Origin of the sequence: Gordonia sp. 852002-50395_SCH5434458 (genome assembly GCF_001665905.1) — a bacterium.
In the GTDB taxonomy this organism is placed as follows: Bacteria; Actinomycetota; Actinomycetes; order Mycobacteriales; family Mycobacteriaceae; genus Gordonia; species Gordonia jacobaea.
On record NZ_LZTC01000105.1, the window covers coordinates 1 to 115,343 of the forward strand.

103 protein-coding genes and 2 pseudogenes (1 of these 105 running past the window's edge) are annotated in these 115,343 nt (G+C 65.6%); 46 read left to right on the forward strand and 59 right to left on the reverse strand.

Annotated features, from left to right (window positions below; genetic code table 11):
* On the forward strand, positions 1 to 1,525 hold a 1,525-nt coding region (locus A5785_RS23860; protein ID WP_231895506.1), incomplete at its 5' end, for an HNH endonuclease signature motif containing protein.
* Between the two features lie 77 nt (positions 1,526 to 1,602).
* Positions 1,603 to 2,166: a class I SAM-dependent methyltransferase gene (locus A5785_RS22195; RefSeq protein WP_005203644.1), complete on the forward strand. Its 564-nt coding sequence runs from the start codon at positions 1,603 to 1,605 to the stop codon at positions 2,164 to 2,166.
* Between the two features lie 122 nt (positions 2,167 to 2,288).
* Here the strand turns inward: A5785_RS22195 and A5785_RS22200 are convergent, their stop codons facing one another.
* The 3 genes from A5785_RS22200 to A5785_RS22210 all read right to left on the reverse strand — a co-directional run bounded on the left by A5785_RS22200 (position 2,289) and on the right by A5785_RS22210 (position 5,269).
* A complete protein-coding gene (locus tag A5785_RS22200) occupies positions 2,289 to 2,612 on the reverse strand; it encodes a WhiB family transcriptional regulator (RefSeq protein ID WP_039854811.1) in 324 nt (107 codons plus the stop codon).
* Positions 2,613 to 2,784: 172 nt separating this feature from the next.
* A complete protein-coding gene (locus A5785_RS22205) occupies positions 2,785 to 3,033 on the reverse strand; it encodes a hypothetical protein (protein WP_005203647.1) in 249 nt (82 codons plus the stop codon).
* Positions 3,034 to 3,151: 118 nt separating this feature from the next.
* On the reverse strand, positions 3,152 to 5,269 hold the full coding sequence (locus tag A5785_RS22210; RefSeq protein ID WP_005203651.1) for an ATP-dependent DNA helicase UvrD2: 2,118 nt from the start codon (positions 5,267 to 5,269) through the stop codon (positions 3,152 to 3,154).
* Between the two features lie 127 nt (positions 5,270 to 5,396).
* Between A5785_RS22210 and A5785_RS22215 the strand changes: the two genes are divergently transcribed.
* Complete coding sequence (locus A5785_RS22215; protein ID WP_049698979.1) at positions 5,397 to 5,663, forward strand: mycoredoxin; 267 nt, start codon at positions 5,397 to 5,399, stop codon at positions 5,661 to 5,663.
* 11 nt (positions 5,664 to 5,674) lie between these two features.
* Here A5785_RS22215 and nudC read toward each other — a convergent pair whose 3' ends face one another.
* The 4 genes from nudC to A5785_RS22235 are packed head-to-tail and all read right to left on the reverse strand — an operon-like array spanning position 5,675 to position 14,638.
* Entirely contained in the window at positions 5,675 to 6,613 is a 939-nt protein-coding gene (gene nudC / locus A5785_RS22220; RefSeq protein WP_005203656.1) for an NAD(+) diphosphatase, read from the reverse strand.
* A gap of 40 nt (positions 6,614 to 6,653) precedes the next feature.
* Positions 6,654 to 7,724 carry a potassium channel family protein gene (locus tag A5785_RS22225; protein WP_005203658.1) on the reverse strand — a complete coding sequence of 357 codons (1,071 nt, stop codon included), beginning with the start codon at positions 7,722 to 7,724 and terminating at the stop codon, positions 6,654 to 6,656.
* Positions 7,725 to 7,779: 55 nt separating this feature from the next.
* Entirely contained in the window at positions 7,780 to 11,241 is a 3,462-nt protein-coding gene (locus A5785_RS22230; RefSeq protein ID WP_005203660.1) for an ATP-dependent DNA helicase, read from the reverse strand.
* Complete coding sequence (locus A5785_RS22235) at positions 11,234 to 14,638, reverse strand: ATP-dependent helicase (protein ID WP_051993745.1); 3,405 nt, start codon at positions 14,636 to 14,638, stop codon at positions 11,234 to 11,236. Before A5785_RS22235 ends, A5785_RS22230 begins: the two co-directional genes overlap by 8 nt.
* A 201-nt stretch (positions 14,639 to 14,839) precedes the next feature.
* On the opposite strand from A5785_RS22235, the gene A5785_RS22240 reads away from it, so the two are divergent.
* Together A5785_RS22240 and A5785_RS22245 are read left to right on the forward strand one after the other, a co-directional pair.
* Complete coding sequence (locus A5785_RS22240; protein ID WP_065181061.1) at positions 14,840 to 15,640, forward strand: alpha/beta fold hydrolase; 801 nt, start codon at positions 14,840 to 14,842, stop codon at positions 15,638 to 15,640.
* Between the two features lie 7 nt (positions 15,641 to 15,647).
* Positions 15,648 to 15,953: an MGMT family protein gene (locus A5785_RS22245; RefSeq protein ID WP_005203667.1), complete on the forward strand. Its 306-nt coding sequence runs from the start codon at positions 15,648 to 15,650 to the stop codon at positions 15,951 to 15,953.
* 25 nt (positions 15,954 to 15,978) lie between these two features.
* Here the strand turns inward: A5785_RS22245 and A5785_RS22250 are convergent, their stop codons facing one another.
* From A5785_RS22250 to A5785_RS22260, 3 genes are all read right to left on the reverse strand, one after another.
* Positions 15,979 to 16,833: a TIGR02569 family protein gene (locus A5785_RS22250; RefSeq protein ID WP_005203669.1), complete on the reverse strand. Its 855-nt coding sequence runs from the start codon at positions 16,831 to 16,833 to the stop codon at positions 15,979 to 15,981.
* Between the two features lie 78 nt (positions 16,834 to 16,911).
* A complete protein-coding gene (gene moeZ / locus A5785_RS22255) occupies positions 16,912 to 18,084 on the reverse strand; it encodes an adenylyltransferase/sulfurtransferase MoeZ (protein ID WP_005203671.1) in 1,173 nt (390 codons plus the stop codon).
* Between the two features lie 117 nt (positions 18,085 to 18,201).
* On the reverse strand, positions 18,202 to 19,386 hold the full coding sequence (locus A5785_RS22260; RefSeq protein ID WP_373278527.1) for a DUF3152 domain-containing protein: 1,185 nt from the start codon (positions 19,384 to 19,386) through the stop codon (positions 18,202 to 18,204).
* Between the two features lie 144 nt (positions 19,387 to 19,530).
* Here A5785_RS22260 and A5785_RS22265 point away from each other — a divergent pair, with 144 nt between their 5' ends.
* A complete protein-coding gene (locus A5785_RS22265) occupies positions 19,531 to 20,178 on the forward strand; it encodes a TetR/AcrR family transcriptional regulator (RefSeq protein WP_039854783.1) in 648 nt (215 codons plus the stop codon).
* A gap of 69 nt (positions 20,179 to 20,247) precedes the next feature.
* Here A5785_RS22265 and A5785_RS22270 read toward each other — a convergent pair whose 3' ends face one another.
* Together A5785_RS22270 and A5785_RS22275 are read right to left on the reverse strand one after the other, a co-directional pair.
* Positions 20,248 to 20,478 carry a DUF3107 domain-containing protein gene (locus tag A5785_RS22270; RefSeq protein ID WP_005203675.1) on the reverse strand — a complete coding sequence of 77 codons (231 nt, stop codon included), beginning with the start codon at positions 20,476 to 20,478 and terminating at the stop codon, positions 20,248 to 20,250.
* A 194-nt stretch (positions 20,479 to 20,672) separates the two neighbouring features.
* On the reverse strand, positions 20,673 to 21,392 hold the full coding sequence (locus A5785_RS22275; protein ID WP_039854814.1) for a ferritin-like fold-containing protein: 720 nt from the start codon (positions 21,390 to 21,392) through the stop codon (positions 20,673 to 20,675).
* 347 nt (positions 21,393 to 21,739) lie between these two features.
* On the opposite strand from A5785_RS22275, the gene A5785_RS22280 reads away from it, so the two are divergent.
* Complete coding sequence (locus A5785_RS22280; protein ID WP_005203679.1) at positions 21,740 to 23,356, forward strand: DEAD/DEAH box helicase; 1,617 nt, start codon at positions 21,740 to 21,742, stop codon at positions 23,354 to 23,356.
* A 38-nt stretch (positions 23,357 to 23,394) separates the two neighbouring features.
* Positions 23,395 to 24,696, forward strand: coding sequence for an Rv3212 family protein (locus A5785_RS22285; protein WP_005203680.1), 1,302 nt, complete (start codon positions 23,395 to 23,397; stop codon positions 24,694 to 24,696).
* Between the two features lie 16 nt (positions 24,697 to 24,712).
* On the opposite strand, the gene A5785_RS22290 is transcribed toward A5785_RS22285, so the two are convergent.
* Entirely contained in the window at positions 24,713 to 25,504 is a 792-nt protein-coding gene (locus tag A5785_RS22290; RefSeq protein ID WP_005203682.1) for a ParA family protein, read from the reverse strand.
* Between the two features lie 137 nt (positions 25,505 to 25,641).
* Positions 25,642 to 26,007: a hypothetical protein gene (locus A5785_RS22295; protein WP_051993743.1), complete on the reverse strand. Its 366-nt coding sequence runs from the start codon at positions 26,005 to 26,007 to the stop codon at positions 25,642 to 25,644.
* A gap of 202 nt (positions 26,008 to 26,209) precedes the next feature.
* Between A5785_RS22295 and A5785_RS22300 the strand changes: the two genes are divergently transcribed.
* Together A5785_RS22300 and A5785_RS22305 are read left to right on the forward strand one after the other, a co-directional pair.
* A complete protein-coding gene (locus A5785_RS22300) occupies positions 26,210 to 27,133 on the forward strand; it encodes a diacylglycerol/lipid kinase family protein (protein ID WP_065181091.1) in 924 nt (307 codons plus the stop codon).
* A 445-nt stretch (positions 27,134 to 27,578) separates the two neighbouring features.
* Positions 27,579 to 27,833 (forward strand): WhiB family transcriptional regulator, encoded by a 255-nt coding sequence (locus A5785_RS22305; protein ID WP_005170735.1) that lies wholly within the window; start codon positions 27,579 to 27,581, stop codon positions 27,831 to 27,833.
* An 88-nt stretch (positions 27,834 to 27,921) separates the two neighbouring features.
* Here A5785_RS22305 and A5785_RS22310 read toward each other — a convergent pair whose 3' ends face one another.
* From A5785_RS22310 to A5785_RS22325, 5 genes are all read right to left on the reverse strand, one after another.
* The gene (locus A5785_RS22310) at positions 27,922 to 29,484 is read right to left on the reverse strand and encodes a sensor histidine kinase (RefSeq protein WP_065181062.1); all 1,563 of its coding nucleotides are present in this window, start codon (positions 29,482 to 29,484) and stop codon (positions 27,922 to 27,924) included.
* A 16-nt stretch (positions 29,485 to 29,500) separates the two neighbouring features.
* Positions 29,501 to 29,716 (reverse strand): biotin/lipoyl-binding carrier protein, encoded by a 216-nt coding sequence (locus tag A5785_RS22315; protein ID WP_005203691.1) that lies wholly within the window; start codon positions 29,714 to 29,716, stop codon positions 29,501 to 29,503.
* Positions 29,717 to 29,862: 146 nt separating this feature from the next.
* The gene (locus A5785_RS24075) at positions 29,863 to 29,937 is read right to left on the reverse strand and encodes a 50S ribosomal protein bL37 (RefSeq protein WP_109239415.1); all 75 of its coding nucleotides are present in this window, start codon (positions 29,935 to 29,937) and stop codon (positions 29,863 to 29,865) included.
* A gap of 105 nt (positions 29,938 to 30,042) precedes the next feature.
* The gene (rsrA, locus tag A5785_RS22320; RefSeq protein ID WP_065181063.1) at positions 30,043 to 30,366 is read right to left on the reverse strand and encodes a mycothiol system anti-sigma-R factor; all 324 of its coding nucleotides are present in this window, start codon (positions 30,364 to 30,366) and stop codon (positions 30,043 to 30,045) included.
* Positions 30,363 to 31,004, reverse strand: a complete 642-nt coding sequence (locus A5785_RS22325) for a sigma-70 family RNA polymerase sigma factor (RefSeq protein ID WP_197500860.1) — start codon at positions 31,002 to 31,004, stop codon at positions 30,363 to 30,365. Before A5785_RS22325 ends, rsrA begins: the two co-directional genes overlap by 4 nt.
* A gap of 483 nt (positions 31,005 to 31,487) precedes the next feature.
* Between A5785_RS22325 and ybaK the strand changes: the two genes are divergently transcribed.
* Both ybaK and A5785_RS22335 read left to right on the forward strand, forming a co-directional pair.
* Complete coding sequence (gene ybaK, locus A5785_RS22330; RefSeq protein ID WP_005203697.1) at positions 31,488 to 31,979, forward strand: Cys-tRNA(Pro) deacylase; 492 nt, start codon at positions 31,488 to 31,490, stop codon at positions 31,977 to 31,979.
* A gap of 57 nt (positions 31,980 to 32,036) precedes the next feature.
* Positions 32,037 to 32,834, forward strand: coding sequence for an SOS response-associated peptidase (locus A5785_RS22335; RefSeq protein ID WP_065181092.1), 798 nt, complete (start codon positions 32,037 to 32,039; stop codon positions 32,832 to 32,834).
* A gap of 15 nt (positions 32,835 to 32,849) precedes the next feature.
* Here A5785_RS22335 and A5785_RS22340 read toward each other — a convergent pair whose 3' ends face one another.
* Positions 32,850 to 33,851: a zinc-binding alcohol dehydrogenase family protein gene (locus A5785_RS22340; protein WP_065181064.1), complete on the reverse strand. Its 1,002-nt coding sequence runs from the start codon at positions 33,849 to 33,851 to the stop codon at positions 32,850 to 32,852.
* 41 nt (positions 33,852 to 33,892) lie between these two features.
* Here A5785_RS22340 and A5785_RS22345 point away from each other — a divergent pair, with 41 nt between their 5' ends.
* Complete coding sequence (locus tag A5785_RS22345; protein ID WP_005203704.1) at positions 33,893 to 34,558, forward strand: DUF1345 domain-containing protein; 666 nt, start codon at positions 33,893 to 33,895, stop codon at positions 34,556 to 34,558.
* 34 nt (positions 34,559 to 34,592) lie between these two features.
* On the opposite strand, the gene A5785_RS22350 is transcribed toward A5785_RS22345, so the two are convergent.
* Together A5785_RS22350 and A5785_RS22355 are read right to left on the reverse strand one after the other, a co-directional pair.
* The gene (locus tag A5785_RS22350; RefSeq protein ID WP_039854825.1) at positions 34,593 to 36,074 is read right to left on the reverse strand and encodes a flavin-containing monooxygenase; all 1,482 of its coding nucleotides are present in this window, start codon (positions 36,072 to 36,074) and stop codon (positions 34,593 to 34,595) included.
* 99 nt (positions 36,075 to 36,173) lie between these two features.
* Positions 36,174 to 37,324: pseudogene (locus A5785_RS22355) on the reverse strand (ATP-grasp domain-containing protein).
* 328 nt (positions 37,325 to 37,652) lie between these two features.
* Between A5785_RS22355 and A5785_RS22360 the strand changes: the two are divergent.
* Positions 37,653 to 38,927, forward strand: a complete 1,275-nt coding sequence (locus A5785_RS22360; protein ID WP_082946638.1) for an MFS transporter — start codon at positions 37,653 to 37,655, stop codon at positions 38,925 to 38,927.
* A 40-nt stretch (positions 38,928 to 38,967) separates the two neighbouring features.
* On the opposite strand, the gene malQ is transcribed toward A5785_RS22360, so the two are convergent.
* Positions 38,968 to 41,133: a 4-alpha-glucanotransferase gene (malQ, locus tag A5785_RS22365; RefSeq protein WP_065181065.1), complete on the reverse strand. Its 2,166-nt coding sequence runs from the start codon at positions 41,131 to 41,133 to the stop codon at positions 38,968 to 38,970.
* A gap of 114 nt (positions 41,134 to 41,247) precedes the next feature.
* Here malQ and A5785_RS22370 point away from each other — a divergent pair, with 114 nt between their 5' ends.
* The gene (locus tag A5785_RS22370; protein ID WP_005203718.1) at positions 41,248 to 41,865 is read left to right on the forward strand and encodes a cysteine hydrolase; all 618 of its coding nucleotides are present in this window, start codon (positions 41,248 to 41,250) and stop codon (positions 41,863 to 41,865) included.
* 86 nt (positions 41,866 to 41,951) lie between these two features.
* Here A5785_RS22370 and A5785_RS22375 read toward each other — a convergent pair whose 3' ends face one another.
* From A5785_RS22375 to A5785_RS22390, 4 genes are all read right to left on the reverse strand, one after another.
* Complete coding sequence (locus tag A5785_RS22375) at positions 41,952 to 43,283, reverse strand: MFS transporter (RefSeq protein ID WP_065181094.1); 1,332 nt, start codon at positions 43,281 to 43,283, stop codon at positions 41,952 to 41,954.
* A 118-nt stretch (positions 43,284 to 43,401) separates the two neighbouring features.
* Positions 43,402 to 44,427, reverse strand: a complete 1,026-nt coding sequence (locus tag A5785_RS22380) for an esterase/lipase family protein (protein WP_231895507.1) — start codon at positions 44,425 to 44,427, stop codon at positions 43,402 to 43,404.
* A gap of 179 nt (positions 44,428 to 44,606) precedes the next feature.
* A complete protein-coding gene (locus tag A5785_RS22385; protein ID WP_065181067.1) occupies positions 44,607 to 45,992 on the reverse strand; it encodes an FAD-binding oxidoreductase in 1,386 nt (461 codons plus the stop codon).
* Between the two features lie 4 nt (positions 45,993 to 45,996).
* Positions 45,997 to 46,653: an SDR family oxidoreductase gene (locus A5785_RS22390; RefSeq protein WP_005203727.1), complete on the reverse strand. Its 657-nt coding sequence runs from the start codon at positions 46,651 to 46,653 to the stop codon at positions 45,997 to 45,999.
* A 254-nt stretch (positions 46,654 to 46,907) separates the two neighbouring features.
* On the opposite strand from A5785_RS22390, the gene A5785_RS22395 reads away from it, so the two are divergent.
* Together A5785_RS22395 and A5785_RS22400 are read left to right on the forward strand one after the other, a co-directional pair.
* Positions 46,908 to 47,384: a MarR family winged helix-turn-helix transcriptional regulator gene (locus A5785_RS22395; RefSeq protein WP_156528182.1), complete on the forward strand. Its 477-nt coding sequence runs from the start codon at positions 46,908 to 46,910 to the stop codon at positions 47,382 to 47,384.
* 97 nt (positions 47,385 to 47,481) lie between these two features.
* Positions 47,482 to 49,317 (forward strand): MFS transporter, encoded by a 1,836-nt coding sequence (locus A5785_RS22400; protein ID WP_064862367.1) that lies wholly within the window; start codon positions 47,482 to 47,484, stop codon positions 49,315 to 49,317.
* 257 nt (positions 49,318 to 49,574) lie between these two features.
* Here A5785_RS22400 and A5785_RS22405 read toward each other — a convergent pair whose 3' ends face one another.
* The 5 genes from A5785_RS22405 to A5785_RS22425 form a co-directional block, all read right to left on the reverse strand.
* Entirely contained in the window at positions 49,575 to 49,865 is a 291-nt protein-coding gene (locus tag A5785_RS22405) for a hypothetical protein (RefSeq protein ID WP_065181068.1), read from the reverse strand.
* Between the two features lie 59 nt (positions 49,866 to 49,924).
* A complete protein-coding gene (locus A5785_RS22410; protein WP_039854790.1) occupies positions 49,925 to 50,848 on the reverse strand; it encodes an LpqN/LpqT family lipoprotein in 924 nt (307 codons plus the stop codon).
* 132 nt (positions 50,849 to 50,980) lie between these two features.
* Positions 50,981 to 51,223, reverse strand: coding sequence for a hypothetical protein (locus A5785_RS22415; RefSeq protein WP_039854792.1), 243 nt, complete (start codon positions 51,221 to 51,223; stop codon positions 50,981 to 50,983).
* 62 nt (positions 51,224 to 51,285) lie between these two features.
* The gene (locus A5785_RS22420) at positions 51,286 to 51,744 is read right to left on the reverse strand and encodes a hypothetical protein (protein ID WP_005203740.1); all 459 of its coding nucleotides are present in this window, start codon (positions 51,742 to 51,744) and stop codon (positions 51,286 to 51,288) included.
* Positions 51,745 to 51,857: 113 nt separating this feature from the next.
* Positions 51,858 to 52,187, reverse strand: a complete 330-nt coding sequence (locus tag A5785_RS22425; protein WP_005203742.1) for a hypothetical protein — start codon at positions 52,185 to 52,187, stop codon at positions 51,858 to 51,860.
* Positions 52,188 to 52,317: 130 nt separating this feature from the next.
* Here A5785_RS22425 and A5785_RS22430 point away from each other — a divergent pair, with 130 nt between their 5' ends.
* Positions 52,318 to 52,791 (forward strand): NUDIX hydrolase, encoded by a 474-nt coding sequence (locus A5785_RS22430; protein WP_005203743.1) that lies wholly within the window; start codon positions 52,318 to 52,320, stop codon positions 52,789 to 52,791.
* 1 nt (position 52,792) lies between these two features.
* Here the strand turns inward: A5785_RS22430 and A5785_RS22435 are convergent, their stop codons facing one another.
* Positions 52,793 to 53,311 (reverse strand): SRPBCC family protein, encoded by a 519-nt coding sequence (locus A5785_RS22435; RefSeq protein WP_005203746.1) that lies wholly within the window; start codon positions 53,309 to 53,311, stop codon positions 52,793 to 52,795.
* Complete coding sequence (locus tag A5785_RS22440; protein WP_005203748.1) at positions 53,308 to 53,718, reverse strand: ArsR/SmtB family transcription factor; 411 nt, start codon at positions 53,716 to 53,718, stop codon at positions 53,308 to 53,310. Before A5785_RS22440 ends, A5785_RS22435 begins: the two co-directional genes overlap by 4 nt.
* Before the next feature lie 136 nt (positions 53,719 to 53,854).
* On the opposite strand from A5785_RS22440, the gene A5785_RS22445 reads away from it, so the two are divergent.
* The 4 genes from A5785_RS22445 to A5785_RS22465 all read left to right on the forward strand — a co-directional run bounded on the left by A5785_RS22445 (position 53,855) and on the right by A5785_RS22465 (position 58,623).
* Positions 53,855 to 54,889, forward strand: a complete 1,035-nt coding sequence (locus A5785_RS22445; RefSeq protein WP_005203750.1) for an NADP-dependent oxidoreductase — start codon at positions 53,855 to 53,857, stop codon at positions 54,887 to 54,889.
* A gap of 128 nt (positions 54,890 to 55,017) precedes the next feature.
* Positions 55,018 to 55,848: an aldo/keto reductase gene (locus tag A5785_RS22450; RefSeq protein ID WP_065181069.1), complete on the forward strand. Its 831-nt coding sequence runs from the start codon at positions 55,018 to 55,020 to the stop codon at positions 55,846 to 55,848.
* A gap of 397 nt (positions 55,849 to 56,245) precedes the next feature.
* Positions 56,246 to 57,436 (forward strand): aminotransferase class I/II-fold pyridoxal phosphate-dependent enzyme, encoded by a 1,191-nt coding sequence (locus A5785_RS22460; RefSeq protein WP_065181071.1) that lies wholly within the window; start codon positions 56,246 to 56,248, stop codon positions 57,434 to 57,436.
* A complete protein-coding gene (locus tag A5785_RS22465) occupies positions 57,433 to 58,623 on the forward strand; it encodes a serine hydrolase domain-containing protein (RefSeq protein WP_065181072.1) in 1,191 nt (396 codons plus the stop codon). Before A5785_RS22460 ends, A5785_RS22465 begins: the two co-directional genes overlap by 4 nt.
* 145 nt (positions 58,624 to 58,768) lie before the next feature.
* Here A5785_RS22465 and A5785_RS22470 read toward each other — a convergent pair whose 3' ends face one another.
* Positions 58,769 to 59,872, reverse strand: coding sequence for a hypothetical protein (locus tag A5785_RS22470; protein ID WP_065181073.1), 1,104 nt, complete (start codon positions 59,870 to 59,872; stop codon positions 58,769 to 58,771).
* Positions 59,873 to 60,143: 271 nt separating this feature from the next.
* Here A5785_RS22470 and A5785_RS23950 point away from each other — a divergent pair.
* Positions 60,144 to 60,508 (forward strand): annotated as a pseudogene (locus A5785_RS23950) (helix-turn-helix domain-containing protein); the annotation flags it as partial.
* A 9-nt stretch (positions 60,509 to 60,517) separates the two neighbouring features.
* On the opposite strand, the gene A5785_RS22480 reads toward A5785_RS23950, so the two are convergent.
* The 3 genes from A5785_RS22480 to A5785_RS22490 form a co-directional block, all read right to left on the reverse strand.
* Positions 60,518 to 60,859, reverse strand: coding sequence for an SRPBCC family protein (locus A5785_RS22480; protein WP_231895508.1), 342 nt, complete (start codon positions 60,857 to 60,859; stop codon positions 60,518 to 60,520).
* 104 nt (positions 60,860 to 60,963) lie between these two features.
* Positions 60,964 to 61,398 (reverse strand): ArsR/SmtB family transcription factor, encoded by a 435-nt coding sequence (locus A5785_RS22485; protein WP_065181074.1) that lies wholly within the window; start codon positions 61,396 to 61,398, stop codon positions 60,964 to 60,966.
* Positions 61,395 to 61,874: an SRPBCC domain-containing protein gene (locus A5785_RS22490; RefSeq protein ID WP_065181075.1), complete on the reverse strand. Its 480-nt coding sequence runs from the start codon at positions 61,872 to 61,874 to the stop codon at positions 61,395 to 61,397. Before A5785_RS22490 ends, A5785_RS22485 begins: the two co-directional genes overlap by 4 nt.
* 175 nt (positions 61,875 to 62,049) lie before the next feature.
* Between A5785_RS22490 and A5785_RS22495 the strand changes: the two genes are divergently transcribed.
* The 6 genes from A5785_RS22495 to A5785_RS22520 all read left to right on the forward strand — a co-directional run bounded on the left by A5785_RS22495 (position 62,050) and on the right by A5785_RS22520 (position 68,066).
* Positions 62,050 to 62,706: a class II aldolase/adducin family protein gene (locus tag A5785_RS22495; RefSeq protein ID WP_065181076.1), complete on the forward strand. Its 657-nt coding sequence runs from the start codon at positions 62,050 to 62,052 to the stop codon at positions 62,704 to 62,706.
* Between the two features lie 123 nt (positions 62,707 to 62,829).
* Positions 62,830 to 64,176, forward strand: coding sequence for a flavin-containing monooxygenase (locus A5785_RS22500; protein WP_065181077.1), 1,347 nt, complete (start codon positions 62,830 to 62,832; stop codon positions 64,174 to 64,176).
* A gap of 75 nt (positions 64,177 to 64,251) precedes the next feature.
* Positions 64,252 to 64,704, forward strand: coding sequence for a RidA family protein (locus A5785_RS22505; RefSeq protein WP_065181078.1), 453 nt, complete (start codon positions 64,252 to 64,254; stop codon positions 64,702 to 64,704).
* Positions 64,701 to 65,375, forward strand: coding sequence for a DUF1028 domain-containing protein (locus A5785_RS22510; RefSeq protein ID WP_065181079.1), 675 nt, complete (start codon positions 64,701 to 64,703; stop codon positions 65,373 to 65,375). The genes A5785_RS22505 and A5785_RS22510 overlap by 4 nt, the downstream gene beginning before the upstream one ends.
* Before the next feature lie 50 nt (positions 65,376 to 65,425).
* Positions 65,426 to 66,586: a M20 family metallopeptidase gene (locus A5785_RS22515; RefSeq protein WP_065181096.1), complete on the forward strand. Its 1,161-nt coding sequence runs from the start codon at positions 65,426 to 65,428 to the stop codon at positions 66,584 to 66,586.
* Positions 66,576 to 68,066 (forward strand): aspartate ammonia-lyase, encoded by a 1,491-nt coding sequence (locus A5785_RS22520; RefSeq protein WP_064862340.1) that lies wholly within the window; start codon positions 66,576 to 66,578, stop codon positions 68,064 to 68,066. The genes A5785_RS22515 and A5785_RS22520 overlap by 11 nt, the downstream gene beginning before the upstream one ends.
* On the opposite strand, the gene A5785_RS22525 is transcribed toward A5785_RS22520, so the two are convergent.
* Positions 68,002 to 68,619: a TetR/AcrR family transcriptional regulator gene (locus tag A5785_RS22525; RefSeq protein WP_065181080.1), complete on the reverse strand. Its 618-nt coding sequence runs from the start codon at positions 68,617 to 68,619 to the stop codon at positions 68,002 to 68,004. The genes A5785_RS22520 and A5785_RS22525 overlap by 65 nt on opposite strands.
* Before the next feature lie 270 nt (positions 68,620 to 68,889).
* On the opposite strand from A5785_RS22525, the gene A5785_RS22530 reads away from it, so the two are divergent.
* On the forward strand, positions 68,890 to 70,992 hold the full coding sequence (locus A5785_RS22530) for an oxidoreductase (RefSeq protein WP_064862338.1): 2,103 nt from the start codon (positions 68,890 to 68,892) through the stop codon (positions 70,990 to 70,992).
* 26 nt (positions 70,993 to 71,018) lie between these two features.
* On the forward strand, positions 71,019 to 72,710 hold the full coding sequence (locus A5785_RS22535; protein ID WP_065181081.1) for an amidohydrolase: 1,692 nt from the start codon (positions 71,019 to 71,021) through the stop codon (positions 72,708 to 72,710).
* Here the strand turns inward: A5785_RS22535 and A5785_RS22540 are convergent.
* A complete protein-coding gene (locus A5785_RS22540; RefSeq protein WP_005207121.1) occupies positions 72,704 to 73,615 on the reverse strand; it encodes a LysR family transcriptional regulator in 912 nt (303 codons plus the stop codon). The genes A5785_RS22535 and A5785_RS22540 overlap by 7 nt on opposite strands.
* Before the next feature lie 137 nt (positions 73,616 to 73,752).
* Here A5785_RS22540 and A5785_RS22545 point away from each other — a divergent pair, with 137 nt between their 5' ends.
* Positions 73,753 to 75,318 (forward strand): APC family permease, encoded by a 1,566-nt coding sequence (locus A5785_RS22545; RefSeq protein ID WP_082946639.1) that lies wholly within the window; start codon positions 73,753 to 73,755, stop codon positions 75,316 to 75,318.
* On the opposite strand, the gene A5785_RS22550 is transcribed toward A5785_RS22545, so the two are convergent.
* Positions 75,299 to 76,867 (reverse strand): GMC family oxidoreductase, encoded by a 1,569-nt coding sequence (locus A5785_RS22550; protein ID WP_064862335.1) that lies wholly within the window; start codon positions 76,865 to 76,867, stop codon positions 75,299 to 75,301. The two genes, A5785_RS22545 and A5785_RS22550, sit on opposite strands and share 20 nt — an antisense overlap.
* On the reverse strand, positions 76,864 to 78,285 hold the full coding sequence (locus A5785_RS22555) for a purine-cytosine permease family protein (protein WP_064862375.1): 1,422 nt from the start codon (positions 78,283 to 78,285) through the stop codon (positions 76,864 to 76,866). The genes A5785_RS22550 and A5785_RS22555 overlap by 4 nt, the downstream gene beginning before the upstream one ends.
* 333 nt (positions 78,286 to 78,618) lie before the next feature.
* Between A5785_RS22555 and A5785_RS22560 the strand changes: the two genes are divergently transcribed.
* The 4 genes from A5785_RS22560 to A5785_RS22575 all read left to right on the forward strand — a co-directional run bounded on the left by A5785_RS22560 (position 78,619) and on the right by A5785_RS22575 (position 84,035).
* A complete protein-coding gene (locus A5785_RS22560) occupies positions 78,619 to 80,115 on the forward strand; it encodes an aldehyde dehydrogenase family protein (RefSeq protein ID WP_005207126.1) in 1,497 nt (498 codons plus the stop codon).
* A gap of 607 nt (positions 80,116 to 80,722) precedes the next feature.
* Entirely contained in the window at positions 80,723 to 81,202 is a 480-nt protein-coding gene (locus A5785_RS22565) for a hypothetical protein (protein ID WP_005202194.1), read from the forward strand.
* A 79-nt stretch (positions 81,203 to 81,281) separates the two neighbouring features.
* The gene (locus A5785_RS22570) at positions 81,282 to 81,767 is read left to right on the forward strand and encodes a hypothetical protein (RefSeq protein ID WP_005202196.1); all 486 of its coding nucleotides are present in this window, start codon (positions 81,282 to 81,284) and stop codon (positions 81,765 to 81,767) included.
* Between the two features lie 339 nt (positions 81,768 to 82,106).
* The gene (locus A5785_RS22575; protein ID WP_005202199.1) at positions 82,107 to 84,035 is read left to right on the forward strand and encodes an HNH endonuclease signature motif containing protein; all 1,929 of its coding nucleotides are present in this window, start codon (positions 82,107 to 82,109) and stop codon (positions 84,033 to 84,035) included.
* A 122-nt stretch (positions 84,036 to 84,157) separates the two neighbouring features.
* Here the strand turns inward: A5785_RS22575 and A5785_RS22580 are convergent, their stop codons facing one another.
* The gene (locus tag A5785_RS22580; protein WP_039854309.1) at positions 84,158 to 84,745 is read right to left on the reverse strand and encodes a TetR/AcrR family transcriptional regulator; all 588 of its coding nucleotides are present in this window, start codon (positions 84,743 to 84,745) and stop codon (positions 84,158 to 84,160) included.
* A 194-nt stretch (positions 84,746 to 84,939) separates the two neighbouring features.
* Between A5785_RS22580 and A5785_RS22585 the strand changes: the two genes are divergently transcribed.
* Complete coding sequence (locus tag A5785_RS22585) at positions 84,940 to 86,766, forward strand: acyl-CoA dehydrogenase (protein WP_065181082.1); 1,827 nt, start codon at positions 84,940 to 84,942, stop codon at positions 86,764 to 86,766.
* A gap of 41 nt (positions 86,767 to 86,807) precedes the next feature.
* The gene (locus A5785_RS22590) at positions 86,808 to 87,569 is read left to right on the forward strand and encodes an SDR family NAD(P)-dependent oxidoreductase (RefSeq protein ID WP_005202213.1); all 762 of its coding nucleotides are present in this window, start codon (positions 86,808 to 86,810) and stop codon (positions 87,567 to 87,569) included.
* 53 nt (positions 87,570 to 87,622) lie between these two features.
* Here the strand turns inward: A5785_RS22590 and A5785_RS22595 are convergent, their stop codons facing one another.
* Both A5785_RS22595 and A5785_RS22600 read right to left on the reverse strand, forming a co-directional pair.
* The gene (locus tag A5785_RS22595) at positions 87,623 to 88,375 is read right to left on the reverse strand and encodes a class I SAM-dependent methyltransferase (RefSeq protein WP_005202214.1); all 753 of its coding nucleotides are present in this window, start codon (positions 88,373 to 88,375) and stop codon (positions 87,623 to 87,625) included.
* A 184-nt stretch (positions 88,376 to 88,559) separates the two neighbouring features.
* Entirely contained in the window at positions 88,560 to 89,069 is a 510-nt protein-coding gene (locus A5785_RS22600; RefSeq protein WP_005202215.1) for an NUDIX domain-containing protein, read from the reverse strand.
* Positions 89,070 to 89,147: 78 nt separating this feature from the next.
* On the opposite strand from A5785_RS22600, the gene A5785_RS22605 reads away from it, so the two are divergent.
* On the forward strand, positions 89,148 to 90,848 hold the full coding sequence (locus tag A5785_RS22605; protein ID WP_005202216.1) for a nucleobase:cation symporter-2 family protein: 1,701 nt from the start codon (positions 89,148 to 89,150) through the stop codon (positions 90,846 to 90,848).
* A gap of 8 nt (positions 90,849 to 90,856) precedes the next feature.
* Here A5785_RS22605 and A5785_RS22610 read toward each other — a convergent pair whose 3' ends face one another.
* On the reverse strand, positions 90,857 to 91,195 hold the full coding sequence (locus A5785_RS22610; protein WP_005202217.1) for a DUF2200 domain-containing protein: 339 nt from the start codon (positions 91,193 to 91,195) through the stop codon (positions 90,857 to 90,859).
* Positions 91,196 to 91,263: 68 nt separating this feature from the next.
* Here A5785_RS22610 and A5785_RS22615 point away from each other — a divergent pair, with 68 nt between their 5' ends.
* The 4 genes from A5785_RS22615 to rsgA all read left to right on the forward strand — a co-directional run bounded on the left by A5785_RS22615 (position 91,264) and on the right by rsgA (position 94,385).
* The gene (locus tag A5785_RS22615; protein ID WP_005202218.1) at positions 91,264 to 91,500 is read left to right on the forward strand and encodes a hypothetical protein; all 237 of its coding nucleotides are present in this window, start codon (positions 91,264 to 91,266) and stop codon (positions 91,498 to 91,500) included.
* A 104-nt stretch (positions 91,501 to 91,604) separates the two neighbouring features.
* Positions 91,605 to 91,991: a VOC family protein gene (locus tag A5785_RS22620; RefSeq protein WP_039854304.1), complete on the forward strand. Its 387-nt coding sequence runs from the start codon at positions 91,605 to 91,607 to the stop codon at positions 91,989 to 91,991.
* Positions 91,992 to 92,035: 44 nt separating this feature from the next.
* Complete coding sequence (gene aroA / locus A5785_RS22625; RefSeq protein ID WP_065181083.1) at positions 92,036 to 93,301, forward strand: 3-phosphoshikimate 1-carboxyvinyltransferase; 1,266 nt, start codon at positions 92,036 to 92,038, stop codon at positions 93,299 to 93,301.
* Positions 93,302 to 93,350: 49 nt separating this feature from the next.
* A complete protein-coding gene (gene rsgA, locus A5785_RS22630) occupies positions 93,351 to 94,385 on the forward strand; it encodes a ribosome small subunit-dependent GTPase A (RefSeq protein ID WP_064862034.1) in 1,035 nt (344 codons plus the stop codon).
* Positions 94,386 to 94,451: 66 nt separating this feature from the next.
* Here the strand turns inward: rsgA and A5785_RS22635 are convergent, their stop codons facing one another.
* Positions 94,452 to 95,336, reverse strand: a complete 885-nt coding sequence (locus A5785_RS22635) for a LysR family transcriptional regulator (protein ID WP_231895509.1) — start codon at positions 95,334 to 95,336, stop codon at positions 94,452 to 94,454.
* 110 nt (positions 95,337 to 95,446) lie between these two features.
* On the opposite strand from A5785_RS22635, the gene A5785_RS22640 reads away from it, so the two are divergent.
* Both A5785_RS22640 and A5785_RS22645 read left to right on the forward strand, forming a co-directional pair.
* Complete coding sequence (locus tag A5785_RS22640; protein WP_064904969.1) at positions 95,447 to 96,760, forward strand: MFS transporter; 1,314 nt, start codon at positions 95,447 to 95,449, stop codon at positions 96,758 to 96,760.
* A gap of 12 nt (positions 96,761 to 96,772) precedes the next feature.
* Positions 96,773 to 97,522, forward strand: a complete 750-nt coding sequence (locus tag A5785_RS22645; protein ID WP_064862036.1) for a YoaK family protein — start codon at positions 96,773 to 96,775, stop codon at positions 97,520 to 97,522.
* A 54-nt stretch (positions 97,523 to 97,576) separates the two neighbouring features.
* Here A5785_RS22645 and A5785_RS22650 read toward each other — a convergent pair whose 3' ends face one another.
* From A5785_RS22650 to hpf, 10 genes are all read right to left on the reverse strand, one after another.
* On the reverse strand, positions 97,577 to 98,788 hold the full coding sequence (locus tag A5785_RS22650) for a fatty acid desaturase family protein (RefSeq protein WP_064904951.1): 1,212 nt from the start codon (positions 98,786 to 98,788) through the stop codon (positions 97,577 to 97,579).
* Positions 98,789 to 98,877: 89 nt separating this feature from the next.
* Positions 98,878 to 100,209, reverse strand: a complete 1,332-nt coding sequence (locus tag A5785_RS22655; protein ID WP_064862038.1) for a fatty acid desaturase family protein — start codon at positions 100,207 to 100,209, stop codon at positions 98,878 to 98,880.
* A gap of 144 nt (positions 100,210 to 100,353) precedes the next feature.
* Positions 100,354 to 101,832 (reverse strand): NAD(P)-binding protein, encoded by a 1,479-nt coding sequence (locus A5785_RS22660; RefSeq protein WP_065181084.1) that lies wholly within the window; start codon positions 101,830 to 101,832, stop codon positions 100,354 to 100,356.
* A 120-nt stretch (positions 101,833 to 101,952) separates the two neighbouring features.
* Positions 101,953 to 103,065, reverse strand: coding sequence for a GNAT family N-acetyltransferase (locus tag A5785_RS22665; RefSeq protein ID WP_065181085.1), 1,113 nt, complete (start codon positions 103,063 to 103,065; stop codon positions 101,953 to 101,955).
* A 134-nt stretch (positions 103,066 to 103,199) separates the two neighbouring features.
* Positions 103,200 to 104,324 carry a ferredoxin reductase gene (locus A5785_RS22670; RefSeq protein ID WP_065181086.1) on the reverse strand — a complete coding sequence of 375 codons (1,125 nt, stop codon included), beginning with the start codon at positions 104,322 to 104,324 and terminating at the stop codon, positions 103,200 to 103,202.
* Positions 104,325 to 104,469: 145 nt separating this feature from the next.
* Positions 104,470 to 105,036: a DUF6912 family protein gene (locus A5785_RS22675; protein ID WP_065181087.1), complete on the reverse strand. Its 567-nt coding sequence runs from the start codon at positions 105,034 to 105,036 to the stop codon at positions 104,470 to 104,472.
* 74 nt (positions 105,037 to 105,110) lie between these two features.
* Positions 105,111 to 106,583, reverse strand: coding sequence for a wax ester/triacylglycerol synthase family O-acyltransferase (locus A5785_RS22680; RefSeq protein WP_005208010.1), 1,473 nt, complete (start codon positions 106,581 to 106,583; stop codon positions 105,111 to 105,113).
* Positions 106,584 to 106,669: 86 nt separating this feature from the next.
* On the reverse strand, positions 106,670 to 107,278 hold the full coding sequence (locus A5785_RS22685) for an Rv3235 family protein (protein WP_005208009.1): 609 nt from the start codon (positions 107,276 to 107,278) through the stop codon (positions 106,670 to 106,672).
* Between the two features lie 53 nt (positions 107,279 to 107,331).
* Positions 107,332 to 110,193, reverse strand: coding sequence for a preprotein translocase subunit SecA (gene secA, locus A5785_RS22690; RefSeq protein ID WP_065181088.1), 2,862 nt, complete (start codon positions 110,191 to 110,193; stop codon positions 107,332 to 107,334).
* A 134-nt stretch (positions 110,194 to 110,327) separates the two neighbouring features.
* Positions 110,328 to 111,095: a ribosome hibernation-promoting factor, HPF/YfiA family gene (hpf, locus tag A5785_RS22695; RefSeq protein ID WP_005208007.1), complete on the reverse strand. Its 768-nt coding sequence runs from the start codon at positions 111,093 to 111,095 to the stop codon at positions 110,328 to 110,330.
* A 437-nt stretch (positions 111,096 to 111,532) separates the two neighbouring features.
* Between hpf and A5785_RS22700 the strand changes: the two genes are divergently transcribed.
* Positions 111,533 to 112,228, forward strand: a complete 696-nt coding sequence (locus A5785_RS22700) for a ComF family protein (RefSeq protein ID WP_005208006.1) — start codon at positions 111,533 to 111,535, stop codon at positions 112,226 to 112,228.
* 14 nt (positions 112,229 to 112,242) lie between these two features.
* Here the strand turns inward: A5785_RS22700 and lpqB are convergent, their stop codons facing one another.
* A complete protein-coding gene (gene lpqB / locus A5785_RS22705; protein WP_005208005.1) occupies positions 112,243 to 114,006 on the reverse strand; it encodes an MtrAB system accessory lipoprotein LpqB in 1,764 nt (587 codons plus the stop codon).
* A protein-coding gene (gene mtrB, locus A5785_RS22710; protein ID WP_065181089.1) for an MtrAB system histidine kinase MtrB crosses the window boundary here: on the reverse strand, positions 114,003 to 115,343 show its 3' portion. 456 nt of this gene lie beyond the right edge of the window; only the last 1,341 of its 1,797 coding nucleotides appear in the window; its start codon lies off the right edge, out of view; its stop codon occupies positions 114,003 to 114,005. The genes lpqB and mtrB overlap by 4 nt, the downstream gene beginning before the upstream one ends.

Below are 115,343 nucleotides of genomic sequence, written 5' to 3' on the forward strand. Positions count from 1 at the left end.
CGAACTCAACGACGTCGCCCGCACCACCCAACGGCTGGCACGCCAAGCCGAAGCACGCACCGCGCTCATGGCCTTCCGCATCGGCGAATCGATCGCCGACGACATGCTCGTCGTCGCCGCCACCCGACCGCACACTCACCACGCCGTCGACAAAGCAGCGATCGCCGAAATCTCGCTACAACTCGGCATCTCCCGATCACTCGCGCGCCGCTACGCCATCCTCGGCGCCCACCTCACCGACCTCCCCCACACCACCCTCGCCTTCCTCGACGGCCACATCCGGTTATCCCGCATCGACATCGTCGCCGACCACCTCTCGATACTCGACCCGTCACTACGAGCACAGGCCGAACCCCTCGCGCTCGAACTCGCCCGACGCACCTCCGCCGACTCCACCCTGCGAGACCAACTCACCGAACTGGTCATCGCCCTCGACCCCGACGCCGCCACCGACGCCCGCCACGACTTCGCCGACCGCAACCAAAACATCCACATCCGCCCCGACACACACGGACACGTCACCCTCGACGGCTGCCTACCCGCCGAACAAGGCCTCCACCTCGCCACACGCATCTCCACACTCATCGACGAACGACTCTGTGCCGATGACCCACGCACCCACGGCCGACGCCGCGTCGCCGCCCTCGCCGACATCCAAGGCCTCCCCGGCGCCCACCTCACCTGCCACTGCGGAAACACCACCTGCCCCGCCACACCATCCGAGCCCGAAACAGACTGCGACACAGCACCATTCGACGACACAGCACCGCTCGACCAGCCCGACACCGGCGAGGCCGACGCAGGTGTGACTGACGCAGGTGTGACTGAGGCAGGCGAGGCACCCGCGGAGGATCTGCCCAACACCGGCGAGGCCAACGCAGAGGTGGCCGCTGACAGCGCGACCTGCGATGAGCACCATGCCGAAGAGCCGACAGCCGAGCCCGCACAACAGACGGCGCTGGAAGTACTCATCGATCCCGCCGGCGTCGCGGTTCCCCGGCTCGTCGGCTTCGGCGTGATCGACCCCGCCCACGCAGCCGAACTCGCCGCAGGCGTCATCGCACGACCCGTCGCGTTTCCCGACCTCACCGCAGCAAACCTCACCTCGCCAGGACTCAACCTCGCCGCGATGGAATCCAACCTCGCCGCATGGGAGCTGCCCGACAATCCCGCACCTCCCGCCGACCCCACCGGACACGGCGGCTACCCAGCACCACCACCATGGGCGCTGCGATACCGACCACCCGACCGGCTACGCCAACAAGTCATCGCCCTGCACGGGGTATGCCGCTACCCCGAATGCGGCAAACCCGCCGAACACACCGAACTCGACCACCTGGTCAAGTTCAACCACGCCGACCCCCACGCGGGCGGCTGGACCGTGCTGTTCAACCTCGTCCCCCTCTGCGGACCCGACCACCAACGCAAACACCTCGGCTTCTGGACACCCACCATGCACACCGACCTCTCCATCACCTGGACCAGCACCCGCACAGGCGAAACAATCACCACCTACCCACGGTGACCACATAGCCGCGCTGACCAGATACCCACGCTGACGGAGTCTTCCTGTGGCGGCAGGCTTTGCGGGATGATGCGGTGATGAACAAGGAGCATCTGGAGTTGTGCGCGAGCACCGAGTGGGCAGATGCGTTGTCACAGTGGATCGTGCCGTGGGCGCTCGACGACGTCGAATTGGGTTCGGATGCCGTCGAATTCGGCCCCGGACCGGGTTTGACCACCGACATCCTGCGTACGAGAACTCAACACCTGACCGCGGTTGAGGTCGATGAGGCGCTGGCTGCGGCGCTTGCCGATCGTTTCGCCGAGGCAGACGACGTGACTGTCATCCACGCCGATGGCACGGCATCTGGACTCGAAGGCTCGCGCTACACGGCCGTCGTGTGTCTGACCATGCTGCATCACGTGCCATCGACAGAACTTCAGGACGCGATCTTCGCGGAGGCGCGTCGACTCTTGACCGCGGACGGCGTCTTCGCGGGTTCCGACAGCAGGGATAGCCCGGACTTTCGCGCGCTGCACGCCGGCGACGTCTGCGTGCCGGTCGATCCGGCGACGTTGGCCGAGCGACTCAACGCAGCGGGCTTCACCGACGTCGAGGTCGAGACGAACGAGTGGGCGGTCCGCTTTCGCGCGCGACCCTGACCGCGCGTCCCCCACGGTGACCGACGCACCACGTCGCAGGTCAGCCAGAACGCAACGCGGCCCCCGCCATCTGCGACGTCGTGTCGCATGAGGCGGGGCCGCGTGGGTCGTGTCCATCCATGTCAGGCCGCGGTCTTGCGCGGGCGGCCGCGGGGGCGCTTGCGCGCGATCACGGCACCACGCTCGAAGATCTCGCCGCCCCAGACGCCCCATGGCTCGGCACGATCAAGCGCAGCCTGCAGGCACTGCGCCCGCAGCGGGCAGTCGGCACACATCGCCTTGGCACGCTCGAGGTCACGGGGGTCTTCGGCGAACCACAGGTCGGCGTCGGCTTCCTGGCACGGAAGGGTCGAGGCGGTGAGTGCCGGTGCGGCACTCAGCGCGTTCCCGGCAGCGACCTCACGGTCCGCCGAGATACAGGACTCCAGAACACATTCGACGGTCATCTGGTACTCCACATCTGTTCGAGGTTGGTCATCGTCTGTGGCGATGGCCCTCGGCCTCGACGTGATGGGAGTTGCCGATCCACTGGTGTGGTGGTTCGGTGATCCGTCACGAGAAAGGCCACGGGTCGCCTTGTGCGATTCACCCGTGGCCGTTGTGGCTGTCGAAACCCTCCTACGTGGAGAGATCCCGAGTCAGTACGGGGAACCGCTGCATCGCTCGCTTCGCTGCGGCAGTGCTCGCTACCGGTGCTGCCGGTGGGAAACCGGTGGCACCGAGACACGGTGCGGGCTGCAGGTCTGCAGCACGCCAGGCGTGGTCACTGACGGCGTATGCGCGCGGCGCATGGTGCGTGATGCGATGAGCATCTGGCATCGCTGCGATCGTCTTCGCAATCACGATTGCGTTGGCGATTCCGTTCACTGATCCACTCCTTTCGGTCTCGATGGTTTCGCGAGGGGTCGTGGCACACATGAATATGCCGGTGACCTTCCCGTGCTGACGCGAACCAGACTATTCGGTTCGCCGTAGAGCGCACAACCTATTTTTGACCTGCGGTTTTGACGAGTTCGATGACCTCTTCGCCGTACTCGTTGAGCTTGGCGGCACCGATACCCGAGATCGACACCAGCGCAGCGGAATCCGTCGGCCGCTGCTCTGCGATCGCAAGCAATGTCTTGTCGGAGAACACGACAAAGGCGGGAACCTTCTTCGAGTCCGCTCGCGTCCGGCGCCACTCCTTGAGCGCCACGAGCAGACCCTCATCGAGATCCGACGGGCAATCGGCGCACCGGCCGAGCAGAGTTGCAGTCGAATCGAGCAATCGCGACCCGCACACCCGGCACGTCGGTCCCTTCCGCGGTGCTCGCTTCGACGCCGGTGCGATACGCGACGCGGGCGAGTCGTCGGGCACGAGGTCGGCGAGGAATCGCGAACGACGTCGTGCTCGACCGCCCTCGTTGCGGGCGATCGCCCATGAGATGTGCAGATGTTCGCGGGCTCGGGTGACGCCGACGTAGAAGAGTCGACGCTCCTCCTCGACGTCGTCGAACGATCCCTTGATGGCCTGACTGATCGGCAGCGATCCCTCTGTCAGTCCGACAAGGAACACCGCATCCCATTCCAAGCCCTTCGCCGCGTGCAGCGACGACAGCGTGACGCCCTGGACGGTTGGTGGGTGCCGAGCCTGCGACCGCGCGTCGAGTTCTGCGACGAGCTCGGGCAGTGTCAGGGCGGGATTGTCGGCAAGCATGTCGTCGGCAAGCCCGGACAGCGCACGCAGCGACTGCCAGCGGGCCTTCGCCTGCGCACCCGTCGGCTCGTCGTCGGACATGCCGAGCTCGCCGAGGACCGATCGCACCACCGTGGCAAGTTCGACGTCGTCGCGGATTCCCCGCTGCGCCACGAGCGAGAGCTGCCGCATGGCCTGACGGACCTCAGCCCTGGTGAAGAACGCCTCGCCACCACGCACCTGGTACGGGATGCCCGCCTGGGTGAGCGCCTGCTCGTGATTCTCCGACTGTGCGTTGATTCGGTAGAGAATCGCGATCCCGGAGGCGGGTACACCCGAGTTCATCAGACGCTTGATGGCCGACGCGACGGCCGACGCTTCGCTCGGCTCGTCGTCGTATTCGGCGAACTCGGGTTCGGGTCCGGCGTCGCGCTGTCCGATCAGTTGCAGTCTCGTCCCGGCGATCCGCCCACGCGCAGCCCCGATCACCCGGTTGGCGAGGCTGACCACCTGCGGCGTCGACCGATAGTCGCGTTCGAGGCGCACAAGCGTGGCGTCGGGGAATCGGCGGCCGAAATCGAGAAGGTACTTCGGTGTGGCGCCGGTGAACGTGTAGATCGTCTGGTTGGCGTCGCCGACCACGGTCAGGTCGTCGCGGGGACCGAGCCAGGCGTCGAGCAGACCCTGCTGCACCGGCGTCACGTCCTGATACTCGTCGACGACGAAACACCGGTAGCGCGAACGGAATTCGTCGGCAAGCCCGGCGTCGGACTCGATGATCGTCGTCATGTAGATGAGGAGGTCGTCGAAGTCGAGGAGGCGGTCGCCGTCTGGTGAGACCTTGGCGTCCTCGTAGGCGGCGAAAGCCTTGGCGACCTGCGCGGCGGGTGCGGGCGTCTCTCTGGTGGCACGGGTGACGGCAGCGACGTAGTCCTCGGGTCCGATGAGCGACGCCTTGGCCCACTCGATCTCCGACATCAGGTCGCGCACGGTGTCGGTGGAACTGTCGAGTCCGGCTTTGCGTGCCGCACGTCCGACAAGTGGGAACTTGTTGTCGAGCAGCTCCCACGACGCACTGCCGAACGCGCGCGGCCAGAAGTAGCGGAGCTGGCGCATGGCCGCAGCGTGGAACGTCTGCGCCAACACGCTCGGACCGCCGGCGCCGACGCCGAGCGACCTCAGCCTGCCGCGCATCTCCCCCGCCGCCCGCGCCGTGAACGTCACGGCGAGCACCTGACCGGGATTGACCTGCCCCTGATCGATCAGATACGCGATGCGTCGCGTGATGGTGCGCGTCTTGCCGGTACCCGCACCCGCCAGCACACACACCGGACCGCGCGGCGCGAGGACTGCGGCCCGCTGCTCGGGGTCGAGTCCGTCGAGGATGCTGCGGTCACGTGCGCGGGGCGATGAGGGGCTGTCGGACACGGGTTCCACTATGGCACCCCGATACGACGCCGACGCCGGCCCGTTCACCGCTGTCCACAAGCGCGCCACACCCTCACCGTGGAGACAGGTCGGGAACACGCGCCGACGAGTTCGTGTTGTGGATGCCATGAGCGAGACATCTGAGAATCAGACCCCCGCCGCACTGACGATGTACACCACGTCGTGGTGCGGCTACTGCGCGCGACTCAAGACGGCCCTGCGCAGCTCGGGCCTCGAGTGGACCGAGATCGACATCGAGCGCAACCCCGACGCCGCAGAGTTCGTCGGCAGCGTCAACGGCGGCAACCACGTGGTCCCGACGGTCCAGTACGCCGACGGCACGACCGCCACGAACCCATCGATCACCGACGTCAAGAAGAAGCTCGGCGTCTGAGACAGGCCCGGTCAGGCGGGCGTGCGCGCCCAGGCCTCGACCAGCGCCCGCGCGATGGAGATCGAGCCGGGCAGCAGTAGCCGAGGGGCGTCCTCGCCGTCGGCGACGTCGGGTTCGGGCATGCCCCGCAGCCATTCGTCGCCGCGGTCGAGCGCGTCGAGTACCTCGGCGCGCGTGAACCATTGCGCGTCGCCGATCTCGCCGTCGAGAAACTGGAGCGGTTCGGCGGGGTCGCCGAGCGCGGAGAAACCGAGCATCAGTGATCTGGGGAACGGCCACGGCTGCGATCCCAGGTATCGCGGCTCGCTCACGGTGATCCCGACCTCTTCGTGAACCTCTCGGATCACGCACTGCTCCAACGACTCTCCCGGTTCGACGAAGCCCGCGAGCGTTGAGTACCACCGGTCGGGCCAGACGGCCTGACGTCCGAGCAGGATTCGGTCGGCGCCGTCGTGGACGACGGTGATGATCGCGGGGTCGGTGCGCGGGAACTCGTCGACGCCGGTCTCCGGATTGCGACGCACCCAACCGCCACGTGCCGGGACGGTTGGGGAGCCGTTGACGGGTGAAAACCGTGCTGTCGCATGCCAGTTCAAGATACCGAGCGCGGTGGCCAGGAGTCCGGCCTCGTCGGCGTCGAGTCGGGAGGCTCCGCGTCGAGGATCGGCGGTCTTGCCGTCGAGTGCTTCGACCCTGATCGTCCACAGGTCGGTGTCGGTGTGTGCGAGGAAGACCGCATCGGCCGGAGGCTCGTCTCCGAACTCAGAACTGTCGACCCACCGCAGCGCCCCGTCGGGCTCGACGGGATAGCGACCGCCGGTATCGATGCGAAGTACGCGCGCTGTCGGCCAGCCTGCGAGCATACGGTCGGGTTCGTCGCGGACCTCGTCGGCACGGTCAAACGTGCCTCGAGACAGCAGCGGCGGTTGGTCGAAGACAAAGGCGCCCATGAAGACTGTTCTACTCTGACTCACTCGCCGGTGGCGAACCTCAGTCGCCCGCGCCCTTGCGGACGTACAGCAGCCGGTCGCCCGCCTCGATCTGCTCGACCTCGCTGTCGTCGACGCGGTGCAGCACACCGTTACGCAGCACGCCGAGGACGATGTCGCGGGTGTGGGCGGGCGAGCCTCCCGTTTCCGTCGGATCGACTTCGCGTTCGGCGATCGCATACCCGGCGTCGGGAGTCAGCAGGTCCTCGATCACCTCGACGACTGACGGCGTCATGGTCGCGATACCGAGGAGCCTGCCCGCAGTCTCCGACGACACGACCACCGAGTTCGCACCCGACTGCCGCATCAGGTGCGTGTTCTCCGACTCCCTGATCGACGCGACGATCTTCGCGCGCGGGTTGAGTTCGCGCGCCGTGAGCGTGGCGAGAACGGCGGTGTCGTCGCGATTGGCGGCCACGACGATGCTGGCGGCGTGCGCGACACCCGCCAGCCGCAGCACGTCGGACTTCGTGGCGTCGCCGCGAACCGTCACGAGACCGTCGGCCTCCGCATGCTCGAGGACTCCCGGGTTGTTGTCGACGACGACGATCTCGGCCGGCTTGATGCCGTCGCCGATCATCGCGTCGACCGCGCTACGACCCTTGGTGCCGTACCCGATGACGACGGTGTGGTTGCGCAAGTTGTTCCTCCAGCGCTGGATTTTAAGAGCTTGGCGGGACCGCTCGGTCAGCACCTCGAGCGTCGTACCGATCAACACGATCAGGAACAGCACGCGTAGCGGAGTGATGATCAGCAGGTTGAGCAGGCGAGCCGACGGACTGAACGGAGTGATGTCGCCGTAGCCGGTGGTCGACAACGTCACAGCCGAGTAATACATCGCGTCGAGAAACGAGAGCTCGTTATCTTGAACGTCGCGGTAGCCGCTGCGGTCGACGTAGACGAGAACGGCCGTGAAGAACAGCGCGACTACCGCGAAGATGACCCGACGCCCGATGGCCCGAGCCGGACTCTGCTTGAGCTCCGGAATACGGACGACGCCGACGAGTGCGTAGTCGGGGCCGTCGGACAGCTCCTCGCCCCGCCATCGACGTCGGAATCCGCGTCCGCGCATCAGCCGAACCACCTTTGCTTCACAGGGTGTGAATCTAATGCATCCGGGAGGTGTATCACTGATCCGACTCTCGCGCGAGCAGCGCGACGAGATCGTCATGGTCGGGCAACACCTCGGGCTCGAGCGTGTAGTTGTGCCGGACGTAGTGGAACGCAGCGCTCACCCGATCCACCGGAACACCTGCGAGCTGCGCCCACGCAATCCGATAGGCGGCGAGCTGAATGTCGACGGATTCTCGTTGCGCACCACCGACGGTCGAGTCGTTCGACGCCCCGTCACGCCGACCACCGGGTACCGCACCCGTCTTCCAGTCGACGACGACCCACGAGCCGTCGGGTTCGGCGAACACCGCGTCGATCCGGCCGCGGATCACCGTGTCGCCGATGACCGTCTCGAACGGGACCTCGACCTCGCTGGGATTGCGCGACGCCCACTTCGACGCCAGGAACGCCTCGCGCAGCGCGTCGAGGTCGGCGTCCGGCGAGGCCGACGAGTCGGCGGCACCCGGTAGTTCGTCGATATCGAGCAGCCGCGTCGCACCGAACCACCGCTCCACCCATGCGTGGAAAGCGGTACCGCGGCGTGCCGTCGGATTGGGCCGGAACGGCGTCGGACGGCGGAGTCGTCGTGCGAATTCCCTTTCGTCCGAGTCGAGTTCGACGAGTTGGCTGACCGACAGGTGCGTCGGGAGCGCGACGTCGACGAAGGCCTGGTTGCCTCGGTAATGCTCGGCGAGCAGGGCGTCGACCTCCGCTCTCCACTGCGCGATCTCGGATTCTTCTGCGGTCTCAGGGTCTTGCCCGTGTGCCGCCGACTCGGTGCCGCTGTCGGCGGGTGCGTCGAAGAGCGCCGGAGCACTGCGCGCGGCGACCGCATCGAGGACGAGTCGGGCCGCCGCGTCGACTCCTTCGCGACGCGCACCCAGCCGATCCGCGGGCCACGGCGCACGAATGGTCTGCTCGGCCAACGGGTTCGTCGCACCGTCTTCCGGTGGCGGGGCGAGCTCGTCGATGCTGAGGCCCTCGGAATCGACGGCAGGGTCGGCGATGGCGTCGGAGACGATGGCGACGAGCTCGTCGAAGAATTCCGACCCGCCGCGCGGTTTGTCGCCGGTCTCGCTCCAGTGATGCGCCGAGACGAGCAGATCGTGGCGCGCTCGCGTCAACGCGACGTAGAGGAGTCGACGATCCTCCTCCAGCCTGCGCTCGTCGATCGCCTCCTTGTGCAGAGTCAGCGCCTCGGCGAGTTCTTTGCGGTTGCTGATGCCCGCGGCTGCGAGGTCGAAGGTGGGGAAGCCCTCCCCCGTCCCCGGTTCCGCGAGGTCGCCACGCAGCGGTCCCGGCAACTCCTTGGCGCTGCGCATCCACGTCGTATCGGCCCGCCCACCGGGGAAGATCCGTGCCGCGACGTGCGGCAGCGCGACGACATCCCACTCGAGCCCCTTGGCCGCATGCACCGTGAGGATCTGGACGCGTTGCTCGGCCACCTCGATCCTGCCGGGCTCGAGTCCCTTCTCGATGGTCTCGGCGGTGTCGAGAAAGGCCAGCAGGCCCGGCAGATTCGCGCCGGGACGGTCGGCGTACGCGGTGACGTACTCGGCAAAGGCGTCGAGATGTTCGCGTCCGGTGATCGCACCGCGCATGCGACGAGCCCTGATCTGAGCCTCGATGCCGACACCGATCGTGTTCTCGACGTCGGCGACGAGCTCGGGCAGCGGCTGGCCGATGCGCCTGCGCAGCGCCTCGAGCTGCGCGCCGAACGCCCGGATACGGGCGTATCCCTGCGGTGTGTACGCCTCCGGATCGCCCGGATCGACGACGGCGTCGGCGATTCCGGCACGGTCGACGACCTCGGTCGGCAGCACGGCGTCGAGCGCGGCGTCGAGTTCTTCGCGGCTGGTGACAGCACCACCGGATGCCGCGAAGGCGTCGGCGGCGAGGTTGGTGGCACACCGCCACAGTGCGGCGATGTCGGCGGCGCCCAACTGCCAGCGCGCGCCGGTCAGGAGTCGCATCGCTGCGGTCCCGGCCATCGGATCCGCCATCAACCGCAGCGTCGCGACGACGTCCTCGATCTCTGGTACGTGGAGCAACCCGCCGATACCGATCACCTCGGCCGGGATTCCCCGACTCTCGAGTTCGTCCGCCAACGGCGCCGAATCCTCGTTGCGGCGCACCAGGATCGCGACGGTCGGCGGGTCGACGCCGTCGCGCTCGGCATCACGGTAGTGACGTTCGATGGCCTCCCCCAGCCATGCCCGCTCGTCGACCACCGTCGAGGTGAGGGCCATCGAGACCGTTCCCGACGGCGCGTCGGGTCGCGGGCGCAGCACGCTGACCGGAATTCCCCTGCGCCGCAACTCTTCCGAGGTCCGGTTCGCGAGCTCGAGCGTGTGCGAGGGGTTGCGCCAACTCGTGAGCAGCTCGAGCCGCTCCGACGGCCTGCCGTCGGAGCGCGGGAAATCGGCGGTGAAGCGGGGAAGGTTGGCCGCCGACGCGCCGCGCCAGCCGTAGATGGACTGGATCGGATCGCCGACCGCCGTGACAGCGACCGTCGGAACACGTTCGCCTCCAGACGCTTTCGTACCCGCACCACCGAACAGCGTCGACAACAGGATTCGCTGCGAATGGCCTGTGTCCTGGTACTCGTCGAGCAGCACGGCACGGAAGGACCGCCGCTCACCCGCCGCAACGTCCGGATTGCGTTGCACCAGTTGGGCGGCCAGCGACATCTGACTGCCGAAGTCGAGTGCGGACTGTTCACGCATCGCGTCGCGCAGCGCCGCCACCATCGGCAGCAGTTCACGGCGTTCGTCGATGACCTCCTGGATCTTGACGAGGTCTTTGCTCGGCGCCGCACGCTGCCTCGGGCCGGGCGGCAATGTGTCGACCATCGACCGCAGGTCGTCGCCCCACGCGGTCAGCGTGTCGAGATCGACGAGATGTTCGGCCATCTCGCCGTGCAACCGCAGCACTGCCTCGGTCACGCCGGAGGGCACTTTGGTGGTGTGCAACGGGCCGGTCCAGTTCGACACGATCGAGAACGCGAGTTGCCACAGCTCGGTCTCGCTCAGCAGCGTCGAACTCGGTTCGACGGGCAGCAGCAGCCCGTAGTCGGCGATGAGCCTGCCCGCGTACGCGTGATAGGTGCTCACCTCGGGGTCGGCCGAACGCAGCCGCGCGGCCAGCATGCCGTCGGGGTCCCAGTTCACCAGGGCTGGCGACCCCGCGAGCATCGAGAGTCGACGCCGAATGCGGGCGCCCAGTTCGCTGGCCGCCTTGCGGGTGAACGTGAGTCCGAGGATCTCGTCGGGTGAGACCAGCCCGTTGGCGACGAGCCACACGACCCGCGACGCCATGGTCTCGGTCTTGCCCGCACCGGCACCGGCGACCACGAGCAGCGGTTCCAGCGGCGCCTCGATCACCGCGACCTGTTCGGGTGTCGGCGAGGGCAATCCGAGCGCTGCGGCAAGCGAAGTCGCGGAGACACGCGCGCGCCGCACATCGACGTCAGTCATCGATCACCGCCTTGCCACGCAACTGCGCGGGACAACTCGTGTGCAGTGCGCAGTGCGCGCAGCCAGGGTTAGGCGTCGCGTCGAACACCGGCCCGACGCTCGCCTTGGCCGCCGACCGCACCACACCGATCCACTCATCGAGCAGTTCCGGTGTCAGCGGAGGTTGGACACGCTCGGCCGCGCCCGTCGACGTATTGTTCGCCGACACGAACACCAGGCGCCCACCCCCGGGTTCGAGCGTGCCGTCGGTGTCGGGCGGAAACTGCGCCGCACCGCCGTGCGCAAGCGCCACCTGGTAGGCGGCGAGCTGTGCGTGCTCCTCGGCATCGGCGCGCGACACCGCGGTCTTCGCGGTCTTCACATCCACGACGACGGGCCTGCCCGACGAGTCGGCCTCGAGTCGGTCGACGCGACCACGCAGCCGCACCGGTGGATCGTCGTCGACGCCGGGCACCGTGGCGTCGATGGCCGATTCGACACCACGCTCCCGCAGTTCGTCGCGCGAAATACGCAGCCAGTCACGGAAATTGGTGAGCATCTCCTCCGCTCGTTCCAACTCGTGCGCCGAGTACCACGCCGCTCCGGTGTCGACGCGCTCCCAGATGTCGCGCAACGCGCCGGTCACCTCGGCCGGGTCGATGTTGCCCGCAACCGCCTGCACGAGCGTGTGCACCAGGCTGCCCGCGATGGCGGGTGTCGCATCGCCGTCGCGCCCACCGTTGCGTTCGAGCAGCCAGCGCAGCGAGCACCTGCTCAAACTCTCGATATTCGACGGCGACAAAGTGATCGGCCCGTCGTCGGGGCGCCACAGCGGCGCATCGGTGCTCACCTCTGCCAGACCGAACCAGTCACGCGGGTGCGCTCCCGGGATGTCGGAATCGGCAAGTGTGGCAAGGAGTTCGGCGGCCGCCCTGGTGCGCTCGTCGAGTTCTGGCTCCTGCGCACCGGCGATGACCACGGACCGCAGGGTGGCCACCAACGACGGAAGCGACAGCACACGGTCGACGCCGGGATCGAGCGCGACGCCCTCCATGACCTGCGGCGCATCTGCGTCCGTGTCGGACTCGCCACCGAGCGCCGCCGCGATCTCGGCGACGAACCTCGACGGCGATGCGTCGCCGCTACCGTCCTCGACCGCTGTGACGAGAAGTCGACGCCGCGCCCGCGTGCACGCGACGAGCAACAGACGCCGCTCGTCCGCGAGTGCCCCGGCACCACGCGTGACGACGTCGATCCCGTCTGGTGCGACGCCGTCGAGCAGGTCGACGAGCTCAGCGGTGGCGAGCACGCTGCCCCGACTCCGCAGCGACGGCCAGAGCCCGTCGAGGACACCCGCGACAGCGACGACCTCCCACTCGCGGCCCGCCGCAGCATGCGCGGACAGGACCGTCACCGAATCGGCTGCCGCAGAAGCGGTTCGGGAATCGCGGGGGATCTGCAACTGGCTCAAGTAGTGCACGAAAGCCGCGGGCCCCGCAGACGGGAGCGTGTCGGCGAAGTCGCCCGCCGCCTCGAACATCGCCATCATCGCGTCGAGATCGCGGTCGGCCTGTTCACCTGCGGGCCCACCCCTGATCGCGCTGCCGACCCACCGACGCTCGAGCCCACTCGCCTGCCACGCGGCCCACAGGGTCTCCTCGACGCCGCGGCGGGCACCATGAGCCCGCTGCGCTGCAGCTATCACGTCGAGCGCGCGCCGCAACGGTGCGGCCTCGGCGTCGGATAGCGCGCGCAGGTAACGCTGCGCGACCTCGTCGTCGAGCAGTGCCTCCCGCAACGATGTCAACGAATCACGTTGCGCCGCAGCCTCACCCGCGACATCTCCGGCCGAGGATGCGTCACGCTCCGCCTTCTCGTCGCACCTGCGCACACCACGACGCAGTCGGCGCATCGCGCCCGGATCGGCAGCTCCGATGGGGCCGGTCAGCAACGCGACGGTGTCGTCGATGGAGAACGTCTCGTCGGGAGAAGGAGCTACCTCTGCTGCATCCGAGCGCGCCGCGACCGCGCACAGCACCGTCATCAGCGCCGCAACGGAACGTTGCCGGTGGATCGGCAGATCGGAGGTGGGCGTCGTGAGCGGGACGCCCGCGGATCGGAACGCTCGACGCAGCGCAGGCAATGCCAGGTGCACAGAGCGCACGATGACCGCCATGTCCGACCACGGGACACCCTCGAACAGGTGGGCGCGGCGCAGCAGGTCGGCGACGGCCGTCGCCTCCTTGGCCGCCGACGAGAACACCCTGACCGCCGCGCCTGCGTCGTCGTCCGCCGTTGCCGACGCCCGTGGATAGGAATGCGGCCGGGCACCGGGGAGCCGCGACGCGAGCGCTCGGCCGACCTCGCCGATGTCGGGGTGCGAACGGAAATCCTCGCTCAGCACGACGTCGCGTTCGGATCCTGGATCGGCCAGTCCGTCGGCGAAACGCGGACTCGCACCACGGAATCCGAAGATCGACTGGTCGGTGTCGGCGGCGATGATCGTCGACTCGGTTCCGGTGCCGACGAGTCGGACGAGTTCTGCTGCCTGCGGGTCGAGGTGCTGTGCGTCGTCGACGATCAGGTGCCGGATGCGATTGCGCTGACCCGCGAGGAGCTCGGGATCTGTCGCGAACGCCGACAGCGCCGACCCGACCAGCTCGGCGGCGTCGACCGCGGGCGCCGACGCACCGGGAGTCGCGAGCCCCACGGCCCCGCGCAACAGCATGTTCTGCTCGTACTGTGCGTATGCCCGCGCCGCGGCGACCCATTCGGGTCGGCGATGTGTGCGGCCGAGCGACGCGAGTTCTTCCGGGCCGACGCCACGCTCGGCAGCCCGCATCATGAGGTCGCGCAATGCCTGCGCGAAGCCGTCGGTGCCCAGCGCGGGACGTAGCAGCTTCGGCCAGTAGCCCGCACCGTCTTCGATATCGCCCGCGAGCAGTTCGCGCAGCACGACGTCTTGCTCCGAACCGGTGATCAGACGGGGCGGCGGATTGCCGTGCGCGCTCGCCTGCAACCGCAGGATGGCGAACGCGTACGAGTGGATCGTGCGGACGAGCGGTTCGCGCAACGCGCCGCCTGCCCCCGTTCCGAAGCCACCCGACTCAGCCAGCACCCTGCGGGTGATCCGTTCGCGCAGTGCGACCGCCGCACGCCTGCTCGACGCGAGCACCAGGATCGACTCGGGGTCCGTATCGGCAGACAGCAACCGCGCGACAGCGGCGTCGACGACGAGCGACGTCTTGCCGGTTCCCGGCCCGCCGTGCACCCGCCACGGTTGCCAGCCGGAGCCGTCGCCAGAGGCCGGTGCCGCGCCGTCGATCACAGCCTGCACCTGCGCCGGCCAGACCCTCGGCCGCCCGGCGCCCTGCGCGCCATCGGAATCAGTGGTCGACGCGACGAGATGGGTGCGCAGCGCAGTGCCGCCCCCCTGCCCCTCACGGGGGTGTCGTGTACGGGGTGCGTTTGTCCGGGACTGTCTCGGCCCCCCTTGTCGTCGAGCCACGAGTCCATCGAATCACGCGCCTACGACACCCGTTCTCACGAGTTCCCCACCCCGGCGAGCAGTCGGGGTGGCGCGCACTGAAACGGATACGACGCGGGGCATGATGAGTTCATGGCTCCGCTGCACACCTACGTCTTCGGTCCTCCTGATGGCCAGGCGGTCGTCGCTCTGCACGGTCTCACCGGCCACGGTCGACGATGGGAACACTTCGCGTCGAGCAGCATTCCCGAGCTCCGCGTGATCGCACCCGATCTCCTCGGGCACGGCAGGTCGCCGTGGCGGCCACCGTGGGGCCTCGACGACCATGTCGACGCCGTCGCCACGGCTGTCGAGACACAGCTCGGCGCCGACGAACCGTTCGTGCTGGTCGGTCACTCGTTCGGTGGTGCCATCGCCGTACGCCTGGCAGCCCGGATGCCCGACCAGGTCCGTCGGCTCATCCTTCTCGACCCCGCACAGGGCCTCGACCCGGTGTTCGCGCTCGAAGTCTCGACCGACAGCCTCGACAACTGGGACTACGCCAACGCCGACGCCGCACGTGCCGCAAAGCTGTCCGAGGGATGGGCAGACGTTCCGACCGACGACCTCGATCGCGAACTAGACGAGCATCTCGTCGACCGTCCACACGGCCGGGTCGGGTGGCGGATCAGCGAGCCCGCCGCGGCGACAGCGTGGAGCGAGATGGCCCGACCGTTCGTCCTGCCACCGCGAGGCGTCGGGACCGACGTCGTCGTCGCCGACCGCGTCGATCCTCCGTTCGTCGGTCGAGCATTCCTCGACGCCTGCGCGGCGGAACGCCCGGACGTCACCGTCCACCACGCCGACTGCGCACACATGGTGCCGTTCCTCGAACCCGACCTGTGCGCGACACTCATTCGTGAAGGCGCAGGCCTGCTCCCCGAAGGCAAGTGAGGAGCCGTTGGCCAAGATCAGCGAGGCCGACGTCGAAGCGGTGCGCGAGCTCGTCGCGGCAATCCCGGTAGGCCAGGTGAGCACCTACGGCGACCTCGCGGCCGCAGCGGGACTCTCGTCGCCGCGCATCGTCGGCTGGATCATGCGCACCGACACCGCCGACCTGCCGTGGCATCGGGTTGTTCCGGCGTCGGGGCGCCCCGCCGCACACCTGGCGACGCGTCAACTGGAACGACTGCGCACCGAGGGCGTACCCATCCGCGACGACCGCGTCGCGCTGCGCGACTGCCGCTGGGAGATCCCGACGCCGTGACGTGGCGCTGCGGCCGAGAACGCCGCTAGAGCATCATCCGCACGATGTCGACGACCCGCGCGAGTCCCGGCAGCGCGCCGGCAGTCGAGCGCGGGTGCAGGGCGTGGACCGCGAGCCGGAACATGGTGGCGCGCAACATCATCTGCGCCCATTCGGGTTGGTCGGACCACCGCTGCACCAGATCGTCGTCGGCTCCACCCCACGCGAGCGAATCGACGACGACGACCGCCGATGCCCACGGAGCAGGACGCCAGTAGGGCACGATGTCGGTGATCCCGGGCGCGGCCGCACCTGCGAAAAGGACTGTGCCGAACAGGTCGCCGTGCACCACCTGCGACGGCACGTCGACAGGCTTGCGTAGCGTCCCGAGAGTCTTGAGCATGTCGACGCTGCGCATGCCGTCGTCGGACCTCGGTTCGCTCATTCCGGCGGCGCGCGCCGAACGCAACGGCACGTCCTCCCAGGCGGCGCGGTCGGCCGCGGCGAACACGTCGACGTCGGTGTGCGGCGGCGCGGGCTGCTGCAACAGAAAGCGTGGACGTTCGAGGTCGGCGAGTACCTCGTGCAGACGGTCACCTACGGCGAGCACCTCGTCGTGTCGGGGTTCAGGAGATCCGGCGATGTAGGTGTCCGCACGCCACCCCGACACGACGTACCGCCCGTCGGTCGCGCGGAACGGCCGCGCAATCCGCAGACCCTCGACGTAGAGGTTCTCGCGCACAGACGCCGACCAGGCTGCCCGCGCGTGGTCGGGCACGAGGGACAGCACCACCTCGCCGACCCGCCAGCCGCCCACCCAGGTGTCGCCCATGGCGATGGGCGGGTGAGAGGTGAGCCCGAACGTGTTGAGCACGTGATCGGGCGGTTGCGGATTCTGCACGTCTGCAGAGATTACCGAGCGCAACGTCGTATGTGCTGCAGCGACGCGTGGCGCGCCGGGACTTGCGACGAACGACGCTCAGTAGACCGGCAGCTCCTTGTCGACCTGGTTGGCCCACGCGGTGACCCCACCCTGCAGATGGGTGGCGTCGGAGAAACCCGCCCGCTTCAACGCGGCGAGCGCCTCGGCCGACCGGATACCGGTCTTGCAGTACAGCACCGTCGGACGGTCCTGCGGGATCTGTGCGAGCGCCGTACCGGAGAGGATGTCGCCCTTCGGGACCAGCGTGGCACCGTCGATGTGCACGATGTCCCATTCGACGGGCTCGCGGACGTCGATCAGCGCCAGCTTCTCGCCGGAATCGAGACGCTCCTTGAGCTCACGCGGAGTGAGCGTCGACCCGTCGGCCGCCTGCGCGGCCTCGTCGGACACCACACCGCAGAACTCCTCGTAGTCGATGAGTCCCGAGATGCGTTCGCCCTCAGGGTCTTTGCGGATCTTGATGGTGCGATAGGTCATGTCCAATGCGTCGTAGACCATCAGACGGCCGAGCAAAGGCTCGCCGATACCGCAGATGAGTTTGATGGCCTCGGTACCCATGATCGAGCCGATCGACGCGCACAGAATGCCGAGAACGCCGCCCTCCGCGCAGGAGGGAACCATCCCGGGCGGCGGCGCCTGCGGATAGAGGTCGCGATAGTTGATGCCGCGTCCGTCGGGTGCGTCCTCCCAGAACACCGACGCCTGGCCCTCGAACCGATAGATCGATCCCCACACGTACGGCTTGTGCGCGAGCACCGCGGCGTCGTTGACCAGGTAGCGGGTCGCGAAGTTGTCGGTGCCGTCGATGATGAGGTCGTACTGCGAGAACAGCTCGATCGCACCCTCGGGCTCGAGGCGTTCGTCGTGGATGTTGACGGTGACGTAGGGGTTGATCTCCTGGATCGAGTCACGGGCGCTCTCGGCTTTCGGCCGACCGATGTCGGACTGCCCATGGATGACCTGTCGCTGCAGGTTCGACTCGTCGACGACGTCGAATTCGACGATGCCGATGGTTCCCACACCCGCTGCCGCCAGGTAGAGCAACGTCGGCGAACCGAGACCCCCGGCGCCGATCACGAGCACCCTGGCGTTCTTCAACCGTTTCTGACCGTCCATCCCGACGTCGGGAATGATCAGGTGCCTGCTGTAGCGGGCTACTTCGTCATTGGAGAGTTCTGCCGCTGGTGCGAGAAGCGGTGGCAGGGACACGTGGACGCCTCCGTCTAAGAAAAACCGTCTGAAAAGGAAAACCAACTCACCCAGACAACGACTCGCCTCACACGGGCATTCCCGACGGCTCGACGGGACAGCACGACGAGGAGTGGCTCACCTGTCGGGGAACGGCCAGGGGTTCGGCTTGCACACGAAGGTCTTGTCGGCCTCCATGTCGGGGTCGAGCGCCATGATCTGGGAGTTCGCGACCCCGAAGGACTGCTGCATCATCACCGGCGCCAGCGCACCGTTGTGTTTACAGGGTTCGTGGTGTTCGTAGCCGATGCCGTGGCCGACCTCGTGATTGATGAGGTACTGCCGATACGCGACGTCGTCGCCCTCGTAGGAGAGCGCACCACGCACCCAGCGGGCCTCGTTGATGGTCACCCGCTTGTCGGGCGGATAGAAGCACGACGTCTCGAGTTTGATCTGGTATCCACACAGTTCCCGCGCGGTACCCGGTGAACTGAGCGAGATCCGCAGATCCGGCTCGCCGTCGGCGATGCGTCGAAACGCGACCTTGCCGTCGCCGATCCAACTCCGACTGTTGGCGAGCGTGGCGTCGACCATCTTGCCGAACGTGCGATCGCTGCCGTAATCCGACGGCGCGACGCCGTCCTCCACCTCGACTGTGTAGGTGTACACCTGCGGTCCGGTACCGATCTGCTTTCCGGAACCGGGGACGACGTGGAAGGTCTTCTTACCCTGCTGCGTGTACGGACCCCCGTCGGGCAACGTTCCGGCAGGCAGCGAGACGTCTTTGATCGACGACGTCGGGGCGCCGACCGGCTTGGTCTCCTTGGTGACGTTGGTGTTCCGCTGAGCCGCGGGCGTGACGTCGGAACTCGACGCATCCGAGCTCGAATCGTCGTCTCGCACGGTCACCACGATCAGCACGATGGTGAGGATGATCAGGACCGGAATGGCATAGGCGCGCCACCCATAGGTGGACACGAAGCGACCGAGTGCGCTCTGCTTCTTCCGCTCCGGTTGAGCGTCGCGGTCGACCCTGGCCCTGCCGTTGTCGTCGGTCGGATCCCAGCGCGCACGCAGCGGCTGATCCGGCAGCGGACGCGACCGCGGACGTGCGCCCGAGTTCGACGCCGCGCCGGTCCGGATCGTCTCGATCCGGGTGGTGTCCTCGACCGATGATCGCGCCGCCCGCTGCTGCGAACGCGACTCACGCGCAGCACGCGGCACCGCGTCCCCTGCCCTGACCCGACGTGTCGATGCGCCGCCCCGACGGGATGGGTCGACGTCGTCCCCCGACTGTTCGGGCCCACTGTCTGTGTGGCTCACACGGACAACTTTCTCACAGGTACCCACTCAATCCGGGGAGGCCAACGGCACCCATCCACCCGTGAGCCACCTGCGCGACACCGGACAGTCGACAAAGGGTGCGACCCCGGTCACGTTGTGGGGAGGCCCGAGTACCCTATATCCATGCCACCTAGCGCCAACGCATCGTCATCGGGTACCAGAAACGGGACCCGGATGCCCCGCAGCGCACGGCGGCGACAACTCCTCGACGCCGCCAGCGAGATCTTCGTCGAACGCGGCTACCACTCGGCGGGCATGGACGAGATCGCAGTCCACGCAGGGGTCAGCAAACCCGTTCTGTACCAACACTTTCCGTCGAAACTCGACCTCTACATCGCGGTCGTCGACTCGCACGCCGAGAAGCTCGTGACCGACGTGAACAACGCGTTGCTCACCACCACCGACAACCGCCAGCGCGTCCGGGCTGCGGTGGCTGCATTCTTCAATTTCATCGATGAGGACAATTCCGGCTATCGGCTGATCTTCTCGTCCGACGCCCTGGATCCCGCGGTGATCCGTCGGGTCGAGGGCGCGACCGAGGCCTGTGTCGACGCCGTCTACGGGCTTGTCATGCACGATTCAGGACTCGACCCGTACCGTTCACGGATGCTCGCGGCCGGACTGGTCGGCGCGAGTCAGGTCAACGCCAGATACTGGCTCGAGGCCAAGCGCCCCATTGCCAAGAGCGAAGCGGTCGACACCACGGTCGCGCTGCTCTGGGGCGGGTTGTCGCACGTGCCGAAACATGGCGAATCCGGCGGGACCGAGTAGCGCGAAATGCCGACCGGCCCCCTCCGGTCGATAGGACCGTCGGGGGCCGGGACTGGCTTTCTCGAGCGATCAGCTCCCGAATCCGACGCGCCGCGTCTCCGAGCTGCCGACCTCGACGTAGGCGATCTTGGTGACCGGGATCAGGAACCGTGAACCCTTGTCGTCGGTCAGCGACAGCAACGACTCCTTGCCCGAGAGGGCGGACTCCACAGCGGCCAATGCCTTGTCGCCGCTGAGCGTCGACTGGATGGACAGTTCTCGCGGGCTGTCGGTGATGCCGATCTTCACTTCGACGGACATGGCCACCCTTCCGTTGGCGATGTCGCGCGGAACTCGCGCGACCGATGCAATGCCTTCGGCACAGCGCTGATGCAATGCCTTCGGCACAGTAGTAATTCAATGCCTTCGGCACAAGGCTAGTGCAGGGTCACGCCACACGGACACCCGCTCCGCTGACAGCGAACGAACCCGAACAACCGGCGGATCGGAGTGTTTCAGCCGAGCCCGAGGTCGGCCATGCGTGCGCTGTGTCGGTCGGCGACGACGTCGAAGAATCCCGCCATGCCCTGCAACGACGCCGCGCCCGCGAAGAGCAGGTCGGTGACCTCCTCCTCAGCCGCGAGCACCCACTGCGCGTGTGTGATGGCCTCGCCGAGCAGGCGGCGTCCCCACAGCGTCAGCGGCGACCGCAGAGCCGGGTTCGCGTCGATGGCTTTGCGCACCTCGTCGCGGGCGAATGCCGAACTGCCCGTCGCCGACATCACCTCGGCGACCACCGCGCGAGGTCCCGCGGGCAGAGCACCGGAGACCTCCGCGTAGAAGTCGGCTGCCAGGCCGTCGGCGATGTATGCCTTCACCAGCGCCTCGTACCAGGTCTTGGGATTGGTGACGCGGTGGTACTCGTCGAACACCCCGCTGTAGCGCACCACGGCCTCGGCCGGGTCGATGCCGTATCGGCTCACCTGTTCGGACAGGTTCTCGAAGTGCGCGATCTCCGAAGCAACCATGCGCGCGATGTTGATACGCCCCTGCACGTCGGGCGCCATCGCCGACTCGTCGATCAGCCGGTGGAATGCGGCGAACTCGCCCGCGAGGAGAACCGAGTAGAGCTTGCCGATCGCCGGATCCTCCTGATCGACCGACGTGGCGGAGGCCGGCTCGGAAGACGAGGACGACCCAGAAGATGACTCAGCAGAAGGCGCGGCAGACGACATGAGGCGATGGTAGGTCGGCTGCGATCGCTTCACCAAGTACACTTGACAACGGTGCACTGACGCGACCGTGACATCTTGGTACGCCGAGGACTCCCATGGACACACTGAATGGGATCATCCGGGCGGGATCGAGATCGTCGCCGCGACACCGCGCGACCTGTAGGCAACGATCCACACCGACCGCGGGGCACCAGACATTGCGCGCGCACTCATCGAGCCCACGCCTTCGCAGTTCGGATTGCTCCGGAAGCGGAGACCTGCACGTCATCGCCGACAGATCGCGGTGACCTTCTCAGTGGAGCCTTTTCGTGCGTGCTGGAACAGATGCGAAAGGCACACAAGAAAACATGACAGAACCCGGCGTGCAGACGACCATCGTCGACGACACCCACACTCCTCCCACCTTCGCCGAGCTCGGCGTCGACCAGCACATCGTCGATGCGTTGATCGCTGACGGCAAGACCCACACGTTCGCGATCCAGGAGCTCACTCTCCCCCTCGCCCTGGCAGGCAGCGACCTGATCGGCCAGGCGCGCACGGGTATGGGCAAGACCTTCGGATTCGGCGTTCCGCTGCTGCACCGCCTGATGCACGCAGAGGAGAGCGGCCTGCGCCCGCTCGACAACACTCCCCGCGCGCTCGTGATCGTGCCGACGCGCGAACTCTGCGTGCAGGTCACCGGCGACCTCGAGGTCGCGGCGAAGGACCTCACCGTCACGCTCCCCTCCGGCGAGCAGCGCCCCCTCACCATCGCCTCCATCTACGGTGGTCGCCCGTACGAGTCGCAGATCGCCGAGCTCAACAAGGGCGTCGACGTCGTCGTCGGCACCCCCGGCCGTCTCCTCGACCTCGCGCAGCAGGGCCACCTGATCCTCGGCAAGGTAGCCGTTCTCGTTCTCGACGAGGCCGACGAAATGCTCGACCTCGGCTTCCTCCCCGACATCGAACGCATCATGGCGGCACTGCCCGAGCAGAAGCAGACGATGCTCTTCTCCGCGACCATGCCCGGCCCCATTGTCACCCTCGCCCGCACGTTCCTGCAGCGTCCGACACACATCCGCGCAGAGCACGCCAACGACTCCGCGGTGCACGAGCGCACCACGCAGTACGTGTACCGCGCACACGCGATGGACAAGGCCGAACTCGTCGCACGCATCCTGCAGGCCGACGGCCGCGGCGCGACGATGATCTTCACGCGCACCAAGCGCACCGCCCAGAAGGTCGCAGACGACCTCGCCGAGCGCGGTTTCTCCGTCGGCGCCGTCCACGGCGACCTCGGTCAGGTGGCACGCGAGAAGGCACTCAAGAAGTTCCGCACCGGAGAGATCGACGTGCTCGTCGCCACCGACGTCGCAGCACGCGGCATCGACATCGACGACGTCACGCACGTCATCAACTACCAGTGCCCCGACGACGACAAGACCTACGTGCACCGCATCGGTCGCACGGGTCGCGCCGGTCGCACCGGCATCGCCATCACACTCGTCGACTGGGACGAGCTGCATCGCTGGGAGCTCATCGATTCGGCACTCAAGCTCGGCGTGCCCGAGCCCGCCGAGACCTACTCGACGTCGGAACACCTCCGCGAAGAGCTCGGTATCCCCGAGTCGGCAACCGGCCGCGTCGCCGCACCCAAGCGCGAGCGCCCCGAAGGCGAACGCGTCGAGCGCACGCCCCGCGCCGAGCGCACCGCGAGTTCGCGGACGCGTCGTCGCACACGAGGCGGCAAGTCCGGCTCCAACGCCGCCGCATCGAACGGCGACAAGAACTCCTCGACCGACGCGGACAACGCGTCCGGTGCAGACAAGGCGACGGCGTCCACCACTGACAACGCGGCGTCGACCGAAGGCGGCGAGAGCAAGCCGCGCAGGCGTCGTCGTCGACGCGGAGGCGCGGGCCGCGGCTCCGACGCGAACACCACTCACGCCGCAGACTCGGCACCGGCGACCGCCACGGCCGACTAGGACTGCACCGAGGTGATCCAACCGCGCCCGGGGCGCCCGTGACACGCATCGCCCCCGAACGACGCACACGCGTCGACCTGGCGGTTTCTGCTGTCATCGTGGTGATCGTCGTCGTGGTCGGCATCGTCGTGTGGTCGGTGAGTCCCGTCCGCCACACCGACAGTGCGCAGGCGTCAGCGCCCGCACCCGAAGTCGCGCCCGCGACGGCGGTCCCGCAGGGATTGCGGGTCGCGTGGACCGCATCGTCGGACGCGACAAGCGTGCCCGCGATGTCCCGCTCTGTCGTGGTCACCGCGGACAACGGCACCGACTCCCACGGCACCGTCGTCGGACATGACCCGACAACGGGCCGCGAACTGTGGCGATACACACGAGATATCCCGCTGTGTTCCGCCGCGGCCGCCTGGCCGACGAGCGCCGACGAGGTGCTGGGGGTGTACCGAAACTCGCGTGGATGCTCGGAGGTGACGGCCCTGGCCTCCTCGACTGGGCAGCGTAAGGGCGCGCGCACCTCCGATGCCGACGACGAACTGAGACTCGTCACCGATTCGGGGTACGTACTCGCGCTCGGCAGCCATCGGCTGGAGACGTGGGGATCGAATCTGGTGCGCGGAATCGAGTACGGTCGGGTCACCGCCCCGGTCAAGCCGGGCACGCAACCCGGCCGCGTCGACTGCAGGTTCTACTCCGGCACCATCAGCGGCGATCGCGTCGCAGTCATCGAACGCTGCAAGAACGACCCCGGCTATCGGCTCACGGTGCTCGGCGCTGTGCTCGACAGCGACGAGAAGGTCAAGCAATACGGGTCGACGTTGATCACCGACACCACCTCGGGGCCACCGCCGGTGCTGATCGCCATGAGCAGTTCGGGGATCGCCGTGTACGACGGCAGAGCCGACCGAACGGGGGCCTCGGGTCAGGTCGCCACGCCGCCCGGCGAGGCCAGGATTCGCGTCTTCGACTCCGACGGGGTCGAAGGACCGGTGAGCACCGTGCAGGGGCCGGAGTCACCGCCCGCCGACAGCGTCGCGTTGACCAGCGAGGGACTCGTCACCTACTTCACCGGAGCCGCGACCGTCGTGCTCGACGGCCAGACCATGCGACCCACCTATCAGGTCCCGCAGACGCTGGGGCCCGGCGAGACCATGGCCGGTTCACTCCTGCTCCCCACGAGGGCGGGCATCAGCGTGCGCGACCCTGCGAACGGCCGCGAAACCGGCTCCATCGCATTCCCTCGCGATTCAGTCACCGCCACGACGAGCCTTCGGGTCATCGGCAGCAACGTCGTCGAACAAACCGGCTCGACGGTCCGCGCGTTGGTTCCCACCGACGCGGGCTGACGCTCGGATCGAAAGCTCAGCTCGGATCGAAGGTCCGCACGTCCTCGCCTGCCTCCCAGTGCTTCCAGAGGTTCTCGGCGAGATCGCGATATGCCGTGGCGCCCTTGTTCTTTCGACCACGCATCACCGACGCGCCAGATGCCGACGCCTCCGCGAACCGCACCGTCCGCGGGATCGGCGGCTCGATCACGGGGAGGTCGTACCGATCCGAGACGTCGGAGAGGACGTCACGACTGTGGGTCGTCCGTGCGTCGAACAATGTGGCGACGGCACCCAGCATCGTCAGGTTGGGGTTGGTGATCTGCTGAACCTCGTTGACCGTGCGCAGAAGTTGTCCGACGCCGCGATGCGCCAGCGTCTCGCACTGCAGCGGCACGATCACCTCATCGGCCGCGGTGAGCCCGTTGAGCGTGAGGACTCCCAGCGAGGGCGGGCAGTCGATCAGGATGACGTCGAAATCCTCGGCCACCTCCGCGAGCGCCCGCTTGAGCGCGTACTCGCGCCCCGGCCGCATCAACAGGAGCGCTTCGGCGCCCGCGAGGTCGATCGTCGCGGGGAGCAGCGTGACGTTGTCGGCCGTGTCGAGGAGAACGTCGGCGATTTCCTCATCACCCAGCAGCACGTCGTGGACCGACGCCTGGAGTTGATCGGGATCGTGCCCCAATGAAAACGTAAGGCACCCTTGTGGATCGAGGTCGACGACGAGCACCGACGCGTCGAGATCGGCGAGCGCGGCGCCCAGGGATTCGACAGTGGTCGTCTTGGCGACGCCACCCTTCTGATTCGCTACCGCCAGCATCCGCGTCATGCGCTCACTCTACGACCCGTCAGATCACAACGTCTCGAGCGCACCGGGTTGTCACACACAATTTCCATCGTGTGATCGAAATCAATACCCCAGTTCGCTTCGACGCCCCGTCCAGCGCCTACTCCGAGGCATGTCACTCACTCGGAAGCGTCGAGGTCGCCGGAGATCCAGCGCACCGACGCCGGATGGAACAGCAGGACAAGTGTCACCACCGCCGCGATTGCCAAGGGGATCGCGAATCCCACCTGGTGGCTGGTGAACAGGTAGTAGGCAACCGGGAGGAGCAGGATCTGAGCGACCAACGAGATGGCCCGACCCCACCGACGACCGCGCATCAGCGCGATCCCGCCGACGAGAACGCCACCGAAGATGATTCCGAACCAGGCCGCGGTGCCATATCCGCTGATCGCGGCCTCATGGTGGCCCGCAGCCGCACGGATCACCAGGACGACGGCGAAGATGACCGCAATCGCGCCCTCGAGCGCCGTGATGGCCCCCGCCACGCGTAGCTGAACCGGACATAGCTCGTCCGTGTCCGAGGTCGTCTCGGCCTTCTCACGCCCGTCTCGCGGTGCCGACCTACGGGCACCACGACCGGCGGGGTCCTGCTCTTTGCTCACCCGTCCAGAGTATTGGGTGCTCGGAGTACGGGGGCGCAGGGTCGGCGTTCGCTGCGACCCCATATCCTCGGGAGTCGTGCGCGTCATGCTCATCGTCAACCCCTTCGCGACCGCGACCACCGCCGCGGGTCGTGATGCGCTCGTCAATACCCTCAGCGCCCATGTCCCGGTCGACGTCGAGCACACCACGCACCGTGGTCATGCGGGCGAACTCGGCGCGCGTGCCCGAGAACAGGGATACGACATCGTCGTCGTGCACGGCGGCGATGGCTCGGTCAACGAGGTGGCCAACGGCATTCTCGGATCGCCGGCCGAGTTCGATCCGACACTCGCCCGCCCGGCGCTCGCGATCATCCCCGGAGGCAGCGCCAATGTCTTCGCACGGACCCTCGGCATCGATTCCGACCCGCTGCGCGCGACGCGCCAGCTGATCGACCTCGTCGACGCCTCGTCGATTCATCGAACCGGCTTGGGGCACACGGATACTCGATGGTTCCTGTTCAACGCGGGAATGGGTATGGACGCCGTGGTGGTGCACGCGATGGAGGACAAACGCCACGCGGGCAAAGCGGCAACACCCGGCCGATACCTGTGGACGACGGTCAGTTGCTTCATACGCGGATCGTCGAGCCAGCCCCCTTTTCGCGTGCAGTTCGACGGCAACGAGCCGATCGACGGTGTGCGATTCGCGTTCGTCTCCAACACCACGCCCTGGACGTTCTTGGGCAACCACGAGATCCGCACGAACCCCGGCACCGACCTCACCGCACGCCTGGGCCTGTTCGCGGCGACGTCGACAGGCGTACTGCGCAACGTCGGACTCGCCACGCGACTGCTCACCCAGCGCGACCCCAAAGCGCCACACCTCATTCGCGACGACGACGTCGAGTGGGTCCAATTCGACGCCGAGGAGCCGATCGACGTCCAGATGGACGGCGACTACGTCGGGGCGTTCACGTCGATCCACTTCTCGCACCGCGAGTCCGTACTCGGCGTCGTCGCTCCCTGAGCGCTTCACTGCCATGCACATCGCCCCCTAGCAGCGCAAACTCGACCGTCTCAACCGGCCTCACCTGACTCTCGGGTCAGATGAATTTCGGGTTACGCCCGGGCAGACGGCAATCGTCGGGTGACCACGATCACGCCCCTGGGTGTCAGAATGCGATCTACGCCACTAGCTGCGGAAACATATCGGCAATAATCGAACAACCGGCGTAGCATAGAACATTGGCACGGACGCGAGTGCACCACCCCCCTCCCGCCAAGGGCCACGGAGAGTGATATTGCACACGTGTCAGCGGAACACCATTGACTTCAGCTGGATTCGTGAAAGTATTCACAAGCAACAGCACGGAAACATTTGGTGTGTCTACGTGAACTGATGGTTACAGCCACAAGAAGCAAGATTTCGATGACGAGTGGTGCGCGCAACACACGCACCTGAAGGAGAAGGAATGGACTGGCGTCACAAGGCAATCTGTCGCGACGAGGACCCCGAGCTGTTCTTCCCGGTGGGAACCAGCGGTCCGGCTATCGCACAGATCGCCGATGCGAAGCTCGTCTGCGCGCGGTGTCCCGTCACCGCCGAATGTCTGTCCTGGGCTCTCGAGTCCGGTCAGGACGCCGGTGTGTGGGGCGGCATGAGCGAGGACGAGCGCCGAGCACTGAAGCGTCGTACGGCACGCACGCGGACCCGCAGCAGCGTCTGATCGACTCACAAACAGTCTGATCGACCACGATCCCGTGGGGGACCAACAAAAAGACCCGGCCATCGCGCCGGGTCTTTTTGTATTGCCCTCACGTCGGCGTGCGGGCGTGCAGTGGAACAGCGATGCGCGCCTGCGCTCCCCGACCTTCCGGGTTCGGCCCGAGTTCCAACTCACCTCCGAGCTCGATCGCGACAAGTGTCTGCACGATCTGAAGCCCCAAGCGCTCCGAGTCGTTGATGGAGAAATCGGCCGGCAGCCCCGAACCGTTGTCGCGCACGGTCACGACCATGCGCCGCACGTCGCGGTCGGCAGAGATCTCGATCCTGGCGTCGTCATGTACTTGAGGTGTGCCGTCTCTACTGTCATCCACACGGTCATCCCCGCGCGGGCGGGCGAACCCATGCTCGACGGCGTTCTGGATCAGCTCTGTCAGCACCATCACGAGCGGCATCGCCAGCTCTGCCGGGAGCACCCCGAGCCGGTCACGGTGGCTCACCGACACCGGCGTCTCCCCGGCGGCGACGTCGACCATCGTGGGAAGCAACCGGGAGACGGCCTCGTCCATGTCGACCTCTTCGTCGACGCTGCCCGAGAGCAACTCGTGCACGGTCGCGATGGCTGCCACTCGTCGGACAGCCTCGACGAGTGCCGATCTCGCTTCCTCGTTGGACGTGCGACGTGCCTGCAGACGCAACAGTGCAGACACCGACTGCAGGTTGTTCTTGACCCGGTGATGAATTTCCCGGATCGTGGCGTCCTTGCTGATCAGTGCGAGGTCTCGACGCTTGACCTCGGTGACGTCGCGGATCAGCACCACGGCACCGGAACTCACACCGCGCGGACGCAACGGCACCGCCCGCAGCAGCACGGTCGCCCGGCGCGCGTCGGCTTCCATACGCATCCCGATGTCGGGGTACGGCCCCTCCGGCGGCGCGACGACGCCCGCGGCGACGTCGATCATCGTGGCGGCGTCGTGAGACTCGAACGGGTCGGTCAGCAGCGACGTCGTGACCTCTGACAGTCGTCTTCCCGAGAGCTCCGACGTCCACCCCATGCGATGGAACGCCGACAGCGCGTTGGGACTCGCATAAAGGACGACGCCGCGCTCGTCGATCCGCACGAAACCGTCGCCCGCGCGTGGGGTCGACAGGCCTCGCGGGTTGACCTCGAGCCGCGCGAACGTGCCGTCGGCGACCATCTGGCACAGGTCGTTCGCCGAGTCCTGATAGGCCAGTTCGAGCGGCGACGGCAATCGCGGATGGGTGAGGTCGACAGCTCGGGTGAGAACACCGATGACCTCACCGGAGAATCCGACGGGAACCGCCTCGCGCCGAATGGCGATCGGACCGATCCAGGTGGGGTCCTCCTCGCGGAGAATGTGCCCTTCGTCGAATGCGCGCAGCGCCTGCGGGTTGGCGTCCGCACCGACGACCATGCCGACCTGATCGCTCGGGAACACCGTCGCCGCCGTGTTGGGTCGGCACTGCGCGACCGTCACCACCTCGCCGTTCTCGGCGCGTACTGCTAGCAGGAAATCAGCGAAGGAAAGGTCGGCGAGCAGTTGCCATTCGGCGACGACGCGCTGCAGATATGCCGCTGCACGGTCGGAGAGTGTTGTGTATTCGGCGAGGAGATCGGCCAGCGTCGACATCGGTGACGGTGCGCGGCTACTCGTAGGTGGCGATGATGTCGCCTGCCTGAATCACGTCGCCCACCTTGACCCTGACATCTGCGAGCGTTCCCGACTCCTCGGCGAGGACCGGGATCTCCATCTTCATCGATTCGAGCAGCACCAGCGTGTCGCCGATCTCGATGCGCTGACCAGGGGTTGCGCGGACTTCCAGAACACTCGCCACGATCTCGGCGACAACGTCTTCTGCCATGTGAACAACCTAGTCCACCGCTGTGACAGGCAGAGCGCGCACCGCGGCGGCGGGCTGCCGGCAAGCGATCACGACACGAAAAAGCCCGGGCGGACGCGGTCGGTATGACCGTCGATCACGCTCCGGGCTTTCGTCTGGCACGCAGCTCAGGCGTTGGGGCGCTTGCCGTGGTTGGCTGCGCTCTTCTTGCGTGCGCGCTTCTTGCGTCCGCGCTTACCCATGACGGGCCTCCTTCGTCTCCGATGTGCTCAGTGATTATCCCACGTCGCACCCGGAATCCTGGAATCGGTACCGGTTGGACCTGCGTCGCTTCGTCGAAAGCCGGGTCACTCGCCCGCGGAATACCGCGTTTCGCGAACGACGACAGTCTTGCGAATCTCGACGCGCAGCCGGTCACGCAGGCTGTCGGGCGCACGATCTCCCCTGCACTTGCGGTTGATCAGCGCCTTGAGCTGGCTCTCGATGCCGTAGTGCGCCAGGCACGACGGGCACTCGTCGAGATGCTGTTGAAGTCGGGCGCGAGCGGCGGCGTCGCACTCGTTGTCGAGCACAAGCCACACATCGGCGATGACCGCGGAGCAATCGAGTGAGGTGAATTCGGGATCGTCGGCAGGCGGTACCGGCGCCACATCGGGAGTCGAGTCGCTCATCGTGCCACTCCGCTCTCGGAGGCAGGCTGACGGAGGAAGCCACGATCGCGTGCGACGTCTGTCAGCAGTTCACGCAGTTGACGTCGACCACGATGCAGTCGTGACATGACCGTTCCGATGGGAGTGTCCATGATCTCGGCGATCTCCTTGTACGGAAGACCCTCGACGTCGGCGTAGTAGACGGCCATCCGGAAATCCTCCGGAAGTGCCTGCAGCGCAGCCTTGATCTCGTCGTCGGGCAGGGCATCGAGCGCCTCGATCTCAGCAGAACGCAGACCGGTCGACGTGTGCTCGGCATTGGCTGCGAGCTGCCAGTCGGTGATCTCGTCGGTCGGGTACTGGGCAGGCTGACGCTGCTTCTTGCGGTACCCGTTGATGTAGGTGTTGGTCAGGATGCGATACAGCCAGGCCTTGAGGTTGGTCCCCTCACGGAACGACGCGAATGCCGAGAAAGCCTTGACGTACGTTTCCTGAACCAGATCCTCTGCGTCGGCGGGATTGCGCGTCATACGCAGCGCCGCGCCGTACATCTGATCGAGCAACGGGAGCGCGTCGCGCTCGAACCGTTCTGTCAGATCGGCGTCGGTCTCCGACGGATCAGCGCGACGAGGTGCCGCCGAACCCGCTGCTGCGGTCAAATCGTCGATTGCCGACGCTTCGGTTTCCGGTGCTTCGGTTTTCGACGCTTGTGAGGCGGTGTCGCTTGTCCTGTCAGCACCGCCGTCAGAGTCGGGGGACTCGGGAGAAGCCACGTAATTCCCTTCGCTGATGACTCCGATGCCGCCCAACCCGGTGAGGGTCTGCGCAGGTGCACCGGTGATGTCGATCAAGCTTACCGACCCGGCTCCTTCTCGCAGCTCACCAGGTCGTGGTTGCCTCGGTCGTTCGAGCAACGTCGCTCCCACGGCAATCCACCTCCTCGATCTGTTGAATACGCTCGTGCTGTTGATGTCGCGGCATGTGATGTCGCGGTATTGATCTGTGGTGATCGCCCGCTGAACAGGGGTTGCGAGCGTCCTGACATTGTTGGTCAACAGGGCTGCGCCGACAATTGTTCCGCGCATGTCCGATTTCTTCCGGTGCCCGCGTCTGCGGCCCCGCTGACACATCTGGAGGTTCCGATGGCAGCCACCCCCGCGCTCGCGGCGCTCAGCAGGGCTGATGTGCCGCACGAGGTACACAGCTACACCCACGATCGGAAGTCCGAGGCGTATGGAGCGGAAGCGGTGGATGCGCTCTCGTCGACACTCGGGGTTGCACCCGAGCAGATCTTCAAGACGCTCGTCGTGGCATTGACCGGCGGCCCCGGCGGCCTTGCCGTCGCCGTGGTACCGGTGCCGCACAAGCTGTCGCTCAAGGCCGCGGCAGCAGCACTCGGAGCGTCGAAGGCGGTGATGGCCGAGGCGAAAGCAGTCACCCGATCCACCGGTTACGTCCTCGGCGGTGTGTCACCACTCGGCCAGCGAACCGCGCTGCCGACGGTCGTCGACTCTTCTGCTCTCGAGTGGGATCGCGTCCTGTGCAGTGCAGGTAAACGCGGCCTGGAAGTGGAGCTGTCGCCGACCGACCTGGTCGCCGCGACCTCGGCCATCACCGCCGACATCGCCGCCTGAGCGTTTCCCTGTCCCTGTCAGCCCCTCGTGTCAGCCCCTCGTGACAGCATGGACTGCATGTGTGGACGTTTCGCGGTGACGACCGACCCTGCCAAGCTCGCGGCCGAGATCGACGCGGTCAACGAGGTGCCCGCTGCGCCACCCACACCCGACGACCAGACCAGCGTCAACCAGCCGAGCCCCGATCAGCCGAACACCGATCAGGCACCGCGGACCCTGGGCACCAACTACAACGTGGCACCGACGTCGACGATCCTGACCGTCGTCGAACGTCATTCTCACGGCGACCCGCACGACGATCCGCGGCTGCGCGTGCGGGCGATGCGATGGGGGCTGGTACCGACGTGGGCCAAAGAGGTCGGCAAGGGACCGTTGCTGTTCAACGCCCGTGCCGAGACCGCTGCGGAGAAGAGTTCGTTTCGCAGTTCGGTGAAGTCCAAGCGCTGCCTCGTGCCCATGGACGGTTGGTACGAGTGGAAGCCCGGCCCGGAAAACAGTAAGGGAAAGCCGACCAAGATCCCGTTCTTCATGTCACCCAAGGACGGGACACGGCTGTTCATGGCGGGTTTGTGGTCGGCCTGGCACGACCGCACAGATCCCGACGCGCCACCCCTGCTGAGCTGCACCATCCTGACCACCGACGCCGTCGGCGACCTGCGCGAGGTACACGACCGCATGCCGCGGATCATGCCCTACGACAGTTGGGATGCCTGGCTCGATCCCGACCACCCCGCACCGTCGGAGCTCTTCGCGCCGCCGAGTGAGGCCATCGCCGACGCGATCGCGATCCGCGAGGTCTCGCCACTGGTGAACCGCGTGGCCAACAACGGACCGGAGCTGCTGGCACCGGTCTGACACTGGTGGCACTCGTCAGTCGGGAACGAGTACGGCGGCGCCGTCGAATCGGCCCGCTTTGAGGTCGGACAGCGCTTGGTCGGCCTTCGACAGCGGGTAGGTGTGTGTCGTCGCCGCGACACCGTAGCGGGCGGCGAGCTCGAGGAATTCGCGTCCGTCGTCGCGGGTGTTGGCGGTAACCGAGCGGATCTCCTTCTCGTAGAACAGTTCTCGCTCATAGTTCAGTGCGGGAATGTCGGACAGGTGTATCCCGGCGATCGACAGCACCCCTCCCCGGTCGAGTGCGCGCATCGCCACCGGGACCAGGTCGCCGACAGGCGCGAAGGTGATCGCTGCGTCGAGAGGGACCGGCGGGGCGTCGTAGGCACCGTTGACCGAGGCCGCCCCCAACGATCGGGCAAGAGCCTGCGCCTGTGCGCCGCGGGTCATGACGTGAACCTCGGCGCCCTGCGCGATCGCGAGCTGCGCGCAGAGGTGCGCGCTGCCGCCGAAGCCGTACAGGCCAAGGCGACCACCCTCCGGTAGCGAGGCGCGCTTGAGTGCGCGGTACCCGATGATCCCCGCACACAGCAGGGGCGCAAGGGTGACGTCGTCGACGTTCTCCGGAAGGCGATAAGCGAAATCGGCGGGCACCGTTGCGTATTCGGCATATCCACCGTCGACGTCCCACCCGGTGTATGTCGAAGCGGGACAGAGGTTTTCGCTCCCGCGCCGACAGTAGGTGCACGTGCCGTCCGTGTGGTGGAGCCATGCGACCCCGACCCGCGTGCCCCGTTCGAAGCCTCGCGCACCCTCCCCCACCTCGACGACTTCACCCACCACCTCGTGTCCTGGCGTGACGCCTGGCCGACGTACCGGCAGGTCGCCCTCGGTGACGTGGAGATCGGTACGGCAGACACCGCACGCGCGCACCTTGACCAAGAGTTCGCCAGAACCGGGCGTCGGGACCGGTTTGTCGACCAGATCGAGTGGGTGTTCGTCGATCGGTGCAGGCTGGGTGACTGACCACGCGCGCATGTCCCCACTCTATTGCGGGCCGCGCGGTGTGTACTTGCTCCATGAACTCTCAACATCCGAAGTGGCGCATCCACCGCGGCGACGCACCGGTGCTGGTTCGGCTCCTCGTGAGCATCGTGGTGGGCTGGGCCGTCGCGGTAGGGATCTGGTCGGAACGTCCCACCGCTGCGCCGCTGGCCGGCTGGGCAATCGGCGCAGGCCTGTTCGTGCTGTGGACGTGGTTGGCGTTGTGGCCGATGGACAACGAGGCAACCGAGACGCACGCCAGTCGCGAGGAGCCGACGCGCCTGGGCGCGTTTGTCATCGTGCTGCTGGCAGCATTCGTGAGCCTCATCGGGATCGTCGAGGTGCTGACCCGAAAAGACCCGGTACTCCTGTTCATCGCACTGCTGTCGGTGGTGGCATCGTGGGCCGCCATCCACACGATGTACGCAACCCACTACGCACGCATGTACTTCGGCGGCGACGGCGTCAGTGAAGACAAGGGCGACGCGCCGCTCATCGATTTCCATCAGTCGGAGTCACCGCGCTACAGCGATTTCGTGTACGTCGCGATCACGGTCGGGATGAGCTACGCGATCTCCGACACCGACGTCGGCTCGTCACGGCTTCGTCGGACACTGGTCTTCCACGCCCTGCTGAGCTACTTCTTCGGCACCGTGATCGTCGCGCTGCTGATCAACCTCACCGCGAACGTCGGATCGTGACGCAGCACCGAATCCTCCTCTCCCCCAGCAACACTCAGCGATAGGAGTAGGAGTCCAGCGGGTAGCTGTCCATCTCACGCAGCGTGGTCAGCGTCGAATTCGGACGCAGGAGCGTCGCCTCGCCGTGCGGGTCGAAGTAATAGCTGCGCGACGTCGCACAGTTTCCGCGATAGAACACCGACGACTGCAGATGCTCGGTGACCTCGTCGAGGAACGCGTCGTTGGCGGCGTCGGTCACCTCGAAGACCTCCGTCTTGCGTCGACGCATCTCGCCGAACAACCGGGCGATGTGTTTCATCTGCGCCTCGATCGTCGTGAAGTACGAGAGGCCACTGTAGGAGTACGGACTGTTGAGCGACAAGAAGTTCGGGAAACGCGGAATGGTAATACCCTCGAAGGCCTGGAAACGGTTGTCGCGCCACCACTTTCCGAGGTCCCGGCCCTCCCATCCGATCACGGTCATCGCGGGAAAGTTGGTGTCCCACAGGTCGAATCCGGTGGCGAGTACGAGCGTGTCGATCTCGTGCCGCGTCCCGTCGGCGCTCACGATGGCGTCGGGTTCGAAGTGCCCGATGCCGCCGGTCTCCAACGTCACGTTCGGGCGGGCGTAGGCCCGAAAGTACTTGTTGGAGAATGTCGGTCGCTTACACCCGAAGTCGTAGTCGGGTGTCAGCGCCCTCCTGGTCGCGCCGTCGGGAACCTGAGCGCGCAGATGCGCCCGGGCCAGCAGTGCCGCGGCCTTGTTTCCCGGTTTGAATTGCTTGAAGTGCAGGACGCCGAACACCATCAGCATCTCCAGTAGCGAGGTGTTCACCAGACGAGCGGCGCGTTGCGTGAGCGGCACAGTGGCGAACAGATTCTGCAGCGCAGCGGGAATGGCGAAATCGACCTTGGGCACCACCCAGATCGGTGTGCGTTGGAAGACCGTCAGATGCGCTGCGTCGCGGGCGGCTTCGGGAATCAACTGCACCGCCGTCGCCCCGGTGCCGATGATTGCGACCCGACGCCCGGTGAAGTCGAATCCGTCCTCCCAGTCGGCGGTGTGCAGCACCTTCCCTTCGAACGAGTCGAGACCGGGAAAGTCGGGGACGTGCGGTTGCGACAGGAACCCCGTGGCGGTGACGTAGTACCGACAGGTACGACTCGAACCGTCGGCGGTGTACACGGTCCACAACCGCGCCTGCTCATCCCACTCGGCCTTCTCGACGCTCGTGCCGAACTCCATGTGACGCTTGAGGTCGTACTTGTCGGCGATGTGCTCGGCATAGCGCTTGAGTTCTGCGCCGGGAGCAAACAGCCGCGACCAGAACGGATTCGGCTCGAACGAGTACGAGTACGTCACCGACGCGATGTCGACGGCGAGACCGGGATAGTGATTGACGTGCCACGTGCCACCGAGGTCGTCTTCGCGTTCGAGAATCGCTATCGATTCGACGCCCTGCCGCTTGAGTTCGATGGCTCCGCCCATTCCACCGAAACCTGCGCCGACGATGACGACCTCATGATCTGGCTGCACCACGATCCGACCTCACTCCCCGAAGTATCTGTGACCTACGAACACAGTAACCCAGGTCACTTCGGAGGCAAAGAGTGGCGGCTTCCGGTCGGCGGGACCTCAGCCGATGGATGAGCCGTCGTAGAGGACGTCGAAGAATTGCGTGGCGACGAGTTGCTCGCCTTTCTGGCGATTGACACCGAGCTGCCTGCGGTACTTGGCGACGTGCTGCAACGACAGCGCCGAGTACAGCAGTGGCAGGTGATCCTTGCGTTGGTCGTAGACACCCGCCGCGCCCTTGGCCGCTGCGCGATTGGCCTTCCAATGCGACGGGTGCATCAGGACGTCGCGGATCACGGCCGCCTTGATCATCTTCTTGCGTCCTGGGGGCACCACGACCAGCTCACCCGGATCGAACAGCGCGGCGTCGAATTCCTCCGGTGTGGCGATAGTGCATCCGGCGGTGGGGCGCGGGTTGCACTCCACCATGTGGTGCACGCCGTCGTCGGTCACCAAGAAGTCGAAACTGATCTGGCCGTGCCAGTTCAATTCGCGCGCGATGGTCTGTGCCGCGTGTAGCGACTCGGGAGAATCGACGGACTCGAACACGATTCCGCCGCGATTGTCGATGGCCAACGAGTGCTCGTAGCAGGAGTGCAGCACCACCTCGCCGTGGTGCACCACGCTCCAGCTACACCGGTCGACACCCTTCAGGTACTCCTGCACCAACCACGGGTCCTCCGCGGTGGGATGTACGCCGTCGAGACTCGTCTCCGCGGCGAGCGGACCGGTATTCGTGACGACATCGAGCCCACCACGGCCGTAGGCGGCGCGCGCGCGAACCAGTGTTCCCAATGGGTCGTCGCCGCCCGCAGCTCGTCGTCGTTGGTCGCCGTGATCGATTCGGCCACAGGAAGATTCAGTGAGCGACACAGTTCGGCGAAGCTCACCTTGTCGTGTACGCGATGCAGCGTCGGGAAGTCCGGAAAGAAGAGCTCCAGGTCAGGGTGCCCCGCCAGCAGACGGTCGCGATGGTAGGCGAGGTAGAACACCTCCTCGAACATCGGCAACAACCAGGTGACGTTCTCGGTGTCGATGATGTCGACGACCGCGGCGATGAACGCCTCGGTCTCCTGGGTCGGTGCAGGCACCGTGTAATGCTTGGCGGCTCCCCGCGAATGGCTTCCCGGCGCAGAACTGAACGTATCGGCAGCGATCACCCGACGTCCGGTGACGCCGAGCTTGTGAATCTCGTCGACTGCGAACGGCATGCGCGACGTGGTGGCAAGAATCGTGGGATCGATGGCTGGCACGAATCCACCGTAACGGGCCGGTGCACCGTGTGCGGCGATAGAGACATTCACGGCATGAATTCGACGCTGCGGCAGCGGCCTACTCCGATCGATCGCCAGATGTGTGTCGTACGTAAGGATGTGGGTGCTGCAGCACCCACATCCTTACGTACGACACACATTCACCAGACACGCATTCACCATTTCCCCAGCTCACCGGTCCGGGGCCTCGTCGCGCGCACCAGGTCCGTCGCGCACCCACATGCCGCTGCGGAATACCTTGGCGCACTTCGACGCTAGGCCTCCTATGACGCAGACGCCCGGCCCCACACACTCTGAAGGATCAGCTCCCGCACAGTCTGATTCCGTCGAAACGCACTCCCTCGAAACACACTCCGGTGGGGCGCGTTCGTTCGTCGCGGCGATTGCAGCGTTCGCGGTCGTGATGCTCGGCACCACGCTGCCGACTCCGCTGTACTCGATCTACGCGAAGGACCTCGGATTCGGCGTCACCACGACGACGATCATCTTCGCCGTGTACGCGGCCGGAGTGATCGTTGCCCTGATCTGCTTCGGACGCTGGTCGGACATCCTCGGCAGGCGTCCCCTGCTGATCGCCGGCGCGATCCTCTCGGCGATCAGCGCCGTCGTCTTCCTGACCGCGGGCCCGGTGTGGCAGCTCATGATCGGGCGTGTGCTCTCCGGCCTGTCAGCGGGCATCTACGCAGGTGCGGCGACCGCAGCGGTCATCGAACTCGCACCTCCGAGCTGGCGTCACCGCGCGCCCGCACTCGCGACCGCGGCCAACATCGGCGGACTCGGCCTCGGTCCGCTGATCGCCGGACTGCTCGCGCAGTTCGCTCCGGCGCCGCTGCGCACCGCGTTCATCGTCGACCTCGTGCTGCTGGCGATCGTGTTCGTCGGCATCTGGTTCATGACCGAGCCCGTGACGCGCAAGGCAGGGACCCGACTGTCGGTTCAGAAGCTGTCGGTGCCGCCGGAGACACGCGCGGTCTTCACGCGTGCCGCGATCGCAGCCTTCGCGGGATTCGCGGTGATGGGCACATTCACCGGCGTCACCCCGTCGTTCGTCTCGCACGTGCTCGGCATCCACTCGCCCGCGCTCGCAGGCGGTCTGGTGTTCCTCCTGTTCGGCGCGTCCGCCGCAGCGCAGATCGCGGGTCGCACGATCCCCACCGAACGCGCACTGATCGCAGGCTGCGCGCTCCTGGTCGTCGGCATGGCCGTTCTGGTGGGCGGACTACTCGCGGCCTCGTTCACACTGCTCGTCATCGGGGCATTGATTGCCGGTGCGGGACAAGGCCTTTCGTTCAGCAAGGGACTCGCGTCGGTCGTCGCCGCAAGTCCCGCTGATCGTCGTGCCGAGGTGATGTCGACGTTCTTCGTCGTCGCCTACGTCGCCATCTCGATCCCCATCGTCGGCGAGGGTATCGCGGCATCGCACTGGGGCCTCAAGACGTCGGGTGTCGTGTTCAATGTGGCCGTCGGTGTGCTCGCGCTCATCGCGCTGGTGTTGACCGCCGTCGCCGTGCGACGCGCGAACACCCGAGCTTTCGCATGATTGCGCCTCTGCCCGACCGATGCCGTCAGACTTCGGCCGATCAGTCCTCGGGCAGCAAGCCTCGATGCGTGCCGACGCCCTCTCCCACCAGGGCCGCGACGAGGTCGGCGAACCGACGACTGCTGGCGAGATCCTCGACCAGCACGACGGTCGCGTCCTCGTCGGCGAGGGGGATGCACCAGTTGGGGTACTGCTCGCTATCGGTGCCCGGTTGGTTCTGAATCCGACGCTCCCCGACGGCGTCGACGAGTGCCACTCCGAGCAGTACCGACGGGCTTGCCGCGATGAGCCGATACAGCGCTTCCACGGTCTCCGCGCTCGTCAGCGCGGTGTCCGGATCGAGCAGCCCGCGTGCACGAGCGAGGTCGAGGATGGCGTCGCGGTCGCGCGCGTCACGGGCGCGTTCCTCCGACTCCGACGTCTCGAGCAATCCGAGCTCCGCGCGTAGATCGATGTGCTCGCCTGCAAGGTAGCCCAGCGTCGGCGGCAGGTCATGCGTGGTCACCGAGGTGAGGCAGAGTTCGCGGTACTCCTCCGGTGGGATGGGTGCGTATGGGCCGTGCTCGAACCACAGGATCGACGTCCCGAGGATTCCGCGTTGCGCCAGCGCGGTCTGCACCGTCGGCTCGAAGACTCCGAGATCCTCACCGATCACCACCGCACCTGCCCGTTGCGCCTCGAGTGCGAGGATGCCGAGCAGTGCGTCGTGGTCGTAGCGGACGTACGTGCCGCCGGCGGGCCCCATACCGTCGGGAATCCACCACAGTCGGAAGAGCCCGAGAATGTGGTCGACGCGGAGGCCACCCGCATGCCGCAGAACTGTCCGCAACATGTCGCGATACGGCTCATAGCCTGCCGCCGCGAGTCGGCCGGGATGCCAGGGCGGCTGATTCCAGCCCTGGCCCTGCTGATTGAACCCGTCGGGCGGCGCGCCGACGGTCGCGCCGGACGCCAGCACGTCACCGAGCATCCAGGCATCGGCCCCGTGTCGATCGACTCCGACGGCCAGATCGGTGATGATCCCGATACTCATACCCGACGACGTCGCCGCGTGCTGGGCCGCGGCCAACTGCTCGTCGCAGATCCATTGCAACCACATGTAGAAGTCGATGCGATCGCTGTACCGACGGCGAATTCGCTTGAGGTATCGCGGATCAGACGCCTTGTCCGGCCAGGTGGTCTCATCACTCCCGAACCGTTCTACGAGAACACACCACGTAGCGAAACCCTTGAGCCCCTTGCCCTCTCGCTTTCGGAACCGCAGAAAAGCGTGATCGCGACGCTTACTGCGCGGAACGTCGTGGACGAGTTCGAGCACGTCGAGCTTTGCCCGGTATGACTTGTTGCGCTTGATTCTCGACGGATCGAGGTCGTCGGTGAAGAACGCTTTCTGCAGTCCCTTGATCCACTTGCGTTGCGCCTTCGGCAGATCGTCGGTCTCGGGGATCTCCTCGATCCTGATGTAGAGCGGATTGACGAAACGACGCGTTGCAGGCAGGTAGGGCGATGCCTCGACGGGTGGGCGTGGTGCGGCGGCATGCATCGGATTGACCTGCACGAAGTCGGCGCCGTAGACACTGCCCGCGACCTCGCATACCTGGGCGAGATCGGCAAAGTCGCCGACCCCCCACGACGACGCCGAACGCACCGAGTACAGCTGTAGTGCCAACCCCCACCGCTGCGCGCCGAGCAGGTCGTCTGCGGTCGAGAGCCGACGTGGCGTCACGATCAAGGGTGCGGTCGCGTTGACGTCGCGCGCCGGATTGGCCCCGACGATCTCGTGATAGCCCTGCGGCAGATCCGACGGCACCGCGAACGTCGCCCGCCCGGTGAGCACACCGTCGACGTCCCGCGGTTGAATCCATACGTCGAGCTGTGTCGGCGTGAGCGTGTCCCCCGATTCCGTTCGGATACAGACCGCGACCGGATCGCCGTGCGGAACGTGCACAGCGAATGTCGTGTCATCCCCCTCGGTGACAACGGTGACCGGGGGCAGGAACGACCGCCATGGAGCGACGTCGAGTTCTGCCAGGGACTGCTCGATTTCGGTGTCGGTGCCTGCCGCGACGTCGAGCGATGCGAGCACCGCAACCAGCGTGTCCCGCGATACCTCGTGATACTCCTGATCCCAACCGGTGTAGCCGATGCTCACTCCGCAGCGCTGTGCGAGCTCGGCCAGCCGGTCACTCACCTGATCGGTCGTCACGTCTGCATCGTCTCACCGATTCGGCGAGGACGCGCGCTCACCGACAACCTTGCGCGATGACCCAGCACGCAGTTGAATTCTTGTGACCCCGATCACTGCACACTGGGAGTACTCATGGCCGACGACACGCTCACCCTCGACCCCGCAACCACCGCACTGGTGCTCATCGAGTACCAGAACGAGTTCACCAGCGACGGAGGCGTTCTGCACGACGCCGTCGCCGAGGTCATGGACTCGACGGGGATGCTGTCCAACACCGTCACACTCGTCGACAAGGCCCGTGCCGCAGGCGTGACGATCATGCACGCACCCATCACCTTCGCGCCGGGCTACGGCGAACTGACACGGCACCCGTACGGAATCCTCAAGGGCGTCGTCGACGGCAACGCCTTCGTGAAGGGCACGTGGGGTGCCGCGATCGTCGACGATCTCACCCCGACAGAAGGTGACATCCTCATCGAGGGCAAGCGCGGCCTCGACACCTTCGCGAGCACCAACATCGATTTCATCCTGCGCAGCAAGGGAATCGAGACGATCATCCTCGCCGGATTCCTCACCAACTGCTGCGTCGAGTCGACGATGCGATCGGGCTACGAGAACGGCTACCGCGTCATCACGCTGACCGACTGCACCGCCGCGACGTCGCCGGCCGAACACGAGAACGCCATCTCGTTCGACTATCCGATGTTCTCGCTGCCCGTCGAATCCTCGGAGGTTCTCGCGGCGCTGTGATCAGTCGCGGCACCGCCGCTGTGATCAGTCGCGGCACCGCCGCGGTGATCAGTCGCGGCACCGCCGCAGCTATCAGAAGAAGGCGATCAGAAGAACTGATCGCTGCGGCGGATCAGCGAGGTGGCGACGACGCTGATCAGTCCGGTCAGCACCAGGTAGCCCGCGGCCAGCCACGGCGTGCCACCCGCCGCGCCGAGCAGCGCGGTCAGGATGAGCGGCGTGAGACCCGACGCGTAGATGCCGGAGAACTGATACACCACCGACAGCCCGGTGTAGCGGACCGGCGTCGGATACAGGCTCGCGAACAACGTGCCCTGCGCGCCATAGAACAGGGCGTGCACGACGCCGAACACCGCCACGAGTCCCACGGTGAACCAGATGAGGTCGGCGGTGCCGAAGAGCGCGAACACCGGGTACACCGCGAGCGAGTAGGCGATCATGCCCGCCAGGTACACGCGCTTGGGACCGAACCGGTCGGTCAGTACACCCGATACCGGTAGCAGCACGGCCATCACCAGAGAGGCGATTGTCACCGAGATCAGCACCGAGACCTTGGGCAGATCGAGTTGTGTTGTCGCATAGGCGATCGCGAACACACCCCAGGTGTTGAATGCCGACCCCTCACCCCAGCGAGCGAGCAGCCCGAGCACGGTGTTGCGCGTATACGGTCGGCGCACCACCTCCTTGAGTGGCGCGGACGACTTCTGGGAGAGTTCGTCGACCTCCCGGAAGGCGGGCGTCTCGTCGACCTTCAGGCGCACCACGAACCCGATGACCACCAACACGATGCTGCCGAGGAAGGCGATGCGCCATCCATAGGCGAGGAACGCGTCGTCGTCGAAAACCACCTGCAACAGCGCGAACATCGCCGTGCCCAGTGCGAGGCCGAGCGCCAGACCGATCTGCGGAATCGAACCGAAGAAGCCTCGACGCCCCCGCGGACTGTGCTCGACGGCGAGCAGCACCGCACCCGCCCACTCCCCGCCGAGCGCGAACCCCTGTACGACGCGGAGCACCAGGAGCAGGATCGGCGCGACGATCCCGACCTGCGCGGCCGTGGGCAGCACGCCCATCAGTGCGGTCGCGAGGCCCATCATCACCATCGTCAACGCCAGCGTCTTCTTCCGGCCGATCCGGTCACCGATGTGACCGAACACGACGCCGCCGATCGGACGCACCACGAACCCGACGGCGAAGGTCGCGAACGTGAGCAGAGTGCCGACGAATCCGCTCTGGTGCGGGAAGAACACCGTGTTGAAGACCAAACTCGCCGCCGTCGCGTACAGGAAGAAGTCGTACCACTCGACGGTCGTCCCGAGCAGACTCGCCACCGCAACGGTCCGCAGCCGCCGACGCCGCTCGCCGTCGGTCTCGTCGATCTGAGGCTCCGTGCTCGCGGCGTTCGCCGATCCGGCCAGCGGATCAGATGAGGTCGTGGGAGTCGCAGTCACGGTTGTTCGACGCTACGCACCACCACGCCGATGAGCCCAGACCAAGAATCACGGTGATCTCAACTGGACGTGATCCCACAGGCCGTCACCGTGCGACGCACACCGCGGCGACATCGGCGCCGAGGCCGCGCAGCGCCAGCGACTGCGCTCGCGGCGAGTAGGTGAAGTCGGTGTGCTCGGTATGGTCGCCTGCGCAGCCGTTCTGGATCACGGTGTTCTCGACGCGGGCACCGGGACCAGCCGTCAGAAATGTCGCCGTGTACGGCGTGGAGACCTCGTCGTAGATCGTGGTGAGCACCGTGTAGCCGATTCCCGGCAGAGTGTCACCGCCGCGGTTGAGTCGAGTGATGAACGCCGACCCCACCTGCTGATCCGCACCGGCGGGGCCCGACGCTGCGCCGACCTCGGAGCTTACGTCGATGCCCACTGCCTGTAGATCGTTCTCGAGACCGACCAATCCGTTCATCGTCGTACCATGATTCGTCGCGACCATCGTCACCACGTGAGACACCTTGTTGCGCTGAGGATTCGACACATCCGCACCACCGTGGAACTTCAGGTAGCCGCGCGCGATGACACCGCCCTGAGAGTGTCCGACGAGATCGACCTGGCGCGCACCGGTCGCCCGCAGCACCCGATCAACGAACGCACCAAGCTGTGCCGACGACTCGTCGACGTGGCCCGCGCCGTACTCGCCGCCGTGCTGCCGTGCGGGTATTCCGCCACCATCGCTTGCCGACAGGATTCCGAGGTTCGGTGCGAAGACGCAGAATCCGTGCCTCGCAAGCACCGGCGCAAAACCTGCCCAGGTCTGATACGCCGATTCCCAGGTCCCATGCACCAGAACGACGGGACGCGGATGGGCAGCAGATGGTCGACAGGCCCAGTTGTTCGCGCCCGGTGGATTCGCTTCGGGATTCGAGAATCGTGCCGCCGCACGGAAGTTGGACTGTAAGGGACCGCTATCCACGGGGTCTGCACCGACGCTTGTCACCGCATCCGCCGTCGGCGCGAGAAGCGCTGCGGCCAGGAGCGCCGCAGACACTGCCGTGACGACCGTCGACCCGATGCGACGTGAACGAATCAGACGACTACGAAGTCTGTTGCGCACTGCTTCTCCCGTGAATTGACTCAATTTGATCTGAAATTCGAGATTGAGCATAAGGGTCAAGGGTGGGCGCAGGACCGGTCATGTGGTCGGTCAGAAGTTGGATAACCGAGTGTGTCGACGCTCGCATCGCGGGTTCGAGGTGGTCGGCGCTAATGCGGGCGTTCCGCGCGTTGCGGTCGCTAGCCGAAGAGAACTCCCGGGTTGAGAAGCCCCGACGGATCGAGCGCAGCCTTGATCGCCCTCATCGTGTCGAGGTCGACTGCCGATCGGCCGAGTCCGGTCCAGGCGACTTTCGCGCGGCCGATTCCGTGTTCCGCGCTGATGCTGCCGCCGTGGGCGGAGACAATTCGAAACACCTTGTCACTCAACGACTCCACCGATTCCTCAGCGACGTCGAGCAGGTTCACGTGGATGTTCCCGTCGCCCACGTGCCCGAAAAGTATTGGCCGACAATCGTCATCAGCGATGGCGGCGAGCTCATCGAAGGCCACCGGCAATTCCCGCAGCGGAACCGAGACGTCGAGCTTGACCACCGGCGTCGTCGTCGACCGCGCAATGGATTCGGTATGACTCTCACGCACGAGCCACAGATCGCGCGCAGGCCCCGGTTCCAGGACCGCGTCGACGACGCCCGCAAGATCGTCGAGCACTTGCAGCACAACGTCTTCCGCGTCGTGCGGACCCGAGACCTCCAGGAGGACATAGAACTGCGCAGGGTTCGACACGGGTCGTCGGACTCCGTGCTCGTGCACCAGGTCGACACCCGCCTGGGTCATGATCTCCGCGGCCTCTGTGGTCAGGCCGGCATCGGAGACGGCGTCGATCAGCGCGAGTGCAACCGATACGTCGTCGACGGCGGCGACGAATACGACGGTCGCTCCGGTCGTCGGAACCAGGCGGACGAGCACGCGCGTGATGACGGCCAGGGTTCCCTCGCTCCCCGCGAGGAGGCCCGGAATGTCGTATCCCACATTGTCTTTCACGAGACTGCGCCAGCGGCGCAGGATCTGTCCATCTGCGCGCACGGCCTCGATCCCGAGTAGCTGACTGCGGGTGTTGCCATGCCGGATCATTCGGGTGCCGCCCGCGTTGGTCGCCACCATTCCGCCGAGCGTTGCCGACTCGCGCGACGCGAGGTCGACGCCGAACCGGAGACCCACACTCGACGCCCGCGCATCGAGTGCCGCCAGCGTCACCCCTGCCTGCACGCCGACGCTGCGACCGACCGTGTCGATCTCGTCGATGTCGGTCATACGTGCGGTGGACAGCACAATCGCCGGAGTCGAGGTGTCGGCGGGCGGGATCGACCCGCCGACAAGCCCGGTATTGCCGCTCTGCGGACAGATCGCAATACCTTCGTCGGCGCACAGCCCGACGACCGCGGCCACCTCCTCGGTGGTGCGGGGTCTGACAACCGCGACGGCGCTGCCGGTCCAGCGACCGGTCCAGTCGGTGAGGTAACCCGCCATCGCATCGGCGTCGGTGAGGACGTGCGACGACCCGACGATGTCGCCGAGGGCGTTGAGTCTGCCACTCACTGGATCACCGAGGTCAGGGGTCACCACCCGATTATGCGGGCTTGATGGCCTCCGCGATCGGCGTGGAGCCGTCGTTGAATTCAATGAACGTGCCGATGGTCGACGGCTCGACGATCACGGCCGCCGCGACCTGCGCGACGTTGTCGCGGCTGGTGTGCCCCTTCGTCCAGTCGCCCTTGTGCGTGACGTCGATGCGGCCGGTGCCCGGGTCGTCCGTGAGTCCACTCGGTCCGAGAATCGTCCACTCCAGGTCGGTCTTCTTCAGATACTCGTCGGCCTCGGCCTTCGATTCCGCGTACGCGTAGAACGAATCACCTTCCGGCACACCGTGATCGGGTCCGGCGCCGAAGTACGAAACCATGATGTATCGGTCGACGCCTGCCGCTTTCGCCGCATCCATCGACCGGATGGCCGCATCGCGGTCGACGGCGTAGGTGCGTTCTGGACTTCCACCACCAGCACCTGCCGACCACACCACGACGTCCTGTCCCGCCAGGACCGAGGCGAGGCCGGCTGTGTCGAGCTTCTCCACGTCTGCGAGCAGCGGCTCCGCGCCGGTCGCCGAGACGTCGTCGGACTGGGCGTCGTTACGAATGACGGAGGTGACCTTGTCTCCCCTGTCGCTCAAGATCTTGGCCAGTCGCAGTGCGATCTTGCCGTGTCCGCCGATGATGATCACCTGGGTCATGAGAGTCCTCGATTCGTCGGTGAATGGGTCGCCATATCCAACGTACCGACGCCGACGGCTCATCCCTCCCGAGCGCCGACACCTCTCGGGCGAACACCCTTCGCCGAGTTTACGATTCGATTACTTAGCATTAAGCAACTATATTGATCGTGTCTGGGTCCCTTGACCGACTTCTCGTCATCAGGGCATTCGTAGCCCGGAAAACAACACAGTTATCGACAAGTTCGACCAATCGAGCACGACCAATAAAGAAGGTGATCACCCTGTCCGACTCCACTTCGCTCATCTCCACGTCGCTCGACGGGGCAGGCACCAACGACGTCGCGGTGCTGCACCATCATCTGGTTCGCGTCACCCGCGCACTTCGCACCAGTGGAACCGGCAACCTCAGCGTCGGAACGGCATCGGCGCTCTGGACGATCAACGCGCACGGCCCGCTGCGCATGTCGGCACTTGCCGAGCGTGAGTCGGTCGCGTTGCCGACGGTCTCACGCCTCGTCGCGAGCCTCGAGCAACTCGGGTACGTGACCAGGACACCGGATCCGGAAGACGGTCGCGCGCGCCTCCTGGTGGCAACCCCCGAAGGCGCGGATGTGATCACGCACGCACGTACCAAAAAAGCCCAGTTACTCGGAGCCGCGATGGAACGGCTCGATTCTCAGCAGCGAGAGCGCGTCCATGCGGCCATCGAGGATCTCGCCGACGCGCTGGCAGAGGAGATCTCGACCTGACGGGATCACCTGCTCCGCGGAGTGCTCCCACCATCTCCACCACCAGATACCTCCACTGACGACTTTCTCCGTTCACTGACTTTGTAAAAGGATTCACATGACCACTGCGGTTAACGGCGCCGGGTCCGCCCAACCGGCACAGGCTCCCGCTCACGATCCCCACTACAAGTGGATCGCGCTGTCGAACACGACGCTCGGCATGCTCATCGCGACGATCAACTCGTCGATCGTGCTCATCGCACTCCCTGACATCTTCAAGGGCATCAACCTCAATCCGCTTCTCCCCGAGAACACCAGCTACCTGCTGTGGATGATGATGGGATTCCTCGTCGTCACCGCAGTGCTGGTGGTGAGCTTCGGCCGGCTCGGCGACATGTTCGGCCGTGCGCGGATGTACAACATGGGCTTCGCCATCTTCACCGTCTCGTCGATCCTGTTGGCGATCACCTGGTTCGACGGCAGCGAGGCAGCTATCTGGCTGATCTTCTGGCGCATCATCCAGGGCGTCGGAGGAGCATTCCTGATGGCCAACTCGTCGGCCATCCTCACCGACGCCTTCCCGCCGAACCAGCGTGGTCTGGCAATGGGCATCAACGGTGTCGCCGCGATCGCAGGCTCGTTCCTCGGCCTGCTCGTCGGCGGCTTGCTCGCGCCGATTCAGTGGCATTACATCTTCCTGGTCTCAGTGCCCTTCGGCGTCGTCGGAACCATCTGGGCCTACCTCAAGCTGCGTGACACCGGTGTCCGCAAGCACGCCAAGATGGACTGGTGGGGCAACGTCACCTTCGCCGTCGGCCTGGTCGCGATCCTCATCGCCATCACCTACGGCATCCAGCCCTACGGCACCTCGAACATGGGGTGGACGAACCCGTGGGTCCTCGCCGGCCTGATCGGCGGTGTCATCGTCCTGGCCATCTTCGTGCTGATCGAGACCAAGGTCGCGAGCCCGTTGTTCGAACTCTCTCTGTTCCGCAACCGCTCCTTCGCATACGGCAACCTCGCCAACCTGATGGCGTCGATCGGTCGTGGTGGACTGCAGTTCCTGCTCATCATCTGGCTGCAGGGAATCTGGCTACCGCAGCACGGCTACGACTACAGCCGCACCCCGCTGTGGGCAGGTATCTACATGGTTCCGATGACCATCGGCTTCCTCCTCAGCGCACCGGTGTCGGGCGCGCTCAGCGACAAGCTGGGCACCAAGTGGTTCACCACGCTCGGCATGCTCATCACTGCAGGCACCTTCGCGGCACTGATCGCGATCCCCGTCGACTTCGACTACTGGGTGTTCGCACTGATCCTGCTGATCAACGGCGTCGGCATGGGCCTGTTCGCCTCGCCGAACCGAGCGGAGGTCATGAACAGCCTTCCGATCACGTCTCGTGGTTCCGGCGCGGGCATGATGACGACGTTCCAGAACGCTGCGATGGTGTTGTCGATCGGCCTCTTCTTCTCGCTGATGATCGCGGGTCTGAGCCAGCACCTGCCGACGGCCATGTACAGCGGACTCACGTCCAACGGCATGCCGTCGGAAGCTGCCAATGGAATCGCGCACCTGCCGACGGTCGGCATCCTGTTCGCCGCGTTCCTCGGGTACAACCCGATCAAGGAGGTCGGGGGCCAGGCACTGCAGTCACTTCCGCAGGCCAGCGCCGATCACCTCACCGGGCTCAACTTCTTCCCGCACCTGATCAGCGATCCGTTCTCCGACGGCCTCACCGCGGCGTTCACCTTCGCCATGATCTGCTGCGTGATCGGCGCGATCGCATCGCTGTTCACCGGCAGCAAGACGATGAAGGTCGAGACGGTCGACGGTGCCGCCGCGGAGTCGCATCAGCCTGCCGAATCACTCGGCGAAGAGCTCGCCGCCGTCGCCGCCGACGCGAGCGAGATGCCCGGCGAACTGGTGACCCCCGACTCGTCGCGCCGTTCCTGACGCCGCCGGTCGAGCCCGATCCGCTGGTCGAGCCGATCCGCGGGTCAAGCCCGATCCGCGGGTCAAGCCCGATCCGCTGGTCGAGCCGATCCGCTGGTCGAGCTTGTCGAGACCACGCCCCTGGCTCGGTAGATGTGTGTCGTTTGTGAGGATGTGGGTGCTGCAGCACCCACATCTTTACGTTCGACACACATTTAGGCCGGAGTGGGGGCCGCTCCTCGAGCTTCCCCCGCTGGTCGAGCTTGTCGAGACCACCCTCAGTCGTGGAACTCGTTCTTCGGGAGCCGTTCTCGGGCGTCGGCCGACCAGCGGGCGGCGCGGACACGCAGGTTCCAGCGAGCAGGAGGCACGGTGAACTCCATCCACCGACCGTCACCGAGCCAGAGTGACCAGAGATCCTCGTCGGGAAAATCGCCCATCCGCACGTAGACCCGTTCACCCGCAGCTGTCGCGGTCAGCCAACCCTGGTCGGTCGGATCGTCGACGAACTGGGCTTCCGCAGCGAGTACCGACTCCAAGTCGACGACGCGATCGGCACGACTCACCATTGCTCTCCCCCTCGTTGATCCACCCCGGGCGTCACCTCGAAACCCCGACTACCCCGAGCTCAGTCGTCGAGCCCCACGCTGCTGACCGCGGCGACGACCTCACGACACAGCTCGCGCCCTTCGCGGAGTGGCACTATGCCGGTCGTGTGGACCAGGTACGCGACGTTCCCACGGGCAAAGACCTCGTATCGCAGTGCGCAGAACCTGCGCTCGCCGAGATCGAGGTACGTCCCCGTCTGCAGCGACGCACCCTCCGTCCGGAATCCCCGAGCAGTGGTGACGACGTCGTCTTCGTCCCAGCCCGGCAGGGCGCGGGCCTCGACGGGCGCATGGTCGAGAAGTGCACCGAGGTCGGTGTGATGGTCGACGATGAACCGGGTGAGCACGATCGCGATGGTGCCTTCACAACCGTTTCCCGCGACGAATAGGCGCAGACATCCCGGCGACTGTGCGGCCTGCCAGGCGTCGTCGAGGTCGATGGTGATCTCGCCGGGCACCGACATCGGATCGGTGACCCGATGCGCGGAGACCGCCATGCGGGTGAGTCGGTCGAGAATCGGCACCGGGGCATCCACCGCCCGCGCAGCTTCGCTTGATCGTCGACGCCGTGCCGCGCCGGCGCTGCGCGGACTGTGCGCGCTGTGTCCACCCAGACGGGTCGACGTGGCTCCGGGCCGATCACGACGATTCATCCGGGTGAAGAACTCGCCCGTTCGCGTATCGATTTCGCCTGTGACGGCACCGAAATCGGACTGGTCGGCAAAGCCGGCAGCAATCCCAGTCGAGTCGGCGATCCCCGCCGAGTCGTCTGGGCACTCGGCGGGGTCCGCGGACCCGGTCGTTTCGGAGTCCTGTGCGGCCCCTGGTGGGTGGATCGGTTCGGCGAGCGTGGTCGACTCGCTCATCACGGCTGGGTCGGGCGCATCCGGGCCGGTCTGCACGAGGAGCCGGGTCACCGGTACGGCATCGCTGTCAACGGACACCGGACAATGGTACGCACGTAACAAACCTGGTGACCATCTCGCGCCGGAGTTGGACGTCCCACACCTCACCGAATCCGCTGAACTGAATCATGCTGTCGCGCTAGCGAATTCGCTGGTGATCGTTTGCCGTCCTCAGAAGCCCGATGAACCACCACTCGACCTCGAGGACCGCGACGACCGGAAGAGCATGTAGCCGCCGTAGATCGCGAGGGCGATGAGCCCGACCCAGAAGAGTCCCTTGAGTACCGGGCCGATGATCGCGAGCGCAATCAGCGCCACGACAACGATCCCCAGGATCTTCCAGAAGCCCATTCCCGAGCCGTTGTTGTTATTGCTGTTCGACGATGTGCTGGTGCTGTCATATGAAGTGGTCATGACTCCACGATGCGCGAGATCTGCAGGGAAATCACCTGTTCGGAACCGATCTGGGGGAAAGATCAGGGGCATCCCCGAGCCGGCTGCGGCGCGGTGTAACTCCACCCGAGGGATGCCGGATTGCCCCACGCACACCGGTCCCGGAACCAGCCGATGCAGATGTCGGCGATGAGTTCTGCAGAGGCGCTCACGAGATAACCGTGGGTGCAGTCGTCGAAGCGGTCGTCGAGGCGCCACCGATTGCGCACCGATCGCGGTACCGAATAGCCGGAAAGTCGAGGACGCTCCATCAGGGCAGTCGACAATCTCACCAGGTAGACATCGCCGTGCAGGACGTGCAACTGGGCGCACTCGACGTCGGCGTCAGGGGCAACTGTGGTGTCGAGTCCCGCGGGTCCGAGATCGAGTACAGCCGCGTTCGGCATCGCGCCCAGCTCCCGGATCAGCCACGTCCGCATCTCCGCCCAACCGGGCGATGCGGACGGCCCGCGCGACACATTGTGCGTAGTAGGGGTGTTCATTTTGCCATGCCTCATCTCGGCGATCGGATGCGCTCTTACACGCGCACACCACAGTGAAGCACCCACCACCGACAGATTCGTCGAACACATACTCGACAAGGTCCGTGTCGCAGCTACTTCTTCTCCGGTTCATCGCGGCCGAGTGCAGCGTCGGTCTGTGCGTCCGCATACCCGGGCTTGGTGATCCAGTTGGCCTCCAGGCCGTCGGCGCGCTTCTGCGCCTCGTACTCCTCGGCGATGTTCTCGTGGTCGACAGTGATCAGCGGAGACCCGCCGAACTCCCGATACAGCGCAAAGACGACGAGCACCAGCCCGAGCACCGCGCACACCCACGTGCTACCCGGAACACTCGACCAACCGCGATCGACAACGTCGACAATCGCCCACACAACCCCGACAAGTCCGACGCAGACCAGCACCACGAAGACACCTTTACCGCGCATCGATTACACCTTTCGCCTGCATGTTCCCGCCGCACGCTCGACCCGGATGGCTCGTAGCCGATCCTGCCACTCCACCGCACGACCCGAGGACCTACGACACAAAACGAACCGACCACGGCAAGATGGCCTCATGCCGATTCCCGGATTCATCACCGAACTGCGCTCCCACGTAGGGCATATGCCGCTATGGCTCTCCGGTGTGAGCGGAGTGGTCCGTGACGACCGCGGACACATCCTGCTCACGCAGCGCGCCGACACCGCCGAATGGGCAGTCGTCTCCGGCGTGCTCGAACCGGGAGAACAGCCGGCACGAGCGATCATCCGGGAGATCGCCGAGGAGACCGCCGTCGACGCGGAGGTGGTTCGATTGACCAGCGTCGACGTCACTCCGATGGTCACCTATCCCAACGGCGATCAGACGCAATACCTCGACGTGTGTTTCCTGGTCCGCCACGTCGCAGGTACGCCACGCGCAGCCGACGACGAGAACACCGATGTCGCGTGGTTCGCACCAGATGCGTTGCCCTCGAGCCTTTCCGAGACGTCGAAGCTGCGCATCGAGAAGGCACTGGCCGACACCTCGGAGGCGTGGTTTCAGCGCTGAGTCAATCAGCGTCGGTCATCTGCTCGGCGATACGCCGGTAGTGCTCGGCTTGCGCCGGATAGTAGTCGTCGAAATCGATGTCCTCGACGCCGGCTCCGACCACGACCGCGACCAGCCGATCAAGGTAGTACTCCCAGCCGGGACCAACGGTCTCGACGCTGCCCGTGTCGTCGAAGATCTGCCGCATAACCAGCGTGGTGAGTCCGTCGACCTCGCTCAATTCGACGCGCAGATCCCATACGAGCCCTTCATCTTCCGACACCACCTGCAGAATCCGGGGCGGTGTGCACTCGACGATGTTCCATGGAGTCGACGCCACGTCGTCGCCTTCGGCGGTCATCACGAGTTCGACCCGACCGGATTCAGGGTCGCCGGTATAGGTGCCGAACCATCGCCCCAACCTGTCGGATTCGGTGACCGCAGCCCACACGTCCTCTATCGACGCACGGAACTCGCGTTCGAACTCGATAACGTTGCGCTCACTCAGTTTTCGGTATCGTCCCGTCGGTTCGGGGATCATCCCGCCTCCTCTTTCCCATGGGATCGCCGCAGTGACCGCTCGCCTTTCGCGCAGTCTTTGCGGGTTCTGTACACCTCGGTGGCGAGCGCATCGAGGGCATGCTGACTGATCGGTGGCAACACCTCGCTCTGTGGCCGATCGAGCGATGTCAGGGAGGCGACGTACTTCGTCACCTCGTCGAGCGCCGCCGGACGCAATCGATGCAGCCGCTCGCGTCCCCTGTCCTCGACGCAGACAAGTCCCGCGTCGTCGAGCACCCGCAGGTGCCTACTCACGGCGGGTCGCGAAATCGTCGCCTCGGTAGACAATTCACGCGTGAGGTCGATCACGCGCATCGGCGCCGTCGCGATGTGGTCGAGAATGCGTCGTCGGACCGGGTCTGCCAATGCGTCGAAGATGTCCTGCACACAGCAAATGGTAACTAATCAGTTACCAATTTAAGAAGACTTTCTCTCATCCGCTGCTGTCCGAGTACAGCGATCGACACCGGACGGTGACCTTCGGATCGGAATAGCGCGACGGTGCCTACGCCTTGAAACAGTTATGGCCGATTCAACGAACTCAGACTCCTCGACTACTGACTCAGCGAAGACACCGACCAACGAGAACACTCTCGACATCGAGTCGGCCGCCGTCACCGCGCGGCAGGCTGTGGCCAACGAATACGGCGAACCTTCGACGGTCGTCGAGATCGTGAAAGCCGAATTGCCACTCCCCGACCCAGGACAAGTCGTCATCGATGTCACGGCGATCGGCGTCAATCCCGCCGACGCCAAGACCGTGCGCGGAGTGATGGGCACCGACGAATCGAAACTTCCCATTCCTATCGGCAACGAACTCGCAGGCGTCGTCCGTGCCGTCGGCGATCCACTCGACGGCCAGACACCTGGCTTCGCGGTCGGCGACGAGGTCATCGCCTACCCGATCTCAGGCGCCTACGCCGACCACGTCGTCGTCGATGAGAAGTCGGTTCACCGCAAACCGGCGGGACTCGATGACGAACATGCGGCGAGTCTCCTGCTGGCAGGTGTCACCGCGGCCGACGCGATCGCCACCGCCGGCGTGCACGCCGACGACACCGTGCTCATCCACGGCGGCGCCGGAGCCGTCGGCGTGGTCGCGGTGCAGTTGGCACGCAAGATCGGAGCTACCGTCATCGCCACCGCCGCGCCCGCCAATCACGACCATCTGCGCGAACTCGGGGCCATCCCTGTCGCATACGGCGACGGCCTTCTCGAGCGTGTACAAGCTGCTGCGGAAAACCCGGTCACGGCGGCGATCGACACGGTGGGCACCGACGAGGCAATCGACGTGTCCCTCGCGCTCGTCGACGACCGCGACCGCATCGTCAGCATCGCGGCGTTCGGACGTGGCGACGACGGCATCGTGCTGATCAACGGTTCCACTTCGCAGAGCAAAGAGAACCGCAGCAACGCAATCGACGACCTCATCACCGACGCGGCATCGGGCGCTCTGGTGACAGATGTCGCCCGGACGTATCCGTTGGACCAGGCCGCCAAGGCACTCGACGACATCTTGTCGTCGCATCCGCGCGGCAAGTTCGTATTGCTGCCCTGACGCCTTTAGAGCGAATTATCTCGCCAGATAGGCCTCGGCTACGACGCCGCGCATGCAGACCGAGCGTGCACGGAGTCCCCCGGCTATCGCGATGTATCTGTTAGTTCCATAGACGCGAAAGGTGTTCCATGACAGTCCCACTCATCACCCTCAACAACGGCGTCGAGATCCCGCAGCTCGGTTTCGGTGTGTTCCAGATCGAGCCGGAGAAGACAGTCGACGCGGTGCGGACCGCGCTCGACGTCGGCTACCGCCACATCGACACCGCCGAGATGTACGGCAACGAGAAGCAGGTCGGTGAGGGCGTCAACGGGTCCGACATCCCGCGCGAACAGGTGTTCATCACCAGCAAGCTCAACAACGGATTCCACGCGTACGACGACGCACTCAAGGCCACCGACCAGACGCTCGCCGACTTGGGCGTCGACGCCGTCGACCTGTTCTTGATCCACTGGCCGCTGCCGGAGGTCGGGGATTTCGTCGAGACATGGAAGGCGCTGGAGAAGATCTACGCCGACGGCAAGGCGCGAGCCATCGGAGTGTCGAATTTTCAGAAGCACCACCTCGAGCGGCTCTTCGCCGAGACCGAAATCGTGCCCGCGGTGAATCAGATCGAGGTGCACCCCTATCTGACGCAGGACGATCTGCGGGCATTCAACGCCGACCACGGCATCGCGACCGAGGCGTGGTCGCCGATCGCGCAAGGCGACGTCCTCGACGACCCGGTCCTGAAGAAGATCGCCGAGGAGAAGGGTAAGTCGACTGCCCAGGTCACCCTGCGGTGGCACATCCAGCGCGGCGACATCATCTTCCCCAAGTCGGTCACCCGCTCGCGCGTCGAGGAGAACTTCGACATCTTCGACTTCGAGCTGTCCGGCGACGACGTCGCAGCCATCGACGGCCTCAACAAGAACAAGCGCCGCGGCCCCGACCCGGACACCTTCAACTACGTGCCCTGACCTGCGCCGCGCAAACGGTTCGCTCCCGCTCGGCGAAAAGCCGAGCGGGAGCGGCGGCTTTTGCCAATCGAGCTGGCCCCCCGCTGATCGAGCCGCTCTTCCGATGATCGAGCCACTCTTCCGCTGATCGAGCCACTCTTCCGCTGATCGAGCCACTCTTCCGATGATCGAGCCTCTATCCGATGATCGAGCTTGTCGAGATCACCCCTTCCGCTGATCGAGCGGGCGCGAGCGCAGCGAGCACCCGAGTCGAGATCACCACACCCGCCGATCGGCCCGACCCACCGATCGAGCCTCTATCCGCTGATCGAGCGGGCGCGAGCGCAGCGAGCACCCGAGTCGAGATCACTTCCCACCCCGAAACATCTCGCGAGCACCGTCGCGCACAATGAGATGAATGAAGATCTCGCAGCGCGCCCAGGAGGTCGCACCGTTCTACGCGATGGACTTCGCGAGCAGAGCGGCCGCCGTCGAGGCGCAGGGCAGCCCGGTGATTCGGCTGAGCATCGGCGAACCCGATTTCGGTGCTCCGCCTGCATTTCTCGCGGCAGCCCGAGAGGTCTCCGACGGCCGCCCACTGACGTACACGGGCGCACTTGGCCTCCCCGAACTACGTGAGGCCATCGCCGACTTCTATCGCCACCACTTCCGCGCCGACGGCGTCACGGCGGAGCAGGTCGCAGTCACCTCGGGAGCGTCGGCGGCGCTGCTTCTGGCATGCGCCGCACTGATCGACCCGGACGACGGTGTGCTGATCGGCGATCCGTCGTATCCGTGCAATCGACAGTTCGCCCAGGCGTTCGGCGCGCGCGTCAGCTTGGTGCCGACCGGCGTCTCCGATCGCTTCCAGCTCACCCCGGACGCCGTCGACGCCGCGTGGTCGGAGAGCACACGCGGGGTGATCGTGGCGTCGCCGTCGAACCCGACCGGGACGTCGTTGCCCTACGACGACCTCGTCGAGCTGTGCCACCGCGTTGCCGCGCGCGGCGGGTGGAGCATCGTCGACGAGATCTACCTCGGACTCTCCGATCCCGGGCCCGACGGCCGACCGCCACGCAGCGTCCTCGCCGACCCCGCCACCGGCCCCGATGTTGTTGTGGTGAACAGCTTTTCGAAGTACTTCGGCATGACGGGCTGGCGGCTCGGCTGGTGCATCCTGCCACCCGACATGGTCGACGTCGTCGAGCGCCTCGCGCAGAACTTCTACGTGTGCCCACCCACGCCGGCACAGTACGCTGCGCTGAGCTGCTTCAGTCCGGAATCCCTTGCGGTATGCGAAGATCGACGCCGCGAGTTCGTCTCGCGCCGACAACTCGTACTCGACGCACTCACTGCGATGGGCTTGCGTGTGCCGGTCATCCCCGACGGCGCGTTCTACGTGTACATCGACGTCTCCGACACCGGACTGGGCTCGTGGGAATTCTGCGAGCGCGCACTCACCGAAGCACACGTCGCACTCACTCCCGGAAAGGATTTCGGCACCGCAACGGCCGATGATCACGTCCGACTGTCGTACGCGGCATCGACGGCCGATCTCACCGAGGGTCTCCGACGTCTCGCATCGTTCGTCGAAGGTCTGGCGTCATGAACCTCGACGGCACTGACCTCGACGACGTTGCACTCGATCACGTAGTCGACGCCGCGCCAGCGGATTGCGCGCTACCCGGCGTCGTCGCAGGTGTAACCACTTCCCACGACACGATCTACCTCAAAGCTGCAGGTCCTCGGACCGCGGGCACCGACGAGGCGCTGGCCACGGATGCCGTTCTCGCACTGTTCTCGATGACCAAACCGCTGACCGCAACGCTGGCACTGCAACTCGTCGACGACGCCCTCCTCGACCTCGACGCCCCCGCGTCCGAGTACGCCCCCGACCTCTCCGGATTCGGCGTCCTCACCGGATTCGATGGAGACACACCGGTGGTGCGCGCGCCACGGACGCCTGCGACTACCCGCCAATTACTTACTCACACAGCAGGATTCGCCTACGACTTCTTCGATGCCGACTGCGCGCGAGCGATCGCGGACCTCGGCCTGCCCGACGTCGCGACCGCGACCAAGGCATCGCTGCAAGCACCACTGATGTTCGATCCCGGAACCCGATGGGAGTACGGGACGAACCTCGACTGGGTGGGCAGGGTCATCGAAGGCGCGACCGGACGCCGACTCGGCGACGTCATGTCCGAACGCCTACTCACGCCGCTAGGCATGCGCGACACCACTTTTCGTCGCGGACCACAGATGCTCGAGCGGAGCGCGACCCTGCACGTACGCACCGGCGACGGTCACCTCAAGGCATTGCGGCCACCGACCTCGCCCGACGATCCCGAACTCGATATGGGCGGCCAGGGCATCTACTCCACCGCCGAAGACTTCCTCACCTTCATCCGCTTCTGGTTGCGCGGCGGCAGATCCGACTCGGGGCAACAGCTCCTCCGCCCGGAAACGGTCGACGCCGCAACACGCAACCACCTCGGAGCGCTCGGGATCACGCCGCTCCCCGGCGTCAACCCACGCAAGACCAACGATGTCGACTTCTTTCCCGGCGTCGACAAGGGGTGGAATCTCATCGCGATGACAAACAATTCCCAGGCACCGACCGGACGCAGCGCGGGCTCCATGGGCTGGGCCGGGCTGGCCAACCTCTACTTCTGGGTCGATGCCCAAAGAGGCATCGGCGGACTCTGGGCCACCCAGCTCCTACCGTTCTTCGACCCTGCCGCCGTCGCCGCGTCGCAGCAGTTCGAGAAGGCGGTCTACGACTCCCTGCGCTGAGCGCGCCTGGTGACACCGCGGTCCGGAGCCGACACCGAACGTCGCGCCGCACGAGCCGTCGGGGCCGGTGCGCGGCGTCGAGAATATGTGTCGTCTTGAAGGATGTGTGTGCTGCAGCGCCCACATCCTTCGATACGGCACACATTCATGCGCTGGCAGGTTCGACGATCAGCGCCAACTTCACCAGCCAGCGTCGAATCAGCGCTGCCACTCTCCCTGCGCGAAGGTCGTCCCAGGTCCAGCGCACGACCATGATGCCCATCGCGCGGAGTTCGTCTTCCCGACGCTTCTCGCGCACCACGACCTCGGTGGCGTCCTCCCCAGGTTTGAGGAGCTTCGCGTACTTCACCTTGCCGTCGAACTCTCCGACGAGCCTCCCGCCCCAGTCGAAATCAGTACGCGCCACGTGCTCGCCGTCGACGTCGCGGAACGTGTGCTGCAGCCTCGCCGCGGGCAGACCCGCCTCGATCATCTGCGCCCTACTCCACGACTCGCCCGGATTCTCCGACCGCCCGTCGGCGTGATGCAGCGCTCGGCGCGCCAGACCCACACCGCGACGCTTGCCGGCGAGCATCTTCGTCATGACGTCGCGGTCGGCACCGAGCCGCAGAGCCGAATCAACAACGGCGAGCGCCTGGGCGAACGTCTGTGCCCCGCAGGCAATGTCGACGGCCGTTCGTTCGATCGAGGTGATCAGCACGCCGTCGACCTCGACGAGTTCGTCGTCAGACAGTGCCGCGACATGGCGGTGATGGGTCGCGGTTCGAAATCCCGCACCACTCACCGTCGTCGAATGGACGCGCGTCAGCGTCGGCGAGAGCATCTCGAGGCCATGCACCGCCGCGGCACTCTGATGACTCAGCGCAGCGCGAGCCTTCGGCCCCGACTCCTCCACTCCTGATACCGCTGCGCCCGACTCCTCCACTTCAGGCTTCCCGGCGCCCGACTCGACAGCGCCCGACTCGCCCGGCCCGAGATCCCCTGCGCCCACGCCATCACCCCTCACGGCTCGCACGGACGCGAGCGCGACGAGCCGGTGGCGTTCGAGCCGAGTCCGCTCGGCGCGGACGACGAAGACCCCGCGATGGACACGCTCGATCTCCCGTCGACGCAGCGACGCGCGCAGGTCGTTGTCGGTGTATCCGGCGGCAAGAACCGCGTTCCGATGGATGAGCCCGAACCGGTCGGCTGGATAACAAGCAGCGGGATAGCGGGCAGCAGAGTCAGGTTCAGTAGCGGGTGAGTGCATGACATATCCGACGCACCCCCGACCCGCCGGGTTCCACATCCGCCGAGATACGCCTCTGGCCGCGGTAAATGTGTGTCGAACGTGAGGATGTGGGTGCTGCAGCACCCACATCCTTCGATCCAACACACGTTCACAACCAGGCCCGACGTCGGGCGCGCCGCGCCCAGCCGCGGACGACCGCCGCGCTCGCTGGCGAAGTCGGCGAAGTCACAGATCATGCAGCGCATGGTCTCGCAGGCCAGCGAGCGCGAATCCCGACTTCTCAACGCGCCCTTCCACGACTGGTCGGCCGCAAAGTTCGTCGTGGCGTCAGTGCTGCGACAACGTCGCCGGGCACGTTCGGGCCGGACGTTGGATCGCGGTCTCGGGCGAATCCGGTACCGGTCGGACCGCCGTACTCCGGGCCGCGGTCGAACTCCCTCCGCTGCGGCATAGCATCGAAGACCTCCACGATCTGGTGCCGACACTGCTCAAACAACTGACCCGTGGACGGGAGTTGACCGTCGCTCCGGACGCGACGCAATCGTGCGCAGCCTCGAGGAGAACAACCACAGCAAGGCCGCGGCCGCCGCGGCCCTCGGTATCTCGCGGGCGACCATCTACCGCAAGATCCGCGAGTTCGGGATCAACACCTGACCCCGTGCATCAGTGCCAGTCGCTGACCGCCACATCGCGCGGTGCGGGTGTCCCCTTGCCGGACTCGATCAGCGCTTTGAGGCTCAACAGGAAGACCGCCCACTTGGTGCTGCAGTGATTCATGAACGGCACCTGCTCACGCCAGCCGTCGTGACTGAACATCACGATGGCGTGGTCTCCCTCCTGGCGCAGCGACCACGTGATGGTCGTGCCAACCCACTCGTCCGGCCCCTCGACGACCCGCCATCGCACCGACTCCGACGGAACGGTCTCGAGTACCTCCATGTCGAATCCGCCGACTGGCGGGAAGCGGAATTCGAGGCGTCCACCGGCCGTGCCGTCCCCGCTCACGTCTTCTGTCCACTAGCCCGCAAGACCGTCGATCGTGGTCAGTACGTCGTAGACGTCTGTGGTGGTGGCGCCTTCGACGCCGATCCTGTGCAGAATGCTGCTCATCACGTACTCCCTTGTTCTTTATGTTCTGAACGGCTCTGTTCTGGACCGTTCTGTTGCGAACGTTGGTGTTCTGTCTTGCTGCGGTTCCGGGCATGCTGCAACGCCTCGGCGATGCCCTTGATGCGATGCAGCCGGGCATCCCATGCCGCGCCGACGGATTCGAGCTGCGCAGCAGCCTTCGCGAGCTGAGCCCTGTTGACGTCGTAACGTCGCTCGCGTCCCGCAGGCGTCGCGTGCACGAGTCCTGCTCGGTCGAGTACGCCGAGATGCTTTGCCACTCCCTGCCTGCTGACCGGAAGCTGTTCGCTCAACGACGTCGCCGTGCCCCCGTCGCCAGCGAGAAGCAGGTCGACGATGCGGCGCCGCGTCGGATCTCCGATGGCCGACCACAGCGCGTCGTCGACGTCGCCTGTCGACGCTTGGCCCCGCGTCACGACGCTGCTTCCATTCCGGCAACGTAGGTCACCAGTCGGGGCAGGAAGTAGTTCCAGCCGTCGATGTGTTCGCGGAACTGCCGCTCGAGTTCTGCTTCCTCCCAACCTCTTTCACGGAATCCCGTCTCGGTCATCGTCAGCGTCGTACCGCTGCCCGACGCGGTGAGGGCGAAGGTGACGAGCAACGAGTTGCCCGCGGCCGGGTCCTCGCCGACCTGGTGAGTCCACCGGAACGAGAACGTGCGCGGCGGATTCGATTCGACGACGCTGAACTGCTGGACGGTCTCGTCGCCCTCGGCGGTACGGAACACCAACTCGCCGGGCGATCCCGGCTCGAGTCGGTATCGCGCCTCATCTGGCCACCACTGTTCGACGTACTCGGGCGAACTCACCACGTCGAACACGATGTCGGGCTCCGCATCAATGTAGAGCTCGCGCACGAGGGTCCCCACCTCTGCGTCGGTCAGCTTGTCCATGTCGCCTCCTGCAACCTCTGGTTGCGTATCAATCCGATGCGCAACCATTAGTTGCATTGAATTCGCTCAACCAATCGGAACGTGACGGTGAGAGAAGCCCGCGGAACCAGATCGAGATGCGCAGCCGCAGCCGTCTCACTGCGGCGAGACCGTTCGAACGACTACCGTCGAAGAGGTGGACATCGTCGATCAGCGCGTACCCCTGTGCGTCGCTGCGCATCAGCTCGCAGCCGCGGGCACGTCGCTGAGCACCGGCGGCAACCTCTCTGTCCGCGTCGGCGATTGCGTGCTCGTGACGCCATCGGGCGCACGCCTCGGCGCCGTCCAACCGGACCAGCTGGTCGTCGTCAACATGGATGGCTCGGTGATCGAGGAAACCCGCTACCGGCCGACGGCAGAACTCCGATTCCACCTCGACCTCTACCGGTCGACCTCCGCGTCGGCAATCGCCCACGCTCACCCGCTCGCGTCGGTCGCGGTGTCGACGATCACCGAGCTTCTCCCACCGATCCACTACGACGCCGCGATGGTCGGCGGCTCGGTACGAGTCGCCCCCTACGCGGTCTTCGGCAGCCCCGAGCTCAGCGAAGGCGTGGTGGCGGCACTGTTCGAGCGCACCGCAGCCCTGATGCGCAACCACGGTTCGGTCGCCATCGGTGGCAACATCGAGACCGCGTGTGAGCACCTCGGCGTCGTCGAATGGCTCAGCGAGGTGTATCTGAAAGCCGTCAGCGCCGGGGCGCCGGCAATACTCAGCGACGACCAGCTCACCGAGGTCGTCGCCACCGCCGCCCGACGGGCCTACCAGCCCTACCCCGGTCGCGACCGCTGAGAATGCGGCACAACCCTACATCGGCTGAACCGATGTAATACCCAGGATATCTCTGCTGTACAGATGCAGGCGGTCCGATGATCATTGAGTCAACGACAACGCATGCAACAGCGGAGGTACGAGATGGTGGAGTTGGCTACGCCGGGGACGCAGACACCCGCGGGTACCGCGGCCACACAGGTCGAGGTGCTCGTCGTGGGCGCGGGCCAGGCAGGTATCGCGATGAGTGAGCATCTCACCACACAGGGAATCAACCACCTCGTACTCGAGCGTGATCGCGTCGCCGAACGCTGGCGCACGTGGCGATGGGATTCGTTGGTCGCCAACGGTCCCGCATGGCACGACCGCTTCCCCGGACTGGAGTTCGGCGTCGACGCCGACGCGTTCGCGACCAAGGATCAGGTCGCCGACTACCTCGGCTCCTATGCCCAGCGCATCAATGCACCCATCCGCACCGGCGTGGAGGTGACATCGGTCCGTAAGAAGCAGGGCGAGAACGGCTTTCGCGTCGATACCTCGGATGGCCCGATCGAAGCCGACTTCGTCGTTGCCGCCACCGGCGCCTTTCAGACCCCGGTCATCCCCGCCGTCGTGCCTCACGAAGCGCCCTTCCATCAGATCCACTCCAGCGACTATCACAATCCGCAGCAGCTCCCCGGCGGTGGCGTTCTCGTCGTCGGCGCGGGATCGTCGGGCGTGCAGATCGCTGCAGAATTACGCGCGTCAGGCCGCGCGACGTACCTCGCCGTCGGACCGCATGATCGCCCGCCACGTAGTTACCGTGGACGCGACTTCTGTTGGTGGCTGGGCGTTCTCGGCAAGTGGGACGCGGCGGCCCCTCCCGCGGGCGCCGAGCATGTGACCATCGCAGTCAGCGGCGCGGGCGGTGGGCACACCGTCGACTTCCGGCAGCTCGCCGCGGACGGGATCACTCTTCTCGGGCGCGCGCAGGCATTCGACGCCGGCACCATGACCTTCGCCTCCGACCTGCGCACCAACATCGAGAACGGCGACGCAACCTATCTCGCCATGCTGCGAGAGGCCGACGACTACATCGAGCGCAACGGCCTCGACCTCCCCGCGGAGCCACAGGCGCACATCCTGGGACCACTCCCCGACTGCATCACCGACCCGATCGCACAGCTCGACCTCGCGGCAGCCGGGATCACGTCCATCGTGTGGGCAACCGGTTTCGCCTATGACTACGGCTGGCTGGAGGTCGACGCCTTCGACGAGAAGGGCCGCCCGGTCCACCAGCGGGGCGTGTCGGTCGAACCGGGAATCTACTTCCTCGGGCTGCCCTGGCTCTCACGTCGAGGGTCGAGCTTCATCTGGGGCGTATGGCACGACGCGAAGTACCTGGCCGACCAGATCGCGATCCAGCGTGGCTACCGGGCCTACCGACCGGAGCAGGTCGACGCCACCACACCGGCGGACTCTGATGTTCCTGCCGCGCAAGCTGTTTCCTGAAATCGCCGTAATCTGCCAACACGCAAACCCCGCCCACTTCATTTACTCCACCAGCCGCAGCACGAGGAGCGACCCATGAGCGCCGCCGTCAGCCCTGACGTCACCCACACCCGGATCCGTCCCTTCAACACCCGCGAGACCTACCCGGAACAGAACCTCGACAACGACCTCTGCCAGGCCGTCGTCGCGGGCGGCGTCGTGTACCTGCGCGGCCAGATCGGCCAAGATCTCGACACTCGCGAATCGGTGGGCATCGGCGACGTCGAGGTGCAGGCAGAGAAGGCGATGAGCAACATCGCCATGCTGCTCGACGAGGCGGGCAGCTCGCTGCGCGACATCGTCAAGGTGACCGTGTACCTCACCGACATCCGGTACCGCGAGACGGTCTACCGGGTGATGGGCCGTTGGCTCAAGGGCGTGTATCCGGTGTCGACCGGGCTGGTGGTCGACGCACTCGCGCGGCCGGAATGGCTCGTCGAGATCGATGCGACCGCAGTTCTCAGCGAGCAGAGCGAAGCGGCACGATGACGATGTCACTCGTGGCGCGCGACCCCGCAAGTGGCGCGTTCGGCATCATCGTCTGCTCGTCGAGTCCCGCGGTGGCAGCGCGCTGCGCACACCCTGGGGCAGGCGTCGGAGTGGTGGCGTCGCAAAACGTCACCAACCCCGCGCTCGGGCCCGCGGTGCTCGACCGACTTTCCGACGGCCTCGACGCCGAGAAAGCGCTCAGCGCAGCGCTTTCCGCGGAGCAACACCCCGAGTACCGCCAGGTGAGCGTCGTCGACACACACGGGCACACCGCGCTGCATTCCGGCGCTCGCAGCCTGGGCACCTACGGCGGCGTCGAGGGCGATCAGGCGGTGGCCGCGGGAAATATGCTCGCCGATCTGTCTGTGCTCGAGTCGCTGCTGAACGGCTATGCCGACAGTGCCGCCGACACATTCGAGCAACGACTGCTCGACGGGCTACACAGCGCACTCGACGCCGGCGGCGAAGAAGGACCGGTGCACTCTGCAGGCCTCCTGGTCGTCGAGGACGTGCCGTGGCCGGTGACCGATCTGCGCGTTGACTTCGCCGACGATCCGCTCGGCGACCTCGCTTCGCTCTGGCAGATCTGGCAACCGCAGAAGAACGACTACCGTGTCCGCGGCGTCGACCCGACGCGTGCGCCCTCCTACGGAGTTCCGGGAGACCTGTGACCACCATCGACGCCACCCCCGATCGATTCGACGCCGAACTCGGCAGCCGTATCGCGTCGGCGCACCCGAGTCTGATCGCGCTCTCGCACGACTTGTACGACAATCCCGAGACCGCTTGGGAGGAAACCTATTCGGCAGCTCGGGTCGCCGGTTCCCTCTCCGACGGCGGCTTCACCGTCGTCGAACAGTTCTGCGACCTCCCGACCGCGTTCACCGCGACGCTCGGCAGCGGCGACCTCCACGTCGCGCTCTGCGCCGAATACGACGCACTGCCGGGACTCGGACACGCCTGCGGACACAACCTCATCTCTGCGATCACCGTCGGCGCGGCGCTCGCACTGGCACCGATCGTCGACGACCTCGGTCTGACACTGACGGTCATCGGCACTCCCGCGGAAGAGGGCGGTGGCGGCAAGATCGAACTGCTCGAACGGGGCGGATTCGCCGCTCAGCATGCCGCCGCGATGGTTCACCCCGGACCGGCTGACGTCGCACGCGCGCGGCCATTCGCCGTGTCGCACAGCCACATCGACTACCACGGCAAGTCAGCGCACGCTGCCGCATACCCCGAACGTGGCGTCAACGCCGCGGATGCGTTCACCATCGCTCAGGTAGCCATCGGCCTTCTGCGCCAACAGCTTCCGGCGTCGGTGCGCGTGCACGGCATGATGACACGCGGCGGTGAGGCACCCAACTCCATCGCCGAGCACACCGAGGGACGCTGGTATGTCCGCGCCGAAACACTTGCCGAACTCGCCGAGGTCGAACCCCGTGTCATGCGATGTTTCGAGGCGGGCGCACTCGCCAGTGGCGCGACGCTCACGGTGACCCCGGAGTCGAAGCCCTACGCCGAGTTCCGCACGGACGATGAACTTCTCGGCCGCTACGAACGCCGCGCACTCGCGGCGGGACGCAGCTTCGGCTCCGGACCAGACGCGACCATGGCGCGTGCGTCGACCGATATGGGCAATGTCTCGCAGGTGCTGCCTGCGATTCACCCCTACATCGGCATCGACTCGCTGCCCGCGGTCAACCATCAACCCGAATTCGCCGCTGCCACACTCACCTCGGCGGCGGAGACCGCGATCGCTCAGGGTGCGCTCGCGCTGGCGGGAACCGTCGTCGACGCCGCCCTGCTCGATACGATCCGCGACAGGCTCCTGGCCAACGGCACTCGCACGTCATCGCTAGGGGCAACAGATGAGCACTGACGCCGCGGGTGCGGTTCGCATCGAGCACGACCTCCTCGGCGATCATGCGGTACCCGCCGACGCCTACTACGGGGTGCACACCGCACGGGCGATGGAGAACTTCCCGATCTCCGCGGTTCCCATCTCCACACACCCCGATCTCGTCGTCGCCCTGGCTTCGGTGAAACAGGCTGCCGCAGAGTCCAATCGTGAGCTCGGACTACTCGATCCCCCGATCGCCGACGCGATCATCACGGCATGCACCGAAATCCGCTCCGGATCGCTTCACGAGCAGTTCGTCGTCGACCAGATCCAGGGCGGCGCGGGGACGTCGACCAATATGAACGCCAACGAGGTGATCGCGAACAGGGCGCTCGAACTGCTCGGGCAGCGACGCGGCGACTATCACGTGCTCCACCCGCTCGAACACGTCAACCTCGGACAGAGCACCAACGACGTCTACCCCACTGCCGTGAAGGTGGCGCTCGGAATCGGCGCCCGTGGGCTCTCGGACGCACTGCGCGAACTGGCGGCCGAATGTGCCGACAAGGCAGTCGAATTCGGCGACATGCTCAAACTCGGACGTACGCAACTGCAAGATGCCGTGCCGATGACGCTGGGGCAGGAGTTCGGCGCGTTCGCGGTCACCATCGGCGAGGACGCCGACAGGATGGACGAGGCTATCTCGCTCATCGCCGAGATCAATCTCGGCGGCACCGCGATCGGCACCGGACTCAACGCCCACCCGTCCTACGCCGCGCAGGCATGCGAACGCCTGCGACAGCTCACCGGTCTGCCGCTGACCACCGCGGGAGATCTGGTCGAGGCGACGTCAGACGTCGGCTCCTTCGTACAACTCTCCGGTGTCACCAAACGTGCCGCGGTGAAGCTGTCGAAGATCTGTAATGATCTGCGCCTGTTGTCTTCTGGTCCGCGTGCGGGCTTCGGCGAGATCGTGCTTCCCGCCGTGCAGGCCGGATCGAGCATCATGCCGGGCAAGGTCAACCCGGTCATCCCCGAGGTCGTGAACCAGGTGGCCTTCGAGGTGATCGGCAACGACCTCACGGTGACCCTCGCCGCGGAAGCAGGTCAGTTGCAGCTCAACGCTTTCGAGCCGATCATCGCGCGGGCGCTCCTCTCGTCACTGACCCATCTACGCGCAGCGGTGCACGTACTCGGCGAACGCTGTATCCGAGGCATCACCGCGAAAGAAGACCGCATGCGTGCTGCGGTGTACGGCTCGGCCAGTATCGCCACCGCGCTCAATCCGGTCCTCGGCTACGAGGCGACCACCGCGTTGGTCGCGGAGGCAGTGGCAACCGGAGCGTCGATTCCCGATCTCGTCCGACGCTCCGCACTGCTCGACGACATCGCCCTCGACACCGCGCTCCACCCCGACAACCTCTGTCGGCCACACGATTCGGCGCGTCCAGACGTCAGCGGGGACTCTCCTCGACCACGAGATCCGGACACCGCAACGCTGCCTGCAGATACTGCATAACGGCGCTGCGAGCACTCGCCGCGTCGAGTGTTCTGGTGCGCCCGACAAGGTGTATTCCGCATCCGTCTTCGAGCGCCACCGCGGCCCTGGCGACGCGTTCGCTGTCGACGTCGGCGAAGACACCCTCCGCGATACCCCCATCGATCGCCTCGCGGTAGAGCGAGGTCTCGAGGTCGAAGAGCGTTGACATCAGTTCGGCATGTGCGGGTGAGCGCGCACTGTAGAGATGCAATTCGTACAGCGCAGGTGACATCGGATCATCCGGGTCACAGATTCCGAGTTCGACGAGCCGTGCCAGGGCCTTTACCGGATCGTCGACGTCGGTGGCGGCGGTGCGTCGGGTCTCATAGAACCGCGTGACCGCAGCCTCGTGCACAGCAAGCAACAACTCGTCGATCCCGGGGAAATAGTAGGTGATCGATCCTGGCGACAGACCCGCCGCGTCGGCGACGTCTTTGATACGCAGTCCCATCAGTCCGCGCGCGGCGATCGCACGCGTCGCGGCGTCGACGATCTCTGCGCGACGCGCGTGCTGATTGCGTGGACGTGCCATACGTCCCGATACTGCCGCCCTGCACCACGTCGGGGCAACTCCGCTGATTACATCGGTTCTCCCGATGAACCAATTCGGAAGTTCGCACCGTGAGATGTCCGCAACAGGGCTGCCCGATGGGACAAACCGCGATACCGTCATTTCATTCTTTGCGATTTACCTCAAAGAATGACACGAGTCGCCGCCACTGCCCGACGCCGACTCCACAGCCCACAACTGATCACTGCGCCAAGCATTTTCACGCCGCAGCACCTCTCGACGGAGATTCACATGCGCGACCATCGCTACGACATCCTCTTCGAACCGGTCCGGATCGGACCGGTCACCGCCCGCAACCGGTTCTTCCAGGTGCCGCATTGCAACGGCATGGGGTACCGCGATCCGTCCGGCGAGGCGGCGATGCGTCGGACAAAAGCCGAGGGCGGGTGGGCCGTGGTCTGCACCGAGCAGGTCGAGATCCATCCCACCTCGGATATCGGACCGTTCATCGAGCTTCGCCTCTGGGACGACCAGGACATGCCCGCGATCGCGCGTATCGCCGAGCAGATTCACGAGGGCGGTGCGCTCGCGGGAATCGAGCTGGCGCACAACGGACTCAACAGCCCCAACCTGATCAGCCGCGAAACTCCGCTGGCACCACAGCATCTGCCCGTCGTCTCGTGGAATCTCGATCCGGTGCAGGCCCGTGCGATGACGAAGGCCGACATCGTCGATCTGCGCAAATGGCATGCGGATTCGGTCCATCGGTCACTGAAAGCCGGCTACGACATCGTCTACGTCTACGCGGGACACGCGATCGGCGGTCTGCACCACTTCTTGTCGCGTCGATACAACAACCGCACCGACGAGTACGGCGGCAGCCTCGAGAACCGTGTCCGCCTCATCCGCGAGATCCTCGAGGACACCCGCGAGATCGCCGACGGCAAAGCCGCTGTCGCGTGCCGCATCTCGGTCGACGAACTGCTCGGCGACGACGGCATCACCCGCAGCGAGATGGAAGACGTCTTCGGCCTGATCGGCGAGCATCCCGACCTCTGGGACCTCGTGCTCGGAAGCTGGGAGGACGACTCGGTGACCTCGCGCTTCGGCCCCGAGGCCGAGCAGGAACCTTACGTCACCGGACTCAAGCAACTCACCACCAAGCCCGTCGTCGGAGTGGGCCGCTTCACCTCTCCCGACACCATGGTGCGCCACGTGAAGTCGGGCATCCTGGACCTCATCGGCGCCGCTCGACCGTCGATCGCAGATCCCTTCATGCCCAACAAGATCGAACGCGGTGACCTCGCAGACATCCGCGAGTGCATCGGTTGCAACATCTGCGTGTCCGGCGATTTCACCATGTCGCCGATCCGGTGTACGCAAAACCCCACAATGGGTGAGGAATTCCGACGCGGCTGGCATCCGGAGCGCATCTCGGTGAAGGGCTCCGACGCCTCGGTGCTCGTCGTCGGTGCGGGACCGGCGGGCCTCGAAGCCGCTCGGGCACTGGGTAATCGCGGGTATCCCGTGACGCTCACCGAGGCGAGCCGGGTGCTCGGTGGCCGTGTGGCCCGCGAGTCGAAGCTTCCCGGGCTCTCCGCATGGATTCGCGTCATCGACTACCGGCTCCAGCAACTCGACCGGCTCGACAACGTCGAGATCTATCGCGAATCGCCGATGAGCACCGACGACATCCTCGAGTACGGTTTCGACCACGTCGTGATCGCGACCGGGGCGTCGTGGCGTAACGACGGTGTCGGCCGCTGGCACACACATCCCATCGAGATCGATTCCAGCACAGCGGTCTTCACTCCGGACGACATCATGGCCGGGGCGCGGCCTACCGGCAAGCGAGTCGTGCTGTTCGACGACGACCACTACTACCTCGGTGCTGTCATCGCGGAGATGCTGGCCAAGGAAGGCTTCGCGGTCACGCTCGTCACCCCGGTCCCCCAGGTGTCGCAGTGGACCACCAACACCATGGAGGCTCACCGCATCCGCGCGCGCATCATGGATGCCGGCGTCGACGTATGCACCGACACCGCCGTGACAGCTGTCGACGCGTCAGGCGTGCAGACCGCATGCCGATTCACCGGTCGGACAGGGCATCTCGACGCCGACGCCGTCGTCATGGTGACCGCACGTCTCCCCCACGACGAGCTCTACACCCAACTGCAGGAGCGCGGCGACGACTGGGCCGCTGCGGGAGTCAGCAGCGTCACCGGTGTCGGCGACGCCTGGGCGCCGTCGACCATCGCTGCAGCAGTCTGGTCGGGACACCGGTTCGCCGAGGAACTCGACGCGCCGCGTAACGACGATCCGGTGCCGTTCCGCCGTGAGGTCACCGGGTTGTCGATCGAGCCGGTGTTCAGCACGCCGGTCTCGGTGTCCTGACGGCCCCACTGACCACAGGAGTGGTGATGTACGCAGATCACATTTTCACCAACGCCGCGGTGTGGCAACCACTCGGTATGCCACCGGCGAGCACGGTCGCGGTGTCCGACGGCACCATCGTCGCGATCGCGTCGGACGTCGACCGTGACCTCGTCTCGGCGTCGACCGTCATCCACGACCTCGCGGGAGCAAGCCTACTCCCGGGGTTCATCGATGCGCACGTGCATCCAGTGGCAGGCGGACTCGCAGCGCTGCGCTGTGATCTGTCCGAGCTTGCACATGACCGGCGCGGTTACCTCGAGGCCATCGCGGCCTACGTCGACTCACACCCCGATGCCCCGGTCATCACCGGAAGTGGTTGGTATGGCGACGCATTTCCCGGCGGTCTGCCCACACGTGCCGACCTCGACGAGGTGGTCACGGACCGACCGGCTGTGCTTTCCAGCCACGACGGACACGGCGTCTGGGTCAACAGCGCCGCACTCGCCGGCGCCGGAATCGACCGGCACACACCGGACCCGACGGGTGGACGTATTGAGCGCGACGCCGCGGGCGAACCCACCGGCGTCCTGTTCGAGCGGGCGGCCGACAGCGTCCAGGCGCTCGCGCCCGAGATCGACGACGCCGTGCTGCGCGAGGCATTGTTGACAGCTCAGCGTCGACTGCACTCCGTCGGAGTCACCGGCTGGCAGGACGCGGGCGTCGACATCCCCGCATTCGGACTCTCGGACACACTCGCAACGTTCCTCGCCGCGGACGAGGCTGGAGAGTTGACCGCACGCGTGTGCGGGGCATTGTGGTGGGCGGCCGAACAGGGGCTCTCGCAGATCGACGCACTCCGCGAACGCCGGGCACTCGCGCACGGCGGCCGGTTTCACGTCGACACCGTCAAGGTGATGCAGGACGGGATCTGCGAAAACTGCACTGCCGCAATGCTTGCGCCCTACTCCGACCTGCCGACCGGGGCCGACCCCACCGGGCTCTCCTTCATCGACCCGGCAGAACTGAACGAGGTCTGCGCACTCCTCGCACGCGACGAGTTCCACATCCACATGCACGCAGTCGGCGACCGCGCGGTCCGCGAATGCCTCGATGCGCTCGGTGCCGCACGCGCCGCCAATCCACAGTTCGACGCCGCACACCAGATCGCACATCTGGATGTGGTTGACCCGCAGGATATTCCACGCTTCGCAGCGCTCGGCGTGATGGCGAACATCCAGGCACTGTGGGCTCGCCGCGACATCGAGATCGTCGAACGCAAGCTCCCGCTACTGGGCGCCGACCGCGAGCGATGGCACTTCCCCTTCGGTTCGATCAGCGCGGCCGGTGGAACGCTGGCGATGGGCAGCGACTGGCCCGTCACCGACCCCAATCCGCTGTGGGCAATCCACACCGCAGTGAATCGGACCGGTTCTGCCGCCGATCCACATGCAATCGGCACCGACGCTCGCACCGTGCCGCTCGTCGCCGAGCAGGCCCTCACTCTGCGGACCGCCGTCGATGCCTACACGATCGGCGCGGCGCGCGCCGCCCACTGCGCTGAACACAGCGGTTCGATCGAGATCGGCAAGGACGCCGACCTCGTCGCACTCTCCGGTGACATCTCGACAACGCCGGATATCGGTTGCCTCACAGCACAACTGACGATGGTCGGGGGAAGTGTTGTCGGGGGTAGCGTGCTCGGCGAGAACGTCGGTGGCCAGGCATGCGCTCACTGAGCGGAGGTGTCGCCGAACAGATCTCGGCACAGTTCGGCGACGACTGCCGCACGCCGGGTCGGTCGCGCGGCGATCGCATTGAGCAGGACCATCGTGAGCGCGGGCGTCTCGTCGGCGATGGGTATCGCTGCGACCGGATGTCCGTCGAGCGCCATCGGCACGGCGGACTGCAGGTTGAGCACCGTGTATGCCAAGCCACGTCCGACCAGCGCGCGACAGGTCTCGACGGTCGTCGAGCGGTAGCGCACAACGGGTTCGACGCCGGCGTCGGCGAAGACCTGCCGGAAGTAGTCACGGCTGTGTGGCAGGTCGAGCAACGCCATGGGTTCGTCGGCCAGGTCGGCGAGTCGGACCTTCCGTCGTTTGGCGAGTCGGTGCGAGCCCGCGACCAGAGCGTAGGGCGGAACACGGCGCAGCGGCCATCGTTTGAGTCGCGGGTCGTCGACGAGGTCGTATCCGATACCCATCTCGAATGTTCCGTTCGCGACACCCTCGGCCAGGTCGGCCATGTCGACCTCGGTGGTCACCAACTCCAGATTCGGCAGCTTCTCGGCTGCGACGGACAACAACTCAGGAAGGAGGTAGGGCGCCATGACCTCGAAACAACCGATCGTCAGGGTTCCGGTCAGCGAGCCACCCAATCCGTGTGCGGCAGAACGAAGATCAGCCGCGGATGCCAACAACTGGCGGCTCGCCACGAGCAATTGTCGACCTGCGGGAGTCAACGTGATGCCCTTGGCGTGATGACGGACAAGAAGCTGAATCCCCAGTGCCCCTTCGAGATCGGTCAGCGCCGTCGACATCGCCGACTGCGATAGGTGCACCGCCGACGCCGCGCGGGTGATACTCCCCGCCTCGGCCACGGCGACGAAATACTCCAACTGACGCAACGTGTAATCAGCCACGACGACCTCACAGACGATCCGGCGCGGCATCGGCTCGATCAATGCCGATGCACGAGAACCCCGACTCTACAGAACTTCGCCTCATCCCGACGGCTATCTGACGCCGCGCGAGGAATCCCCTTCCATCCAGGAGCACCATGACACTCTCGCATTCCGACCCGGGACGGACACCCGCCGCCCAGGCGCCGTCCACACGGGCTCATCCCACACAGGCGCATCCCGGGCAGATTCATCCCGACCTCGAACAAGGCGGTCCTCACCTCCGACATTCGTTGCGCCGCTTCGATGTTCCGATCATGATCCTGTCGGCCCTGATCAGCCTCGACATGGTGGGCGAGATCTCGTCGTTCGGCGGCGAGACCTTCACATGGCTCGTCGTGTTGGCGCTGCTGTGGATGGTGCCGTACGGCCTCGTCACCTCGGAGCTGGGTAGCGCATTTCCCGATGAGGGCGGACTGTTCGAGTGGGTCAAGCGCGCCTTCGGCCGTCTACCCGCGTCCATCGCCACAGTCATGTACTGGTCGATCAACCCGTTGTGGATCGGCGGGTCGCTCGCCTTCATCAGCACTGAAGCATGGAGCACGTTCATCCATCCGATCGGTTCGGGCACCGCGGGCGACTTTCTCTTCAAGACGCTCTTCGTCGTGGCAGCCGTCGCAGTGACGCTGCTGTCGATGCGCCGGGCGAGGGCAGTGCTGCAACTCGGGACCTACCTCAAGCTGATCCTGGCCGCCGTGTTCCTCGTGACGACTGTCATCTACGGAATTCAGCACGGATTCAACGGAATCGGCTCGGTCACCTGGTCGCCGACGCTAGGCGGCTTCCTCGGCCTCGTACCGCTGCTCCTGTTCTCCCTCGTCGGTTTCGAGGTTCCCAGCCAGGCGGGCGGCGAGATGCAGAATCCGCAGCGCGACGTTCCGCGCGGTATCGCGATGAGCGGATGCATCGGTCTGATGGTCTACGCGCTGCCGGTACTGGCACTGCTGCTGGTGTTGCCGAGCGACAAGATCACCGGTATCGGGGGTTTCATGGCTGCACTCGACACCGTCTTCGGTGTCTACGGGTCAGCGGCGTCGATCCTCGTGAAAGTTGCGGTGATCGCGTTCATCATCGCGCTCGGAATCACCGGCGCCACCTGGGCGATGGCCGCGAACCGCGCGTTGGCGGTGGCCGCCGGCGACGGCGGCTTCTTCCCCTACTTCGCGAAGTTCGACGCCAAGACGGGTTCGCCGATTCGGGTCGGCATCTTCACCGGCGTGATCGCCCTGGCGTTCATGATCGTCGGCGTCGTATTCTCCGGCGGTGACAGCGCAGCGACGTTCACGGTGGTGCTCACCATCACCATCTCGACGTCGCTGATCGCCTACCTCTTCGTCTTTCCCGCGGCATTCCGCCTGCGCATCAACCATCCGAACACGCCGCGGCCCTACGCCGTCCCCGGCGGAACCATCGGCATGGGCATCGCGGCGGGACTCGCGACATTCTGGGCGGCACTCGGGGTCTGGGTCGCGGTCTTCCCGGGCACCCTGGAGAGCCTGTTCGGCCTCGACTACGCGTTCCTCGACACCTGGAAGGTCTCACGCGTCCGCTTCGAGGCGTTCACGCTCGGGACTCTGGCCGTACTCACCCTGATCGCCACCGCCGGATACCTCGTCGCGAGAAAGTCGCGACGCACCAACCCGCTCACTGTTGAGCAGCGATGATCTCCGCGGCGCGTTCGGCAACGCTCATGATGGTGCCGACAGGATTGACCGAGGTGAGCGTCGGGAAGACAGCGGCATCGACGACACGCAGCCCACTGACCCCACGAACTCGCAACGATGGGTCCAGCACGGCCATCGGGTCGTCGTCTGATCCCATCCTGCAGGTTCCGGATACGTGGTAGACCGTCTGATGCGTGGCCCGCAGTGCCGACGACAGTTCGTCGTCGGACTGCAGGGCCTCGCCCGGGAACACCTCGCGCACAACCCACTTCGACATCGGTGCGGTTGCCGCGATACGTCGTGCGGCACGAATGCCCGCCACGAGCATCGCCTCGTCCACCCCGTCGGGGTCGGTGAAGTACCGGTAGTCGATCGACGGCGGGGTCGACGGATCGTCGTCGACGATCTGGACCCGGCCGCGGCTGCGCGGCTTTGCTACGTTCGGCGCGATCGAGATGATCCGTTCAGGCATGTCGACGCCGTAGCTGACGGCATGATCCGCGACGGCCTCGACCGGGAAATGCATGAGCACGTCGGGACGGGCGGGACTCGACTCGTCGACGCGCAACGCAGCACCCGCGTCCCACCCGGTGGCGCAGGTCGACGGCACGTCGCGATCGGTCTCCCACACGATGAGTCCTTCGGCGTGATCCATGAGGTTCTCACCGACGCCGGGTGCGACGACGCGCACCGGCACTCCCGCCCGGGTGAGCACGTCGCTCGGGCCGATTCCTGAGCGCTGTAGCAGTGCGGGTGAAGCGATCGCACCCGCGCAGACGATCACTTCGCGCGTCGCGAAGTGATCGTTCTCGCTACCGTCGCGCGCGATGGTCCGCACTCCGACGGCGCGGTCGCCGTCGAAGATGATCGAACTGGCCAGTTCATGGTGCAGCACAGTCAGATTGGATCGCTCGGCGAGTACGGGGTGCAGATAGTGCACCGAGGTCGACGATCGTAGGTTGGATTCGGGGGTGTAGCCGATGTCGAAGAATCCGGCACCCTCCCCCGTGTTCGCAAAGTCGGCGTCGCGATTCCAGCCGGCTCGGGCCGGCACGTCGAGAGCGCAGCGAGCAGCGTCGACGACGTCGGCGACGTACGGATTGCGATCGGCTTCCGCGACGGGCGCAATGGGGGTGACGAGCTTGTCGAAACAACGGCCGAGCGTATCGGCGTCCCAACCGTCGGCCCCCAGCGCGACCCACTCGTCGATGTCTGCGCGCAGCGGTCGCCACGTGATCATCGTGTTGGCCGTCGCGCAGCCTCCGAGGATGTGCATGCGCGCCTGACGAATTCCGGAGTTGCCGCGCTCCTGCGGCACGCTGCGGTAGTCCTGGTCGTACTCGCTCTCGAGCATCTCCGCCCACCGTCGAATCGAGCGGGCGCGGGGCTCGTGCTCGTCACTCGGGCCGGCCTCGAGGACCGTGACCGTCACCGCGGGGTCCTCGCTCAGACGAGCCGCCACGATGCAGCCTGCCGTGCCGCCTCCTACGACGAGATAGTCAGGAGCACTGGACTTGTCAGGAGAACCGGGGTTGTCAGGATTGCTCATGCCGCCGGCTCTGACGCCAGGTTCGCGCTCGCCGGCGCCTCGCTCTTACGGGTGGCCATCAGGACGTAGTAGAGCGGGCAGATGACAGCGAGCCCGACAATCCACGAGATATCGACGCCGCCAATCTCTTTCGCCAACGGACCGGTCCACAGAGTCGTCGAGAGGAACGGAATCTGAACTCCGATACCGATCACGTAGCACGCAATGGCGATCCAGTTGAATCGACCGTAGACACCGCCGTCGCGACGAAAGAGTGATTCGATGTCGTACTCGCCGTGGCGTAGGAGGTAGTAGTCGACGAGATTGACTGCGGTCCAGGGAATCAGGACGCAGAGGAGCAGGGCCAAGAAGTTGGCGTAGTTGGCCAGGAAGTCGTCTGCACTGAGCAGAGCAGGCAGCATCGCGATGGCGAACAGCACGAGCGCGATGACTGCACGGCTCGTCGCCTGTGCTCGCCATCGAGGAAAGATGTTCTGTCCCACTGTGATCGTGGAGAGCGCGCCACAGTAGAGGTTCATGCCGTTGGTGACGCTGATACCGACGGCGAAGACGAGGAACAGCCCCGTGGAGATCCCATGGGTCAACGTTCCCATGCCCGCGAGGGTGTCGGAGTCGGGCAGAGCGGCGCCGATCAGCACACCGAGCAGCATCGGAAGTACCGACCCGAGAACACATCCCGCATAGGTTGCCCAGAAGGCCGTCTTCACTCCGGTGTCGCGCGGCAGATAGCGCGTGTAGTCCGACACGTAGGGCGCGTAGGCGATCTGCCACAACGCCGCTGCGGAGAACGTGGCCATGAAGCCTGCCCAGGTGAACCCGCTGCTGTGCCAGGTATCCGTCGGCAACCCATTGACACCGATCATCCAGACGAACGCGAGGAGGAGCGCCAGGCCCGCGACCACCGACAGCACAGCCGCCATGGAGTGAATCAGCTTGTAGCCGATCATCGTCACGACGACGCTGATGGCACCGATGATGAAGATCGCCCAGTTGTCCGGCAGCCCGGTCACTTCGGCGAAGGCTTTGCCGCCGAGCACCGCGTTCGACGCGAAGAATCCCAGATACATGAAGACGACGAGCACCACCACGAGCAGGCTGCCCAGCGAACCGAATTGTGCTCGGGTCTGGAGCATCTGGGGTACACCCATCTGCGGGCCCTGCGCCGCGTGCAGCGCCATGACCACACCGCCCACGAGATTGCCAGCGACGACTGCGATCGCGCCCGCCCAGAAGGGCAGCCCGAACACGGTGGTGGCCAGCGCTCCGGTGATGATCGTCAGCAGCATGATGTTCGAGCCGAACCACACGGTGAAGATGTCGCGCGCGCGGCCGTGCCGTTCGTCGTGCGGAATGTGGTCGATGGTGCGGCGCTCCACCGACGGCGCTGCGCCCGTCGACGGCTGGGTTGACGTGTTCATCGGGAGATACCTCTGCTCTGTGTGGGCGGCACTGGATCGGCCTGTGCGCGTGTGTCTGGCGGGTGTCACGGTGTGCGGTTCGGAGCGAGCCACGGCCACGGCGTCGGGGCTGTTCAGCAAGTATCGAGGCGATCAGCATCACCGGGAAAACAGAAAGTTCCGGACTTTTACATCTAGAGAACAGATGACCTCGTTGCGCTATACGTTCTCGGCGCTGACGGGCAGCCGTACCACGTCGGCGCCCCCTTACATCGACCAGACCGATGTAGAACGTCAGATAAATCGGCGCTGCCTGATCTATCGCGCTTCACGATTTCCCGTCACGATAGAGTCATGACCGATCTACCCGACCTCACCTCGATCGACTGGTCCGCGCGCGCAGGCGAGATCGCGTTCTGCTCCCAGGCGTTCATCGATGGCCAGTGGCTCTCCGCACAGTCCGGCACGACCTTCGACGTCGTGAACCCTGCGACGGACACCGTGCTCGCCTCCGTCGCCGCCTGCAACGCCGAGGACGTCGACGTCGCCGTCGCCGCTGCGCGTCGAGCCTTCGACGACGGGCGCTGGTCGAAGCTGTCCGCCGGCGAGCGCGGGACGGTACTCATCCGCTTCGCCACCCTGATCGAACAGCATGCCGAGGAACTCGCGACGCTCGTGACGCTGGAGATGGGCAAGGCGATCCGCGATTCGTACGAGGTCGAAGTCCCCGGCGCCGCAGCCGTTTTCCGGTTCTACGGCGAGGTGGCCGACAAGATCCCGGGCGAGTTGCCCCCGACCGCCGACGGCAGCGTCGCCATGGTTCGCCGGGTACCGCTCGGCGTCGTCGGCGCAGTTGTGCCCTGGAACTTTCCGCTCGACATCGCAGCATGGAAGGTCGCACCCGCACTGGCCGCGGGCAACACCGTCGTCCTCAAACCTGCTGAGGAAAGCCCGCTTTCGGCTCTGCGCTTGGCCGAGATCGCGGTCGAAGCCGGGATCCCACCCGGCGTCTTCAACGTCGTGCCGGGCCTGGGCGCCGACGCCGGTCGTGCGCTCGGACTCCACTCCGACGTGCAGTGCCTGACATTCACCGGCTCCACGGAGGTCGGAAAGAAGTTCTTGGCCTACAGCGCAGAATCGAACATGAAGCAGGTCTGGCTCGAGTGTGGCGGCAAGAGCCCCAACCTGGTGTTCGCCGACTGCGCCGACCTCGACGCCGCCGCAGAGATGGCCTGTTTCGGCATCTTCGGCAATCAGGGCGAGGTCTGCTCTGCCAACAGCCGACTTCTGGTGCAGCGCGAAATACTCGACGAATTCGTCGACAAGGTTGTCGAGAAGGCTGGGGCTTACTTGCCTGGCGACCCGCTCGACCCGGCGTCGACAACGGGCGCCATGGTGACGCGCAAGCAACTCGACCTCGTCCTCGGCTTCGTCGATCAGGCGCGCGAAGACGGACGAATAGCACTTGGCGGCAACCGAATCGGCGACGTCGGGTGCTTCATGGAGCCCACCGTCGTCGTCGACCTTCCCGCCGATTCGGCGGTGATGACCGACGAGATCTTCGGCCCGGTGCTGGCGGTGATCGCGTTCGATTCCGAGGACGAGGCAGTCGCCCTGGCCAATGACACTCCGTTCGGGCTTGCAGCATCGGCATGGACCTCGAATCTCGATCGCGCACTGCGGATGTCGGACAATCTGCACGCCGGAACCGTCTCGATCAACACTGTCGACGCCCTTTCTCCCGGAACACCTTTCGGCGGCTTCGGGGCATCGGGGTTCGGTTCCGACCTGTCGGTCCACGCGATCGAGAAGTTCACCGGACTCAAGACGACGTGGATCGCGCGCGGTTGAGAATAACGTCCGCGAGGTAGCTGACAGAGCCGGGCGGAGCCCTGTGGCATCGTATGTCGTGTCCTCGATCACCGCGGTCCGCGGTCGATGTCCGCCGCTGCGAAAAGCGCTGAAGCAGCCTTCAAAATCTCATTAGTTCTAGGCAATTCGGCAAACTGACGCCGAAGTCCGGTGGACCTCGGCTTCATGCTCGGCGACCGTCTGCGCGCCCGGCCCTGAATCCAGCAGGCGTCTTTCTCGATCCAGTTGGGCAACGTCGCAGTTTGACGTCGAACAGGCCACCAACGTGCTTACTGGCGCCGAGTTTCGACTCGGCCGCCTCCTTCAAACGGTCGTGATACATCCGAACCGCCGGCTCACGGGTCTACTGATCGAACTTCCGTGGTGCTCCCATATCCGTCCTCCCGGTGAGATCACGGTCTCCACCAGACCCAAGACACTTCAGTGCCGACAACGCCACAAGACCTAGGCGTCAACGCACATTCGATGACAAGGCAAAAGGCGGTGCTCCCGCTGAAGTGAAGCTCCCCGACGGCCGTACGGTAAAGGTCACTAGGATTCGAGACATCGAGGTTCCAGGCGAAAAGGGAGAAGGCTGAATTCGGCAATGCAGACACATCTGATCGACAGCCCAGGACTAAGGTCCTTTATCGGTCCTGACGATGACTTGGGGTCCTTTCTCATACCTCTGCAACAGTTTGATGGCCACAAGCTATACACCGAACTCATCTGTAAGCTGCCCCACCCCGGCTGGTCGGAGGACTTCACTCAGACCGATATCGAATACGCAAAGGAAGCATTCCTGCAAGTGGCAGGCAGCGCATCCGCAATGACAGTGGAAGTTCGCTTCCGAGGGGGACGCGGGATCGAGGGACTGTTCACCGTTGGACGACCCCCTGCTGCGGACACAACCAGCCCCCCGTCAATAACGATTGCAGTTGCCGACCACACCACACTCGTGTACCCAAACGAAGTCTTCGATGCCACCGAAGCAGCAAACCTCTGCTTCTACTACTACACGCACGACACTGTCCCCGACTCCTATGTGCTGCGCCCGTTCACAAGCGGCGAATCCTCATCCGACTAGACAGCGCAGGATAAAAATCCGCACACGAGCGCAGCGTCGCGTTTGAAATCGGGAGCGGTGAGGGGTAGGTGAGTTAGCCATGGCAGTTCCGACGCACGTGGTCAACGCGATGGATTACGAGATGTGGTTGGGACCGAACGAGACGCTCTACTCGTTTCGTACGCCGCTCGATGCGCTCGATGGTCGAACGCGTTACGCACGAGTCATGTGGCGGCTGCCCCGTCCCGGTTGGCAACAAGACTTCACCGACGCAGAAATCGATGACGCCAAGACAGCTTTTCTACAAGTGGGCGGCAGCGCTCAGGAAATGACTGTCGAGGTTCGACTACCGGGCGGACAAGGCCGTACGGGACTATTCACGGTAGGGCGGCCACCGGCAGCGGACTTGACGTCGCCACCATCAGTGACCATCCACGTGGGTGAGTACCCGACGCGGGTCTATCCGAACGAGGTCTTCGCTGCTGCCGAAGCAGCCGACATTTGGTTCTACTACTACAAAAACGGCACGGTGCCCCCGTCGTATGCGCTGCGGCCCACCGGAAACGATGAAGCTCCGACCGGATGACTCCCCAGCTCGACGTGACAATTGAGTGTAAGCAGGTTGGGACGTAAGGCGATGCAACGGTTCTGCCGCACCCCGTTCGCTCAGCTTGGCCTGTTCGCGACGCTCTGTAGTCGCGCCACAGCCGTGCGGGGACTTGCGAGCTGAAGCGTCTCCGCGGTGTTCTGGGAGATGAGATCACACCCGAAGAGGACACCGTCTCTCATCGAAAGACTGTTCGGATTCTCCTGGCGGATGCCCGTTTCGTCAGGTAGCATAGAACACATATTCGAAGAGGCTGATCGGCTCGATCTCGGCAGCCGATTCTCTGTAACGGATACTCACGGGCGGGGGTGAGAACAGATGGCCACAGAATTTCACGACGAGCAGATCGACGAAAACCTCAGCACGCCTTCCGCTTTGGCTTCAACCGTGCCAGGTTCGGCCGATGCCGCGGTGGCTGAGCAACTGTCACGTCTGTCAGCAGCCTTGGACACGTTGGCTGAGGTTGATGCGTCGGCGCTGTCGGACGGAGTCCTCGTAGAAGCTGCGCAGGTTGCCGAGCGGCTGGCTCGGCGCACCTCGGGAGCTGTGACCGACCGTCTGGTGGTCGAGGTGTCTGATCGCAGTGCCGACCGTAGGCTGGGCTACCGCAATCTAAGTGGGTTTTTGGCCAGTCATCTGCACGTCGGTGACCCTGCGGCCAGGTATTGGCTGATCGCCGAAACCGGCACGTTCACCTCGATACTGGGTGAGCGAGTGGCCCCGAAGTGTCCAACCCTGGCCGAGCGTGTGGCGCAGGGATTGGTGGCGCCCGCACATGCACGGGCCGTCATCGATGTGCTCAACAAGATCCCTCGCGCCGTTCCCGCAGAGACGCGTGCGGCAGCCGAGGTGCAGATGGCAGATTATGCGACTTCATACACTCCGGCTGAAATCAGCAGTCTCGGGGCACGATTGTTGGCCCATCTCGATCCCGACGGCTCACTGACAGACGCCAAAGACCGCAAGCGTCGTCGTGCGTTCTGGGTGAATCGGCAAGATGCGCAACTGATGTCACGGCTGACCGCCGATCTCGATCCGGCCGCACGCGCGCGTCTGGATGCGGTGCTGGATGCGTGGGGCAAACCCGGTATGAACAATCCCGATGATCCCGACTCGCCGTCAGGACCTGTCGGTTCGGCTGATCCCGACCTGCTCCGCGCAGCGGCACAACGTGACGAGCGATCGGCAGCGCAACGCAATCATGACGCCTTCTCTGCGCTGCTGGCTCGTGTGCTCGACTCCGGCATGCTCGGCAAGTCTCATCGCGGGCTGCCGATCCAGGTGATCGTCAAAACCAGTCTCACCGAACTCGAGCAGCAGGCTGGTTTGGCGCAGACCGCCTCCGGAGCGCTACTGCCGATCAAGGATCTGATCGAGATGGCTGCCACCAGCGGCGCGCAGCCATTCCTCGCAGTGTTCGCCGAACACACCAGCGTGCCACTGTATTTGGGTCGATCGAAAAGGATCGCCACCCTCGGACAACGCTTCGCCTCGTTCGCCTCCGATGGCGGCGGGATGTGTTCAGCACCGGGTTGTACCCAACCCGCGTCGCGAGTACAGATGCATCACGCCGCCAAGGACTGGGCGAAGGGTGGACTCACCGATATCGACCAACTGGTGCCCGCATGCGACGTGCACAACAGCAAGGTCGGACCGAATATCGGCCAGTACACAACGCGAATGATCACCGACGGTCCCGACACCGGACGAGTGGCGTGGCGGTTGAACGCCAGTCCCGGCATGCCACCCAATCGTGAACATGTGAACCGAATGGCCGACGTGGCCGCCGACTTCCGCGACTACCTCGCCTCCGAGCACACCGGCACCGCGCACACCGGCACCGAGCAGATCAACGCCGAACACACCGCGACCGACACCACCGGGCATCCTGCAGGAATTACAACGGCCGGCGGTGCGAGTTCGAGCGGCATGACCGGCGCAGGCGAACCCAGCGTTGGCGGCGCTGCTGTATCGCCACGCCGGAAAACGGATACGCCGAGCGCGTATGAGCAGATCTTCACCGGCGTCGAACTGCGACTGGTGGCGAGCATGCTCACCGACGACACCCCGGCCCGCGAGAAGCGCGTCGACTTCACGTGGAACCCACCCAGACCACTCCAACTCGACCCGGACCCGCCGACGGACCCCGGCGGGCCATCCGACCCCGGCGCGTCACCTGAACCGGACCCGCCGGCCGCACCCGACTCGCCTGGCGGCGTCGACCCGCCGCTGTCTGACGCAGCCTGACTGGCTGCGGCGTCGCCGCCAATCCTGTTGCACCGCAACCCGTCAGCAACCCGTCAGCCCCCCGCACCGTACATCCGGTGGCGGGGCTGACGTGGTTGGGCGTCGAATCAACCCTGTTCGAATCAACCCTCGCGCGCCAACACCATGCGCAGGGCCATACGCGCGTACGCGGTGCCCAGCGTGCCGGGGTCGCGGTGATCTCGACTGGGGAACCAGCGGCACACGTCGACGCACAGCGATGAGATGGCGAGCACCACATCGTCCGGGTCGTCGGCCGCGAACTCCCCGGCCGCGACCCCTCCGGCGACGATCGTCGCGAGAATTGCGGTCGTCTTGCGTCGAACCGCGCTGATCGAACGGTAGTGATCGGCGGTGAGCGCACCCAGTTCGTACTGGACCACCTTGGCCAGCTCGTGGTGCTCCGCCTGCCACCGCGCGAAGGCACTCACGACGTTCTCCAGACGAACCGCGTACGGGTCAGACGGATCGTCGACTTCGCGTAGCGCCTCGTAGACGCTGCGGTGTCCGTCGAGGGCGATCGAGTACAGCAGGTCCTCTTTCGACCGGAAGTGTGGGTACATCGCCGCGGCGCTCATCTTCAACGAGGCAGCGATCTGCCGCGTCGACGTGCCCGCATAGCCGAGTTGGGCGAACGACACAATTGCCGCATCGCGTATGCGCTGCGCTGCAGCCGACTCCCGCGTCGTCACGTCGCCGTCACCCCGTTTCGCTCGTCGAATTCCCGCCTGATGGTTGACCCAAACCGGCACACCAGGCAGTATAAGCGAGTGCTCATAAAATGAGCGACTGCTTAGGACGACGATTCCGTCACGTCGGACTTCGGATCGTGTGACCCGATCGTCGTGTCGAGCAGCCAGCAATCCGCTGCCTCAAGGAAAGTGTCATGGCCGAACCGATCTCCAAGCGCGACCTCGAATTCATGCTCTACGAGTGGCTCGACGTCGAGTCACTGACCGAGCGCGAACGCTTCGCCGAACACTCCCGAGACACATTCGACGCCGTGCTCGAACTCGCCGCCGACCTCGCGACCAAACGCTTCGCGCCGGTCAACCGACTCGGCGACACCCAGGAGCCCTACGTCGGCGACGACGGTGCCGTCGTCTTGCCCTACGAAATCCAGTCGGGCATCGCCGAGTTCATCAAGGCGGGCCTGGGCGCGGGCTCGTTCGACGAATCGCTCGGCGGCATGCAATTGCCGAGCGTCGTGAGTCTCGCTGCGCAGTCGTGGTTCCAGGCGGCGAATGCAGGCATGTCGTCGTACTCGTTCCTCACGATCGGCAACGCCAATCTGATCGCCGAGTACGGCACACCAGAACAGATCGACACCTGGGTTCGCCCCATGGTCGAGGGACGCTACTTCGGCACGATGTGCCTGTCCGAGCCGCAGGCCGGATCCTCACTCGCCGACATCACGACCAAGGCGACACCGACTGACGACGGCACCTACCGCATCACCGGAACCAAGATGTGGATCTCGGCAGGCGACCACGAACTCGGTGAGAACATCGTGCATCTCGTGCTCGCCAAGGCTCCGGGCGGCAAGCCGGGAGTAAAGGGCATCTCGCTGTTCATCGTTCCCAAGTACCTGCCGGAGGGCACCCGCAACGACGTCGCACTCGTCGGCCTCAACCACAAGATGGGCCAGCGCGCGACCACCAACTGCCTCCTCAACTTCGGCGACGGCACCTACGGCACTGAACAAAACTCCGGCGCGGAATCCACCGGCGCTGAACAAAACCCGCCCGCTCACTCCGTTCCCGGCGCGGTCGGCTACCTGGTTGGCGAGGAGCACAAAGGCCTCCAGTACATGTTCCACATGATGAACGAGGCGCGCATCGGCGTCGGATTCCTCGCAACATCACTGGGTTACGCGGGCTACCTCACATCCCTCGAGTACGCCAAGGTTCGCACGCAGGGGCGTCCTGTCGACCAGAAGGACCCGACCTCCAAGCCCGTCCCGATCATCGAGCACGCCGACGTCAAACGGATGTTGTTGGCGCAGAAGGCCTATGTCGAAGGGGCACTCGCGCTCGGCCTGTACTCCGGCAAGCTCGTCGACCTGCAGCGGACCGGAGACGCAAGCGAGGCAACTCGAGCGGGCCTGCTGCTCGATGTCCTCACGCCGATCTCCAAGTCGTGGCCGTCCCAATGGTGTTTGACCGCAAACGATCTCGCCATCCAGATTCACGGCGGCTACGGTTACACCCGCGAGTTCCCCGTCGAGCAGTTCTACCGCGACAACCGTCTCAACCCCATCCACGAGGGCGCACATGGCATCCACGGACTCGACCTGCTCGGCCGCAAGGTCATCATGAATGGCGGAGCCGGCCTGGAACTGCTCGCGAACACGATCACCCAGACCACCGACCGCGCTGGCTCCACTCCCGCCACTGCGGCTCTCGCCGACGAATTGCGCAGTCGCGTCCAACGACTCGTCACCGTGACCGGGCAGGTGTGGTCGGCAGGAGATGTCGCGGTCTCGCTCGCGAACGCCACCGCATACCTCGAAGCCACCGGACACATCGTCATCGCCTGGATGTGGCTCGAGCAACTGCTCGCCGTCGCAGACAAGACCGGAGACTTCTACGACGGCAAACGCGTCGCAGCGCAGTACTTCTTCACCTATGAGCTACCGAAGGTCGACGCCCAGTTCGACCTGCTCGCAGCGCTCGACCGCACGACGCTCGACGCGCGTCCCGAAATATTCTGACCCACAACACATCCCCGCACGATCGACTCAGGAGAGACTTCATGTCAGTACTCGATCTGTTCAACGTGACCGACAAGGTCGTCGTCGTCACCGGCGCCTCGTCGGGACTCGGCGTACGCTTCGCCACGGCCTTCGCGGAGGCAGGCGCCGACGTCGTACTCGCCGCCCGACGCGCCGACCGGCTGACCGAGACCGCAGCACAGGTCGAGGCACTCGGACGCAAAGCCCTGACCGTGGCGGCAGATGTCTCCGACCCCGCGGACTGCCAGCGCGTGATCGACAGCGCCGTCGAAACTTTCGGCCGCGTCGACATCCTCATCAACAACGCGGGCATCGGCACCGCGGTACCGGCAACGCGTGAGACGCCGGAGCAGTTCCGTTCGGTCATCGACGTCAACCTCAACGGCTCGTACTGGATGGCTCAGGCCGCGGGCCGAGTCATGCAGCCGGGCAGCGTTATCGTCAACATCTCCAGCATCTTGGGCCTGACCACCGCAGGTCTCCCCCAGGCCGCCTATGCGGCGAGCAAGGCTGCCATCGTCGGCCTCACCCGCGATCTGGCCCAACAGTGGGGATCTCGAAAGGGTATCCGCGTCAACGCGATTGCACCCGGGTTTTTCGAGAGCGAGATGACAGACACCTACGCACCCGGATACATCGAGTCGCAGATGCCGCGAGTCCTGCTGGGACGTATGGGAGATCCCTCGGAACTCGCGGCCACGGCGATCTGGCTGAGCTCGGCCGCAGGCGGCTACGTCACCGGCCAGACGATCGCGGTCGACGGCGGAATCACGGTCACCTAGATCGGCTACCGCCCGCGCAACCGCCCGACACAACCATTGACCGCGGTGGCGATTCAAACCGTCGCCACCGCGATCAGTGTGTCGCAGTTGACCTCTGCGGGCCCCTCGGATGCCAGCCGTTCGAGGAACACCTGCCGCACCTGTGCGATCTGCTCGTCGTCGAGTGGTGTGAGTGCGCCACGCATCCCCGTGCCCACCACCAACTTCCAGGCGAAGTCCGGCGTGCACTCGATGCGCAGTCGGTACACCGACGTGTCGACCTTCTGGGCGCCCAACGTCGTGAACCATTGCGAGACAGACTCTTCGGTGTCGATATGACTGATCGGCATCCGACTCCCGCTACGCGGCCCTTGATGTGACGTTTCGCCTGCCACCTCCGCAACCGATGCGCGGTAGATCTCGCTGAACTCACGAAGGCTGTCGGCGTGCCAGATCGACGCCCCCATCCGCCCTCCCGGGCGCAGCAGACTCAACACGTTGCGCACGGCGTCGTCCATGTCCGGAAGGAAGAAAATCCCGAACGAACACGCCACCACGTCGAAAGGTGTTACGCAGGGCGATGTTCCGGCTTTCAATGCCGTGACGTCGGCGACGACGCAGTCGATCTCCAGACCTTCGTCAGCCGCATTGGCAGCGGCGATGTCGAGTAGTTCGGACGCGAAATCGACTGCGACGACCGTGCCTGCCGATCCGGTAGCCCGAGCAGCGGGTAGCGCACTCGCTCCGGTCCCCGAACAGATGTCGAGGATGCGCTCCCCTGGCCGGATGTCGAGTTCGTCGACCAGAGCCTGACCCGCAGGCCCCACAGACTCGGTCGCAAGGCGTCGAAATCGGTTCCGATCGAATTGAACAAGCCGATTAACCTGAAACCCGCCGCATGATCTGTCATGCAACCCACCGTAGTGACACCACACCCTTAACGACAATGGTTGTCAGCGAACGGTGAAAGGCGGCGTCCAGTGGTTGTGGAGGTTCACTGGTTGTGGAGGTTCACTGCTTGCCGAGCGCCGATTCGAGTCGATCGACGAACTCCGCCTGCGCGGGGTTCAGCTTCACGCGCGCCTCGTCGAGGCCACACCACTGCGCCCGATCGACTTCGGGAAATGTCTGCATACACCCCGACCGCGGCGGCCACACCATCTCGAAGGTGTTGCTGACGACGGTCGACACGTCGAGGTCTCCCTCGACAGCGAAGGCGGTGACGACCTTGCCGCTCTTCTGGCGCACGTCACCGAGTTCGATGACCTCACCTTGAGGAGCGGCGTGCCCGATCTCCTCGGCGAACTCGCGGCGTGCGGTGTCGAGCGGCGACTCGTCGGCCTCCGGCAGCCCCTTGGGCACCGACCACGCGCCCTCGTCCTTGCGCGCCCACAGCGGACCACCCGGGTGCGCGATGAGTACCTCGACTCCTCCGAGAGAGCCGGCTTCGTTCGACACTGCCCCGTCGGTGCGTCGGAACACCAGAAGCCCGAAACTGTGTCGGGGAGTGCGCTTGTCCACGCAATATATTCTGGCGGAAACAGGGACGTCACACGATCGCGTCGTGTCCGAAACGTCCGATAAGTAGAACAATGATCCGTGACCGTTCTCGACACGATCAAACATGGCAGGAAGGCCGCCCGCGCGGTCGACGACATCCCACCGCTGGCGCGACTGTTCCCCCTGGGCCTACAGCACGTGATGGCGATGTATGCGGGCGCGGTAGCCGTTCCGCTGATCGTCGGCGGGGCGATGGTCGGCGCAGGGCAGATGCGCTCGGACGAGATCGTGCATCTGATCACGGCCGACCTCTTCGTCGCAGGTATCGCCACGATTGTGCAGGCAGTGGGGTTCTGGCGCTTCGGAGTGCGCCTCCCATTGATGCAGGGCGTGACGTTCGCGGCCGTCGGCCCGATGATCACCATCGGCCTCAACCACGGCATCACCGCGATCTATGGCTCGGTGATCGCGTGCGGCCTGTTCATGATGCTCGTGGCGCCCATCGTCGGACGGCTCATCAGATTCTTCCCACCACTGGTGACCGGCACGATCATCTTGATCATCGGTATCTCACTGATGAGCGTCGCCGCGGGTTGGTTCGGCGGCGGCACCGCGAAGGGTGAGGACTTCGGTGCTCCCAAGTCCATCGCCTTCGGCTTCCTGACGTTGCTGATCATCATCCTGCTCGAACGATTCGGGCCGCCCGCCGTCAAACGCGTCTCGATCCTCCTCGGCCTCGTCGCAGGAACACTCATCTCGATTCCGTTCGGGATGACCGACTGGAGCCACGTCGGATCGAGCTCATGGTTCGCCGTACCCGAACCGTTCTACTTCGGCTTCCCCAGCTTCGACGTCAGCTCGATCATCGCGATGATCATCGTCGCGTTGGTCATCATGACCGAGACCACCGGCGACATCGTGGCCGTCGGAGAGATCGTCGACGAGAAGATCACGCCGCAGCGTCTGGCCGACGGCATGCGCGCCGACGGTGCAGGCACCGTACTTGGCGGCATTTTCAACACCTTCCCGTATACCGCGTTCGCGCAGAACGTCGGGCTGGTGGCGATCACCAACGTCAAGTCGCGTCACGTCGCAACGTGCGCGGGCGTCATCCTGGTGGTCCTGGGGCTGGTTCCCAAGATGGCCGCGATCATCGAGGGCATTCCTCAGCCCGTCCTCGGTGGTGCGGGTGTCGCGCTGTTCGGCATGGTCGCCGCGAGCGGCGTGCGAACCTTGACCAAGGTGAAGTTCAACAACTCCAACATCCTGGTCGTCGCGATCTCCATCGGCGTCGCGATGCTCACCGAGGCGAGCCTGTCGTATACCAACGACGACAAGGTCCCCGTTGCGCTCGACCTCTACGCCAAGTTCCCCGACTGGTTCCAAACCATCTTCCACTCGGGAATCTCGGCGGGAGCCATCTGCGCCATCGTGCTGAATCTGGTCTTCAACTGGCGCAGCACATCTACCGATCCCGTCGATTACCACAACACCGGTGAAATCGACGTCGCGGGCGACAACGTCGGGATCTCGGGGTCCGACGCTCCGCGCGGGGCCGCTTTCGATCCGCGCGACGCACTCGCCGCCGCGGACCCGAACACGAGTCCGCAGACCCTACGCATCCTGGCCGAGCACGACCCCGGACTGCATCCGTTCATCGTCACCAACCCGTCGGCACCGAAGGATTTGTGCGACGAGATCAAGGCTCTCGGCGACCCGAAGGTGACGAGCCTGTTCGACAAGTGGGACGACGTCACCGACGGCAAGTTCTCCAGCCGCGGACAAGACACACCGGCCTGAGCTGGGACCTACCGCAGCACCTTCTCGATGGCTTTGCCCTTGGCGAGTTCGTCGACCAGCTTGTCGAGGTAGCGAATCTTGCGCATGAGCGGGTCGTCGATCTCCTCGACACGCTTGCCGCAGACGACGCCTGTGATGAGTTCTGCGCGCGGGTTGAGCTGTGCGTCGTCGAAGAACTCCTCGAAGGTGGTGCCGTCCTCGATGTGTCGGGTGAGCGCGGCGTCGTCGAATCCCGTGAGCCAGCAGATGACCTGGTCGAGTTCGGCTTTGGTGCGACCCTTGCGCTCCACTTTGGCGACGTAGAGCGGGTAGACGTCGGCAAAGCTCGTAGTGAAGATGCGGTGCATTCCTCGACGGTAACGGGTCGCTGTGCCGTCTCCCCGCGCCACCAGCGGATGAGTCCTATCGTTGGTGCATGTCAGACAGCCCCGAGCCCGACAGCCCCGACACCGACGACCCCGAGGTCGACGATCCCGACATCCCACACGAGCAACCTCACGAATCGGCGTTCGCTTTCGGCGACGCCACACCGATCGGTGAGACCGATCGCATCGCCCGCGAGAAGGCGATCTACGAGGCCGCCCGCCACGGCAACGACGTCAATCGCGGTCACGCGCTCGGCGGCAGCGACGGGACCACCGAGGGGCAGTGACACCGTCAGCCGGCGGCGTCCTGACAACGGGTCACGTCAGCAAGTCCTGACGCGCCGCGATGGCTGGTGTCCGACTCGTCGGTAACCGTGTAGACACTGAAGACATGGAGATCCTGAGTAGTCGCATCCTGTTGCGGTCGCGTGATCCCGAGGCTCTTCAGCACTTCTACCGCCACAAACTCCATCTCGCGATCGCGCGTGAGTACCCGGGCGGCCTGGTCTTCCACGCGGGCAACGGCTTGATCGAAGTACCCGGCCACATGAGCACCGACCTGCCCGACGGCCACGCGAACGGGGCCGCGCTGTGGATTCAGGTGCGCGACGTCGCCGCGACCCAGCGCGAGCTGAGCGCACTGGGAGTTCACATCCGCAGGGAGGCGCTGACCGAGCCGTGGGGCCTCATCGAAATGCACGTCGTCGACCCCGACGGACGCACCCTCATCCTCGTCGAGGTACCTGCCGATCATCCGCTGCGGTTGGACAACCGCTGAGTTGGGCATCCGGCGGTGCACGCACGACATGCGAGACTGAACGCATGAGCATCTGGACTGCGCCCCTCGCCGACGGCCATATTCAGGCCACCGTCGACCTGCCCGGGTCGAAGTCCATCACCAATCGCGCGCTGGTGCTCGCGGCGCTGGCCGACGGACCGTCGACAATCACCGGAACCCTGCGCAGTCGCGATACCAACCTCATGCTGTCGGCGCTCACCGAACTCGGCATCGGAGTCCGCGTCGACCCCGCCGATCCCACGACCGTCTCGATCGAGCCTCGGCCGCTACATGCGGGCGAGGTGTTCTGCGGCCTGGCGGGCACAGTCATGCGATTCCTGCCGCCGGTGGCCGCGCTCGCCTCCGGCGACGTCGCATTCGACGGCGACCCACAGGCCCGGCAGCGGCCGCTCACCACCATCCTCGACGCTCTGCGCGACCTCGGGGTGGGCGTCGACGGCGACAGCCTGCCGTTCGTGGTGCACGGCACGGGCTCGGCCGACGGTGGCACGGTCACGATCGATGCGTCCGGGTCGTCGCAGTTCGTGTCGGGACTCCTGCTTGCCGCAGCACGATTCGACAACGGGATCACAGTGCGACACGTCGGCGCTCCGGTACCGTCGACGCCGCACATCGACATGACCGTCGAGATGCTCGCCACCGCGGGGGTCGTCGTCGACACGTCACAACCCGATACCTGGCGCGTACCCCCGAGTGTGATCAAAGCCGTCGACGTCGCCGTCGAACCCGACTTGTCCAATGCCGCAGCGTTTCTCGCAGCGGCCGCGGTCACCGGCGGCGAGGTCAGCATCCCGCGTTGGCCCGCGACAACAACACAGCCGGGTGCACAGATCGTCGACATTCTCGCCGAGATGGGCTGCACCGCAGAACTTTCCGACGGCGTGCTGACGGTGCGCGGGCCAGAACGACTCACCGGGATCAGCCGGAACCTCCGCGACATCGGCGAGCTGACTCCGACGATCGCCGCGGTGTGCGCGCTCGCCGATGGGGAATCCCTGTTGAGTGGGATCGCCCACCTGCGCGGCCACGAGACCGACAGGCTTGCCGCGCTCGCCACCGAGATCAACAAGCTCGGTGGTGATGTGTCCGAGACCGACGACGGGCTCATCATCCGACCGGCTCCGCTACATGGCGGACAATGGGATTCGTATGCAGATCACCGCATGGCCACGGCAGGCGCGATCATCGGCCTTGTGGTCCCCAGCGTCACCGTCGACGACATCGAGACCACGTCGAAGACGTTGCCCGACTTCCCCGGAATGTGGCAGCAGATGGTCGGACATCCGTGATCTACCGCGCGGCAAAGGCTTTCACAGTGTGTCCTGACGGAGGACGCCGGTGAGCCGCCGCGCGAGCAGCTACGACGAATCCGATGTACGGATTCGTCCGGGCAAGGGCAGCCGACCGCGCACCAAGACCAGACCGACACACGACGACGCGCAACATGCGATGGTCGTCTCGGTCGACCGGGGCCGCTGGGGCTGCGTGATCGACGGAGACCCCGACCGACGCGTGGTCGCGATGCGCGCCCGCGAACTCGGCCGCACACCTGTGGTGGTCGGCGACGACGTATCGCTCGTCGGCGATCTCTCCGGCGATTCCGGAAGCCTTGCACGCATCGTGAAGGTGGCGGAGCGTCGAACTGTATTGCGGCGCACCGCCGATGACACCGACCCCTACGAGCGCATCGTCGTCGCGAACGCCGATCAACTCCTCATCGTGACAGCAATGGCCGACCCTCCCCCACGCACCGGATTCGTCGAAAGAGCGCTCGCGGCAGCGTATGTCGGCGGGCTGTCACCGATCCTGTGTCTGACCAAGACCGACCTCGCCTCCTCGGACGAATTCGCTGCCGCATTCGCCGACCTCGACCTGCCGGTTGTGCGTGCGGGGCGCGACGATCCACTCGACGACGTGCTGGCATTACTCACCAATCACCGCACGGCGCTCATCGGACACTCGGGGGTCGGAAAGTCGACGTTGGTGAATCGCCTTGTCCCAGAAGCGGAACGAGCAACCGGGGTCGTCAGCGGCGTCGGCAAGGGACGCCATACGTCGACGCAGTCGGTTGCACTGCCACTGCCGGGCGACCACGACAAGCCGCGCGGCTGGGTGATCGACACACCGGGTATCCGCTCGTTCGGCCTGGCGCACGTCAGCGCCGACGACATCGTGAACGCCTTCGACGATCTCCACGAAGCGATCGAGAACTGCCCGCGCGGGTGCACCCACCTCGGACCGCCCGCCGACCCCGAGTGCGCACTGGACTCGCTGACCGGACACTCCCACCGGCGCGCCATGGCGGTGCGGCACCTGTTACGGGCGGTCAGCGACACAAAGGAGACCGGGACGAAGCAGAGCGGGGAGAACTGAACATCGCGGTCAGGTTTCCGGCGCGCAATGTCGCACCGGCCCTTCGCATTTCGACCTGTCACGCTGTCATATCCCCAGGCGGCCCGCATACCTCTCGAACGATATCCAGCACGGCGCCCGCCGCCTTGTCAGGCTTCTGGTAGCCGAGTGGGCTACGTAGATCACCCAGGTGAGATCCCGGTCGACACAGGGGACGATACCGGCTCCGGACTGATCGGCCGCAACGCTGGCGGGAACCGCTGTCACACCAAAACCACTGCGTGCCAACTGAATTCCAAAGACCTGATCGGCAACCTCGATGACCGAATGCCGCGTCGGGATCTCGGCGTCGATGATCGTTCGGGTTCCCCAACCAGGTGGGTAGTCGATGACGCGCTCGTCTGCGAGGTCGTCGGCGGCGAAACGTCCCGCGCGCGCAAGCCGGTGGTCGGGATGAGTAACCAGTACCAGCGGCTCGGCGGCCAACGCGTACGAGGTGATCCCCGACAGATCGCGTACGCGACCACCCAGCAGCGTCAGGTCGAGGGAGCCATTGCGCAGATGCCGGACGTTGCCCGCGCTGCCCTGCGGACTCTGCCGCATGGCGATTGAGATGCCCGGATGACGGCGATGGACCACCTCGAACGCCCCGGCGAGGTTGATCGTGGCGACGTTGACGAGGGCTCCGAGCACTACCTCGCCACGGACCTCGCCTCGCATCCCGGCGATCGCGTCACGCACCTCGTCCCGTGCGCGCAACGCTTCCCGCGCCGGGGCCATCGCCGCCCGCCCGGCGTCGGTCAACACCAGCACGGTGCGCGTCCGGTCGAAGAGCTTTGCACCGAGTTCGTGCTCGAGCTTCGCCACTCCTGTCGACACCGCGGACTGCACGACGTGCAGAGATCGCGCCGCCGCGGTGAAAGTTCCCTGGTCACAGCACGCGAGAAAGTACTCGAGCTGACGCAATTCCATTCGCATCTCCAGCAGGGTGGTCGCAGCAACGTATCAATCATCAACGATGGTGATGTCCGTATCGAAATCTATCGCTTTTCAGCATGGCCTATCCGGCTCACCATGGACTCATGACTTCGCCACAGCGCACCTCACCCAGCTCATCGGAGACGAACCCGTCCGGAACGTCCGCGACACCGTCGACGGTCACGCCGCGGTTGAGTCGACTGGTAGTGCTGCTCTTTGCGATCACGGCGGGATCATCCGCAGGCTGCCTGTACTACCTGCAGCCACTACTGCATGAGGTCGGCGACGATTTCCACATCTCGACCGCTGCCGCAGGTCTCGTCGTCTCGGTCACTCAGGTCGGCTACCTCATCGGTCTGGCACTCGTCGTGCCGCTCGGAGACTTCGTCAGCCGACGCATCCTGGTCGGCGGACTGCTCGTCGTCTCCTGCATCGGCCTGGCCATCGCGGCCTTCTCTCCGGCCTACGCGGTGCTGATGGTGATGGTCTTCGCGGTGGGTGTCTCCGCGTCAGCAGCGCAGGTCGTCGTGCCGTGGGCAGCAGCGGTCGCCGCGCCGGGCGAGCGCGGTGCAATCGTCGGCACGGTGATGAGCGGACTACTTGTCGGAATCCTGTTCTCCCGTGTATTCGCCGGGTTGGTTGCGCAGGTCGGCGGGTGGCGCACGGTGCTGGTCGTCGCAGCAGTGGTCCAGCTGGCGATGGCGGCCGCGGTGTGGTGGTATGCCCCGCGCACGGCGATCAGCGCCACGTCGACGAGCTATCCCCGCGTGCTGTGGTCCATCGTCACCCTGGTTCGCAGCGAAGGGGTCCTACGTCACCGCATGCTTCTCGGCGGACTGAACATGGCCGCCTTCAGCGGCATGTGGACGGCCATCGCATTCCTGCTCGCAGGGGCACACGGCTCGCAGTACCACTTCTCCGACGCCGCGATCGGACTCTTCGGACTCGCCGGGGTGGCCGGGGCGTTGGCGGCGCCGCGCGTCGGCAAACTCGCCGACCGCGGGTATCTACGCCACACCCAATACGGCGTGTGGGCGATCGAACTCCTGGGGTGGGCTCTGCTCTATTGGGGAGCACACCAGGTCATCGTGCTGGTCATCGCCCTGCTGGTGTTCGATTTCGGCGTCCAAGGCGTCCAGATCGCGAACCAGGCCGCCGTGTACTCGCTCGACGACGAAGCACGATCCCGCTTGACGACCGCCTACATGGTCGCCTATTTCGCAGGCGGGGTGCTCGGATCGGCCTTCGGCGCGTGGGCATACCAGGCCGGTGGATGGGTACTGGTGTGCGCGGCCGGAGCAGGCACGGCGATTGCCGGCATGGCACTGTGGGCCGTCTTCGCAATCAGCGAGCGCAACCATCCGCTACAGGGAGTGACCGCACACGCACGGCTACGCCAAGACACACAAGCCGGGTAGGAGCGAGGCAACATGGCGACAACCATCAGCAATCACGCGCGCGAAGCTTGGCAAACGATAGCTCCACCGGCGCAGGGCAAGCACGGCCCCCTGCCCGCGATGTTGCTGGCCATGACCTTCGTGACCGGTGTCGTTGACGCTTTCAGCTATCTCGCGCTCGGCAGAGTGTTCGTGGCGAACATGACCGGAAACGTCGTCTTCCTCGCTTTCGGTTTGGCAGGTGCCGCGGGCTTCGCAGCATGGGCTTCGATCACGTCGCTGCTGACGTTCGCCTGTGGAGCCGCGCTTGGCGGACGAATCCTACGCATCCACGACGGGCATCGCGGCAAGCAGTTGCGAACCGCGCTCGCGACCCAGGCCGTACTCATGATCGTCGCGGGCGTGGTCGCGTGGACGTTCCCGCATCCCTATCACACGGGAATCGTGGCGACGCTCATCGCACTCGTTTCCGCCGCGATGGGACTGCAGAACGCCCTCGCGCGCGGCCTCGCCGTTCCCGACCTCACGACGACAGTTCTCACGCTGACGATCACAGGGGTGTTCGGGGACAGCCGCGTGGGTACCGGCAGCGGCAGCAGAGCCGGCCGCAGGGGGATGTCGATCGCCACCATGTTCGCGGGAGCCGTCGTCGGCGGCGTGCTCGTGATCCACGACCTCGCACCATGGGCAGTGACCGTTGCGGCCGTCTGCGTCGTCAGCCTGGCATTCGTGTCGCGACGACTCGCGCGATCGACGAGCGACTGGGTCACCGCCGGCCGATGAGCCACGCTCTCGTGTGACCACCCGACGAGCGTGTGACCACCGACGAGCGTGTGACTAGCGGCGCGCCCGGCGACGCATCCGACGCCTGCGGCGAACCTCTTCGATAGCCGTCTTGAGACCCATCGCCTGGTCGAGACCGGCGAAGCGTCGCTCCGACGCGGTCTCGGGTGCGTCGTCGGCCGAATCACGCAGGAAGCGGTCGGGCAGTGCGAGTTTGTTGATGGTCCGTAGCGTCTTCAAGTACTGGACCCACAATGATCCCGTCGTATAGGGGAGGTCGTACTTGTCGCAGAGTTCGCGCACGCGCACCGAGATGTCGGCGAGGCGGTTGCTCGGCAGATCCGGGTAGAGGTGATGCTCGATCTGGTAGCAGAGATTGCCCGACATGAAGGCCATCGCCGGGCCGGCGTTGAAGTTCGCGGAGCCGAGCATCTGCCGCAGGTACCACTGGCCAGGCGTCTCGTCGTCGAGGGTGTCGACCGTGAATTTCTCTGCGCCGTCGGGGAAGTGACCACAGAAGATCACGACGTAGGCCCACAGATTGCGGATCACGTTGGCGGTGAGGTTGGCCGTGAGCGTATGCATCAAGTTGGGGCCGGTCAGTGCCGGGAACAGAACGAAGTCCTTGCCCACCTGCTTGCCGATCTTCCGCGCGAACAGCTTGAGTTTCGGAATCGTGACCTCACGCGGACGCTCGCCCGCGCGGTACTCGCTGAGATCGAGATCGTGCAGCCCGATCCCCCACTCGAACGTCAGCGCGAGAAACAGGTTCATGAAGGGTTGGAGGAGGCGCCGCGGTTCCCACGGCTCGTCCCGCGTGACCCGAAGGACCTTGTAACCGACGTCGTGGTCCATGCCGAGCACGTTGGTGTACTTGTGATGGACGTAGTTGTGCGAGTGCTTCCAGTGCGGGGACGCGCACACCATGTCCCATTCCCACGTCGTGGAGTGCACCTCGGGATCGTTCATCCAGTCCCACTGCCCGTGCATCACATTGTGGCCGAGCTCCATGTTCTCGATGATCTTGGCCAACGCCAGCGAACCGGTGCCGAGCAACCACAGTGAACGACGATGCGAACCGAACAACGCGAGTCGACCGGCAACTTCGAGGGCGCGCTGCGCGAGGATGGTCCTGCGCAGGTAACGCACATCCCGCTCGCCGCGTTCGGACTCGATCTTTCGTCGCAGAGCATCGAGCTCGGCGCCGAGGGCCTCGACATCCGCGTCAGTCAGATGTGCGTATTCATTGATGTCGGTGATAGCCATTGCACTCCATTATGTCGCACGCGGCGTGTGTGCGACACCCACCCTACCCGCGAGTAACCGCAGGCAGCGTGAGGTCGCCGTATTCACGATCAGGCAGCGCGCGTTGAACGTGCTGTAACCACCGTCGGCGCTGCCGCACGTCCTCGACGCCGATCACGCAGCGACCGAATCGCACTACGCAGCCCGCGTCGACGTCCACTCACCGGATCGACCACCGACTCGAGGCGCACCCCCTCGTCGAGTCCGGTCTTGAATCGACGCTCCGACGCCGTCTCGGGAGCGTCGTCGGCAGTCGCCTTGAGGTACTTGTCGGGCAACGACAGCTTGGCGATCGTTCGCCACGACTTCGCGTACTGCAGCGGGAACGACCCCGTCGTGTAGGGCAGGTCGTACTTGTCGCAGAGCGCCTGGACGCGAACGGCAATCTCGGCGAGCCGGTTGCTCGGGAGGTCGGGGTAGATGTGGTGCTCGATCTGGTACGAGAGATTTCCGCTCATGAAAGCGAGCAGGAATCCGCAGCGAAAGTTGGCCGATCCCAACATCTGTCGCAGATACCACTCGGCCTGCGTCTCGCTGTCGACGTCCTGCTTGGTGAATTTCTCCGCACCGTCGGGAAAATGCCCGCAGAAGATCACGGCGTTACTCCACACATTGCGGATGACGTTGCCCAGCGCGTTCGCAGTGGCTGCCTTGCCGAACGCGCGAGCCGACGCCCGGGCGTCTCCCTTGGTCACCGCGGCGGTTGCCGCAGCCGCAAGACCGGGGTAGATCACGTAATCCTTGCCGACCTGGCGACCGATCTTGTTGCCGACGTCGGCTAGGTCGCGGCGGAACTGCGCTTTGGCCTCCGGTGTACGACGCTTCTTGCCGATCTCCAGGTGCTGCGCGGCAACTCCCCACTGGAAGAAGAGCGCGAGCAGCGTGTTGTAGACGAGGTTGCCGTAGTTGAACGGACGCCACCGCTGGTCGCGCGTCACGCGGAGCAGTCCGTAGCCCACGTCGTCGTCCATGCCGAGCACGTTGGTGTACTTGTGATGGATGTAGTTGTGCGTGTGCTTCCAGTGGGCCGAGGGGTCGGTGTTGTCCCACTCCCACGTGGTCGAATGCACCTCGGGATCGTTCATCCAATCCCACTGCCCGTGCATCACGTTGTGGCCGAGTTCCATGTTCTCGACGATCTTCGCGACGCCGAGCGCCGTCGCGCCCGCCCACCAGCACGAGCGACGCGTCGAACCGAAGATCAGTCCGCGGCCGACCAACTCGAGGCCGCGTTGAAAGCGGATGGTGTTGCGCAGGTACCGCGCGTCCCGCTCCCCTCGGTCTGCCTCGATTTCGGCACGGATCTTGTCGAGTTCACGGCCGAGTTCTTCGATGTCAGCCTTGCTCAGATGTGCGTACTCCGGGATGTCGGTGATCGCCATGGGCGTCCTCACTGGTCGCGGATGGTCAGGGGCGACGGGAGAGTCGGCTACGCCTACGTTCCCGTAACTTACGTAAGCGTAGGTTACGGGCATCGGGCTGTCCAGACATGTTCAGCGCACGAGCGCACACGTTGATCGCTGTGGTCACGAGACTGTGGCCCCGACGAGCGGCCCGCAACTGAACCCCAACCGTTTAGAGGTGATGTCCAGCGCGCGACGATAGTTCTCACGCTTGCGCCGATGAGTCAGCATGAATTGGGTCGACGACGCGAGCCGCAGCGGCATCCGAGACCACCGGTCAAAATCGACCCCGCAGTTGGTCAAGACCTTGAGCGGGACCTCGTCGGCAATCAGCCCGATGTTGTACATCGCGAGACAGCAACTGACACCGACCGCGGCCTGCGAGTGTCCGCGTGCCACCACGCCGAGGTCGGTTTGGTACAGCGGCACCGAATCGAGCTTGCCCAGGAAGGCGAGGTGAGTGAGGAAATAGGCGGCATACGTGGAGAACTGGAAGGTGGCCGAACTGGTGTTGATGGTGAGTACGCGACCCCCTTTCGACACGTAGGGATCGCCGTCGGTCGAATCCTCACGAAGGAGGTATCCGGTGCAGTTGACCACCCAACTCCCCGGAACGACGGCAATCTCCTCACCACTACGGAACACCAACTGCGGCAACCCATCTCGGTCCACGACATCGGCGAGATAGTCGGTGACAACACTACTCAGCGCAGCAGAGATGGCGTCGCATTCAGACGATGAGAGGTTGCCGTTCAAAAACCGCTGGGGCTCGGATATCGGACTGATTCCATACCGCGCGCGGTAGGCAGCGGTCACCTCCTGATCGTTCGTCCCGTCGTACATGTCGGCGAAGGAGCTGAAAACCTGACTGGCAGGTTTGGCAGCCCACCATCTCCGCATTCCTGCTGGGAAAATCGCGTCACGATTGTTGAAGAACGTCCCGGCACCGGCCACCAGATGTACTTCACAACCAGGATCTCTGGTCGTTATCAGATGGGCGGTGTCCATGGCGGTCTTGCCGCCGCCAATGATCCAGACCGGGGTATCAGTGTCGGTGAAGTCATTCTCGGAGAAGTCGAAAAAGTCGGGCGAGACCGACTTCACCTGCGAACTGCTCAGCGCGAGAGGCTGATTCGGAGTTACGTTGAATCCGTAGGCGTTGATCAGCATCGGCGTATCGACGACGAGCTCCCCACCGTCGGGGCCGCTGAGATGAACGCTCACGCCGTCGGCGCGTTCGTCGAATCGGTCCGTCGACCATCCGTAGTACTCGTCGAGCGCGATACGTTCGGCGAGTACGTCTCGGCAGTACCGCAGGTGGTCGAGGACCTCCGGCTTCGTCGCAAGGTAGTCGGGGGCGCGACGCAACCTCCAGACGATGTCGCCGGCGGTGAAGAATTCATATGGCTGATGAAGCCGGACATAGGAATACGTGTCGTTCCACATGCCACCCGCGTCCGGACGACGGTCGACGAGAACCACGCGAGCACCCGCGTCGAGGTATTCGGTTGCCACGGCGAGCGCGTTCAAACCCGCCACTCCCGCGCCGACGATGCACAGGTCGACGTTCACTACTGCACCGGCGCTGTTCTGAGAAGGCATGATTCACCTGAATTCGGAGTGCGGCGGTGAATCCGTCGCGTTCATCCGATTTTCGCCGGGGTTGCCACTCCACGGAAAGCCCCAGCTTGTGGGGACAGTGACGCTGTGGGGATAGCGACGCTACTGATCGCCTTCTTCGGCGAGCAGTTCATACCCGAGTAGATCCTCGATCTTGCCCGCCGAGCTCGCGGCAAGCGGCTGCGTGCCGAACTCGTTGAAGCCCGCGCGCAGTGCAAGGCGTTTGCTGCCCTCGTTGGAGTCGGCCGCGAACATCGTCAGCCTGCGCAGACCGAGAACGTCGAAGCTGTGCCGCACCGACGCGGGGAACGCCTCTCCGAGCACTCCGGCACCACGCGCCTCGGGATGCGTGTAGAAGCCGATCTCGGCGCCGACCACCGGATCGATCTTGAACAGCGAGATGTCAGCGAGATAGTGGTCCGTTTCCTTGTCGGCGACAGCCCAGGTGCAGGTCTCGCCGCGCGCGGCCGTCCACCACTTCCTGGTGCGCTCGGCCGCGGCATGTTCGACGGTCAGCGGGTCGGGCCTGCCGAATAGGTACTTGCGCGAGGTCGGGTCGTCGAGCGTCTCTCGAATGCGCTCGTCGTCTTTGGCCTCCAGGGGCCGCAGGCGGAACCGCTCGGTTTCGAAAGTCGTTGCGTGCCAGACGGTCTTGGGTTCGAAACTCTCGCCGGCGTGCCACTTGCCGCACCAGGCGTCGACGACGCCGCTGTTCATCTCGAGCCAGTCGGGAAGCCGACCGACCAGAGTGAATCCCGCGGCGTGCGCGGCGCGCAGACTGGTGAGGTTGCCCTCGGCGGCCTCCCAGCGCACCACCTCGACGTCGCGGTTGTCGACGGCGTACTGCATCGCCAACACCATCGCGCGCCGTACGAGGCCCTCACCGCGAGCATCGGGATGCAACCCGAAACCGATGTCGACGATCCGGCCGGGGCCACGGAGATCGATACTTCCGGCGAACCGGCCGTCGTGCTCGATGGCCCAGATCATCGACGTCCCGTTGCGCCATCCCTGCAGTGCATTGATGATGAACCGCTCGGCGTCGGATCGACCGTATGGCGATGGCATCTTGGCCCATCGCATCGTCAACGAATCGGTGGCGTATCCCACGATGCGATCGACGTCGTCGGTCTGATGTGCCCGCAGAGTGATAGTGCCATCGGTCAGCACCGGGACATCACTCGTCGCGGCCAGTTCAATCAGTTCAGCTCGCACGCGGATCCCCTCCGTGGTCGACAGCCTCGCCCACAGAGCCTAACGCTTCGACCCACCCGGCGACGGGGAACGCCGCCGCCGAGGCGCCTGCAACGCTCGTGAACTGCGCATTCGCCGAGGATTTCGGCGATTCGTCATACATCGAGAGTGCAGTCGCCCGCAGCAGCGCTCACGCAGGTCTGGATTCGTTCGCCCGCGACATGCTCGTCGCCGGATCGCAGATCGCGCACGCACCCCTTGTCGAGCATGACCACGCAGCTCTGACAGATGCCCATGCGGCATCCGAACGGCATCAACACACCGACCTGCTCCCCCGCTTCGAGCAGGGTTGTCGCGCCGTCCACCTCCGCGGTCTGCCCCGTGCGCCCGAAGGTCACGGTCCCGCCCTGCGCGCCGACCGCGCCGCGCTCGAGCGCGAATCGCTCGATGTGCAAGCGATCGGCGGCATCTGCGCCGATGAACGCCGCCTCGACCATCTCCAAGAAACCGCCCGGCCCGCACGCCCACGTTTCGCGCGTCCGCCAATCGGGGCTGAGCTCGTCGAGCGAATGTGCGGTGACCTTGCCGTCGGCCCTCGTGCACTGCACGTGCAGGTCGATGAGTCCGCTCTGGTCCATCTCGACGAGTTCGTCGGCAAACAGCAGATCGTCGGGCGTCGGCACCGAGTGCACCACGCGCACGTCTGTCGACTGTCCGCGATGCCGCATCATGCGCAGCATCGAGATGATCGGGGTCAGTCCGCTGCCAGCGGTCAGGAAGAGCACCTTGTCGGGAAGTGGCTCGGGCAGAACGAACTCACCCTTGGGCGCGGCCAATCGGACGACGGTCCCCGGCTCGAGCCCCTTGACCAGGTGCGTCGACAGGAAGCCCTCGGGCATGGCCTTGACCGTGATCGCGATGGTGCCCTCGGTGCGAGTCAGATCGGGTACCGAAGTCAGCGAGTACGAGCGCCACGTCCAACGCCCCTCGACGAGGACTCCGATTCCGATGTACTGACCCGGCGCGTAGTCGAGCGAGAATCCCCACCCGGGCTTGATGCGGATGGTGGCGGAGTCGTCGGTTTCCGGAGTCACCGATACCACCTGGCCGCGCAGTTCACGCGCCGACCAGAGCGGATTGGCCAGATGGAGATAGTCGTCGGGCAACAGCGGCGTGGTGATCCGCGCGACCGCAGCGCGCGCCCACCGGGCCCCACGACTACGCGCTGCCACTCCCGACACCGGCTCTTCAAACCGTTCCCGCAGCTCCCGCAGGTTCACCGTTCCACTCCTCGTCGTGCGACCGCATGTTGGACGGGGAGCCCGCAACCGAGACCCCGAAGACCTGACACGACAACTTTAACCTACGGAACCGTAGGTTACGGAATGAGCGGACTCCGGGGCGGCCCCAGAGCAGTTCAGAGGTTCAGAGCAGTTCGAGCAGGAACGGTAGCTCCTGGGTCGCATACCACCCCAGGTCGTGGTCTTCGACGTCGCCGACGGCGAGTTCGGCGTCCTGGTCGCCCATGTCCGCGGCGTCGATGACCACGACGGCGTTACGGACAGCACTTTCGGCATCAGCGCCGTCGACCAGCACAGACGCGATCGCCGACTTCGCGATCGGACCGGAGACCTTCACGACGGCGTCGTCGAGGTCGGGACGCAGTGTGGCCTCGTCGACATCGGCGGCAACCACGGCACGACGAGGCGGTAGGCGGGGTGTGTCGCCGGGCTTGGCAGTCTCCTCGTCGGCTTCGAGGTCGGCCTCGGCGTCGGGGTCGCCCGGCTCGGGGGCTTCACCGGCCAGCAGTCGCAGCGACGCACGCGCGGCCTCGCGGATCGCCGCCTCCGCCAACTCCTCGTCGTCACCGGAGAGGTAGGACTCGCGCAACGCCGGGGTGAGTGCGAAACCCGTCCCGCCGATCGGGCGGAACTCCCCGGTCTCGTCGAGTTCGAGCAGCATGGTCAGCGTCGCCGGAAAGTAGACCCTCACCGCGTGTTTCCTCCTACGACATCCTCAGCGCGTTACCTGGATTCCACCCATTTACCTGGATTCCGCTGCCAACACTAGTGGGCGTCGGCGAGTTCCTCGTACGACTCGCGGACGTAGTCGCCGATGAGCGAAGGGTCGTCGATCACACCACGATCGGCGGTGAACCCGAACTCGATCGACCCCGCATACTCGCACACGCCGACAGACAACGCGCGTCCGGCGACCAGGCCGGGTACGACGAACAGGTTGGACACCTTGTGGCCCGAGACGTACTGGGGCGGAATCGGCACGGTGTTCATCGCGACCGGCACGTTGTACCCGCGGCGGTCGAGTGACCGGAACGCGCGCGAACTGAGTTCCGCGAACGGTATGACACCCAGCTCGCTCAGCAACGGCTGCGTCGACGGTGAGACGCGTCGTGACGACTGCGCATAGCGATTGGCCAGCCCCGCGACCTGAGCGAGTCGGACCAGCGGATTGGACTCCCCAACCGGGAGGTCGGTGACAAACCGCGGCTCGTCGGTGACGATCCACGTCTCGGGTGACTCCTCGTGCGCAAGTACCCCGGACTGTCGCGCGCCGAGCGGAAGCACCGCCCGCACGGTGTCGCCGAACCGACCCTCCGCGTCGATGGACAGCAGCCAATGGCGCATCGCACCCGTGATGATCGCGAGTTCGACGTCGTTGACGGTGCATTCGTTGCGTTCGGCGATCTTCGCGACATCGCGCCGTGGCACCGACGCCGAGACAAACGTGCGGGTCGACGACCCGGGCGCGTTCAACAGGCTCGACGGTGCCGAATCCGTGAGCTGCTGCACCAGGCGTCCTGCGCGGCGGACCGTACCCACCACCACGGACTTCGCCTCACCGAGCAATCCGTTGCCACCGATGACCGAATCAATCAGCTCTCCCGGGCGCGCCAACGCCTCGGCCAGCGCACTGACCGCCAACGACGCCGAACCGGGTGGGGGCCCGGGCATCCAGACATCCACGGGCAGTGCGGCGACGTCGGGTTCGTCGTCGCAGATCAGCTCGCTCATCTCGGCGCCACCGCCGTCGATCAGACAGCGATGCGACTTCGTCAGGATCGCGAACCCGCCGTCCTCGAGTCCCTCGATCAGATACATCTCCCACAGCGGTCGGCTGCGGTCGAGGGGCCGCGACATCACGCGGGAGACGAGATCTTCGAGATCGGCCATCGTTCCCGGCGACGGCAGGCCCGATCGGCGGATGTGGAAATTGATGTCGAAGTCGGGGTCGTCGGCCCAGACCGGACGGGCCAGCCCGAGGGTGACCTCCAGGACCACCTTCCGATACCGCGGCACGAGTTGCAGTCGGTTCTCGACGAGCCGCACCAGCGCCGGATAGTCGAGGACGGGTGGTTCCGACTTCTTTCCGCGTGTCCGACTGGTCGCGAGATCCTTTGCCGCGGAACGCTTCTTGCCGTTGGTTCCGGGAAAGACGATGACGGCACCGAGGTGATTGGTGACACCTGCGCCGTCGAGGAAGTAGGAGATCGCCTCGCGCGGAGACAGCCGGTTCGCCACGCGATGATCCTAGCGCCGCGGACACCGTCGCCGACATCGCGATGGCGATACCCGCCGCATCGCATGGCTGCGCCCCGCGGAGGTAGTCACCCGAGTGTCAGGACGACCAGCTGCCAGCGATACTCGACGCGGGTCGCCACCGGACTGTAGCGACCACGAGCCGCCTGCCCAGCTACGCGAACCCGGCACGGCACGCGTTCGATACGCCCCGCGAACGCCCGCGACCTGCCCTGCCGCGAGTACGTCCCGAAGATCTCTGCCGATCCCGCGTCGCACATCTGGACGTGGACGCGTCGAACGGTGGGGATGCACATGTCGTGGCCCGCCGCCCCGGCCCGCGCGAGGGCGTCGATCTGGTCGTCGACCTGGATTCCGACCCGATGCTGCAGATGCGATGCGGGCCTGCGGCGCGCGATGACCTCGAAGATCATCGTGAGCGTGCCGACCGAGAAGTCCCGCGCCGCAATGGCGGTTGCGCCGGAACCAGTGCGGGAAGTCGCACGAGCCGCGGTGCGGGTACTGGCGCCCGGCATCTCCGGCGCGCGGCGAGCGGGGGCGGCAGCGGACCTCTCGTCACGCGTCGAGCCGGTCAGGGACCCGCGCGTCTCGTAGTCGGGCGCGGGCACTATCCGGATACGACTCGACGCCGGACTCGCTTCGATATGCGACGGCTGATCAGTGTAGGTGTTGGTCATGGAAACTCGGACGCACGCGAGGTACGTCCGGTTCCATGAACGTCAGAGAATTTTCAGCGTCGACGTCGCTTGGACTTCGGCGGCTTCGCGCCCTCGCGTTTTCCGCTGGCACGCGCGGCGGCCCGACGCTCCCGACGCGACGCGGCCACGAGTGCCGGATCGTCGAGTTCCTCTTCCTCCGAGTGCACGGACGTGCCACCGTCCTCGTCGGGCCCGGAGTACGTCATCGGGACGTCGGACTCGGCGTCGACGCCGACAGCACGCAATGCGGCCGGTGCCTCGCTGTTGCCAGACGCGCCATTCTGCGATGCCCCGTTGCCCGACGCCGCCGCACCCGCCATCGCGGGCTGGCGTGCGGCGGCCGCGGCGGCAGTCGCCGCAGCGGAAGCCGGTGTGACAGTGGGAGCGGGCTCGGCCTGCACCTGCACGTTGTACAGGTACTGGAGGGTCTCCTCCTTGAGGCCTTCGAGCATCCCGACGAACATGTCGTAGCCCTCGCGCTGGTACTCGACCACCGGGTCACGCTGCGCCATGGAGCGCAGGTGGATGCCCTCGCGGAGGTAGTCCATCTCGTAGAGGTGATCGCGCCACTTGCGGTCGAGAACACTGAGCAGGATCGTGCGTTCGAGCTGCCGCATGGCGTCCTCGCCGCCGATCGCGGTGATCTCATCCTCGCGCTTCTCGTACGCCTTCTGCGCGTCGTCGACGAGGATCTCTTTCAGCTCGTCGGCCGAAATGTCGTCACGCTCACCGAACTCGTTCTCGCCCACCACTTCTCGTGGGTCCAGCTCGATCGGATAGAGCGCGCGCAGGGCGGTCCACAGCTCGTCGATGTCCCAGTCCTCGGCGTAGCCCTCCGCGGTTGCGCCGTCGACATACGCTCCGACGACCTCGGCGATCATCTGCATGATCTGCTCGCGATGCTCGGTTCCCTCGAGAATGGTGCGACGCTCGGCGTAGATGACCTTCCGCTGCTCGTTCATCACCTCGTCGTACTTGAGGACGTTCTTGCGGACCTCGAAGTTCTGCTGCTCAACCTGGGTCTGTGCGCTGCGGATGGCCTTGGTGACCATCTTCGCCTCGATCGGGACGTCGTCGGGCAGGTTGACGCGGTTCATGATGGTCTCCAGCGCCGCGCCGTTGAAGCGTCGCATGAGCTCATCGCCGAGCGAGAGGTAGAACCGCGACTCGCCCGGATCACCCTGACGCCCCGAACGTCCGCGCAGCTGGTTGTCGATGCGACGGGATTCGTGGCGCTCGGTACCGAGTACGTACAGACCGCCCGCATCGCGCACGGCGTCGGCTTCCTCCGCGGCCTCGCGGCGCGCGACGGTGATCGCCTCTTCCCACGCCTCCTCGTACTCGTCGGGGGTGTTGACCGGATCGAGTCCGGCTTTGCGCAGGCGGGTGTCGGCGATGATGTCGGGGTTACCGCCGAGCACGACGTCGGTACCGCGACCGGCCATGTTGGTGGCGACCGTGACCGCTGCGGGTCGACCGGCCTCTGCGACGATCTGCGCTTCCTGCTCGTGGAACTTGGCGTTGAGCACGGTGTGCGGGATGTCGCGCTTGGCGAGCTGACGCGACAGGTACTCCGACCGTTCGACGCTCGTCGTACCGATCAGAACCGGCTGACCCGCCTGGTGGCGCTCGGTGATGTCGTCGACGACGGCGGCGAACTTCGCCTCTTCCGTCTTGTAAATCAGATCGCCCTGATCCTTGCGGACCATCGGCTTGTTGGTCGGGATCGGGAGCACGCCGAGCTTGTAGATCTGGTCGAACTCCGCGGCCTCGGTCTCCGCGGTACCCGTCATGCCCGAGAGCTTGTCGTACAGACGGAAGTAGTTCTGGAGCGTGATCGTGGCGAGTGTCTGGTTCTCCGCCTTGATCTCGACGCCCTCTTTGGCCTCGATCGCCTGGTGCAGACCCTCGTTGAAGCGACGGCCGTCGAGCACGCGACCGGTGAACTCGTCGACGATGAGCACCTCACCGTTGCGGACGATGTAGTCCTTGTCGCGGTGGAAGAGTTCCTTGACCTTGATCGCGTTGTTCAGATAGCTGACCAGCGACGAGTTGGCGGCCTCGTAGAGGTTGTCGATGCCGAGCTGATCCTCGACGAATTCGACGCCCGCCTCGTGCACGCCGATCGTCTTCTTCTTGATGTCGACCTCGTAGTGGACGTCACGCTCGAGCAGCGGCGCGATACGCGCGAACTCGGTGTACCACTTGCTCGATCCCTCGGCGGGACCCGAGATGATCAGCGGTGTCCTCGCCTCATCGACCAGGATCGAGTCGACCTCGTCGACGACGGCGAAGTTGTGGCCACGCTGCACGAGATCCTCGAGTGCATGCGCCATGTTGTCGCGCAGGTAGTCGAAGCCGAACTCGTTGTTGGTGCCGTAGGTGATGTCGGCGGCGTAGGCGACCTTGCGCTGCTCGGGAGTCATCCCGGTCAGGATCACCGCGGTCTCGAGACCTAGGAAGCGGTGGACGCGTCCCATCCACTCGGAGTCGCGCTTTGCCAGGTAGTCGTTGACGGTGACGACGTGCACGCCGTCGCCGGACAGCGCATTGAGGTAGGCGGGCAGCACACAGGTCAGGGTCTTGCCCTCACCGGTCTTCATCTCGGCGATGTTGCCGTAGTGCAGCGCGGCGCCACCCATGATCTGCACGTGGAAGTGCTTCTGGTCGAGAACGCGCCACGCGGCCTCGCGAGCGACCGCGAAGGCCTCGGGCAGCACTTCGTCGAGCGTCTCGCCCTCGGCGATCCGATCCTTGAACTCGCCGGTCTTGGCCTGCAGTTCGTCGTCGGACAGCGACGCGATCTCGTCTTCCAACGCCTCGACGTGCGATGCGATCGCATCGAGTCGCTTGACCATGCGGCCTTCGCCGACGCGCAGCAGCTTGTTCAGCACCGTGGATCGAGTCCCTTACTCATGTCGACTACTCACGAAATACGGCCTGTGCATGCGAGTGCATGAACGCAGGCCGTATTCCATGGTACCGACGTCGCCTGAAGGGAGCCTGATCGGTGCCCCGTGGCTGTCGATCAGACGAGCCGAATCAGTCCGTAGTCGAAGGCGTGGCGGCGGTAGACCACCGAAGCCTGATCGGTTTCCTTGTCGTGGAACAGGAAGAAATCGTGTCCGACCAGTTCCATTTCGTAGAGGGCGTCGTCGACGGTCATCGGGACGGCTGGGTGTTCCTTCACGCGGACGATCTGTCCTGGTGTGTGGTCATCGACGCCGTCGTCCCAGGTTTGTGCACCGTCGACGGTGCCGGGGTCACCGGGGAGTTCGTCGACGGTTAGTTGGTCGACTCGCAGTGGCGGTGCCCCCACCTCGGTCGCCTCGGCCACCGAGAGCGGCCGACGGTTGCCGTAGTGCACGCGTTTGCGGTCTTTCACCCGACGCAATCGGGACTCGACCTTGTCGAGAGTGGCCTCGAGCGCGGCGTAGAAGTTTTCCGCGCATGCCTGCGCACGGACGACAGGCCCCTTGCCGGTGGCCGTGATCTCCACCTGCTGGCACGCCTTGGACTGCCGCGGATTGCGTTCGTGATTGAGTTCGACGTCGAATCGGTAGACGTTGAGGTCGAACCTCTCGAGTCGCGCGAGCTTGTCGCGGACGTAGATCTGGTAGTGCTCGGGTATCTCGACATTGCGCCCGGCGAAGACGACCGTGGCGTTCGGTTCGGCCGGCTCGTCGGACTCGACTGTTCCGGGGGGCCGCACAAAAGCGAATTCTGCGTCGTACTCGTCGGTGGTGGCACCGACCTTTGATTCACGCCGACCCTTGCGATGGACGACTTGCGACATTCGACTACCTCCTGGGTGTGCTACCACCACCCGATCTCGTCGAAAGATCTACGGAACCCATCGAGGTCTGTAGAGCCCGAAAGCCGTTGTGCGCAAGGAGAACCCGCTGTGACTTACGTGAAGCACCAGACGATTCGCGGCAACTGAGGTCAGGAAATGGCGACTCATTCATGCCAACCGGCGGTTGACAACCAGTGTCAGGGGCTTCACCTCCCGTACCGGGACTCGGCTACCTTCTGCAACCTCGACCGTAGTCGGAAGTTTGCCTGTTAGCCATCGATATGACGGCTCGTCGCCACGTTGATTCGAGTACGGGACCAACGGCCCAGCGGGTGCCCGCTCGGCAGATATCCACAGGCTCATATGAATCCACAGTTGTGCGTCGGATCGCAGCCGCACCACGGGTGTCCTTCGGTCGAGCGTGCAGGCTCGGGTCCATGTCAGGAATCGCCCGACGGCACGTCCGCGCGATCGCACGCGCCGGCGTCGACCTCATGATCCCGGTGACCTGTGGCGGTTGCGATGCTCCGGGACCGCGCTGGTGTGCACGCTGCGCGGCGCTTCTCGCCGACGCTCCCGTGATGCTCTCCCCCAGGGTCCCGGTCGGTGTCGGGGTGTGGGCGCTCGGGCGCTATCGCGGTCCACATCGCAAGGCGGTGATCGAGCTCAAGGAACACGGCCGACGCGATCTCGCCGCCCCGCTGGGGCACGCCTTGGGCGACGCACTGCGCACGCTGAGTCGCTGGGGCGAGATCCCACCCGCGTCGCGGCTGTCTCTCGTTCCCGCTCCGACGCGGCCGCTCGCGGCACGACGACGCGGCGGCGACACCGTCACGGCCATCGCCGCCTGCGCAGCCGGTGAGTTGGGGCAACGCACGTCGGTGCGTCCGTTGTTGACCATCCGCCCCGGAGGACGCGACTCCGCGGGACTCGACGCCAGGGCGCGGCGTCGAAACCTCGCGCAGCGCGTCGGCGTCCGGTCACCGCCGACGCGGACCGACCGTTCACCTCGCACGGCGACGGTGCTGGTCGACGACGTGATGACCACCGGCGCGACAGCAGCAGAATCAGTCCGCGTGCTCGCTGAACACGGCGTACGCGTCGACCTCGTCGCCGTCATCGCCGGCGCATGACAGACGCCAGAGGCTCAGGGCAGCACGGGGATCGCAGTCGGCGACATCGCGGGCTCAACCTCAGTCCAATACTGGTCGGGCTGCCCGTTGGTGCTGCCGAGTCGGAGTATCCCGCGTTGGTCGCCGATGTAGACGTTGCTGGCATCCGCAGTGACCGCGCGGACCGGTGGTGCCACGTTTCCGCTGATCAGACCGGATGCAGGAGCACCGTTGATCGGCAACTGGACCACCGGCGAATCGGAGGCGTCCCGGGCGACCATGAGAGTCGTCGACGTGGCCCACGACAGCGACACAGCTTGATTGCCGACGTTGTACGCGGCGATTCGTGGGTCGGACAGGGTCACCTGGCCGTCCTCGTTGGTCGCGATGACGGCGAGCAGCACCTGTCCGCCGACGATGAGTGCGACACGGACGCCGTCGGGCGACACCTGCAATTCGGTGATCGGGCCACGGGCAATCGGTGCGATCGACGCCGCGTCGACCGTCGAAACGATCTGGCTGGAGTTCTGGGAATCACGCACAACGCGAACGGGCTTGCCGTCGACGACCGCCCACACGGTGTCGTTCCCATAGCTCCCCGAAAACGACGGTCGCGTGATCGAGGTCCCCGAGGTGAGCGGCGAGACCTCACCGCCATAAGCGCCCGACACGAGTTGCAGTCCGGGTCCGCCGCGGGCTGCGACGACCGCCGTCACCTCGTCGCCGTCCGCCGAAATCGACGCGGAGCGAACGTCGCGGCTGGTACCCAGCGATCCACCCGACGGCGTGGTCCCGGTGTCGGTGACCTTGAGCAGAGCGCCGTCGCGCACGATGTTGAGCCCGACATCGGTGGTGGGCGTTGCGAGCGGGTCGAACGCCTTGACGTCGGCGGGCTGCCACCCGGCGCTGCGCTCGGGGACCAGCGGCGCGCCGTCTGCGTTGATCACATACGGTCCGCCGATGTCCGCGGCGTTGAGGGTCCAGATGATCTGAGCGGCAAGCGATGTCCGGTCACGCACGCCGAGGGTTCCGAGACCGGTCAGTTCGATGCGGACACCGCCGCCGGAGATCTGCGCAGCCTGTCCGCGCAGCGACGACCCGGTCGGGAAGCCGTTGTCGACGCCCGCTTCGAGATCTTCTGCCGGGCCCGCGATCAGCCTGGTGAGCAGGACCGTCGGGTCGGCGTCCTGGTTGCCGTACAGCCACCGCGGATCCGACACCAGATGCTGATGGGTGCGATCGGTGAAGTACAGCGACACCGAACGGTATGTCGCGACGAACCGACTCCTGTCGATCATCGCGCCGTTGGGCAGCGGGCCGTCGATCAGCCACTGCTCCCCCACGCGGACAAGGCTGATCGTGGTCTCGACCCGCCCGCTGGCGGGCAGCAGTTGCCCGTTGGACTTGAGTACTCCGACGTTGTCGCCGACCAGACGCATGCGCACCGAGTTCTGGCTGCGCTGATCGACGAACGTGTTGATCTCGTCGAGGATGATGGCGTCGCCACGCTCGTCCCACTGCTGCGACGACGGTGCCGTCAGAAATCGCCGCGCGGCCGCATGCCCATCCGTCGGCGACGCCGTGGCTTCAAGAAATGCACGCACCAGCGCTTCGGGGTCCATGTCGGACTGCGGAACCGGAACCGCGTTCGTCGGTCCCTCGCGCTTGAAGGATTCGATGGGCTGAGGCGACGAACTCTCGGGTACGCCGCCGCATGCGGCGAGCACGATCGCCGTCACGAGCAGCCCGATCAGCGCGACGAATCGTCGTGACGTCCGACCGCCCACGCGCGCGATCACCGTTGCTCCCCGTCGCTCGCGTCGGCCCTGTCGGCGAGGTCTGCCTTGTCAGCGGAGCTTGTCCTCTGAGCGGTGTCGGTCTTGTCGGCAGTGTCGTCCTCGCCAACGGCGTCAGACGTGCCGGGGTCGTCGAGTCGCGTAACAACCGTTTTCGTCGACGACTTCGCGGGCAAACTGCGGACCGGCTGGCCAACCGGTTTGAGTGGCAACGGGCTGCCGAGAACCTTGTGACCGCGAATCAGCGGAATGGTCAGTCGGAAGCACGCTCCCTTGCCGGGCTCGCCCCATGCGTCGAGACGCCCCTGGTGCAGCCGGGCATCCTCGATGCTGATCGCGAGTCCGAGCCCGGTGCCACCCGACCGACGGAACCTCGACGGATCCGACCGCCAGAAGCGGTTGAACACCAGCTTTTCTTCACCGGGGCGCAGCCCGATGCCCTGGTCGCGCACCGTGATGGCAACGGCGTCGCCGTCGGAGCGCATGGTGAGCGTGATGGGTTTGCGTTCGCCATGGTCGATGGCGTTCGCGAGCAGATTGCGCAGAATGCGTTCGACGCGACGCGGGTCGATCTCGGCGATGACGGGTTCGGCCGGTAGGTCGAGGATGATCTCGGTTCCCGTGTCGGAGGCGAGGTGCGAGACCGTCGCGAGCGCTCCGTCGATCGGTATGGCCATGTCCATTCGTTCAGCGGCGAGCTCAGCCATTCCGGCGTCGTGTCGGGAGATCTCGAGGAGCTCGTTGAGCAGCGTCTCGAAGCGATCGAGTTCTTTGTCGAGCAGCTCGACGGATCGCTTGCGCACGGGGTCGAGGTCGTCGCGGCCCTCGTAGAGGACATCGCTGGCCATGCGGACCGTCGTGAGCGGGGTACGGAGTTCGTGGCTGACGTCGGAGGTGAACTGTCGCTGCAGACCGCCGAACTCCTCAAGGTGGGTGATCTGCTTGGACAGGCTCTCGGCCATGTCGTTGAACGACATCGCCAAGCGGGCCATGTCGTCCTCGCCGCGCACCGGCATTCGTTCCTTGAGGCGCCCATCGGCGAAGCGCACGGCAATTCTCGACGCCGACCGCACAGGCATGACGGCCTGCCGGGATACCAACCATGCGATGGCCGCGAGCAAGCCGAGCAGCACAACGCCTCCGGCGAGCAGAGTGCCCCGCACGAGGTCGACCGTGTTCTGTTCGGTGGTCAGCGGGAACACCAGATAGAGCTCGAGTCCGGGAACCGACGAGTTGGTCGGTGTGCCGATGACCAGCGCGGGAATCGATCCGCCGGAACCGTCGGCCACGCGCGTGTACTGGTAGGCGACCTGTCCGCCCTGCACCATGTCACGCAGGTT

Excerpts from the sequence above, each read along its gene's own strand:
- A5785_RS22195 (WP_005203644.1), top strand. The coding sequence starts at position 1,603 with ATGAACAAGGAGCATCTGGAGTTGTGCGCGAGCACCGAGTGGGCAGAT.
- A5785_RS22200 (WP_039854811.1), bottom strand. The coding sequence starts at position 2,612 with ATGACCGTCGAATGTGTTCTGGAGTCCTGTATCTCGGCGGACCGTGAG.
- A5785_RS22215 (WP_049698979.1), top strand. The coding sequence starts at position 5,397 with ATGAGCGAGACATCTGAGAATCAGACCCCCGCCGCACTGACGATGTAC.
- nudC (WP_005203656.1), bottom strand. The coding sequence starts at position 6,613 with ATGGGCGCCTTTGTCTTCGACCAACCGCCGCTGCTGTCTCGAGGCACG.
- A5785_RS22225 (WP_005203658.1), bottom strand. The coding sequence starts at position 7,724 with ATGCGCGGACGCGGATTCCGACGTCGATGGCGGGGCGAGGAGCTGTCC.
- A5785_RS22230 (WP_005203660.1), bottom strand. The coding sequence starts at position 11,241 with ATGACTGACGTCGATGTGCGGCGCGCGCGTGTCTCCGCGACTTCGCTT.
- A5785_RS22240 (WP_065181061.1), top strand. The coding sequence starts at position 14,840 with ATGGCTCCGCTGCACACCTACGTCTTCGGTCCTCCTGATGGCCAGGCG.
- A5785_RS22265 (WP_039854783.1), top strand. The coding sequence starts at position 19,531 with ATGCCACCTAGCGCCAACGCATCGTCATCGGGTACCAGAAACGGGACC.
- A5785_RS22270 (WP_005203675.1), bottom strand. The coding sequence starts at position 20,478 with ATGTCCGTCGAAGTGAAGATCGGCATCACCGACAGCCCGCGAGAACTG.
- A5785_RS22275 (WP_039854814.1), bottom strand. The coding sequence starts at position 21,392 with ATGTCGTCTGCCGCGCCTTCTGCTGAGTCATCTTCTGGGTCGTCCTCG.
- A5785_RS22280 (WP_005203679.1), top strand. The coding sequence starts at position 21,740 with ATGACAGAACCCGGCGTGCAGACGACCATCGTCGACGACACCCACACT.
- A5785_RS22290 (WP_005203682.1), bottom strand. The coding sequence starts at position 25,504 with ATGACGCGGATGCTGGCGGTAGCGAATCAGAAGGGTGGCGTCGCCAAG.
- A5785_RS22300 (WP_065181091.1), top strand. The coding sequence starts at position 26,210 with ATGCTCATCGTCAACCCCTTCGCGACCGCGACCACCGCCGCGGGTCGT.
- A5785_RS22305 (WP_005170735.1), top strand. The coding sequence starts at position 27,579 with ATGGACTGGCGTCACAAGGCAATCTGTCGCGACGAGGACCCCGAGCTG.
- A5785_RS22310 (WP_065181062.1), bottom strand. The coding sequence starts at position 29,484 with ATGTCGACGCTGGCCGATCTCCTCGCCGAATACACAACACTCTCCGAC.
- A5785_RS22315 (WP_005203691.1), bottom strand. The coding sequence starts at position 29,716 with ATGGCAGAAGACGTTGTCGCCGAGATCGTGGCGAGTGTTCTGGAAGTC.
- rsrA (WP_065181063.1), bottom strand. The coding sequence starts at position 30,366 with ATGAGCGACTCGACTCCCGATGTGGCGCCGGTACCGCCTGCCGACGAT.
- ybaK (WP_005203697.1), top strand. The coding sequence starts at position 31,488 with ATGGCAGCCACCCCCGCGCTCGCGGCGCTCAGCAGGGCTGATGTGCCG.
- A5785_RS22335 (WP_065181092.1), top strand. The coding sequence starts at position 32,037 with ATGTGTGGACGTTTCGCGGTGACGACCGACCCTGCCAAGCTCGCGGCC.
- A5785_RS22340 (WP_065181064.1), bottom strand. The coding sequence starts at position 33,851 with ATGCGCGCGTGGTCAGTCACCCAGCCTGCACCGATCGACGAACACCCA.
- A5785_RS22345 (WP_005203704.1), top strand. The coding sequence starts at position 33,893 with ATGAACTCTCAACATCCGAAGTGGCGCATCCACCGCGGCGACGCACCG.
- A5785_RS22360 (WP_082946638.1), top strand. The coding sequence starts at position 37,653 with ATGACGCAGACGCCCGGCCCCACACACTCTGAAGGATCAGCTCCCGCA.
- A5785_RS22370 (WP_005203718.1), top strand. The coding sequence starts at position 41,248 with ATGGCCGACGACACGCTCACCCTCGACCCCGCAACCACCGCACTGGTG.
- A5785_RS22390 (WP_005203727.1), bottom strand. The coding sequence starts at position 46,653 with ATGACCCAGGTGATCATCATCGGCGGACACGGCAAGATCGCACTGCGA.
- A5785_RS22400 (WP_064862367.1), top strand. The coding sequence starts at position 47,482 with ATGACCACTGCGGTTAACGGCGCCGGGTCCGCCCAACCGGCACAGGCT.
- A5785_RS22405 (WP_065181068.1), bottom strand. The coding sequence starts at position 49,865 with ATGGTGAGTCGTGCCGATCGCGTCGTCGACTTGGAGTCGGTACTCGCT.
- A5785_RS22415 (WP_039854792.1), bottom strand. The coding sequence starts at position 51,223 with ATGACCACTTCATATGACAGCACCAGCACATCGTCGAACAGCAATAAC.
- A5785_RS22420 (WP_005203740.1), bottom strand. The coding sequence starts at position 51,744 with ATGAACACCCCTACTACGCACAATGTGTCGCGCGGGCCGTCCGCATCG.
- A5785_RS22425 (WP_005203742.1), bottom strand. The coding sequence starts at position 52,187 with ATGCGCGGTAAAGGTGTCTTCGTGGTGCTGGTCTGCGTCGGACTTGTC.
- A5785_RS22430 (WP_005203743.1), top strand. The coding sequence starts at position 52,318 with ATGCCGATTCCCGGATTCATCACCGAACTGCGCTCCCACGTAGGGCAT.
- A5785_RS22435 (WP_005203746.1), bottom strand. The coding sequence starts at position 53,311 with ATGATCCCCGAACCGACGGGACGATACCGAAAACTGAGTGAGCGCAAC.
- A5785_RS22445 (WP_005203750.1), top strand. The coding sequence starts at position 53,855 with ATGGCCGATTCAACGAACTCAGACTCCTCGACTACTGACTCAGCGAAG.
- A5785_RS22450 (WP_065181069.1), top strand. The coding sequence starts at position 55,018 with ATGACAGTCCCACTCATCACCCTCAACAACGGCGTCGAGATCCCGCAG.
- A5785_RS22460 (WP_065181071.1), top strand. The coding sequence starts at position 56,246 with ATGAAGATCTCGCAGCGCGCCCAGGAGGTCGCACCGTTCTACGCGATG.
- A5785_RS22465 (WP_065181072.1), top strand. The coding sequence starts at position 57,433 with ATGAACCTCGACGGCACTGACCTCGACGACGTTGCACTCGATCACGTA.
- A5785_RS22470 (WP_065181073.1), bottom strand. The coding sequence starts at position 59,872 with ATGCACTCACCCGCTACTGAACCTGACTCTGCTGCCCGCTATCCCGCT.
- A5785_RS22490 (WP_065181075.1), bottom strand. The coding sequence starts at position 61,874 with ATGGACAAGCTGACCGACGCAGAGGTGGGGACCCTCGTGCGCGAGCTC.
- A5785_RS22500 (WP_065181077.1), top strand. The coding sequence starts at position 62,830 with ATGGTGGAGTTGGCTACGCCGGGGACGCAGACACCCGCGGGTACCGCG.
- A5785_RS22505 (WP_065181078.1), top strand. The coding sequence starts at position 64,252 with ATGAGCGCCGCCGTCAGCCCTGACGTCACCCACACCCGGATCCGTCCC.
- A5785_RS22510 (WP_065181079.1), top strand. The coding sequence starts at position 64,701 with ATGACGATGTCACTCGTGGCGCGCGACCCCGCAAGTGGCGCGTTCGGC.
- A5785_RS22520 (WP_064862340.1), top strand. The coding sequence starts at position 66,576 with ATGAGCACTGACGCCGCGGGTGCGGTTCGCATCGAGCACGACCTCCTC.
- A5785_RS22525 (WP_065181080.1), bottom strand. The coding sequence starts at position 68,619 with ATGGCACGTCCACGCAATCAGCACGCGCGTCGCGCAGAGATCGTCGAC.
- A5785_RS22530 (WP_064862338.1), top strand. The coding sequence starts at position 68,890 with ATGCGCGACCATCGCTACGACATCCTCTTCGAACCGGTCCGGATCGGA.
- A5785_RS22535 (WP_065181081.1), top strand. The coding sequence starts at position 71,019 with ATGTACGCAGATCACATTTTCACCAACGCCGCGGTGTGGCAACCACTC.
- A5785_RS22545 (WP_082946639.1), top strand. The coding sequence starts at position 73,753 with ATGACACTCTCGCATTCCGACCCGGGACGGACACCCGCCGCCCAGGCG.
- A5785_RS22550 (WP_064862335.1), bottom strand. The coding sequence starts at position 76,867 with ATGAGCAATCCTGACAACCCCGGTTCTCCTGACAAGTCCAGTGCTCCT.
- A5785_RS22555 (WP_064862375.1), bottom strand. The coding sequence starts at position 78,285 with ATGAACACGTCAACCCAGCCGTCGACGGGCGCAGCGCCGTCGGTGGAG.
- A5785_RS22560 (WP_005207126.1), top strand. The coding sequence starts at position 78,619 with ATGACCGATCTACCCGACCTCACCTCGATCGACTGGTCCGCGCGCGCA.
- A5785_RS22565 (WP_005202194.1), top strand. The coding sequence starts at position 80,723 with ATGCAGACACATCTGATCGACAGCCCAGGACTAAGGTCCTTTATCGGT.
- A5785_RS22570 (WP_005202196.1), top strand. The coding sequence starts at position 81,282 with ATGGCAGTTCCGACGCACGTGGTCAACGCGATGGATTACGAGATGTGG.
- A5785_RS22575 (WP_005202199.1), top strand. The coding sequence starts at position 82,107 with ATGGCCACAGAATTTCACGACGAGCAGATCGACGAAAACCTCAGCACG.
- A5785_RS22585 (WP_065181082.1), top strand. The coding sequence starts at position 84,940 with ATGGCCGAACCGATCTCCAAGCGCGACCTCGAATTCATGCTCTACGAG.
- A5785_RS22590 (WP_005202213.1), top strand. The coding sequence starts at position 86,808 with ATGTCAGTACTCGATCTGTTCAACGTGACCGACAAGGTCGTCGTCGTC.
- A5785_RS22610 (WP_005202217.1), bottom strand. The coding sequence starts at position 91,195 with ATGCACCGCATCTTCACTACGAGCTTTGCCGACGTCTACCCGCTCTAC.
- A5785_RS22615 (WP_005202218.1), top strand. The coding sequence starts at position 91,264 with ATGTCAGACAGCCCCGAGCCCGACAGCCCCGACACCGACGACCCCGAG.
- A5785_RS22620 (WP_039854304.1), top strand. The coding sequence starts at position 91,605 with ATGGAGATCCTGAGTAGTCGCATCCTGTTGCGGTCGCGTGATCCCGAG.
- aroA (WP_065181083.1), top strand. The coding sequence starts at position 92,036 with ATGAGCATCTGGACTGCGCCCCTCGCCGACGGCCATATTCAGGCCACC.
- A5785_RS22635 (WP_231895509.1), bottom strand. The coding sequence starts at position 95,336 with ATGGAATTGCGTCAGCTCGAGTACTTTCTCGCGTGCTGTGACCAGGGA.
- A5785_RS22640 (WP_064904969.1), top strand. The coding sequence starts at position 95,447 with ATGACTTCGCCACAGCGCACCTCACCCAGCTCATCGGAGACGAACCCG.
- A5785_RS22645 (WP_064862036.1), top strand. The coding sequence starts at position 96,773 with ATGGCGACAACCATCAGCAATCACGCGCGCGAAGCTTGGCAAACGATA.
- A5785_RS22650 (WP_064904951.1), bottom strand. The coding sequence starts at position 98,788 with ATGGCTATCACCGACATCAATGAATACGCACATCTGACTGACGCGGAT.
- A5785_RS22655 (WP_064862038.1), bottom strand. The coding sequence starts at position 100,209 with ATGGCGATCACCGACATCCCGGAGTACGCACATCTGAGCAAGGCTGAC.
- A5785_RS22660 (WP_065181084.1), bottom strand. The coding sequence starts at position 101,832 with ATGCCTTCTCAGAACAGCGCCGGTGCAGTAGTGAACGTCGACCTGTGC.
- A5785_RS22685 (WP_005208009.1), bottom strand. The coding sequence starts at position 107,278 with ATGACCAACACCTACACTGATCAGCCGTCGCATATCGAAGCGAGTCCG.
- hpf (WP_005208007.1), bottom strand. The coding sequence starts at position 111,095 with ATGTCGCAAGTCGTCCATCGCAAGGGTCGGCGTGAATCAAAGGTCGGT.
- A5785_RS22700 (WP_005208006.1), top strand. The coding sequence starts at position 111,533 with ATGTCAGGAATCGCCCGACGGCACGTCCGCGCGATCGCACGCGCCGGC.